The organism is uncultured Xanthomarina sp. (genome assembly GCF_963971605.1).
GTDB classification, from domain to species: domain Bacteria; phylum Bacteroidota; class Bacteroidia; order Flavobacteriales; family Flavobacteriaceae; genus Xanthomarina; species Xanthomarina gelatinilytica.
In genome coordinates this window covers 1-115,343 of the sequence record NZ_CAXATZ010000004.1, presented here as the reverse complement: position 1 = coordinate 115,343, position 115,343 = coordinate 1, and the positions used below count along the sequence as shown (strand labels likewise).

The following is a 115,343-nucleotide window of genomic DNA, read 5'->3' as shown; positions in this document are numbered from 1 at the left end:
TCTGCTATAACATTACAGTCGTGGCCATAGAATCGACCTGTGGGTTCTGCGCCGAGGTCATCGAAACACATCGTTCTTAGAGCACTGTATTTATTGATAGTATCTGAGCCATTGGTATTATACTCTATCACTATATTTCGTATAGGAAACAATGGATATGGCCTTGTTTGTGGGTGTATATAAGGTAAAAGTTGCATTAGGGTTGTTTTCCCACAGCCCACAGGCCCCGTAAGTAGTATGCCTTTGTTCAGATCAATACCATTGGCCAGACAAGATTCTTTGTCATTTATAGTATAAATCATCAATTTATAAATTAGGTTGTGGTCTTCCTTGTAAATCCGAAAGTGTTGACCAAAGCGTTGTTTGCCTTTGATTTCGAGGTAATCCAAAGTATTATTAAAATCGTAGATAATTTGATTGTTGTAGTATTTACCTAGGGTGAAGGTTGTGTTGTTGTCTACGATGGTAAAATATTTTTTCATAGTGTCAGAGTTTTAATTAAGATTTAACTAATAGTTTATGATGTTTCTCAATAACTTTTTTATCCCGACTATTGTCTTAATAAACATTATAAGCTCGCTTAGGCTACGGCAGGTAGCATAGTGCAATGGCTCTATTAATGAAACTTTTAGAGAGGAGCGCCATAATTTTTGTTTCTGTTGGTTTTGAGGTGATTTAAATTTTTTGTGGTTTTTACGTGTTTAAAAGATTTGAGTTCAAGGGCTTTTTGCATCCAGTTTTGGGCAGCGGCTTGCCAATCAATAATGGGTGTCTTCCCTCCTATAAGCCAGCCAGTGGCTTTGTAATGATTGTAAAACTTTTCTGCTATTGATTGTAGCTTTTTTTCCGGTAAGAGTTTTTGAAATTCATTTTTAAAAAAATTTTCAACTTCTTTCTTTTTTAAGTTTATAACCTTTTCATTTAATTTATCCTGTTTTATATAAGGTACCAATGCTTGTTTCACAGCTTGTGCCTGTACCCGTTCAGAACTCGTATCAAATTTGAGCAACTTGATTTTACTTCCTTTGTAAGGGTTGTGTGAAGGCAAGTATTTAATGTAACCCCAATGATCGAGTTGTTTGAGGCACCGGTGATAGGTTGCTTTTGAGCCAATTTTGGAGAGTTTCATTATTTCTTCGCGGTTGATGTAAAAGGTTTCCGGGAACCGGTTGAGGTTTCCAAGCTGAAATAGTGAGATATACAAGCTGATGTGAGTGGTGTTTAACCTGGAGTCTTTATAAAACTTAGCGAAAATGGCATTCATTTGCTTGATGTAGTTCATTCATTATCATTTATTAACATTACAGATTTTGTTATCCTCCATCATCTTTTCAATTTCCTCCAGATCGTAGTAAATGATCCCTCCAATTTTGGTATAGCTAAGTGTTCCATTAGCCCTCAGTGTTTGCAGGGTGCTATGGCTCATTTGAAGCATTTTTTTTACTTCCCTGTTTTTAATCCACTTGGTTTTTACAGTTTTTTCTATGGCCATTAAGGATCTTAGCTCGTTGATGACATCGTCCTTGAATTGGTCGAGGTCTGCTTGGGTAATGATTGGTGTTCCCATAATTCTAAAAATTTTAACAAAACCGGGAAGATGTTTTTTCAATTATTGGTTTCGACCCGGCTTTTAGTTTGTAAAATGGTTTGACTTTCGCATTGCAACGATGTATTGAGGTATTTTGAAAAACACGTAACTATCCCGTAGGTCTGGTTGTTTTTTAACATAATTTGGTATAAGCTGAATATTAAAGGTCAAAAAAACAATAGCCAATCACCAAAGAGGTAGTCGGAATAAAGTTGTATTGGTAGGTTTAAGAAGTACTGAAATGTAAAAGTTATTAACTTTAAAAACAATTAAGAATCTGTAAATAGCACTTTTGAGTCATGACTTTAAGTGCATTATGCTGAATGGCTAATATAAAAAAAATTACAAGCAGATAGATAACGTGAGAATTTCTACTTTACAGAGACTTGAATTGAGACCTCAACGGACATGGTTTGTATTACCTAAAGGTTTTTTCAATTTCTTCACGGAGGTTAAAGGTCATTTCTTCGAGGAATTTTGTTGGGGTCTTTTGTCTTGTTTTAATTTCTGAATATATTTTATAGACATCGCTAAGGTCCACATCTAGCGATTTTTCAAAAAACTTTGAGATTTTTTTAATATCCGTATTCCCATGATTTAAGACTTTACAGCTATGCAGACCATAAATCAATTCCACCAGTTCTGTTTTTGAGCCAGTCCATTGTAGGTTTGAGTGAGAATTTAAAGGTGTACCATATTTCAAGAAATTGTTAAGTGCACTGTATTTTGTTTTTAAGTATTGTAATAATTTTTTATATGCTTTTATTTTAGCCAGAAGTAAATCGTGATTGGTATAAAAACTTGGGTCGGTATGGTATGACTCATTACATATAGACCAAGATTCATTCATTGGTTTCAAGGTATAAAATAAAGAGTCAAGGCTAGTGAGGTTTAAAGATATGTACTGAACGAGTGAATCGTGTTTTTTGAAAAATTTTTTAATTTTTTGTTCTTGTCTGATTATGAATTCTTTTTTTGATGAAATGGACAATTCAGGGCTGTTGATTTCAAAAGTCCTAACTTCTTCATAAAAGATGAGGTTTGAAAGCACAGTACCTTTGTAGTCTTTAAAAAAGGATACTTCTTCATCTTGATTATCGAAGGAGTGTAAAATGGTATACTTTTTAAGTTTAGACAATTTAAGTCTGGAAAGAATGATTGCTTTATGAATTTTATCCATACATAAAAAATCATCACACTCTAACATGGCCATTTCTTTATTGAATACCTCAAGGATTGTTACATACTCTCTTTTCTTCATTTTGTACCAACTTTAATATAAACAATAAATACACTTACCTATAAATGAAAGGCTTATTAGTTTTGAAGTGTAGCAATCAACTCCATGGTAAAATTATCTTTTGCCTGTACATAGGCAAAAGTATTAAAGACCGTAGCACCCAATTTTCGTTTTTCAAAAGCAGCCGTAAGGCCAAAATCAATATTTTTATACCCTTGTTCCCCTGCCCTTTTGATTGTTTGATATAACAATATCCTGTAACTATTGATTTTGGTAACATATTCATAATCCATACCGACTAAGACAGGAACAAAGGTTGTGTTGTTGTTGTTATAACAACACATTACACCAATCAATTTTTCTTGATTGTCTTTAGGATAGATACATTGAAACTCCCAAAGGTCACTTTCATTCATAGCCCAGAACAGATTCTTGGGGTATGCAAACGTATTCAGGCCTAAGTTATTTTGTTTTACATTGAGGTAAAGTTGATATATTTGATCCAACTCGTGCTTGCAGGTTTTAGTTTTCCATTTCACTTCTACTTTTCCCAAAAAGGGTACAATATCTTTTCTAAAATGCTTTCTGGATCTTGAAGACAGTGAATTAACGAAAGTGGGTTCATTTATCCAGTTCAAGTTTTGGATTTGAGCTGTATCAGGCATTTTAATTTTTATGAACCCTTTTTTATGTAAAAAATCATTGAGTTTTGTATTTTCCATACGGAAATCCCTTAGTACAAACATTTCAACTGGAGATTTATTGTCTATGTTTTCCATAGTAGTTAGCAACATCTGGATTGCTTCTTCCCGTTTTGGGTGCTCTTCGTTTAAGAACCAATGATTACCTTCTGAAAGTAAGGATCCTGTACTCAATACTTTGTTTGACATATAATAAGGGTCTTTCCTTCTTTTAGATTCAATTTCTGTTGAAACCGATATAGGTGCCAACATGTCTTCTTTCCATAGGGCAATAGTCAAGAACGTAATAAGTACAGGGTTGCCCATTTTATCTTTAATTATGATGTAATGGAACTCCCAATTATTTTCAGAAGCTTGGTTATTAGAAAACACTTTTTCCATGAATGCCAGTCCATCCCAATCAAAGATAGAATTGTTTGCCATATGTTTATTCCATAAAGACTTTTCAACATCTGTAATTGAATTGAAGTGTTGCAATATTAAGTCTTGAGTGGGGATTTTATCTATTTTTGTTTTTAATTCCGGTAACTTAAATAGTTTACGTACCCTATTGAGATTTGTTTGAGTATCTTCCAGGGCTTTGGGGTAATGATAATTCATTGCTTCGACAAGAGCTGTTATTTCTCTCAATTGGTTGTGTCTTGAGATTGTAATTCTCACACCCGTATTCTTTACGGGCACTGCAGGAAAAAGTCCTAGATTTACAAAAAACCCTTCATCAAACAGACGTTTCACAAAGTTGTATCCAGTTTCCGGAACACCTGTCCCTACAAAAAAAACAGGGCTAAAATTCAGGTCCACCAACGGAAGGTTGGATTTCATCAATAACGAATTGAAGTGTTGAATTCTAACCTCAAGGTCTTTTTGCATTTCGTATATTTCATCAGAGAGATGGATATCTGCCGAAGCAATGGCGGCAGCAACAGAAGCTGGATCCAATTGCGCAGAGAATGTAAGAGGACCCCCAAAATTTTTAATTTTATCCCTTAGTTTCAAATTAGAACAAGCGAGCACAGCCCCTCCAGCACCAAAGGATTTACTAAGAGTACCAAATAATAAACAGTTTTCCGGAAGTGTTCCTAACTTGCTGGTAACATACCCGGTGCCATTTTTTCCAATCCAACTCATTCCATGAACGTCATCGAAGTACAGGTGCAGTTTGGGGTATTCTTTACATAACTTCATTAAATCACCCACAGGTGCAAAATCACCGAACATGGAGTAGACTCCATCAGCCATGTACCAAATTTTATTACATGTTTTACTAAGCTCCCTGATTTTAGACTCCAGCATTTCCATATTATTATGCCTAATCATCTCTACTTTTACACCTTTCGATTTTACCAATTGGACTGCATTCTGCACACTCCAATGCACTTGATGGTCTAGAATGACTCCATCATCATCTTCAACAGCAGAAGGGATGACAGCCAAATGACCCAGAGTACTGTTTTTAGTGATGATAATTGGTGTATTATACATTTGGGTTATCTTCTCTTCCAGTTCTGCGTATAATGGATGAGAAATATACGTTTTAGACAATGGGAACTGAGTCCCGTAATTTTCAATAGCTTTAATCGCAGCTTCTTTTAACCTTTGATCCTGCTCCAAGCCTAGGTAACCGGTTGTACCAAAATGAAAAAGGCTTTTGCCATTAATTTTAATTAGTCTTCCAGAAAATTTTTTGTCTTCTGCATAGAGATGTACAATGTTTTGACGACGGGCATTGTTAATTACTTCGTTTACCGTATTGATAAAGTTGTTATGTTTGATTTTAGCCATGATTTAACGTATTGGTTAATTGCTTTTTATAGTTAAACAAATTAATATTCTGTATCAATGAGAATAGATTCATGTGTTAAAAAAGAGTCTTTTATTTGCGAAGGTGCTTTTTAAAGCTATTAAATATTTTAAATGAAATTCTAAGAAAATTAATTAACCATTTAAAAAAATTCTTTTGAGAAAGATTTTTTTCCTTTTGAGTAAACTTTTTGTCAAACTATCTATAGTAAATCAAGTCAAAACATATCATTTCATATAGAATTCTTTGTTTTTTTTTAATTTAGTGATTAAAGAAGAGAAAAATACGATTTACCATGATTCTTCCAAATCAAGGAAAATATTCAGATTACTGGATATTTGAAGGCATTTTATTTTTTGTATATCACGAGATACCATTTTTAGACCTTAAGATTGCAAAAGCAGTTTTAAAAGAGCGTTTGGAATTTCAAGACGGCATGAGTTTTCCAATATTATGTGAAACCAAAGGAATACAAGACGCCAGTAAGTCGGCGCGCGATTTTCTTGCCCTAGAGGGTTCTATACTCGCAAACGCAGTTGCCATAGTTGAAAAAAGGATAGTTGCCCAAAGTATGATACAATTATATTTAAGACGCAACCAACCCTTAATCCCCACGGAAGTTTTTAACAATAGTCTTGAGGCCCAAAAGTTTCTATACCATTTTTTAAACAGTAGTCTATGAAAAGAATGATCGATATTCACCGACTGAACAGTATAAAAGAGTTATTGTTAGCAATTGCTGAAGGCAATCTGTCCTACCAAATTGATCGCTCACAAGAAGAAGATCAATTAGAGTCCATTGTTGTTCTTTTAAATTGGTTAACAGTAGAGCTACAAGCATCTTTATTATATTTTAGTACTTTTAATCCTAAGGGTAGTCAAAGTAAAACCATCACTATTTTATTTACTTTAGACCATCATTATAAAGTAACAAACCTAAATGATGATGCTTTAACATTATTGAACTTAGATAGAAATCGGGTTATTGGCAAGTCATTTTCACATTTTTTAAACAATCAATCTACTATAAGATGGAATGAAATCATTCAAGAAATTGAAGCAAAAAGCTATTATAGTACCAATGAAACTTTATATTTTAATTGTGGGCCATATTTAAGAAAAAAGTATCCATGTACAATACAGTCTGTTGACGCCAATAATTTAAAACAGCCGATCATTGTCATTACAAGCTTTGAATTTGTGCCACAAAAAAAACTCATTGAAGATGAGGTAAAATCAAGAAAAATTCAAGCAGTAATAGATGGACATATTCCTTCGAATCAACAGAACACACAAACCAGAACCGATACCCTGCCCAAACGCAAACCCAAAATGATGTTAAGCGACAGGGATGTAATAATTGCTCAGGACATACGTGATTATATCTTAAAAGAATTAGAGTATCCGATGCTTAGTATTAGTGAATTAGCCAGAAAATTCAATACTAATGAGTCAAAAGTCAAAAAAGCCTTTACTCAGTTACACAATATCAGTATCTTTAGGTTTTATACCGAGGAAAGACTTAAGCGTGCATCACATTTACTTGAGACATGCCGACTACCTATTTATAAAATAGCAAAAAAATCAGGTTTTAAAAACATCAGTCATTTTGCTACAGCTTTTAAAAAATATTATACAGTAAGCCCATCCGTATATAGAAAGTTATATAATAAAGATTTCAAATAATTTGATAAGTGACTGAAGATCATAGAAAATACTTCTTTTAAGAAAACAAATAATCCCTTAGAAAAAACATTTCTTCCCGAACTTTATCCCATATAAAAAGTATCGTTATGGGATTTCAATTAACATCGTTAAAGAAGATTCTTCTGGAGGTTCTCGTACTTCTTTTTATACTGTTGTTCGTTTATGCCAGTATCAGCAAACTCTTGGAATTTAATGATTTTCAAACCCAATTGGGTCAATCACCCTTATTAGGGGCTTTTGCAATACCTATTTCTTATGCTGTGATTGGGATCGAGCTAGTCACTTCTTTATTGTTAGCTTTTATAAAAACAAGAAAATGGGGACTGTATCTGTTTTTTCTGCTTATGGTCATGTTTACCACCTATATCATCATCATATTAAATTATACATCCTTCACCCCTTGCTCCTGTGGTGGGGTTCTAGAATCACTGGGTTGGACGGAACATTTAATTTTTAATATCATATGTATCCTACTTGCCATAGGAGCTATCTATTTCATACATGTAAAATTCTCTAAACAAAAACTCATGGGACTCTTAAGTCTATCTGCTTTAGGTATTATCCTGGTAATTGGTTTGTTTCTTTCCTCTGAGCAAGAAATCAAACGCAATAATGCCTTCCAAAGAAAATATAGCCCTCATGGTTTGGAAGAATTAGCGAATTTTCCCTTAGAATCCAATTCGTTTTATATTGCAGGTATTGCTAACAACCTCATCTATTTAGGCAACTATTTTGCCCCACTTTACTTAAAAGCAATTGATTTCCAATTAAAAACATCCAAGGAAATCAAGATTGAGATTGAAAATTACCAATTGCCATACAAAAGAGTGAGGATACAAGTAACCGCTCCTTATTTTTTTGTTGGGGATGGCACTGTCCCAATTCTATTCAAAGGCAACACGACTGACTGGAAAGCAGAAACATTCTCCAAGGACGATGCCTATTTTTATCAATTTACTTTATTGGACAGTACCTCATTGGCCATTTCTACTACCAGCACCAATACTAACACCAATGCGTTAGGGATTTTAAAGTCAATTAACGACAGTATTAAACTAAATCTTAATACCCAGGTATTAAAACAACAACAAAATGGAACCTTTGATACCGATGGTTTATTGCTTTATAACCACGAACTTCAAAAAATAATCTATGTATACTACTATCGTAATCAATATGTTATAACCAATAAACAACTAGAAAATATATCCCAAGGCAAAACAATAGACACCATAAAACAAGCACAAATAGATGTAGCCTATTATTCAAAAAAAGATGAATACAATCTAGGGAAGTCCGTATTGGTAAATCGAACGGCCTCAGTATTTGGCAAGCACCTATTTATAAATAGCGATAGACTGGGTAAATATGAAGATGAGGACGTCCTTAAATCTGCCAGTATCATAGACCAATATCATATAACGGATAACACTTACATCCAGAGTTTTTATTACTACCACCAACCCCTCAAAAAATTAAGGGAATTTAAAGTTTATAAAGATTTAATATTTGGTCTGGTAGATAATCAATTATGGATATACCAAATCAAACCAGAATATCAATATAATTAAGACATACGGCGCTGTATCAGGAGAAGGCCGAACACCTGTAACATAGTAGGCCATAAATTAAATTTTATATATTATGAAAACACTAGTTTTAAAAAGGGTACTACCCTTGATGGTATTTATGTTGGCAATAGTCTTTGCTTTTGCCACTGAGAACAATACATCCGTTATGGAAGATGCTCCAATAACTGGTTTCATTTATCAAAATGGATTTTGTGTTCCAGCACCCAAAGATTGTGATCAAATATCATTTATGCCTTGTACCTACAATGGTAATCAAGTTTATGCTGAGAAGTTTAGCGATACATACTGTCGTTTAAAGCTAACTCATAGTGGCTTGTAATTCAAACTGGAATGGAGTTATTAATAACTCCATTCCTTTTTTAAATAATATTCAAACCATTCAAAAGTCTCTAAGGATAAGGCCTCTTGATTATCAGGATTTATTAAATAATGAGTTTCATTATCAAACAAAAGCAACTTCCCTCCTTTGTTCAAACGTTTCATAGCCATAAACATACTAACAGATTGTGTCCAATTAACATTATAGTCTTCCTTCCCTGTCCATAATAATAATGGCGTTTCTAACTGTTCAATATGTGATAAAGGAGAGTTGTTTTTATATGCTTCTTTTAACTTATAATAAGAATCTCCCATACGATACTGCTGGTTCTCTAATCGCCATATTTGCTCTTTATTCCACTCCCAACCAATCTCGTGATAATATTGCACTAAATTTGTTACTGCTGCTCCAGCCACTGCTGCTGAAAATATATTGGTTTGTGTAACCAAAAAAGCGGTTTCATAACCCCCGTATGAATGCCCATATAATCCAATTCTATGCTTATCTACTGAGTATTTCTTCAATATACTATCTATAGCTGGTTCGATAGCTTTTAATATGGATTCACCAGGGTATTCAACTTCATAAGTAATAGTAGGAATAAAAACAAAATAATCATTAGTTAGATACCTCAGTAAATTAAATCCAGTATACTCATAGTCTGAAGGCGACTTGAACAATAGATCATCCTTAATAATCTTTTCATATAGTTTTACTATCATGGGATATTCTTTATTGGCTTTAAAATTTGCTGGATAAAAAAGTAAGCCCCTCAATGGGATACCATCTTGATTTCGATAGGTAAAAAACTCATGTTTGCCAAGGTCAAATGGTAAGAGTTTGGAGTTACTTTGGTGTATTAAGGCAGCATTTTTATTATTTAAATTTAATTTAATGATGGTTATGGGGCTATCAAACCTGCACTGTTTAAATATCAGATAGCCCCCCCTAACCAAAACATCTGATACTATCTTGTTATTAAAGTAAAGATTTTGAAGCCCCAATGTTTCATCCCATTTTGAATAGCCTGTATTAAAATTAGCATCCGTCACTTCCAAAACAAAGCCTTCCTTCAAGTTGTAACTAATACCAGAATGATTATTTAAAAGATGTAAATAATTCATATCATTCTTGTATTGATCACGACTAATTCTGTAAGTTATCTTACTTTCTTTACCACGGGTAATTCTTTCCTTTGTGTTTCCATTTGTCTCAATTAACCAAATATCGTAATTATCATAAAGGATTATATATTTCTCATCTTCAGACCAACCAGGGGCCCCAAATGGTTTCATATCCTTAACTCCAGAAACCTCATCTCTTTCAAAAGAAACATTTAATCCTTCTGTTAAGTTTACAGTTTGGTGTGTAATAGAATCATAAATCCACCAGAAACTATTCTTAAAAAAAGCAATATATCTACCCGAAGGGGATAAAGAAATAAAGCCTTGTTCATTGTATTGTTCACTTACTATAAGCTCATTTTCTCCAGTTATAAAATCTTTAAGGTACAAATCAACATCTTCAAATTGTTTATATTGAGGCTCATATTGCATTTTATTAAAAATCAACGCTTGCCTGTGATTAGGGTTATACTGTACCGAAGGATATTCCATATCGGTAATTGGAATTACTTTATTGGTTTTTAAATCCCATAAAGTCAAAAAGTAACTCTGTTCTTGTTCTTTATATTTCAGCATACGCGAATAAATCCAAGGATCAGTAGACTGCCATACTTCCATACTGCTTGGTTTTAAATTTGAATCCTTATCAGAAATACGATAGAAAAACACAGATAATCCGTCATCAGAAATATTTAAATTCTTATGTGATATACTTGATAACGGAATGAACTCCTGAAGTTCTAAATCATTTAATTTATAGCTTTTACCTGTTTCCATAAAATAATTAACCAAAGTACTGCTATTCTTACCTTGTTCTATATAAACAATAGAAGTCCCAGACCGACCTAGCTTAATCATATCATATGTTTTCTCCTTACTTTCTGCTACAAGTACCTCTGTTTTTTTTATACAGTCAAGCAAATATATTTTCGAAAATTCTTGATTCTTTTTACTAATTAAAAGTTGGGCTGTATCATTTACCCAGTAAAATTCATTAACACCACTATCCTTCCAAATATTCATGTCGCTTAAATCAATAACAATTAGTGTATGCGTATTATCAGTCCCTTGTTCTTTTAAAACCAAATACCTCCCAGAAGTATCAAATTCAAAACTCGAAATATTTTTAAATATCCTTTTTTTCTCTGTTTTTAAATTCAAGAGCGTGAAAGTATGATCTGGCTTAATAAAACCAAACCATTTGCTATCATTAGAATAACGATTCGAAACAATTTGTCCTAAGCTTATGGCATCTGTCGTTTCTGAATTTAATAAAAAGTAGTGTTCTTTACTTTTATAATTCAATTCTTTTACAGTTACCCAACGCCCATTCTCACTAACCTCTTGAATAAATACATCTTTACTCCACAAAGTGTCTAGTTCCTTTGTATATCTCATTTTAGTATCGGAGTTCTGAGCACAAACCCAACCACTATTTAAAATATAGAACACAACAAAAACACAAATTAAAAGAGTGTTCAGTCTGCTTTTATTTATATTATTAATATCCATTATTTTGTGGGGTCAGGTTAGGGTTTAATAATAATTCTGTTTCCGGAATAGGCATTAGAATATCCGTTATCTGCCAATTACTTTTTATAGGTGCTAAAACTTCTCCTGCCTTGTTTAATCGTTTCAAATCAAACCATCTATGTCCATGCTCTGTAAAAAGCTCTACTTGTCTTTCATGTAAAATAACTGCCATAAGTTCCGTGGTTGTAGAAGCTGTAGTATTTGACAAACCTGCACGATTCCTAATGACATTGATATCCTCTGCTGAAGCAAGGATATTTCCTAATTGAGCCCTAGCCTCAGCTCGAATTAAATACTGCTCTGCTAGTCTAAAAATGATGGAGTATTCCATAGATGCTCCTGTATTTTCTTGCAATTTATATTTATATGGTGCATACCAAATCTCACTACCATCTGTTACTTCAAGAACCCAGTGTTCTCTCCTTAAATCATCCGTTTCAAATGTTTCCGTAAATTCTGAATTCAATGCTACCAATACTGGAGGACCAGAACTAAAAATAAAAGTACCTGCTTCAAGAGTATTATCTCCTTCATTTTTTGGTTTCAATTGAAGGATAGTTGCCTGACTATTATTTAAAAATTCATTGGCAACATCTCCTTCAAAATAATACAACGAACTTGCATTGATTATGCTTGAACTTTCTGTTTCTGCAGCTTCCCAATTTTCTAAATACAAATAAACCCTTGCTAATAATGCTGACACGACATATTTGTTAGCTCTTATTCTTTCACCTGTTAAATCTGCCTCTCCAAGTAAAGTTTTACCTAAAATTAAATCATTCAATATGTAATCATACACAATCTCAGTTTCCATTCTTGACACTTGCTGATTAACAGTATAATCCGTTGTTGTTATATATGGAATATCACCAAATAAATTAACTAAATAGAAATGAGTTAAAGCACGTATAAAAAGCGCTTCTCCTTTTAATTGGTTTTTAACTTCTTGTGATAAACTTGGAGATGAGCTGATACCTTCAATAACCGAATTACAATTAAAAATTAAATTGTAAGAAGAACTCCATTGATTTAAAACAAGACCATTTGATGCAATAATTTGATGATTATAAAATTCCTCAAAGTCCGAACCAGAATTTGAATAATAATCCAATTCATCTGTATATAAACCATATAAAATACTCATACCATTGCTAGACCCTGTCAATAAAACATTGTCTCGCAAACTTGCATATAAACTTGTAACTGCGGCTGTTGCATAACCCTCGTCCAAGAAAACAGTTTCTTGATCAATTTGGCTTTTTGGGCTCTCAACTTCTAAGTAATCTTCACACCCTAAAAGTAAAAGGACAATAATCAATTGAAAAATATATTGGGTACCTGTAATTCGTTTTTGTTTTGTTTTCATTTGTATAAAAATTTATAATTCTAAAAATACTCGGATTGAATATTTTTTTAATGGAGGTAAAAAAGAAGAAAGTTGTTCAGGATCACCTCCTTTAAAATTTGTAAAGGTTAAAACGTTCTGGCCTTGTAAAGACAATGTGCATGTGGTAGAACTCTCTTTTTTTAATGGTAATTTATAAGAGAGTGAGAAACTCTTCAACCTTATAAAAGATGCATCAGAAATAATAGCTTGACTTTGTGTAAACTTTATATGAGAATAATAGGCCTCAAAATTATTTCCTGCTGTATACGCTTGAACATATCCTTGATTGCCATTAAACTGCCAATGATCAAGAACACTAATCGACTGGTTTTGCATAAACCCAGGAGGTTCAGTATTATAAAACTCATTTAGCCCATCCTTTTTTGTGAATTGTAATAGAAAATCTAAATTCCAATTTTTATATGTTAAAGAATTAGAAAGTCCACCATAAAATTTTGGAGATAAGTCCCCAATAACCTGCCGGTCTTCTATCGCAGTAATTTCTCCATCTTGATTGTAGTCCGTAAACTCATACAAACCTGTTTCTGTATTAATTCCTTCCAAATGATATAGTTTATAGATTGAAAGTGGTTCTCCTATAACTAGCTGGTTTCTGTATGTAGAGTTTTCTAATCCTTTAAAGGCTACTAACTTATTTTTAGGTATACTTAACTGGAGACCACTACGCCATTCAAAATCCTGACTTTGTAAGTTTATGGTTTGTACCCCTACTTCCCAACCATAATTATCAACAGTAGCATCAAAATTTGAATTTAAACTACTAAAACCTGTAGTAGTAGGCAGAGGGATTGCAAGCAACTGGTTATCTGATCGGTTATGATAATAAGCTACTTCAAAATTTAAATGGTCTCTCCATAAACTAACATTCATTGCTATTTCAAATTTCTTAATACGTTCCCATCCAAAATTAGCGTTAAATAGACTTGTAGGGGTTAGACCTATTTGTCCGTCATAAGAAACAGGTTCAATGGTATAGGTACTTAGATATTGATAATCTCCAATTTGATCATTACCTGCTGTACCGTAACTTGTTCTTATTTTTGCGAAATTTATCCACTTCTTGTTTTTAAGAAAATTTTCTTCAGTTAAAATCCAAGCTAAACCAATAGCCCCAAAGTTTGCAAATTGATTTCCAGAACCAAACCGACTGGAACCATCTCTTCTTCCTGTAAGGTTCACAATATATTTCTGCTTCCAATTATAGTTTATTCTAGCAAAAAGTGCAGCATATCGGTATTGCGAATTGTAATCAACTGTAGTCCTCAAATTCTCTGCTGAACTTAAATTGTTCATTTGTTGATTATTTACAAATCCAGAACCTAATAATCCAAATTCTTCCATCATTTGTTCTTGCATAGTCCCTCCTATGGTCAATCTAACTGTCCCTTGTGCTATGTCTTGGCTAAAATCCAGTTGTGGCTCAATAATCCAAGAGGTTCTTTCTGCTTCATTTTTTTCAGCATTAGAAGAACTACTTGTCAAACCATAAGCAGGGTTATATATGGTATGCGGATTTAATTGAAGTTCATCCATGTTTGAACGGGTATATCCCAAATTCACTTTTAAATCTAATCTCTTTATGAAACTGTAACTCAAAGTGGCATTAGCCAACAAGTTGCTCAACTCATTTGTATATGTGCTCGCCAGTGCTGCAAATGGATTATTCCAAGTAGAATTTTCCCAATTTAAATTTCCTTCATCATCATAAATTTCAGGTGCATTTGGTGGTAGATATTTTGCAACCCTGATAAGGTCACTAGTGGGTAAACAATTTTTATCTAGCCCATAATTGGTAGTAAATTGCAATTTTAATCTCTCATCATTGGATTGGTGACTTAACGTAGTGTAAACTGTATATTTTTTATAATTAAAATCCATTGGAAATACCGTAGTCTCCTCCATAAAACTTCCCCCAATTGCAAAGCGAGTTTGGTCATTTCCACCAGATATGGCAGCTCTAACTGTTTGGTTATAACCTTCATTCCCTACAAACTCTTTTTGCCAGTCCGTATAGCGATTCCTATCCCAAGTCCCATTAATATCATAAGCATAACTAGGATAATTAGTAATCCCATCATTAGCAAAAGCCTCTTCTCTCATAGCTAAATATTGCTCTGAATTAAGTAATTCTGACATTTTAGTTACTGTTACCAAACCAGTCGATACATCTAAGCTTATTTTTGTTTTTCCCTGCTTTCCCTTTTTAGTCGTTATTAGAATAACACCATTGGATCCTCTTGAACCATAAATAGCTGTGGCATCGGCATCTTTTAACACTTCTATTGAAGCTATAGAATTAGGATCTAAAGTGTTTAATGGATTAATAATACCTCCAGGTAATACCAAACCACTTAGGTTTTGATTGCTTAAACTCCCCAAATCATAGGGTACCCCATCTATAACATACAAGGGTTCATTGCCAGCAGTAATGCTATTTTGTCCACGAATTCGAACCGTATAACCTCCACCTGCCAGTCCTGTAGTTTGTGTAATATCTAATCCTGCTACCCGACCTTGTAACGCTTCTAAAGCCGTATTTACAGGCTGTTCCTCTATAACTTGAGCATCTACTTTAGCTATACTCCCCGTACGCTCTCGTTCCTTAACTGTATAATACCCTGCATTAATAACCACCTCTCCCAATGCCGTGGCATCTTCTTGTAAGACCACATCTATGGTTCGTTGGTTGCCAACAACAAGTTCCAGGGTCTTATAGCCCAAATAAGAAATTTGTAAGGTATCCGTAGTTTGGGCATCAAGCTCATAATGCCCGTCAAAATCAGAGACGGTGCCTTTAATAGTATGTTTAATAATGATACTGGCTCCAGATATGGGGGCTTGCCCATCCGTTATCTGCCCGGAAATCAAGTGGTTTTGGGCTGGAGCAACATAATAAAAGATAAAAAACAGGAGGCAACAGCTAAAAAAAGGCCGTATCCGAAACAAATAATAAGTTTTTGTCATAACTTTGTAATGGTTAAATGGTTTATACTATTTTAACTACCGACTCACTCCCATGGTCGTCCAAAACTCAGGAGTGGGTCTTTTTTTTTATAGTGTATTGGTTTGGTTTACTTAGTCTCAAAGCAAATACCATAAGCTATAATGAATTTGTCACAAACGTCACTTCGAGTAAAACCAAGAAACCAGGTTTTGTATCGAGAAGCAAGTCAGTTCGAGTGTTTTTTTGTTCCTCTATAAGGAACAAAAAAATGTATCGAGAAGACCCTAACAACAAAATCATTAAACATCAAAATTTTTCACATCATAGGCAACATAAGTTTTAAATTAAAAGGGGAAGGCCGTTTTAAAAGAGCCGGGTGTCCTACCAACCCCAACGGCCTAGAATTCCCCATAACTAATTCTGTAAACTATTTGCAAATCGTAAAATAAAAGAAGGGTCACCAAGAATCAATAAGCTGTAACCATAGGGCATAAAAAAAGGCATGGAACTCAGCTTACTGCCCTTGAGGTACTGGTATACCTTGCAACAATAAGAGAGCCCACGCCCAAAGACGTGAGCATCATACTTATTATCTCGCTGCAAAAATTACCAGTTTTCAAGGACGAGACTCTAAGCGAATGCTTCAATAATTCTGTTTGAAGAATCGCAAATTTATATAATCTATAACAAATATATAAAAATATTTCATTTGGGGATATAAACCCAAAAGAAATATTTCAAATAATATGAACTTGCCTTTAATATAAAGGTATTATGAAGGATATTTTTACTCAATTTTTAAAAGAGTTTGGAAAGAATGTTAAGAAGGAAAGAGAATCTAAAAATCTTACTCTTCAAGATATGGACTTCCATACTGGTATTGATTTCAGTGATTTTAATAAAATTGAACAAGGAAAAACAAATATAACATTCCGTACGTTACTAAAAATAGCAAAAGGGCTAAAAGTTCATCCAAAAAAATTATTAGATTTTGATATGGATTCAGACAAAAATTAAAAAAAATTATTCTCCCATTTTTCTAAAAAATGAATACTTCTCAAGTAGGTCTCCATCATCAAAACTAGTCAATTCTTTTATTTTATTTTCAATAGTACAGTATTTTACTTCAACATAGAACTTAAATATTGAATATAAAGCAAATCTCTGATTGCCATTTATGAAATATTCTATAAAAGTACCTTGATTAAATGTCAAATCAAATTTAATATGATTATCAAGTTCATTAAATTCATTAATTGTCATTACATTTTATCTATTATTGATATTTCCCCAAAAAGTTCTAAATAATCTGTTTTACTAAACCATTTGGACACAGAACGTTGATCTCCATCATGTTGCCTCCAGAGGGTCATTTGGACTTTGTCATTTTCATATGCTAATAGCAAACTATCATGTTCAAACTGCAATAAATAGTCACCATCAAAACAGTATTTTAATCTATTTTCTCACAAAATTTTTGTATCTTTAAGTCAAGTTCTTGAAAGTCAGACAGTATCAAAACAGTCTAAAATAAATGACAGTTATTCGTCAGTTTTACGATACAGACAAAATGAGATTCCTTATAAACACTATGGTTCACGAGACAGGTTTGAATCCTGTCGAGGTCACTAAAAACCAATTCCTAAGAAAAAACGCCAAGTTCCTTGAGCGTTTTTTTTGTTGCATTGTTTTCATAACGTACTTTCCAACTAGGTCTTCATTTAATCTTGAAATCTTCTTGAAAAAATGCACATTTGTTCTATCCAATTGCTACAGCTCTTTTAATCTCGTTTTAACAAGACTTTAGTTTTAATTAATTCCTTTCCATTACAACTATTCGTAAATTTGGTAAAAAGCGACATGGAAAAAGACAAAACCATATGGACCATAGGGCATTCTACCAGAACAGAGGAAGAATTCATTAACATGCTTAAAGCCTTTAAAATTGAACAATTGGTAGATGTTAGGCAATTTCCGGGATCCAGGAAATTTCCTCATTTCAATAAAGAAGTATTGGAAGTTACATTAAAAGAACACGATATAAGTTACAAGCATTTGTTGACTTTGGGAGGACGAAGAAAAGCGAATCCAGAATCGAAAAACACAGCGTGGAGACATCCAGCCTTTAGAGCTTATGCCGATTATATGGACACCGAAAAATTTAAAACAGGTCTTAAAGAACTTGAAGATTTGGCAAGTAAAAACCGAACTGCCATCATGTGTTCTGAAGCTGTTTGGTGGCGTTGCCATCGTTCCATGATTTCCGATGCCTTAAAAGCCAACAAGTGGGAAGTGCTGCACATCATGGCACTAGATAAAGAAACCGAACACCCGTATACCCAACCTGCAAAAATAACAAACGATCAATTAAGTTACCATTGAGCAAATTCTTGTTTCCTTTTAGCTTTGATGGACTTAAAATGTGGGCTGTCAATTAACCCTTAATTATTTCTTTTAAAAAAACACCCCTTTAAATTACCAGAGTTCCTAAAGGGCTTTTTTTGTTAGCTTATCTTAATTAAAAGTCTTAAATTGTAAGAGTTTCCTGAATGTGATCAATTATATCAAAATAGATCTATTAAGACATGTAATAATTGTAACTAAAAACCCAAATGGATCTGTTTGTAAAAATTACAATCCCAACATAAGAAATCACGTAAAACGAAACCAGAAAATCCTAATAAGGGAGTAACCCTCAAAAAAATATGCAATGAATATCCAAAAAAAACAAATAGTAATTACAGGAGGCGCTGGAGGCATTGGCCAAGCTTGCGCAAGGGCTTTTAAAAAACACCCTTTGGTTTTAACGGATTATTCACAAGATAAGGTTAATGAAACTGTGGAAAATCTATCAAAAGAAGGATTTGATGTTTCCGGGATTGCCTGTGACATCACCTCTAAAAAAGACATAGAAAAACTCATCCAATTCGTTTCAAACAAGGGCGAATTTAAAGCATTGATACATACGGCTGGTGTAAGTGGAACCGTTAAGGATCTAAAAAAAGTATACACTATAGATTTAGTGGCGACAGAACTTTTAGTGGATGCCTTTTACAAGCTTGCCGTTAAGGATTCGGTAGCTGTTTTATTAGCTTCCATGATGGCACACACTGTGCCTCCCAACGAAATATATGATGATGCCCTTGTAAATCCACAAGCATCAGATTCATTTGATATTGTAAGCAAATTTGTGAACAATGATTCAGACGTGATGTATAACTTTGTCAAACGAGGTGTACAACTATTAACAATTAAAAACGCTAATAAATGGGGAGAAAAAGGTGCGAGAATTGTATCTGTTTCTCCAGGAGTCATTGAAACGCCCATGGCTTTAAAAGCTGCACAAGAACATCCAAAACGCATGGAGAAAATCAAACAAGCCACTCCTTTAAAAAGAAATGGCCAACCAGAAGACGTTGCAGATGTTATTTACTTTCTAACTAGCAATGCTGCACGTTTTATTACAAGTACAGATATTTTGGTGGATGGAGGCGTTGTTCACAACATTAAAAAAATGACTTAAGTTCATTAATATAAATCAAATCTTAAATACTAATTAAATAAAAATCAAAACATAGTACCATGAAAAACATAATCATACCTGTTGATTTTTCACAACAATCAGAATTTGCACTACAAACTGGTGCCATATTAGCTAAAAAACACGATGCAACCCTACATGTATTGCACATGCTGGAATTGTCTGATGCTTTAATTTCCATTTCCAGCAATGAAAGCAAAAATGAAATGTTGTTTATGCTTTCCTTGGCCAAAAAAAAATTTGAAGCTTTTTTAAATAAGCAATATTTAGAAGGTATAAATGTCATTCCAGTAATAAAAAAACATAAAGTTTATAAAGAAGTTGATGCAGTAGCCAAAGAATTAAATGCCGATTTAATTATTATGGGCTCACAAGGCCTTACGCTTCAAGATGGTATTTTTGCAGGATCCAATGCAGAGAAAATGGTCAGAAACAGCAGCACACCTGTCTTAATTGTTAAAACCGAACCTAATAATTTCGCCCTCAACAACGTGGTATTGGCTACAGATATGAGTTTAGAAAGCGTAAACGCTTATGAGAACGCCAATCAATTTCTCTCAAAATTAGGAAGCAAGGTGCATTCGGTTTATGTTAACAGACCAAACAATGGTTTCTTGAGTTCGAAAGAGTTCAAAAGAAAAGCAGAAGAATTTAAAATGGCAGGTGGATCGAACAAAATAGATTTTATAGCTGGATATACAATTGAAGACGGTGTGATTCAATATGCTGAAGAAACAAACGCTGATGCTTTGGTTATATTAACAAATGCAAGAAAAGGATTAAATCATTTAATTAAAGGTAGTATCTCTGAAAATCTTGCAAACCATTCAAGACGTCCTGTAATGACTTTTAAACTGTAATCAATAACCAATTAATCCTTTTCTTTAAAGAATAGGTAAGGGTTCACATGTCATAACCAAATTAACAAGTATTAAAAAGACAACCATGGAAACAACATTTTTTAAATCTATTAAAGAAGCTATCAAACATTGGTACATTCCTGTATTGGTAGGATTATTTTTTGTTATTGTTAGTGTCATTGTGTTTATATCGCCAGCCGGTTCATTATTGACCTTATCCATTCTTTTTGCACTTTCATTTTTATTTGGTGGCTTGTCGGAAATTATCTTTTCTATATCCAACATGCATCAATTGGAAAATTGGGGTTGGTCCTTGGCATTTGGCATCATTACATTTATTGTTGGTACATCTCTGTTAATCCATCCTGCCCTATCCATTAGTGTGCTGGCTTTTTATATAGGTTTTATCATTTTATTTCGTTCGGTTGCTGCCATTAGCTTTGCTTTGGATATAAAAAAATATGGCAGTAAAAATTGGGGTGTTTTATTGGCTCTTGGTATTCTAGGGATTGTTTTTTCATTCATACTTATTTGGAATCCCATATTTGCAGGTATGAGTGTTGTTGTTTTAGTGGCATTAAGCTTTTTGTTCACGGGACTGTTTAGTATATACTTGGGTCTACAGTTACGACAAATCCACAAATCGTCTAAATCCATTTCAGCAGAACTAAAAACCCGTTATGATGACCTTATGGATGAGATTCGGGAAGAATGGGATGATTAAAAAAAAGATGAAAACTAAAGATATCAGTTCAGCAAGTTTTAAAAGCTTTCAGTGAAAAATCAACCTAAAATATCACATACAATAAGCTAAAAGCAACAGAACCTTGCATTCATTATTAATTAAAACCAACTTAAAATGAAAGACGAAAAACCAAAACTCACAAGACAAACTGGAGCACCAGTTGGAGATAATCAAAACGTACAAACTGCTGGCCCACGAGGCCCTCTATTGATGCAAGATGCCTGGTTTCTGGAAAAAATGGCAAATTTTGATCGTGAAGTCATTCCTGAAAGAAGAATGCACGCTAAAGGATCTGGAGCCTTTGGTACATTTACTGTTACGCACGATATTACCAAATACACCAAAGCCAAAATTTTTAGCGAAATGGGTAAAAAGACCGAAATGTTCAGCCGATTTTCTACAGTTGCAGGAGAAAGAGGTGCTGCTGATGCCGAAAGGGATATTAGAGGTTTCGCATTAAAATTTTATACCGAAGAGGGTATTTGGGATTTGGTAGGAAACAATACACCTGTATTTTTCTTTCGCGACCCTATGAAATTTCCTGATTTGAATCGTGCCGTAAAACGCGATCCTAAAACGAACTTACGAAGTGCCAATAACAATTGGGATTTTTGGACCTTGCTACCGGAATCTTTGCACCAAGTGACTATTACCATGAGTGATCGTGGTATACCAAAAGGGTATAGACACATGCATGGTTTTGGAAGCCATACCTTTAGTTTTATCAATAAAGACAACGCTAGGTATTGGGTAAAGTTTCATTTTGTGTCGCAACAAGGCATTAAAAACTTATCTGATGAAGAAGCTATGAAAATAGTTGGGATGGATAGAGAATCGTCACAAAGGGATCTTTTTGATGCTATTGAAAGAAAGGAGTTCCCAAAATGGAAAATGTACGTACAAGTGATGACGGAAGAAGAAGCAAAAACATATCGTTTTCATCCTTTCGATTTAACAAAAGTATGGTCCAAAAAAGACTTTCCGTTAATTCCTGTTGGCGAATTCGAATTAAACCGAAATCCGGAAAACTATTTTCAAGATGTAGAGCAAGCTGCTTTTAATCCATTAAATGTTGTGCCTGGTATTGGCTTTTCACCAGATAAAATGTTACAAGGACGCTTATTTTCTTATGGTGATGCACAACGCTATAGATTGGGTGTAAACCATTATCAAATTCCTGTAAACAAGCCAACGTGTCCTTATCATTCCAATCATAGGGATGGCACCATGCGTGTAGATGGCAACCATGGTGGCACTTTACATTACAACCCAAACAGTTATGGCGAATGGCAAGAGCAAACAGATGCAAAAGAACCACCTTTGGAATTGGACGGAACGGCTTATTCACACAATTTTAGGGATGATGATGAAGATTACTTTACACAACCAGGCGATTTGTTCCGTATTATCAAAGCCGATGGCAAAGATCAGCTATTGTTTGATAATACTGCAGCTCAAGTTGGTGGCGCAGAGAAATTTATTCAAATCCGACATATCAGAAACTGTTTTAAAGCCGATCCAGAATATGGTGAAGGTGTGGCAAAAGCACTAGGTTTAACGATGGATGAAGTTAATAAATTCGATATGACACCATATGACAAATGGGCACCAAGACCAAGTAATGGATAGGCTGATAGAATTTTGTCTATAATGACTGATATCATTTGTACATCACTGGTAAAGCCATAAATTACTTTTTTTCTGATTTTGTTACTTCAATTTAGATTTTAAATGGAAGCAGGAACTGTTGCATGATTATTAAGCACTAATACTAACAAAAATAAATCTACAATGAAGAAGAAGTTCTTTAATGCGAAAATGTATCAATTTTGCCAGCAGCCTTTAACGGGAAAATCGATGCATTGTTCTGTGAAAACAAAGCCGATATTTTTGGCAACTACAAAGAAGAAAACAATACCATAACGGTTACCCTAGGTGAGGAAAGCGACAACGCTATCTCCTTGATGAACCTTGCTGTCATAAAAACATTTTTAAACGGTGGCGACGTGTATTTGTTATATGGTGAATTGACCATTAAGAACGTTACCAAGGATGTAATTTTCAACGTGCATTATGGTGGAACCGCCAAGAACCAACAAGGTGAAAAATTGGGTATGAAGACCGAAACAACCATCAATAGATTTGATTATGATATTGATTACGACCCAACGGCTGCTGGGATTGGGAAAGAGGTGAATATTGTGGTCCACCTTCAATTCGCAAAACAATAATTTAAAACTAAACACATGAAAAATTCAGCAAAAACAGTAGTGGAAAATATGTTCGCTGCATTTAGCAGTGGTGATGCCGATAAATTTGTAGCAACCGTTTCTGACGATACTGTTTGGATTTATCATGGGACACAAATTATCCCGAAAGGACGGTTTGAGAAAAAGGAAGGTGTAAGGGCTTTTTATAATAATATTATGGAAAGAACCGAAATCATCAATTTTGAACCACTTCAATATATCGTTGAAGACAATATGGTTGTGGTCCTAGGACGCGAACATCAAAAAGTGAAACGATCTGGTAGGGAACTGAAACAAGATTGGGTCCAGATTTATACCGTTGAAAACAATTTGATTACAAAAATGGAAGAATTTGCAACTTCGGAAGAGGTGACTAAATAAATCTAAAATCATGAATAACGAAACAACAAACAATAATCCGCTTATATGCGATATAGAAACTGGGATGTGTGAGACAACTGGTGAAACAAAAGATAATTCATCCCAAAACACTGTAAAGTCCAATGAGAAATCTATAAAACTCATTTATTATACCGATCCCATTTGTTCATCGTGTTGGGGAATCGAACCACAATTGCGTAAACTAAAATTGGAATATGGCAATGCCATAGATATGGAGTATAGAATGGGAGGTTTATTGCCCGATTGGAGTTACAATAGTGGAGGCATTGGCAAACCATCAGATGTGGCTAGCCATTGGGACGAAGTAAGTCTGCATTACGATATGCCTATTGATGGCGACCTGTGGCTGGAAGACCCTTTGGATTCCTCCTATCCACCATCCATAGCGTTTAAGGCAGCGCAATTTCAAGACCAAAACAAAGCCCAATTGTTTATGCGGGAAATAAGGGAAATGGTTTTCTTGAAAAAGAAAAATATAGCCAAATGGGAACACTTGGAAACTGCAGCAAGGAAGGTTGGTCTTAATGTGGAACAATTAAAAACCGATTTTGAGGGTAAAGCAAAAGAAGCCTTTGCAGAAGATTTAAAATTAGGAAAGAAATTAGGCGTCAGAGGATTCCCAACAATTTTCTTTATAGACCAAGCTGGCCATACCGAAACCGTTTATGGCACTAGACCTTATGCGTTTTACGAAATGGCGATTTTAAAATTGAACCCAAACGCTACAAAAAGTGAATATAGCAAAAACTGGGAAACCTTGTTTTCTACTTATCCATCGCTTACTGCAAAAGAATATGCTGAATTATCTGGAACACCACGAAACGAAAGTGAAGTAATTTTGAATGACCTTTCAACAAAAGGATGCTTAAGTAAAATAACCACAAAAAATGGCGCAATGTGGAAGATTAAAAAATAAACTTTTAAAACTTTAAACATGGGAAAATATACAAGTCTATCCGAAGCCATCAATGATCTTACAAAAAAAGGCTACACTTATAATTTCAACATAAAAGAAGATTGTATAGAATGTGCCGAAAACCAAAATCAATTGCAACCTGAAGAGTTCCTTATAGATGAAAAACATCGGTTTCAGGAAATGTCTGATGTGGATAATGAAAGTGTTTTATATGCCATTTCATCAAAAGATGGCAAATTAAAAGGCCTGTTGGTAAATGCCTATGGTATTTATGCCGATTATGCATCGTTTAAATTGGTTCAGAAACTCAATAGACCAGAAAAATAATTTTACATAGTATGTCAAACATCAAACTTATTATAGAAGAACGAGCTGCCAATATTGGTAAATTTATGGTAGGACGTTTATTGCCATTTCGCCAAAAACGAATGGTTGGGCCTTTTATTTACATTGACCATATGGGACCCGTTAAATTAAACGAGCGCCAAAACTTTGATGTGTTGCCACATCCACATATAGGGCTTTCAACACTTACATTTTTATTTGAAGGTAGCATTATGCATCGCGATACGCTTGGAAATGAAATAGAGATAAAACCAGGTGCTGTCAATTGGATGACAGCCGGAAAAGGAATTGTACATTCCGAGCGAACTCCAGAGTATCTGCGAGACTCGCCACTATACATGCATGGTTTGCAAATTTGGGTGGCTTTGCCAAAAGATTTGGAGCAAATGGAGCCACAATTTTCACATATTGAAGAAAAAGACATTCCTGCATGGACCGATGGCGACCTGCAGTTTAAACTAGTGGCTGGCGAAGCTTTTGGTAAAAAATCGCCAGTACCTATTTTTAGCAACCTGTTTATGCTAGAAATAAAAAGTAAAACCAAACAAGTGGTAAATATTGGTAATGCACTTTATGGTGAAGCTGGATTGTATATTTTAAATGGTGCCATTGAGAGTGAGGGAAACATTTATGAACCCAAACAATTGCTGGTGGCAAAAGACAGCACTCTTTGCGAATTTACAATTCAGGAGAACAGTACCATTTATATTTTTGGAGGAGAGCCTTTTCCCGAAGAACGCTTTATCGATTGGAATTTTGTGGCTTCAGATAAAGAATTAATTGAAAAAGCCAAACAAAAATGGAAAGATCAAGCCTTTGATAAAATTAAAGGAGACGACACAGAATATATCCCGTATCCTAGCATTAAAAGAGCATAACCACTAAGCACATCCAAGACTACCTTAGATATGTTCCTGAATAAGCTTTTTAAATAATTGCTGTGACATTTGTTGAAATTTCAATCAATGCGCTTCTAAACAATTATTGGATCAGGATAATGTGTTGAAGTGTTACATTTTAACTACAACTTATTTAAAACCTATCTTGAAAATTTTTAAAAGGTAAAAAGCATTTAAATACATTTAAAATTCAAAATTAAAAGAATAAATTAGTCATCTGTTTTATTTTGTACACAGGAATTATCCATATGATAGAGTTTATAGAAACACACAAACAAGATATTATTTACAGTATAACTGTAATTGCTTTAATATTTGCTTTAAGGATTTTAACCAATAGACTACACCTATGGTTGATTAAAGAAAAAAAACGAAAGTTTCCAAACGATCCTCCTAGAGCTTCCAATTTATTAAAGAGAATCTTAAACACGCTTTGGCTGGTTTTGGGCATTATTGCATTAAGTTATCTTTTTGTTGAAAACCAAAACAAAGGGGTAATTATAGAAAACTTTAAAACAGCTCTTTATATAGGCATTGTCCTGGCCATTACCATTATTGTGGCAACTACGGTTAATTTGTGGTTTAAGATAGATATCAAGAAAAAAATAGAAAATCAACACGATCCCACCAGTTTTAAGTTTTTAAGGTATGTGGTTCTTGCTGGCATCTATTTTATTGGGGGCATGCTTTGTCTTTTGGCTTTCCCTTCCTTAAAAGGCGTTGCACAAACGGCTTTGGGTGGTGCCGGAGTCATAACCCTAATTGTAGGTATATCATCGCAAGAAGCTCTGTCCAACCTTGTGGGAGGCTTGTTTATAATTTCCTTTAAACCTTTTAGAATTGGGGACAGGGTAAAAGTTACAGACACCATGGTTGGTACAGTAACAGATATTACTTTACGTCACACAGTGATTAGAAATTTTGAAAACAAGATGATTGTAATTCCAAATTCCATAATTAACAAAGAAAAATTGATTAATTATGATTTGGGTGAGTTAAAATGTTGCGAACGCATTGAAATAGGGATTTCTTATGATAGTGACATCGATTTGGCCAAACAGATAATGAGGGAAGAATGTGAAAATCATCCCTTGATATTAGACAATAGAACAGAGCTGGAGAAAATGGAAGGTTTGCCAATAGTAAAAACGGCCTTGACACAACTAAACGATTCTTCCATGACTATAAGGGCCTGGTCTTGGGCCAATAATTATTCTGATGCCTTTACTTTAAGATGTGATGTATTGGAAAGCATAAAAAAACGTTTTGATAAAGAAGGTATAGAAATTCCATTCCCTTACAGAACCCTTGTTATGAAAAGCGAAAAAACTGCTAAAGAATAAAGTCTTTTTTGAATTTTATTTTGAAGTTTAAACTATTTCTGCACTTAAACCTGCATCCAACAACATGGAACACCTTGGCTCAAGTTCTTTGTATGCGCCAGTTTTAACTGTACATTTACCTTTGTAATGCACAATTATGGAACATTGTTCGGCTTGTTCCGGCGTGTGTTCACAAGCATAAATTAAAGTGTTAATAACATGATCGAAGGTGTTTACATCGTCGTTATATAAAACAATCTCATTGTTTTTTTGTTCTAAAGCATCAACACTACCTTGTTCTTGTATTTTTTCTTTAGTACTCATGGCTATTTCTTTTAAACTACTAATTTAAAAATTTTAAAGCAACCCATTGGTTTTTTTCAATAGTTTCAACGAGTTTTAAGTGATGTTTATTGCATGCTTGTTCAATAACCGGAATATCATCTACATAGAAACCACTTAAAAACAAGGTGCCATTTGCATTTAAACTTTTCACATAGGCTTCCATGTCATTTAACAATATGTTTCTATTGATGTTTGCTATAATCACATCGTAAGACCTCCCTTCCAATAAATTTGCATCTCCTTCACATACTGTTATGTGTTTACAGTTATTTCGATCCACATTTTCCAAACTGTTCAAATAACACCAATTATCGTAATCTATGGCATCTATTGGCTTGGCTCCTTTCATTTCTGCTAAAATGGCCAAAACCCCTGTGCCACAACCCATATCCAAAACCGATTTTCCATCAAAATCGTTTTTTAAAATATGTTGAATCATCATGTGCGTGGTTTCATGATGACCAGTTCCAAAACTCATTTTTGGTTCTATAACAATATCAAATTTTGTATCAGGTTTTTCATGAAAAGGCGCGCGAACAGAACATTCATTTTCAACCACAATAGGGCTGAAATTCTTTTCCCATTCTTGGTTCCAGTTTACTTGTTCTATTTCTTCAAATGAATAATTTATCTCAAATTCTTCTGAATTCAAAATCTGGATATCCTCTAAAATAGCATCATACCAGTCATCCTTTTGAATATAAGCTGTCACGCCTTCTTCGGTTTCCACAAAACTTTCAAAGCCTGCATAACCTAATTCAGCTATTAAGATTTCAGTAGCTGGCTGCAAAGGATTTACCTTAAAATAGTAACCAATATATATAGTATTAGACATAATCATTATTAAGTTTCATAGAGATTCGCACAGAATCACAAGGTTTCTCAAAAAGCATTAACTATGCTGTAAAAATCTTCAGCATTTAATGCTGCTCCACCAATCAAGCCTCCATCCACATCTGGTTTTGAAAAAATTTCTTTAGCGTTACCAGGTTTTACAGATCCACCATATAAAATAGAAACTGTATTTGCTGTTTCATCACCATATTTTTTGGATAATGTTTTTCTAATAAAAGCATGCATGTCCTGAGCTTGTTCTGGACTTGCCGTTTCACCTGTTCCAATAGCCCAAACAGGTTCGTAAGCCAAAATAATATGTTTAAAAGCATCTGCTTGTAAATGAAACAGGGCATGTTTAATTTGGGCTTCTACGACAGTTTCTTCCTTTCCCGATTTTCTATCAGCAAGTTCTTCTCCAAAACAAAAAATAACACGCATATTGTTTTTTAAAGCTGCATCTACTTTTTTAGCCAACAAATCATCGGTTTCGTTAAAATAAGCACGACGTTCGCTATGCCCTAGGATAACGGTTTGCACACCAACACTTTTAAGCATGTCTGCACTAATCTCACCTGTGTAGGCACCAGATTCTGCAAAGTGCATGTTTTGAGCAATAACTTCAATGTTTGATTGTCTTAGGGCTTCAAAAGCATGCCAAAGATTTGTAAAGGTTGGTGCAATCATGACCTCTGCATTTGACGTTTGCGATTGCTTTTTAAGTTCAGTGATTAATGATTCTGTCATAGCTAAATCATTATTCATTTTCCAGTTTCCTGCAACAATGTTTTTTCTCATAATTCTTTTATTCTAAAGTTACTTTAGGGTCCAACCAAGCATAAATAATATCCACAAAAATATTGATAATTATAAACAACAAGGCTATAATTAACACAGAACCCATGATTACTGGTAAATCCAGTGTGTTTAAAGCATTTACTATTTCTTTCCCCAAACCATTCCATCCAAAGATGTACTCTACAAAAACAGCTCCAGCCAACATGGAGGCAAACCAACCAGAAATAGCAGTAACTACTGGGTTTAGAGCATTTTTAATGGCATGTTTTCTAATAATTTGAAACTCGCTTAAGCCTTTAGCCCTAGCTGTACGAATATAATCTTGATTGAACACTTCCAACAACGAATTTCGCATGAGTTGAATAACCACAGCCAAAGGGCGAATGCCCAAAACTATGGCTGGTAAAATTAAGTTTTTCCATTGAATGTGCATGGCTTCGCCATAATCGTCCAATTCGTATAAACTGCCTGTCATTTCCAAATGGGTATATTTATGAAGCACAAAACCAAACAACCAGGCAAATAAAATGGCACTAAAAAACGAAGGTACGCTCATACCAATTGTACTAACTATTTGAATGGCTTTGTCTAACCAAGTATCTTTGTACAATGCCGAAACCACGCCCAATACCAAACCTATTAATAGGGCAATACATATGGCGCTTACTGCCAACACAAAGGTATTTGGAAGTGTTTCTGCCAACACCTGACTCACCTTTTTGCCTTGTTTGGTAAAGGATTCCCTTAAATAAGGTAATTTTATAACAGTTGTTGTATTTCCTATTGAAAATAAGGATATTGCTGAATATTTCCCTTCTCTTAAATAGGTGTAATCCGTTTTTGTTTGCGAATGAAACGAGATTGGCGATAAATCGTTTAAATAATAAAAATACTGCGTACTAATGGGTTTATCGAAACCATATTTTTGCTTAACGAGCTCCAATTGTGCACTGTCTTCGTTTTGACCAAGCATCATTTGTGCAGGATCACCAGGAAGTACATTAAATAAAAAGAATATCACAGTAACTACTCCAAATAGAGTGAGCAAAGCATAAAAGGTTTTATTTAATATATAGCTTATCAGGCGCTTTGTTGTTTGTTATTGTGTTATTAGCCAAAACTCTTTTGCCAAAACGCAAGTTCTAGCATTATTTTTGAAAACTGTTTCTTGAAATTACAAACTAAAGGTTTATATCTTCCAGATCGTTCCAATGTACTTTTTGTATAACCGTTCCTTTTTGCAATTTTAAAATTCCTGGACTGGAACGAACAACTGTTTTTAGGGCTTTTTCGTCACAAAGGAAAAAGTCGAAATTAAGCTTGTATTGGTCTTTCATGCGTTGTTTGGCTTCTTCTCCTGAAGCTGTCATCCCAATTACGGTATACCCTTTTTTGAGTGCTTCGTCTGAAAATGCTTTTAATTTTACCACACCTTCTTTTTCTGCAGTGTCCAGATTGTACATCACGATCATTATGAGATGGTCTTCATTCAAATAATATTCGGTAAAATCTTCGTCTTCGGTTTCTATGGAAAAGTCTTTTACTGGAGGATCGTATCCTTCTTCAATAATTTTGGTTTCCACACCTACATATTCACCATCCACTTCTGGGTAGCTACCATTGGTAACGAATTCTTTTTCTTCGCCATTCACCATAAAAGTCCAAGTAAATTCCTGTACAGGTTTTGGCGCATCTTCTGGAACAATCATCCCATCCATAATGTTCTTGCCCACAGCATACGCTCTAAAATCTATAGATGGCAAGTGCATCAGCACATGGTAACCAAACCATAAACAACCTATAAAACTAAATAGAGCCACAACAGTTAAACCCAATTTACTGAAAATAGGCTTGATGTGTTTTACGCCAAAAAACAAGATTAAAATAAGTATGAGCAACACAACATCTTTGGTAAAACTTTCCCAAGGCGTTAATGGAATGGCATCTCCAAAACAGCCACAATCCTTTACTTTTTCGAAATATGCCGAATAGAAAGTTAAAAAGGTGAAGAAAACAATCATTCCCAACAAACTCCAAACTGTAAATTTTGGTTTGTAACCTATAAGCAGAAAAAACCCTAAAATAACTTCAAAAATGACCACAAAAATGGAAATCCCCAATGCATATGGTTCCAAAAATGGAATGTTCAACACATCTGCACTAAAATATTCTTGTAATTTATACGAAAACCCTAAGGGATCATTGAGTTTAACAAATCCTGAGATAATGAATAATACGCCTACTAAAATTCTACTGATGTTTACTATGTATTTCATGTTTATATATTTGAGATGCTTCACTTCGCCTGCACTCAGTGCAGGCTAGCTCAGCATGACATTTTTTTATTTATTATTTAAATGAATCAAAGCAAAAACTGCATAATTAATCATGTCTTGATAATTGGCTTCAAGACCTTCGCTCACTAAAGTTTCTCTTTTATTTTCTTCAATTTGTTTAACTCTCAGTAACTTTTGAAGAATCAGGTCGGTTAAACTACTAACTAGCATATCTCGCCAAGCTTCGCCATAGTCATGGTTTTTGTCCATCATAAGCTGTTTGGTTACAGCCACCTTTTCATCATATAATTTTATGGCTTCATCTATGGAAAAATCCGGTTGCTCAACCACGCCCTTTTCCAATTGCACCAACGCCATTACACAATAATTAACAATACCTATAAACTCACTCTCTTGACCTTCGTTAACTTTTTGCACCTTGTTTTCTTGCAAACCACGAATACGTTTTGCTTTAATAAAAATTTGATCTCTAAGCGATGGCAAACGTAAAATACGCCAAGCACTACCGTAATCCTTCATTTTTTTAATGAATAAGTCTCTACATGTTTTTATTACAGCGTCGTATTGTTTTGAAGTATCTTGCATGGATTAAAATGAATTTTGCGTAAATTTCGCTTAAATAATTCAGAGTTCAAAGTTCCTTAAGGAATGTTTTTATTTTGCCACGAATACACGAATGTTTTATTGTGATTATATTAATTTTGCTTTATTAATTTTGAACTTGAAATACTTATATGACTATTAATTGCAAAGGCAACCTCATTGATTTATCCACTCCAAAAGTCATGGGAATTTTAAACCTGACACCAGACTCCTTTTACGATGGTGGCAAATACAAAAACGAAAGCGACATACTTTCCCAAGTTTATATCATGTTGAAATCTGGAGCCACTTTTGTTGATATTGGCGCTTATAGTTCCAGACCAAATGCAACACATATTGAAGAAGCTGAAGAACTAAAACGCTTACTGCCCATAATTTCTTTAATTATAAAAGAATTTCCAGAAATTTTAATTTCCATAGATACTTTTAGAAGTCAGGTAGCCAAACATGGTATTGAAGCTGGTGCTGCATTGATTAATGACATTTCTGCCGGAAAATTGGATGAAAACATGCTTCCTACAATAGCAAAACTTAAAGTGCCCTACATTATGATGCACATGAAAGGGACGCCACAAACCATGCAACAGCAAACCGACTACAAGAATCTTATGAAAGATATTTTGTTCTATTTCTCTGAAAGAATTGCCAAAGCACATGCCCTGGGAATTATAGATGTGATAATAGATCCAGGTTTTGGGTTTGCAAAAACCACAGAACAGAATTTTGAACTTTTAAAGCACCTGGAACTTTTAAAAACACTGGACAAAGCTATTTTAACAGGCCTTTCCAGAAAATCCATGATTTATAAAACTTTAAAAAACGCTCCCAAAGATGCCCTAAATGGCACAACCGTTTTAAACACAGTTGCCCTACAGAAAGGAGCCTCCATTTTAAGGGTTCATGACGTTAAAGAAGCCATGGAATGTGTAACCCTATTAAACCAACTAAAAGCTGTATGATGAAACATTTATATATCGTATCCCTGTTATTGTTCTTATCCTGTAACAACAACAAAGTAGTACAACTTCCAGAGATGGAACAAGCAGACATCACTGAAATTATTGATGTGTCTCCAGCTTATTTGTTTTATGATGAAACCAAGAAAGACAGTATAGAACTTAACAGAAAGACACTTATAAGTACCACAAACTGGTTGGTAAATGTAGACAAACGCTTAACCTTGAAACAAGCAATTCCAAAGATTAAATTTTTACAGGACAAAAAGCGCAATGCAGAAATCCATAAAAACGATGCTGCCAAGAATTATTACACCTGTCATGACACCAGTATCAACAACCTAGGTTTTATTGAGTTTACAAATGTATATTACAAAGAAAAACAACCTGAAAACCATATTTTAAAACCCAATGAATACCTTATGGTTTGCCAAACACCTTTAAACATAGAAGTTATTGGTTTGGATATTGACACTTTAAAAACAACTTTAGGCACTTTTTCAAAAGACCTAAAACGTCTATTCCCATCCTTTAACGAAACAAAGACCTTACAATTATTTTTAAACAACAAACTTAGTTTTCAGGACTATATTGGTATTAAATCCAAATTAAATAAATTAAAAGAAGAGGATCTAATAATTGCCAACGATGAGTTCCTCTTTAATTAACTATATTTTGCTAAATTTACCAAAACACCAAACGCTTGGAAATTTTTAACGACCTATTAAAATTTACTGTTATAGACATTATAGATGTGTTACTTGTAGCACTTCTACTCTATTATGTATATAAGCTTGTTAAAGGCACTGTGGCTATCAATATTTTTATTGGTATCGTGATTATATATTTTATTTACCTTCTTACAGAAGCCTTACAGATGAAAATGTTAAGCAAGATTTTGGGAGGGTTTATGAGCGTTGGGCTTATTGCCTTGATTGTGGTTTTCCAGCAGGAAATCAGGAAATTTTTACTAATGGTAGGCTCTACCAATTTTAGCAAACGCAGGAAATTCTTTGGACAGCTTAAATTCCTAAAAACCGAAACTGACAATAAAACAGATGTTGATGCCATTGTTGCTGCCTGCAACAAAATGTCTTCCACAAAAACTGGCGCTCTAATTGTTTTTGAATGCAACAACAATCTGGATTTTTTGGTAAACACTGGAGACGAAATGAGTATAAAAATCACACAACCCATTATAGAAAGTATTTTTTTTAAAAACAGTCCGTTGCATGATGGAGCTATTATAGTGGTTGACAATATAGTAAAGGCCACAAGGGTTATTTTGCCTGTAAGCAACGAAAAAAACTTACCTCAACGGTTTGGCTTAAGACATCGGGCAGCTGTTGGCATCACAGAAAAAACAGATGCCTTGGCTTTGGTAGTGAGCGAAGAAACTGGCCAGGTTTCTTATTTTAAGGATGGTGAATTTATTATGTTCAAGGACATGCAAGAGTTAACACAACTTATCAAGAAAGACTTGGCTTAGTTTTTAATAAAAAGTAACTTTTTAAATTTTATAATCTAGAGCACTTCTTCTTTTAAAAACTGAACTTCGTATAAATTTCTATAAAAACCTTCTTCAATTTTAAGCAATTCTTGATGTGTGCCAATTTCCACTATTTTTCCTTCATCCATAACTATTATCTTATCGGCTTTTTTAATGGTAGCCAATCTATGTGCAATTACTATGGATGTCCTGCCTTTGGTAATTTTATAGGTGGCGTTTTGAATAAGTTGTTCGGAATAAGAATCTACTGAAGATGTCGCTTCATCCAATACCAGAATACTTGGATTGGTAACATAAGCCCTTAGAAAAGAAATCAGTTGTCTTTGACCAGAAGATAACATGGCGCCTCTTTCTTTTACATTGTAATGATACGCATTTGGCAAACTCATAATAAAGTCATGAATTCCTATATCTTTTGCTGCCTGTTCAACATCTTCTAAGGTAATGTTTGGGTTATTGAGAGTGATATTGCTTAAAATGGTATCGGCAAATAAAAATACGTCTTGCAATACAATAGCAATTTGGGTCCTTAAAGAAGCCAGTTTTATCTCTTTGATATTAATATCGTCTATACAAATGGTTCCTTTTTGTATATCGTAAAATCTATTGAGCAAATTTATAATGGTGGATTTTCCTGCTCCTGTTGCTCCAACTATGGCAACTGTTTCACCCACTTCCACATCAAAAGAAATGCCCTTCAATACTTCTTCGTCTTCCACATAGCTAAAACGCACCTCCTTAAAAGAAATATGACCCTTGAAATGAGAAACTTCCAAAGTGCCATGATCATCAATTTGCGATGTGGTTTCCAAAACCCTAAAAACCCTTTTGGCTGCTACCATTCCCATTTGCAGCGTATTAAATTTATCAGCAATTTGACGCAAAGGCCTAAAGAGCATTGGTATCATCATGATAAAAGCCGTTAAATCACCCAGACTGGCTGTTTGGTCTATAACGGTGTTCAATCCGCCATACCAAGCAATAAGTCCAATGGTTATAGAGGAAGACAGCTCTGCAATTGGAAAAAAAATAGAGTTGTACCAAACCGTTTTTAACCAACCTTTTTTATGTCGTGAGTTTATTTCTTGAAACTTTTTATATTCGGTTTCTTCCCTTGTAAACAATTGAAGGATTTTCATTCCAGTAATACGCTCCTGTACGAAAGAGTTTAAATTTGAAACTTCGGTTCTCACCTCTTCAAAAGCCCGTTTCATGTATTTTTGGAACAACCTGGTTGCATATAACACTAGTGGCAACATTAAAAAGACTATAAAACTTAGTTCCCAATTCATGTATAGCATGACAATGGAGACTACCAACATGGTTAGCAAATCCCTAAAAATCATAAAAAACCCTTCGCCAAAAACATCTGCAATACGCTCCATATCAGTAACTGCCCTAGTTATTAAAACACCTACGGATGAGTTATCGAAATATTTCATCCTAAAACGAATCATATGATCAAAGAGCTTGACACGAATGTCTTTAACCACACTTTGACCCAAATAACCTGAATAGTAGATAAACAATAACTGACAAACAACTTCTGCTATTAAAAGTGCTGCCATGATTAATATATAAGGCAAAAACCCTTCTATGGTTTTGGTTGCAATTTTTTGATCTATGGCTTGTTGTAAGATATAAGGTCTTAATGCGCCAAAAATGGCAAGAAGTATAACAGCTACAAGCACGCCAATAAAAATGTGTTTGTAAGGCTTAATAAACTTTAAAAGTTTTTTAAACAAATCTATTTCCAATATGGTATCTACTTTGCTCATATATTCCCAATCCTGGAATGTTTCTTAGTTATTTAATTTAATGGTTTCCGGATAAGTCACTTCTGTCAGATACAAACCATGCGCAGGAACAGAAAACCCAGCTTCACTCCTACTTTTAGAAGCTATGATGCTGTGCAAATCTTCTACCTCCAGTTTCCCTAAACCAATGTTTAGTAATGTGCCCACAATGGCACGAACCATATTTCTTAAAAACCTATCTGCTTTAATGGAAAATTGCAGTTCGTGACCTACCAAATTCCATTCGGCTTCCATGATATTACAATAATACGTCTTTACATCTGTATTACTTTTGGAAAAACATTGAAAATCTTTATGACCCAATAATAATTTTGAAGCTTGTTGCATCTTGGGCACATTTAAATGTTGTTTAACATAATAAGAGCCATTATAATTAAAAACATCTTTTTGTAAAGAGATACGGTACACATATGCACGACTTAAGGCATGGAACCTGGCATGAGCTTCCGGTTGCACCTGAAATAGGTTGTGAATGGCAATATTATTTGGCAAAAAAGAATTCAATTTATAAATTAAATCTTCTGTTTTAAAGTTGGATTCGGTATCAAAATGTGCAAACATTTGTTTGGCATGTACTCCAGCATCCGTTCGGCCTGCGCCAACAATGGCAATAGTGCTGTTCAGCAAAGTGGACAAAGCGTTTTCTAAAACTTCTTGTACAGAAATGGCATTGGGTTGATTTTGCCATCCATGATAATCTGTTCCGTTATATGAAAGCTCTAAAAAATATCTCAATGTATTATCCTACTTTTGTGAAAAGCAAAGATAGAATTTTAATCGGTCTTGAAATTTCAAATAAAAGTTAAATAATAAATGAGGTTCCCATTTTCATGGGATGTACACATGAAAAAAATACTCTTACTTTCCGATACACATGGTTATATAGACGATGCCATTTTAAAACATGTCTCACACGCTGATGAAGTATGGCACGCTGGAGACATTGGCGATTTAAACGTAACCAACCAAATAAAAAAACTTAAACCTTTAAAAGCTGTATTTGGAAATATTGATGGCCATGAAGTTAGAGCAGAATTCCCTGAAAACAACAGGTTTATGTGTGAATCTGTTGATGTATGGATCACCCATATTGGTGGCTACCCCAACAAATACGACATGAGAATTAGAGAGGCCTTAAGAAAAAACCCTCCAGATATTTTTATTTGTGGACATTCGCATATATTGAAAGTGATGCCAGACAAAAAACTGAACTTATTGCACATGAATCCAGGAGCTGTTGGAAAATACGGATTTCATAAAGTAAGAACCATGCTTCGTTTTGTTATAGATGGCAGCAACATAAAAGATCTGGAAGTTATAGAATTTGAAAACAGATAAGCTCTCTCCCAAAAAAATCAGGTTTCCTTGGTTTGGAAAAGTTTTATCCAAAAAATTAAAGCCGTTTAAACCTTTAAAAAAATATGGTTAAATAAAAAACCCAAGGTCTTCACCTTGGGTTTACGCACTAATACTACTAAGATGTAAGGCTTATCTTAATCTATCTACAGATTTTACAAGATCTTCATCCTTCTTAATGGCCTTGTTGGCCAAAGCCAACAACACGATAGAAATAATAGGGAGGAAAATCCCAATACCTTTCTCAGAAACTTGCGTCTCTCCAGATACATTTAGAGATTGATATAAAAATAACCCTAGTAAAAAAAAGTTTAACAATATATTGAGTCGTCCCAACATAAATTGGGATTTTCTATGTTTAAATCTTGAAATGGACAAAATAGAGAAAAAAGCAGACACCAGGAACAGTGCAAAGATGTAATTAACATCATGTGCATAAACTTTAACGTTTTCTGGGGTTGTCCACAATTCAAACACATAAATAAGTCCACCAGAAACACCAGCTGCCAGTAAAAGATATATGGTTTGAATTCGTTGAAGCATTCTTTTTTCTTAATTTGAGCAGACAAAAATAATGGTTTCTTTTTAATAAATTAACTAAAATAAATAAAATAAAGTTGTATAATTGCAATAACAATTTACAACTACCACTGTTGTAAGGTGTTAATTCTTCAGAATAAAATCAATTTTTTTTCAGAAAAAATCAATTTTAATATTTTAAAACAAATATTCAATTCAACATCAATGTTTGAAATCTCACAATTAAAAGAAATGAAGCTTCCTGAGTTACAGGAAATAGCTAAAAAACTGAACGTTTCCAAATATCGTTCATTAAAAAAACTGGATTTAGTATACCAAATACTGGATCACCAAGCTGCAAACCCAAAAGCAGTAAAAGAAGTTGTTAAAGAGGACACTAAAAAAGAAGCTCCAAAAGCCGAAGCCCAAAAGCCTCAACAGCAAAAAAAACAAAGAGAGCGCATACAGCGTCCCAATAAGGAAGCCAAAAAAAGCGACAACAAACCTCAGCAAGACACCAAAACAGATGCTCCCAAAGCTGAAACCCCAAAAGCTGACAACCAAAAACCCCAACATCAAAGTTCTTCCAAACCAACCCACAATAAAGATTCTGGCAATAAGGATAAAGCTGATCAAAAAAGCAGTTCTAAAAGCGATAATCAAAATCGTTCAAAAAAGGACAACAAAAATCAAAACCAAAACAAAAACCAAAATTCAAACAACAACGGGAACAAGGATACTAGAAATAGATATCGCGAACCGGATTTTGAGTTTGACGCCATTATAGAAAGTGAAGGAGTTTTGGATGTAATGCAAGATGGATATGGTTTTTTACGTTCTTCAGATTATAATTATTTATCCTCTCCAGATGATATTTATGTATCTCAATCCCAAATCAGATTATTTGGCTTAAAGAAAGGTGATACCGTTCTTGGAAACGTAAGACCACCTAAAGAAGGCGAAAAGTATTTTCCCTTAATTAAAGTGATCAAGATTAATGGTTTAAACCCAGAAGTGGTTAGGGACAGAGTGTCTTTTGAACATTTAACACCACTTTTTCCTCAAGAAAAATTTAATATTGCCGAAAGACAAAGCACCATTTCAACAAGAATTATGGATTTGTTCTCTCCTATAGGAAAAGGTCAACGTGGTATGATTGTTTCGCAACCTAAAACTGGTAAAACCATGTTGCTTAAGGATGTAGCCAATGCCATTGCTGCCAATCATCCAGAAGTTTATCAAATGATTTTGCTTATAGACGAACGTCCTGAAGAGGTAACAGACATGCAACGTAATGTTCGTGGCGAGGTTATTGCTTCAACTTTTGACAAAGAAGCACACGAACATGTAAAAATTGCAGATATCGTTTTGGAAAAAGCTAAAAGATTGGTGGAATGTGGTCACGATGTTGTAATCTTACTTGACTCCATAACACGTTTGGCCAGAGCATACAACACAGTACAACCTGCTTCAGGAAAAATATTAAGTGGTGGTGTAGATGCCAATGCCTTACACAAGCCAAAACGTTTCTTTGGTGCTGCCAGAAATATTGAAAATGGTGGATCTTTAACCATAATTGCTACAGCATTAACAGAAACTGGCTCAAAAATGGATGAAGTGATTTTTGAAGAGTTTAAAGGAACTGGAAACATGGAACTGCAATTAGATAGAAAAATCTCTAATCGTAGAATTTTCCCTGCAATTGACCTGACTTCTTCAAGTACCAGACGTGATGATTTATTATTGGAAGAAAACACCATTCAAAGAATGTGGGTCATGCGTAAATATCTAGCAGATATGAACCCTGTTGAAGCTATGGAGTTCATTAATGAAAGGTTTAAGCAAACCAGAAATAACGAAGAGTTCCTAATTTCAATGAATGGATAACATTGTTGAAACAACAAATAACTAAGCCTTGGGAAACCAAGGCTTTTTACTTTAAATTACCGTTCTGTACTTAACTATTTCTTGAACAGAAGTACAAATGCTTCAGCGGAATCTTTCAATGCTAAAATAAAGGCTTTTAGGTCACAATTTAGAGGTGTGAGGAATACGGAATACTTCTTATATCGGTTGATTAAATTATATTCTTAAAAATGGTAGAAACCCAGAAATTGTTCTTGATCCGAAATTGTTCTTGATCCAAATTATTCTTGATCCGCTTTTGTTTTATTCATTCTGTTATATTTAAGCACAAAAAAAACCTTTCAAATTGAAAGGTTTTTAAAAAAGTTATCTTAAGTGCTTCTTATAAAGAAGCCACGTGTTTGGACAATTTAGATTTTAAATTAGAAGCTTTGTTAGCATGAATAATGTTCTTCTTTGCTAACTTATCTATCATAGATACAATCTCTGGAAACAAAGCCTCAGCCTCAGATTTAGATTCCATATCACGTAATCTCTTAATAGCATTACGTGTTGTTTTATGCTTATATCTATTTCTTAAACGTTTCGCTTCGTTACTTCTAATTCTCTTTAATGCTGACTTATGATTTGCCATTATATTATCTTTCTTTTATAAAAATTGTAGCCCGTAGGGGAATCGAACCCCTCTTACCAGGATGAAAACCTGGCGTCCTAGCCGATAGACGAACGGGCCATTTTGTTTTGAGTGCGCAAATATATAATTATATATTTAAACTTGCAATACTTTTCAAAATAACTAACAATGTTTCCATTGTAAACCTTCCTGACATACATATTAACTTTTATGTCATTCAAGCGGGTGCAAAAATACAACTATTTTTAAATGTTGCAATACCTTGTTGTATTTTTTTTGAAAAATTTTTTATTAATATGCTTTTGCGAACAACACTCTACCTTTTGAAGGTTTTCCTGTATAGACACAAGTTCCATTTTCTGCTATTTCATCTGTTGGGATGCATCGTATCGTGGCTTTTGTGAGCTCTTTGATTTTAGCTTCGGTTTCTACTGTTCCATCCCAATGAGCAGAAATAAACCCTCCTTTTGTTTCCAAAACATTTTTAAAATCATCAAAAGTGTCCACCAAAGTTATGTGGGAATCCCTAAACTCCAAGGCTTTTTTGTATAAAGAATTTTGTATCTCAATCATTAATCCTTCAACAGTAGATGTTAAGGTATCCAATGCAATAACCTCTTTTGTAAGCGTATCCCTTCTTGCCAATTCCACAGTTCCATGTTCCAAATCCTTAGGTCCAATGGCTATCCTTAAAGGCACTCCTTGCAATTCGTGTTGTGCAAATTTGGCTCCAGGCCTTAAGGTGGTTCTGTTGTCATACTTCACAGAAATATGTTTGGCTCTAAGGTCGCTCATCATTAAATTAGCAAGTTTGGTGATTTCTTCAAACTGCTCATCGGTTTTGTAAATAGGAACAATGACCACTTGATTAGGCGCCAGGTTTGGAGGCAACACCAATCCTTTGTCATCACTGTGGGTCATGATTAAAGCTCCCATAAGCCTAGTTGAAACTCCCCATGAAGTCGCCCAAACATAATCTTGTTTCCCTTCTTTGGAAGTAAATTTTACATCAAATGCCTTGGCGAAATTCTGACCCAAGAAATGAGATGTCCCTGCTTGCAAGGCTTTACCATCTTGCATTAAAGCTTCAATACAGTAGGTTTCTACAGCACCTGCAAAACGTTCACTTTCTGTTTTTACGCCCTTAACAACTGGAATTGCCATAAAGTTTTCGGAAAATGTTGCATAAACATTGTTCATCAATTCTGCTTCTTTAATAGCTTCAGCTTTGGTTTCATGAGCTGTATGTCCTTCTTGCCATAAAAACTCGGCTGTACGCAAAAACAATCGCGTTCTCATTTCCCAACGCACCACATTTGCCCATTGGTTTATTAACAATGGTAAATCCCTATAAGATTGAATCCATCCTTTATAGGTGTTCCAGATAATAGCCTCACTAGTTGGCCTTACTATAAGTTCTTCCTCTAACTTTGCCTCTGGATCCACACGCAACTTCCCAGGATTCTCAGGATCATTTTGTAATCTGTAATGAGTAACAATGGCACATTCTTTGGCAAAACCTTCGGCATTTTTTTCCTCGGCTTCAAACAAGCTTTTAGGTACAAACAAAGGAAAATATGCGTTTTCATGACCGGTCTCTTTAAACATACGGTCCAATTCTGCTTGCATCTTTTCCCAAATGGCATAGCCATAAGGCTTAATTACCATACATCCTCTAACGGCAGAATTTTCCGCAAGGTCGGCCTTAACAACAAGTTCGTTATACCATTTAGAATAGTCTTCTGCTCTACTTGTAAGATTTTTACTCATATTCAGGGTTTTGGCACAAATATTGTGATTATGTTAAATATAAAAATAGTTGCGCAAAACTAACTATTTTTGTTATGTTCAACAATTAAAATCAAGAGATATGCAAATAAATAACTCCTTTTTAACTAAAACACCATATATAGCTGTTTTTAGCTTGTTTGTTGTTTTGGCATCTTGTGGATCATCTCAATATGCCGTAAATGACAATGATGGTATTTATAGTTCAGACACACCTGTTGAATATCAGGAAGATGCCGTTACGGTTACTGAAAAAGAAACCAGCAGTCAAACCTTTTATAAGAATTACTTTAAAGAAAAGTCTTTAGAATATCAGCTCCCTGAAGAAGAAAATGAAGATGCTATTTTTACAGATATTGATTCCTATGAAGGGGAATATGCTGTAGCTCAAGACACTTCTGATGTGGAGTATAATAGTTATGCAGGTTGGGGTGAAGACAGCAATGACATTTCCATTACCATTAGCACTGGGTTTAACTATGGTTTTGGCTGGGGCTATAACCCATGGTACTCTCCATATTATTATGGTGGATACTATCCTTATTACGGTTTTGGTTGGGGCTATTACAGTCCTTGGTATCCGTATCCTGGTTACCCTTATTATGGAGGTTATTATGGTGGATACTATGGTGGTTACTATGCTTATGGAGGTAGAGGTTTAGCCTACAATTATGGCAGACGTGGAAATTACTATTCAGGTAACTATTATAACAACAGAACCAATAATAATTACTATAATTCCAGAACCAGAACAACACGTTCTAATCTGGGATATGCCACTCCAAGAACAAGAAGCAATTCCGATACTAGATCAAATACTACCGTTAGACCAAGAACCAGGGATAATTCAACGGTTAGTCCTAACTCCACAGTAAGACCAAGAACAAGAGACAATTCTACTGTGAAGCCAAATTCTACGGTAAAACCTAGAACAAGGCCACAATCGAATAACGTTACGCCTAGGCCTAGAACAAATTCAACTCCAAGAACAAATTCTCCTAGCAGATCTTATTCACCAAGTAGATCTTCTGGTAGTTCACCATCCTTTTCATCTGGAGGGGGAGGAAGAGTTTCTGGTGGTTCTAGAGGCAGAAGATAAAATTGACTAAAAGAAAAAGAAAAATATGAAAAAGTTACTTTTACTATTCGTAGGCATTCTTTCTACGGGTATTATTTACGCCCAAGATGTTACAGACGCTGTTAGATACACACAGGATGAAATTCAAGGAACTGCAAGATATAGAGGCTTAAGTGGCGCGTTTGGCGCTTTAGGGGGAGACATGAGTGCTGTAAGCATAAATCCAGCCGGTTCAGCCATATTCAATAATAGTCATATATCTTTGTCTCTATCTAATAACAACATAAAAAATGATGTTCAATACTTTAATGGTTTCAATACCTCTAAAGAATCGAACATTGATTTAAACCAAACTGGTGCTGCGTTTGTTTTTTACAATAGAAATTCAAATTCAGATTGGACAAAATTTGCGTTTAGTGCAGCCTATGATAAAGTTCAAAATTACAACAACGATTGGTTGGCATATGGTACAAATTCAGCCTCCATTGATAGATATTTTTTAGATATTACGGAAAAACAAGCTATTCCTTTTGGAGTGTTGAAACTGCAACCAGGAGAATATATTGAAGAAGCTTATGCTGATATTGGTTCCAGCCCTGCATATGGATATCCTGTTCAGCAAGTGTTTTTAGGGTACTGGGCAGGGATTATAGACCCGGTGAATCTAGACAACAGTACCAATGATGATGAAACCAACTATTTTTCAAATACAGCTCCAGCAGATTCATATTACCAAGAATTTTATTATGCTTCTTCGGGTTACAACGGAAAATTCTCTTTAAATTTTGCCACTTCCTATAAGGATAGATTATATCTTGGTATTAATTTGAACTCCCATTTTATTAATTATGATAAGTTCACAAGCTTCTATGAAACCAATAACGATCCAGATTCCTTAACAAAGAATATTGTTTTCGAAAACTGGCTTTCTACTTATGGTTCAGGGTTTTCATTTCAACTAGGTGCCATAGCGAAAATCACCAATGATTTAAGGTTGGGGCTTTCCTATAATTCTCCTACATGGTACCGAATTGAAGAAGAATTGATTCAAGGTATTGATTCCAACATTGCAGATCCAGATATAGGTTACATCTCTAACATTATCAATATTTACCCTTCTTATAATCTTCAAACTCCTGGAAAATTCACAGGTAGCTTGGCTTATATTTTTGGTGAATACGGATTGATAAGTTTTGACTATTCCTTAAAAGATTACAGCAACACTAAATTCAAACCAACATCCGATGCATATTTTGCAACACAAAACAACGCTATAAACAATCAACTAACCACTGCTTCTACCTATAAAATTGGTGGTGAAATAAGGTTGAAACAACTTAGTTTAAGAGGTGGCTACAGATTGGAAGAAAGTCCTTATAAAAATGGTAACACCTTAGGAGACCTAAAAGGTTATTCTTTAGGGTTGGGTTATAGTTTTGGAAGCTTTAAATTGGATATGGCTTTTGATCAAGCTAAACAAACTGCGGAATATAGATTATACAACAACTCTGGTTTTCCTAGCAGCGCTTCTTTGGATTCCAGGTTTACAAACGTGACCGTTACTGCTGCATTCAACCTTTAAAAACGATACAGTTTTATTATAAATTAGAACTCAGACAATGTCTTTATTGTCTGAGTTTTTTATTTAAATAGTTCATTGTTACACACCTAAATTGTATTTTAATTATTGCATATTAAATCATCATCAATAATGCTATAAACTAAAAATGAATTGTTTTTTATGGATTACAGATTAAACCATGAATATTAAACAGCATTTAATTAACATCAACATCTTTTAACTTAATATACTACTTAAATTAAACTCCATATAATCAAAGCTTAAAAAATTAAATAAAATTAATTTAGTTAAACAATGACTTTTATGAATACGTATATAGCAAAAGCATGAAAAAAACTCAGACAAGAAGATATGTTTTGTCTGAGTTTTTTTGTTTTATATCGAGAGAAAGCCTTTCTGACCCTTACCTCTTTAAACTAAAGTGGGCTTTAAATTGCTTTTGCTCTCCTGTACTTTCTCCTAGTTCTCGATACTCTATGGTAAACCAATAGTCACTTGACGGCATCAATTCGCCATTGTAGGTACCGTCCCATCCCGGACCGGTAGGGCTTAACTGCTTTAACAGCTTGCCATATCGATCGTATATAAAAATCTTGGCATCCAATTGGTTCTCTATCCCAAATATCCGCCACGTATCGTTATATCCATCGTTGTTGGGTGTAAAGAACAATGGGTAATCCATAACAAGCACCATATCGCTGGCCACTCCACATCCATTGATGTCCCTGGCCTGGATCACATGCTCCCCAAAAGGCACATTGGAGAAGGTATAGGTGTTGGTATTTGGCTCGTTGCTCACCCATGGGCCATTGTCTATACTGAATTCAAATACTGCTGCACCATCCCCTGTTGCTGTTACTTCTATGATGTGATTGTCTGCAAAAGCTTCTGTTGTTACATTAGCTGTAACATTTGGTGGAGAGCTCAATTGCACGACAGCTGTGTCTGTGCTTGTACACCCATTGGAGAGGTCTGTTACCATTACCGTATAAGTGCCTTCTACTGGTGGCTCATAAAAAGAGCCTGTACTTAACACTGTTGATGGATCTCCTGCTTCTGTCCACTCAAAACCATATAAGGTTGAACTTAGACCGGTATCCATTAACGGGGCGCTTATCACCTCTGTTCCGTTTGTGTTTATACAAATGGTGTACAGATCGTCCATGTCAAACGCTGGGATGGGATCCACCTGTAACGTTAATGGCTTGATATCGTAACATATAGAACCTGGTGTGCTATCGTTGTCTATTCGCACCCAAATAACCTGTGGGTTGGTAAGGTTGACATACGGTGCTGATGTACCTATGGCATTGCTCATGGCCTCGGCGTCCGCCATGGTCTCATAATATGTCACATTAAAATTAGCTGGATCTTGTCCATTTAACAAAACAAAGTTTTGTGATAATAAATCAAAACCAACACTATCATTGCTTGGGTCGCCATCAAATTCCATGGTGTCATCGCATAATACATAAGTATCATGGTTTGGGTTGACCTCTGCTGCCTCTTGTACTTCAACAAAGAAGCTTACCGTAGCTATATCACAGCTTGTGATTGTATTGTTTATATTTACAAATATCTCTTGTGGGTTTACTGTGTTTTGAAAAGCAGATGGGTTTGCTATAGCTCCTGTTCCCGACTCTGCTGCTGCTAATGTTGTATAATAGCTTACTGCAAAATCCGGCTCTGGTTGCCCATTTAAAATAGCACTGGTTTGTGTTGTTAAATCAAAAATATAAATATTGTCTGTGTTTAACTCACAGGCTATTATATTGTCTACTGCAACCGTATCCGGTAATGGGTTCACAATAATATCAAAACTTACAATGGTATAACATCCAGTTCCTGTATCTAATGGATCTGATGGATCCCCTGTATTTGTAACTCGCGCATAAATGGTTTGTGTCGGGCCTGTGTTTGTGTACGCGGTTGGGTTTGGAATGCTGTTCGCCCCTGATTCCGCATCGGCCATTGTGGTATGGTACGAAACGGTTTCGTTATAGGCATTCAACATCGCTGCTTCATTGGCCGTGATATCAAACTCCTCTTCTAAATCCCCTGGATTGTTATCATCGCACAACTCCATGTTTGGCAGTGCTGCTGTTGGGGTCGGAACCGTGTTCACCACCAAGGTCAAGGTGGTCAGCGCATAACAGTCCACTCCATTGGCCGTAGAGGATACGGTTACAAAGATGGTCTGTGGATTGTGTGGTGCCCCACCTATCGAGGTATTGGCATAAGCTGTATAATCTGCTATTGGCGTGTTTGCCGTTACGTCCGCCATGGTCTCGTAATAGGCCACGGACCAACTGGAGTTGCCCCCTGTTATGATATTGTCCTGGACCGTCAAATCAAATATGGCATAGCCATCGTTGTCAACGCTGTCGTCACAGATCTCGTATTGCATCGCTTCGGTTGTGGTTACTGGAACTGGTAGCGGGTTCACAATCAGTTCCAGGGAGGTTACCCTTATACAGCCTGTGGCATTATTCTCAACACGTACCCAAACGGTCTGGTTTGATGCCACAGTGTTGGTAAAGGCGCCTGGAGTTGCTATATAGCTTGGATCGGTTGTCCCTATCTCTGCCCCTGCCTGTGTGGTATAATATGTAACGGAATATGCCATTGGATCTAGCCCATTTAAAATCTCTGTATTGCTCGTTGTTAAATCAAATTGCGTCATCCCATCGGCAACCCCATCGTCATCGCACAGTACCAGTGCCTCTGGATCCATTTCTATATCCGGTGTTGGGTCTATTATCAGTTCCAGCTCCAAAATGGTCGGGCAGTTGGTCCCCGGACCATAATCTACTCGAATATAAATTATCTGACCTGCTACATTTGTAAATACGTCCGGCTGTGGCAGGACATCGTCCATGGCATTTTGCTCGGTTAAGTGAAAAGAAACCTCGTAGGTTGGATCTATTGCTTCTATATTGTTTCTAGTGTCCGTTAAATCAAAAACACCTAGACCATCATTATCTGGATCACAATAATGCAGGGCTGATGGACTTGGAACTGCCGGTGCATCCACTACACCAAGTTCCAATGTCGTGGTGGCATAACAACCGGTTGCCGCGTCCTCTACGCGCACCCAAACCACCTCACCATCGGTGCCTATATAGGCTGAAGATGATGGCAGTACTTCTGGTGAACCATTCTCTGCATCTAATAAACTGGCATGGTAGGTAACTATATAAGTTGCATTGCCTCCAGAGATCTCATCATTCTTCTCATTCAAATCCATTTCTGTCATCCCATCGGCTACATTGTCATCGCAGACAATCAATGGGCTTGGATCTACTACTGTTGGTAATGGGTTTACCACAACAACAGCTGTTGTCGTTAGTGTTGAACTACAAGCCGTGGTCGGGTTTTCTACATTTTCTAAGCTAAGGGTCTGGGTTACACCGACGCTTGGTATTGTTACAACCCACTCGCCCAAGGCATCTAGAGTTACCTGAACACTGGCTCCTCCATTTACATTGTAATCCACAATATCGCCTGCATCCCCTGTAATGGTAAACACGGCATCGCCATTGGGACAGATATCGCCTGCAGCAACTACGTTTGCTGTTGGGTTTGGATTCACAATAACCGTAGCGGTATCGGTAAGAGGGGAACTACAATTGCTGGTCGGGTTGGTAACTTGTTCCAATGTAACCACCTGATCTACTGTGGCTCCTGCTACCGTTACAATACCTTCGCCTAAAGCATCTAGGGTTACTTGTGTGCTTGCTCCTCCATTGATGTTATAGTCCACAACATCGCCTGGCGTACCTGTTATGGTAAAAATGGCATCTTCTCCACTGCAGATGTCTGTGTTTGTTGTTAATGACACAATACTCGGCAAGGCCACCACGGTTACAGTTGCTGTGTCTGTAAGTGTCGAACTACAGCTCGTATCTGGATTGGTTATTTGCTCCAAAGTAATGGTTTGGTTAACTGTGGCTCCTGGAACCGTTACTATTCCTTCTCCTGATGCGTCTAAGGTTATTTGACTGCTTGCTCCTCCATTGATGTTATAGTCTACAACATCGCCTGGCATACCTGTTATGGTAAAAATGGCATCTGTACCATCGCAAATATCTGTATTGGTGGCAAGGCCGGTTATCACTGGCAATGGATCCACCGTTAGCAACAACTGGGCCACACTGTAACATTGTGTCGTGATATTTTCTACGCGAACATGGACTGTTTGGGTAGTGGCCGTGGTATTGGTATATGCGCCTGGTGTTAGGATTTCACTTGCCGAGCCTGGACCTGTTTCGGCATCTGTGGCATCTTCATAATACGTGATGGTATAGTCTGTGGACGGTAACCCATTTAATATGGATGTCTCTGATAGGGTCAGGTCGAATTCCCCAAACCCATCGTCTCCCGGAAGAACGTTATCACAAATGGTCTGACTTGCCGGTATAATCTCTGGCACTGGGTTCAGCACCAAATCGAAAAATGGGCCCACTGAAACATTGCTGCAGCTGGCATCACTGGCCAGTTCTACACGTACCCATATAGGCTCTCCTGAACTGGAATAGGGACTGCTCAAGGCGCCTGTGCCTGCATCGGCTGAGGCTTGACTTGAATAATAAGTCACTGTAAAATCACTCGAGGGCTGCGCTCCCAATATTGTCAAGGTCTGACTCTCTAAATCAAAATCGGCTACACCATCATTGCTCGAATCGTCACATTGCACCAAATCACCAACTGCATTGATAGTTGGCTCGGGCGTGATGTTCAAAGTGAAGGAAGAGGTTTCGTAGCAACCTGAGTTTAAATATTCAATTCTTATATAAATCACCTCTCCATCTACTCCTGTATAAGCAGCTGCTGTACCTATGGCACCTGTATCGGCATCGGCATCGGCTTGGGAGTTGTGGTACGTGACTACTAAATCACCTGCATTGGCAGCTGATGCAGTTACCACTGGTGTATTCTGAGTTAGATCGAAGATGAAAGGTGGAGCACCTGGATTGCACAAAAAGAGGTTGTTAATTGATTCAACAATCGGATTTGGGTAGAATTCAATTAGAATATCATCAGAAGTTTGACAATCAGCAGACAAAACAACATCTACGGAATAAGTGCCTGATTGCGTGACAGTAATAGTAGAATTATTCTCTCCTGTAATTATGTTACCATTGTAATACCATATATGATTCCCATCTGCGCCAACAATTCCTGTATCTAAAACAATGCTATCTCCTTCACAAACAGTATTTGAAGCTGCAATAGTAATGTCTTCGCCTAAGTCTCCTCCCAAATTAAAACTTCCTCCTTCAAGAAAAACGGCTGAATCCCATAAGGTATCGTTATGATCGGCTATAACCAATTTAATTGAATAAAGTGTATTAGGAACAACTGTTCCAGATGCTGTTAAAGGAACTGTATGACCTTTGATGTTTATTGGGGCTGTTGCTTCTGGAAGTCCATCAAAATCATCGTAATAAGCTCCAAAATACTGAGGGTTTACAGACGCACAACCACTATTATATGCATTATCCCTTATGGTTAATACAGACACGGGATTAGTTGTTCCTGGAACGACTGCCAAATTGGTAGTTATTCCAGTAGCGACTTCGGTAAGTAAAAAAGCGAATCCATCAGCAAAGCTACATTGAAAAGTGCCATATTCTTCAGAGGCGAAAATGAAGTTAAAACTTATTTCATTTGCTAATGGAGTGAATTCAAATTCCATCCAAGTGGCATCTAAAGAATTTAAGCCTGGAATAGCTGCCTCTAAATCGGGGTCTGAAGTACCCCATCCCCCTGTGCTTAACGTTCCTGTCTCAGGACCTGCTGCTTGTTCAGCATCACCTGACATTAAAATAATACCTTCCTGAAATGGAAAAGTAGACCCACTTCTGTTAAAATATGCAATTCCTTGTGTATTTGGTCCACCTTGAAATGTTAAATTATCTATTGATGCGCATCCACTATTAATAAGTACATCTTCTACTAATTCCAATTCTGTATATAAATCACCATCTACAGTTACATGATCTGATAATACATGAACTTCAATTGTCTGAGTACCTGAACAGCCTGTAGGGTTCGAGTCTGATACTGTAAAATTAACTATATAAACACCTGAAGTATTATAGGTATGTGATACATTTTGACCATTTTGAGGAGTTCCTTCTCCAAAATCCCACAAGTAGGTGGCTCCAGCTCCTGAATCCGAAAATGTAGCGCTTCCTGTAAAGTCAACAGTTTGTCCTGGAAAAATTTCTATAATATTATTTACTGCTGCTGGAATAGTACTGTCTATACTTGCAACAATATTTTGACAAGCTGCACCACATAAAATATCTGCTGACCAACCAGGTCCAGGATAATTTCCGTCTGATATAAACTCAATTGTTAAACATCCACTTACATTAGATTGAGAAGCAGTAATTACTCCAGGATTGTTACCAGGCCCTCCCCCATCAAAAGAACCTATTACAGGAGCTGTAGTATCTGCACCATCATAAATAGTAAGCACATCAGCATTCAATTGTGTGCTAAACTGTGTAAAAGTTAACTGAATAAAATCTCCTCCAGCATCAGGACATATAGTCATTATTATATTTTCATTATTACTATAATTACCGGTATTTCCACCAGAATCATAAAAAACCCCCGAACATTGATTAAAGGTTCCGTTTTGCATATTCAAGTCTTGTGCAAAGACTGAAAAGCTAACTAAAAAAAAGGTAACAATAAAGAGTAATTGATGTTTCATAATATCTATTAAATAATGCGTTAGTTTAAAACTAACTTTCTTAAAGAGGCTATTTTTATTGCCTAAATTTAAGAAATTTTTAACTATGGGATAGATTTTTTACAAATGTTTATCCATACCGTATTAAAAATTAACTTATTTAAATACTTCTTAATAAAAAAACTCAGACAAGAAGATATGTTTTGTCTGAGTTTTTTTGTTTTATATCGAGAGAAAGCCTTTCTGACCCTTACCTCTTTAAACTAAAGTGGGCTTTAAATTGCTTTTGCTCTCCTGTACTTTCTCCTAGTTCTCGATACTCTATGGTAAACCAATAGTCACTTGACGGCATCAATTCGCCATTGTAGGTACCGTCCCATCCCGGACCGGTAGGGCTTAACTGCTTTAACAGCTTGCCATATCGATCGTATATAAAAATCTTGGCATCCAATTGGTTCTCTATCCCAAATATCCGCCACGTATCGTTATATCCATCGTTGTTGGGTGTAAAGAACAATGGGTAATCCATAACAAGCACCATATCGCTGGCCACTCCACATCCATTGATGTCCCTGGCCTGGATCACATGCTCCCCAAAAGGCACATTGGAGAAGGTATAGGTGTTGGTATTTGGCTCGTTGCTCACCCATGGGCCATTGTCTATACTGAATTCAAATACTGCTGCACCATCCCCTGTTGCTGTTACTTCTATGATGTGATTGTCTGCAAAAGCTTCTGTTGTTACATTAGCTGTAACATTTGGTGGAGAGCTCAATTGCACGACAGCTGTGTCTGTGCTTGTACACCCATTGGAGAGGTCTGTTACCATTACCGTATAAGTGCCTTCTACTGGTGGCTCATAAAAAGAGCCTGTACTTAACACTGTTGATGGATCTCCTGCTTCTGTCCACTCAAAACCATATAAGGTTGAACTTAGACCGGTATCCATTAACGGGGCGCTTATCACCTCTGTTCCGTTTGTGTTTATACAAATGGTGTACAGATCGTCCATGTCAAACGCTGGGATGGGATCCACCTGTAACGTTAATGGCTTGATATCGTAACATATAGAACCTGGTGTGCTATCGTTGTCTATTCGCACCCAAATAACCTGTGGGTTGGTAAGGTTGACATACGGTGCTGATGTACCTATGGCATTGCTCATGGCCTCGGCGTCCGCCATGGTCTCATAATATGTCACATTAAAATTAGCTGGATCTTGTCCATTTAACAAAACAAAGTTTTGTGATAATAAATCAAAACCAACACTATCATTGCTTGGGTCGCCATCAAATTCCATGGTGTCATCGCATAATACATAAGTATCATGGTTTGGGTTGACCTCTGCTGCCTCTTGTACTTCAACAAAGAAGCTTACCGTAGCTATATCACAGCTTGTGATTGTATTGTTTATATTTACAAATATCTCTTGTGGGTTTACTGTGTTTTGAAAAGCAGATGGGTTTGCTATAGCTCCTGTTCCCGACTCTGCTGCTGCTAATGTTGTATAATAGCTTACTGCAAAATCCGGCTCTGGTTGCCCATTTAAAATAGCACTGGTTTGTGTTGTTAAATCAAAAATATAAATATTGTCTGTGTTTAACTCACAGGCTATTATATTGTCTACTGCAACCGTATCCGGTAATGGGTTCACAATAATATCAAAACTTACAATGGTATAACATCCAGTTCCTGTATCTAATGGATCTGATGGATCCCCTGTATTTGTAACTCGCGCATAAATGGTTTGTGTCGGGCCTGTGTTTGTGTACGCGGTTGGGTTTGGAATGCTGTTCGCCCCTGATTCCGCATCGGCCATTGTGGTATGGTACGAAACGGTTTCGTTATAGGCATTCAACATCGCTGCTTCATTGGCCGTGATATCAAACTCCTCTTCTAAATCCCCTGGATTGTTATCATCGCACAACTCCATGTTTGGCAGTGCTGCTGTTGGGGTCGGAACCGTGTTCACCACCAAGGTCAAGGTGGTCAGCGCATAACAGTCCACTCCATTGGCCGTAGAGGATACGGTTACAAAGATGGTCTGTGGATTGTGTGGTGCCCCACCTATCGAGGTATTGGCATAAGCTGTATAATCTGCTATTGGCGTGTTTGCCGTTACGTCCGCCATGGTCTCGTAATAGGCCACGGACCAACTGGAGTTGCCCCCTGTTATGATATTGTCCTGGACCGTCAAATCAAATATGGCATAGCCATCGTTGTCAACGCTGTCGTCACAGATCTCGTATTGCATCGCTTCGGTTGTGGTTACTGGAACTGGTAGCGGGTTCACAATCAGTTCCAGGGAGGTTACCCTTATACAGCCTGTGGCATTATTCTCAACACGTACCCAAACGGTCTGGTTTGATGCCACAGTGTTGGTAAAGGCGCCTGGAGTTGCTATATAGCTTGGATCGGTTGTCCCTATCTCTGCCCCTGCCTGTGTGGTATAATATGTAACGGAATATGCCATTGGATCTAGCCCATTTAAAATCTCTGTATTGCTCGTTGTTAAATCAAATTGCGTCATCCCATCGGCAACCCCATCGTCATCGCACAGTACCAGTGCCTCTGGATCCATTTCTATATCCGGTGTTGGGTCTATTATCAGTTCCAGCTCCAAAATGGTCGGGCAGTTGGTCCCCGGACCATAATCTACTCGAATATAAATTATCTGACCTGCTACATTTGTAAATACGTCCGGCTGTGGCAGGACATCGTCCATGGCATTTTGCTCGGTTAAGTGAAAAGAAACCTCGTAGGTTGGATCTATTGCTTCTATATTGTTTCTAGTGTCCGTTAAATCAAAAACACCTAGACCATCATTATCTGGATCACAATAATGCAGGGCTGATGGACTTGGAACTGCCGGTGCATCCACTACACCAAGTTCCAATGTCGTGGTGGCATAACAACCGGTTGCCGCGTCCTCTACGCGCACCCAAACCACCTCACCATCGGTGCCTATATAGGCTGAAGATGATGGCAGTACTTCTGGTGAACCATTCTCTGCATCTAATAAACTGGCATGGTAGGTAACTATATAAGTTGCATTGCCTCCAGAGATCTCATCATTCTTCTCATTCAAATCCATTTCTGTCATCCCATCGGCTACATTGTCATCGCAGACAATCAATGGGCTTGGATCTACTACTGTTGGTAATGGGTTTACCACAACAACAGCTGTTGTCGTTAGTGTTGAACTACAAGCCGTGGTCGGGTTTTCTACATTTTCTAAGCTAAGGGTCTGGGTTACACCGACGCTTGGTATTGTTACAACCCACTCGCCCAAGGCATCTAGAGTTACCTGAACACTGGCTCCTCCATTTACATTGTAATCCACAATATCGCCTGCATCCCCTGTAATGGTAAACACGGCATCGCCATTGGGACAGATATCGCCTGCAGCAACTACGTTTGCTGTTGGGTTTGGATTCACAATAACCGTAGCGGTATCGGTAAGAGGGGAACTACAATTGCTGGTCGGGTTGGTAACTTGTTCCAATGTAACCACCTGATCTACTGTGGCTCCTGCTACCGTTACAATACCTTCGCCTAAAGCATCTAGGGTTACTTGTGTGCTTGCTCCTCCATTGATGTTATAGTCCACAACATCGCCTGGCGTACCTGTTATGGTAAAAATGGCATCTTCTCCACTGCAGATGTCTGTGTTTGTTGTTAATGACACAATACTCGGCAAGGCCACCACGGTTACAGTTGCTGTGTCTGTAAGTGTCGAACTACAGCTCGTATCTGGATTGGTTATTTGCTCCAAAGTAATGGTTTGGTTAACTGTGGCTCCTGGAACCGTTACTATTCCTTCTCCTGATGCGTCTAAGGTTATTTGACTGCTTGCTCCTCCATTGATGTTATAGTCTACAACATCGCCTGGCATACCTGTTATGGTAAAAATGGCATCTGTACCATCGCAAATATCTGTATTGGTGGCAAGGCCGGTTATCACTGGCAATGGATCCACCGTTAGCAACAACTGGGCCACACTGTAACATTGTGTCGTGATATTTTCTACGCGAACATGGACTGTTTGGGTAGTGGCCGTGGTATTGGTATATGCGCCTGGTGTTAGGATTTCACTTGCCGAGCCTGGACCTGTTTCGGCATCTGTGGCATCTTCATAATACGTGATGGTATAGTCTGTGGACGGTAACCCATTTAATATGGATGTCTCTGATAGGGTCAGGTCGAATTCCCCAAACCCATCGTCTCCCGGAAGAACGTTATCACAAATGGTCTGACTTGCCGGTATAATCTCTGGCACTGGGTTCAGCACCAAATCGAAAAATGGGCCCACTGAAACATTGCTGCAGCTGGCATCACTGGCCAGTTCTACACGTACCCATATAGGCTCTCCTGAACTGGAATAGGGACTGCTCAAGGCGCCTGTGCCTGCATCGGCTGAGGCTTGACTTGAATAATAAGTCACTGTAAAATCACTCGAGGGCTGCGCTCCCAATATTGTCAAGGTCTGACTCTCTAAATCAAAATCGGCTACACCATCATTGCTCGAATCGTCACATTGCACCAAATCACCAACTGCATTGATAGTTGGCTCGGGCGTGATGTTCAAAGTGAAGGAAGAGGTTTCGTAGCAACCTGAGTTTAAATATTCAATTCTTATATAAATCACCTCTCCATCTACTCCTGTATAAGCAGCTGCTGTACCTATGGCACCTGTATCGGCATCGGCATCGGCTTGGGAGTTGTGGTACGTGACTACTAAATCACCTGCATTGGCAGCTGATGCAGTTACCACTGGTGTATTCTGAGTTAGATCGAAGATGAAAGGTGGAGCACCTGGATTGCACAAAAAGAGGTTGTTAGGTGCTTCTGTAACAATTTCTGGCAACACATCAATACAAACCTGCTCTGTATATTCACAACCAAAATCGTCCATAGCACGGTATGTATAACAATGTACGCCTTCTGTTGCTGGTTGCACTGTAATGGTATTTCCGGTTGTGTTGGTTATAGAAGGGTCTGCATCCCAAGACTCACTTACAATATTATTGGAAGGAGGAACTAAAGATGGGTCAAAATTCAAATTCCAAGAAAATAACGTCCCATCATCTATAGCCCATAAGTCGGTTACAACAAATGTCCAATTACCATTTAAAGGTGTACCAATTAAATTATTAAAAGAAGATGTAGGAAGTGGTGCATAGCTTCCAGCAGGAACACTAGAACCTCCAATAGCAACATCATTTATTGATTGTGGAGCTGTGGGTGAGAAACAATATTCCCAACCTATACCAGGGTTTCCATTATCAGCTTGATCTGGAATCCCAAAATAAGCTCCAGGATCATTTCCATCTCCATATTCCAAAAAATCAACTCTACTTCCATTTGGTGCCACTAAATAAATATCTAAATCTCCAATAAATGAATGTTCAATTGTAACACAAATATTTGTGATTTGAGAAACATCAGTAATCACTTGGCCTGGCCCATAACAATCTACAGTTATTGTAGATGAATAAGATGCTGCTTGACCTGTAGTTTGCGTATCTTCTAACCAAGTTTGGTCAAAAATTTCAGGAGCACAGTCTTCAAATTGAGGAATTGAAGCAACACCATCAATAGTTGTGGAATCACCAAAACAAAGAGTAGAATTTGTAGCTTGAGTACCAGTAAAATCTATTTCTGGAGATACTCTAACAACTTGACTTATACTATTCATGCTACTACAACCTATAGGATTTGTATCTGTAACCACTAATTCTACAATATAAATACCCGGATTTGTATAAGTTGCAATAACGTTTTGCCCTGTAGCTGTTGTGTTATTCCCAAAATCCCAATCATAAGTAGCTCCAGTACCATCGACAGAAAAAACAGCACTTCCCGTAAATTCAACATCACCTCCCACACAGATTAAAATTTCACCATCACCATTTGGGGCTGGATTGGAAGTATCTAAAACAGCTGTAATATCCTGACATGGAGTATAACAAGAAATATTAGCCTCCCAACCAGTAGTAGCTCCAGCTCCATCACTAACAAACTCTATAGTTAAACACCCTGTAGGATTACCTGATGTAGCAGTTACTAATCCAGGGTTATTTCCAGGACCTCCTCCTGAAAACGTGCCTAAAACTGGAGCAGTAGTATCATCACCATCGTAAATGGTCATAATATCTGCATTTAATTGGGTACTAAAAGCAATAAAATCCAACTGTACTTGTTGACCAGGGTTTTCTGGACAAATGGTGTAAACAAAACTTTCGCCATCACCATAATTTCCAGTTGCTCCTCCAGAATCATAAAATATGCCTGAACACTGACTTGAGGTTCCGTTTTGCATAATCACATCTTGCGATAGTGCTGTAAGGCTGAATAAAAGTGCTATTATAGGGAAAATTATCTTTTTCATAACTTACTTAAAAATTTTGATGCTGAGATTTTATTATAATAAAGTAATCGGTATTGTCAACCCTGTACATATAAGTACCTCTCGCATAAAAATTAAATTGATATTTTAATGGATTAAAGGTTTGTGGATTAAAAACTGGGTCGCTTTTTAAATCTGGCACATAGTTATTAAACAATGGAATTTCTGATAATAGTGGACAAGGTTTTTGATCATAAGGATTTGGTATTCTTTTATACGCAATCCTATTTCTTAACAAATGCTTAATATCTTTTAAACGTTGCGGTTTGCTTAACACGTATTCGTTTAATTTATCACCATAAACTTCTTCAAGTTGCATTTGTTCTTTAGCACTCAGTGGCGCACCAACATTAGATCCATAGGATACTCTTTTTAGAGGTACCTTGGTTTGCAATGGTTGATTTTGTGCTAATATTGTTGTTGTAAACACACAAAACAACATAGCAAATAGAGTCATTGTTTTTTTCATAGGGAAATTCATCATAAAGCGCGTTTAATTAACAAGTTATGTTAAAAAAACGTGTTTTTATTGTTAAAAAATGAGCTGAAAATTAAGGAAATTTTATGAAAAACAGCGTTAAATTTTTGGCTAAATTAATTCTGTGTTAATAAAACCCCTTTAAAAAGGGAATTTCTTATCTTTGCAAATTAAATACAAATTTAAATTATCGGATGAAATTTGACGAAAAGTTAGAGGAGTTTGAGTCGTTAGGAGATAACCATGTAGGATCATCTTCAGATACTCCCATGCGTGAAGATGCTTTTAAGCTTACAAACGAAGAAAAAATAGACATCATTAAGGACGATGTCCAACATATTATGGAGACTTTAGGGCTTGACTTAACCGACGACAGCTTAAAAGGCACCCCAAACAGAGTCGCCAAAATGTTTGTAAAAGAACTCTTTGGTGGTTTAAATCCTGACAAAAAACCTAATGCATCAACCTTTGAAAACAAATATCAATATGGTGAAATGCTGGTAGAAAAAAACATTACTGTTTACTCCACTTGCGAGCATCATTTACTGCCAATTGTTGGAAAAGCCCATGTGGCATATATTTCAAACGGCACTGTTGTTGGCTTGTCTAAAATGAACCGAATCGTGGATTATTATGCAAAGCGACCTCAAGTTCAAGAACGCTTAACCATTCAAATCGTAAAGGAACTACAAGAAGTTCTTAACACCGAAGATGTTGCCTGTGTAATTGACGCCAAACATTTATGTGTTAATTCCCGTGGGATTAGAGATACTGAAAGTAGTACGATCACATCAGAATTTGGTGGTAAATTTAAGGACAAGGAAACTAAAAGGGAGTTTTTGGATTACATTAAAATGGATACTTCTTTTTAATTTTCATTTCAGAAATTATTACATCTTACAGACTAACTTTATAACCTAAAACTATACATCATTCACAATATGCCACTTTATAAGCAGCAAGAAATAAAAATATACAATTCGCTTACTGGCGAAAAAGACGTTTTTAAACCTATTCATGAAGGCTATGTAGGCATGTACGTTTGTGGACCTACCGTTTATAGCAATGTGCATTTAGGAAATGTTAGGACGTTCATGTCTTTTGATATGATTTACAGATATCTATTACATTTAGGCTATAAAGTTCGCTATGTAAGAAACATAACAGATGCAGGACATCTGGAAAACGATGCTGATGTTGGTGAAGACCGAATTGCCAAAAAAGCACGTTTGGAAGAAATTGAACCCATGGAAGTGGTACAACGTTATACAGTGGATTTTCATAACATAATAAATGCGTTCAATTTTCTGCCTCCTAGCATAGAACCCACAGCAACAGGTCATATTATAGAGCAGATAGAATTAATTAAAACCATTATTGACAATGGTTTTGCTTATGAAGTGAATGGCTCTGTATATTTTGATGTTTTAAAATATAACGAAACCAACAATTACGGCATTTTAAGCAAACGTAAAGTGGAAGATTTAATCCATAACACACGTGAACTTGATGGTCAAAGCGACAAGAAGAACCCTCAAGATTTTGCACTTTGGAAAAAAGCTGAACCTCAACATATCATGCGCTGGCCTTCGCCATGGAGCGATGGGTTTCCTGGATGGCATTTGGAATGCACAGCCATGAGCACCAAATATCTGGGCGAACATTTTGATATTCATGGAGGTGGCATGGATTTAAAATTCCCTCATCATGAGTGTGAAATTGCTCAAAACCAAGCTGCCAAAGGTCAAACACCTGTAAATTATTGGATGCATGCCAACATGCTCATTATGAATGGTAAGAAAATGGCAAAATCTACCGGGAATTTTATTTTACCTAATGAGATTTTCTCTGGAGACAATCCTCATATCACTAAAGGGTTTTCTCCTTCTGTGGCACGATTCTTCATGCTTCAAGCTCATTACAGAAGTGTTTTGGATTTTACCAATGATGGTTTGTTGGCCAGTGAAAAAGGATTTAACAGACTTATGGAGGCCATAAACTTATTGGACAGTTTACCAACTTCAACTTCGTCTACATTTAATGTTCCTGAATGGAAACAATCTTGTTACGATGCCTTGAACGACGATTTTAACTCACCAATTTTAATTGCCCATTTATTTGAAGCGGCCAAATACATCAACCAAATAAATGATGCTAAGGCAAGCATAACAAAAGACGATTTGGCCGAGTTAAAAAAAGCCATCCATGCCTTTGTATTTGATATTATGGGACTGGAAGAACTTACAACAACAGATGATAATAAAGGTACAAACGAAAAATTAACTGGAACTGTAGCCTTTTTAATAAAACTACGTCAAGAAGCCAGAGCCAACAAAGATTTCGCCTTATCCGATCAAATTCGTGACGAACTTCAAGACCTTGGCATACAATTGAAAGATGGGAAGGATGGCACCTCGTTTAGCCTCTCCTAGTTTGTTGTAAAGTCGCCTGCCTAGTTGTGGGCTATATTTTCTGATAGATATTGATAGATTTTAGTTCGTTATATTTCATATTAAAATTTGAATTATTAAACCAAGCCGGTTTTTTTTTGAACATTGCAGTTTATTACAAATAAATGTTTCGCAGCAATTAGAAATAAAATAGAATACTTTTTATCATATCAATAAAATAAATAGATTAAGGAATCATTTTCTTAAGTTCAGATATCTAAATGCTTAATGACACCTGATTAAACAACAAAAATCTCAATACAAACCTCTTGAAACGAATTTTAACATATCCTTTTCTATTACTTATAAAAATTTATCAAACAGTAATTTCCCCATTAACGCCAGCCACTTGCAGGTTTCAACCAACATGTTCTCATTATGCAAAAGAAGCCCTTGAGAAACATGGCTTTTTTAAAGGTGGTAAATTGGCTATCATTAGAATTTTCAGTTGTCATCCCTGGGGAAGAAGTGGCTACGATCCAGTTCCAGAAAAAGATGACAACTAAAAATTGCCGTACGGACAGGTCGCGATCTGTCCGTATAAACAAATCATCACCATTTCCACATCCTCCATAATGATAAATTCTCGTTAATCCTTTTTAACATATTGATTTTAATAATACATAAATGCTATCTTTACAATCACAAATTAAAATCTATGTTTCTACTTAAATTCGATTGGAATCCTGTTTCAGGAATAGACATTATTGGAAATTTCAAACTTCATTTTTATAGCATGATGTGGATAATAGCCTTCCTTTTAGGTTGGTATATCATGAAACGGATTTTTATTAAAGAAAAAGTGAAACTGGAATATTTAGACCCTTTATTTATTTACACAGTTTTTGCAACCATGCTGGGAGCACGTTTGGGACATGTGCTATTCTATCAATCGGAATTGATCTCTCAAGATTTTTTTAGCATCTTTTTACCATTTCGTTTTCATCCAGAATTCGAATTTACTGGTTTTCAAGGCCTAGCCAGTCATGGAGCTGCCATAGGAATCATTATTGGTATGTATTTATATCGAAGAAAATACAAGTACAAATCTTTAATGTGGATATTGGACAGAGTGGTCATTCCTGTAGCTTCTGGAGCTGTATTTATTAGAATTGGGAATTTTATTAATTCTGAAATTATTGGAAAAGTAACCGATTCAGCTTTCGGTGTTCGTTTTATTCAAGATGAATATGCCCAAGGGGAAGCCATGCAGCTTACTGGTATGAAAACACCAAAAGCAGCTTATGATGCCATTGCAACCAATCCTCAGTTTCAAGACTTGTTGCAAGCAGTGCCTTATAGACATCCTGCTCAGTTATACGAAGCGTTCTGTTATGTTTTTGTGTTTGCTATTTTATGGTATTTCTATATTAAAACCAACAAAGGCAACCAAGCTGGTTTTTTGTTCGGTTTGTTTTTAGTGCTGCTATGGACCATACGTTTATTTGTGGAATTTGTAAAAGAACCTCAAGGTGAAGAATATATAACCTTAATGGGCTTAAATACGGGACAGATGTTAAGTATTCCATTTATAATTATTGGACTTTATTTTATGTTTGGTTTTAAACCAAAAACCAAGGAAGCTTAAATATGAATTTTAAATCAAGGCACTCTTTACCATTTCTTTTTGCTTTAAGCTTGGCCTCTTTTAGTATTAACAGTTCTTGTAAAGAAGACAAAAAAATAATTAAGACCACTGAAGTTCCTTTTACCAAAGAAGGCGAGTTAACTTTGTTTAAACCTACCTCAGACTCCCTAGTTTCTAAATTGGATATTGAAATAGCAGATTCCGAATACGACACGCAAACAGGATTGATGTACCGAAATTCCATGAAAGAAAACCAAGGCATGCTGTTTGTGTTCCCTGATGAAAGACCTCGTTCGTTTTATATGAAAAACACCAGGTTTGCACTAGATATAATTTATTTGGATCAATCAAAATCCATTGTCAGTTTTCAAGAAAATGCCCAACCCTTAAATGAGTCTTCGTTACCGTCTCACGTTCCTGCCATGTATGTTCTGGAGGTTAATGCTGGCTTGGTAAGCAAATGGCGATTGGAAGTTGGTGATAAGATGGAATTTTCCAAGAATTAGTCTTCCCTATTTCACTCAAGCTTTGTTCTTATAAACAGATTTCAGTCTCAGTTTTCAGCTTTTAGCAAAGTATGTATTTTACAACCCAGTGTTTTTTTGGAGAAAACAGATTACAACTAAAACTAAAGATTTAAAACAATCAACTTAAACATCAGCAAACAAGAATCAGTTTTTAATGTTTTCTTTGAACCTTCTTCAAAAAACAAATACCTTCTGCTTTTATAACCCAAATGATATAGATAAAAAAAGCCTTTCAGAAATAACTGAAAGGCTTTTTTATATTATTAAAATAAGAATTAAGCTTTAGCTTCTTCCATTTCTTCTTTTACCTTGTTTTTTAAGGACTCTTTGGCATCTCCTTTTTTAACAGAGTCGTACATAATTGGAGTTGCAATAAATAATGATGAATAGGTACCAACTATTACACCTACAATTAAGGCAAACATAAAGCCTCTAATAGAATCCCCTCCAAATATGAAGATGGCCAACAATACCACTAAAGTAGTTAAAGAGGTATTTAAGGTTCTACTTAAAGTACTGCTTAAAGAAGTATTGATAACTTTGTCGAAATGCCAGTTGGTATGTTCATTAAAGAACTCACGAATTCTATCGAACACTACAACCGTATCGTTTAATGAATATCCTATTACTGTTAAGATAGCCGCAATAAAGGCTTGGTCTATCTCCATGGTAAATGGCATGAATTTGTATGTTAAAGAGAAAACACCCAATACAATAAGCACATCATGGAATACTGCTGCCACTGCACCAAGTGAGAATTGCCATCTTTTAAAACGGAATAAGATATAAAGGAATACCACGATTAAAGAGCCTAATATTGCCCAGAACGATGCTTTTTTAATATCGTCTGCAATGGTTGGACTTACTTTGTAGTATTTCATCAGTCCATGGGTTTTGTTCTCATCGTCACTAATAAATTCCTCATAAGAAATCCCATCTAAGTGTGGTTGTAAAGCTGTGTATAAGGTTTTTCTTAATTCTTCATCAACCTCTGTTCCTGTTTCTTCAACTTTAAATTTGGTAGTGATTTTTAATTGGTTGGCATTACCAAATGTTTTGGCATCTGCAGAACCAAATACTTCAGGAGAAGAAAGCAAACTAGTAATTTCCGAAGAGCTTACAGGTTGATCAAAACGTACTTGATAGGTTCTACCTCCAACAAAATCGACACCTTGATCCAAACCGTTTGTAAATAAAGATCCTAAACTTATTACAATAGCTATACTAGATACAATATAAGCTGTTTTGTGTTTCTTTAAGAAATCGATATTGATATTTCTGAATAGGTTTTTGGTAAGACCAGTAGCGAAGTCCAAGTTGCCTTTTCTTCCTATGTACCAATCTATAATCAGTCTTGTAATGAAAATTGCCGTAAATAAAGATGTAGCGATACCAATTAATAAGGTAGTTGCAAATCCTTTAATAGGTCCTGTTCCAAAAATGAATAAGATCAATGCTGTTAAACCAGTTGTAATATTGGCATCCAAAATAGAAGACAAGGCATTGCTAAATCCGTCCTGGATGGACTCTTTCTGCCCTTTTCCTTTGGCCAATTCTTCCCGGATACGCTCAAAAATAAGCACGTTTGCATCGACCGACATACCAATGGTCAATACAATACCAGCAATACCAGGAAGCGTTAATACGGCTCCTAAACCAGAAAGCACACCAAAGATTAAAAGGATGTTGAAAATCATGGCGATGTCTGCAAACAAACCAGCTTTACCATAATAGAAAATCATCCATAAAAGCACCAAGGAAAGTGCAATCAAGAAAGATATTTTACCGCTATCAATTGCTTCCTGACCTAAAGAAGGTCCTACTACCTCACCTTGAATGATATCTGCAGAAGCAGGTAATTTACCAGCACGTAAAACGTTTGCTAAATCGGTTGCTTCGTTTAATGTAAAGTCTCCAGAAATTTGAGAGTTTCCGCCAGAAATAGCTCCAGTTGTTACACCAGGAGCAGAATACACCACATTATCCAGAACAATAGCTATCTGACTGCCTTGGTTAAAGGCTTTCCCAGTCATCTCTTCCCAGATTTTAGCCCCTTTGGCATTCATTTGCATAGATACAACAGGTTTGTTTGTTGGTCCAAACTCCTGACGAGCATCTGTAACCACAGCACCACTTAAAGGTGGTATGTTGTCCCTGTTTCCTACCAAAGCATATAAATCTACTATTTCGCTATCTTTTTCTGGTTTTCCAAACAAGAATTTTACATCACGCATTTCAGCAGGAATCAAAGCCCTTACTTGTGGCATGTTTAAATATTCCAGAACTTGGTCTTTATCCTTAATAGCAAATTGTGCCACAATAGGTCCTCCTTGATAACCAAAACCTCTAATTAGTTTTCCTATAGGATTGCTTTCTATATCCAAAGAATCAGGATCGTCTCCCAATAAATCGGCAATTTTATCGTCTTCGGAATCTTGGGATTCTTCAGCTACTTCTTCAGTAGTGGTCTCATCACTTTCGGCTTCAATTTCTTTAAGCAATTCGTTGGCTTGGTTTAAAAAGCCAATGAAGTTTTCTCCCTTATAAGCTTCCCAGAATTCCAACTGAGCTGTACTTTGAAGTAATTTAAGGGCTCTTTCTTTGTCTTTAACACCTGGAAGCTCCACCAAAATACGTCCAGAGTTCCCTAAACGTTGGATGCTTGGAGAGGTCACTCCAAATTCATCAATACGTTTACGCAATACTTCGAAAGCAGACACAATAGATTCATCAATTTTTCTTTCAATAATGGGTCTTACTTGATCATCAGACATATCGAAAGTAATCTCTTCACTTAAGGTTCTGTTTGCAAAAATTTCTGGTGATGCTAATTTAGTATCGCCTTTAATTTTATCAAAAGCTACAAAGAAATCTTCCAAATAGGTATTCTGACTGTTTTTTTGAAGTTCGGACGCATCGTCCAATGCTTTGTTAAAAACTGGGTCTTTACTGTAATTAGCCAAACCTTTTAAGATGTCTTTTACAGATACCTGTAAGATAACACTAACACCACCTTTAAGGTCCAGACCAAGATTCATGGCATTTTCCTTTACTTCGTTGTAAGTGTAATCTGCGATACCTAAACTATAAACTTTTTCGTTAGCTATTGAATCTAGATACTGACGCTCTTTTTCTACATCGCCTTTTGCATATACAATGGCATCTTCGTCTAAACTGTTTGCCTTAAATGTAAAAGACAATTGGTAAATACTTACCAAACCAAATAAAATTGCAAATAGTTTTACTAATCCTTTATTCTGCATTATTTATTAAATTAATTAGTTTCTTGTTGTTATTTTTAAAAACGAGCAAATATATATCTTCTATACTTATTTAACAAAATGTTTGAGATATATAACAAAAAAAACAGCCATAAAAAAGCTGTTTTTTTTGTTATACTAAAATTGAAGGCTTACATCCCTTGCAGGTTGTCGGTTTTTTCGTAACCTTCTGGAGGTGTCATATCAAATTTATCATCAGAAACAGCTTCTTTTTTTATTTCTGTAGCTTCTTGGGTAATGGTTAGGTTCATTCCCATTTGATTCATGTTCATGGTCAAGTACATTGGAAACCCTTTAATGTCTGCTCCCATCATGGTTGATTGCTGAGAAAGTGCACTCAATTTATCTGTAGTGTAAATGTCCATTTTAACTACCACGCCATCTTTATTTACTTCCACATTATATTCTTGACACTCGTAACCCAATATGTTTTTGGTTTCATCTCCTTTAGTAACCGTAATGTTCTCTAAATCCTCTTCTGAAGGCTCCATGCTTTTTAACACATATTTTTTGCCTACCATTTGATTGTTTAAGGTCATTAACATTTGGTTATTGTCATTGTCCATAATAGTCACCGAAGTACCTGTCATGAAATTATTGGTTTCAGAACGGGATTTGTTTCCTTTAAAATACGTGGTGGTAACTATGTCTCCAACCATAGCCAACTGACTTTGTAATTCGGCATTGTCTGTGGACATGGTTTGTTTAGAAAGCACAACACCTTCTTTAATTGTTTCTTGCGAAAAACCAACTGAGGTGATTGCAACCAATACTATAAATAATATTTTTTTCATTTAATTCTTTTGTTTTATGTTAATTAGGATTCTTATAGTTCCAATAAACCATTAGTTTTTCTAACAGCTTCTGCACTTTCTTTCATGTTGGCTTTTTCGGCATCGTTTAAATCTATTTCAACTATTTTCTCAATACCCTTTCTTCCTAGAATAACAGGAACACCTATACATATATCGTTCATGCCATATTCCCCTTCAAGGTAAACCGAACAAGGAAACATTTTTTTCTGGTCGCAAGCAATCGCTTGAACTAAACTACTTACAGCAGCTCCTGGCGCATACCATGCAGATGTTCCCAATAATTTTGTAAGGGTTGCACCACCAACTTTTGTATCTTCTTTAACTTGTTCCAATCTTTCGGCAGATAAGAATTTAGTTACTGGAACCGAGTTTCTTGTTGCCAATCTGGTTAAAGGAATCATTCCCGTATCGCTATGTCCACCAAGTACCATTCCGTCCACATCGCTAATTGGAGCTTCTAAAGCTTCGGCCAATCTGTATTTAAAACGTGCAGAATCCAGAGCGCCACCCATTCCAATAATTCTATGTTTTGGTAAACCTGTAGCTTTTGCTGCTAGGTAAGCCATGGTATCCATTGGGTTACTTACAACAATAAGGATGGTATTTGGGGAATGCTCCACCAAGCTGGATGATACAGCCTTAACAATACCTGCATTGATACCAATAAGCTCTTCGCGGGTCATTCCTGGTTTTCTAGGAATACCAGAGGTAATCACACAAATATCGCTATTTGCAGTGGCAGAATAATCGTTAGTAATTCCAGTTATCTTCGTATCGAATCCGTTTAATGAAGCTGTTTGCATTAAATCCATGGCTTTCCCTTCAGCAAAACCTTCCTTGATATCCAATAAAACAACTTCTGATGCGAAATTTTTAATGGCAATGTATTCTGCACAACTGGCACCTACTGCTCCTGCTCCAACTACTGTTACTTTCATTTTTATATAATATTTTAAGTTTTGAAATGATTAAATTTCAGCAAATTTAACATTTTTAAATCATAATTGTTTGAAGTTTCAATGAAATCTAGAATGAAAAATTCAACCCTAACGAAGCACTATTGAATTCAGCAAACGTATAATCCACATTTAGGCTGAAAAATCCTAGTTTTACATTGGCTCCCAGTGTGGTCCGGATGCCGTTTACCTTCTCTTCAATGGAAAAAGGGTCCACAATGCTTTCTGAATACAACAAACCATCTGTGACCACATAAGTTCCCAAAAGGTCTGTTTGTGATTTGCCACTTAAATAACCAATGGCTCCATAGGCATTTAGCACTTTAAAATTAGTAGAGCCAATCAACTCAAACAAGAAGGTATTGATATCTGTTTGCACTTGTTGATTACTACCCTCAACAAGATTGGAATCTGTAAAATCGTAGCTTCCATCCAGATGCGTGTAAGCTATCAATCCAGAGATGGCTACTGGAAAGAATTTATCCCTAGGCAACCACGCTGTAAATTCCTGTTGAATACCAACCCCATATAGACCTGTTTTCACATCTTCAGTTTCAATTTTGGGAAAATAGCGCGCTTTTATTTGTGTGCCTCTAAATGGAGAAAACGCTGCTTGCAAAAATGCTGCAGGAATGATGTTGACTCCTGTGGAACCTATACCTGTTGGTAATGTTAACTCTGTTTCTTGATTGCCAAAAATAGGATCGTCGTAAGTAATGACCACTGTGATGTCTGGGTCGTTATGTCCTAGGGCTGTAGCAACATTTTTAGAAGTGCTATTATCAAGAAATCGGATGTTTTCATAATCGCTTGCCCGCATTTCAAATGTTTTTTTATCATCGTTTATAAATGAGGTATTTGCTATAAGTCCTATTTCAAAACCAAATTGTTTTTGTCCCTTGGCATGGTTAAACCATCCGTTATTGATGCCATAAGCCAGTCCTTCGGTTGCTGGAGCCAAATAATCTTGACTAAAGCGCTTGGCATCATTAACACCAGCAGCCAATAAGTCGTCAATATTATCTTGAGATTGTACAGGAAATACAATGATGATTAAAAATAAAAAAAACGGGATTGTTTTCATGGTTTCTAAATTGTAGGTTTACTCAAATATATCAATTATTTATCAATTCTTGTTTTACTTTCCAAAAGCTTTGATACAAAAAAACCTGCAAGATCCTTTATCTTGCAGGTTATATCTTTATGTATTCTGTTTCAGTTTAAGTAACTGAAAGCAAAACATTAGGCATCAATGTTTGCATAAATGGCATTCTTTTCAATAAATTCCCTACGTGGTGGCACCTCGTCTCCCATGAGCATCGAGAAAATTCTATCGGCTTCGGTTCCATTATCTATTTGCACCAATCGCATGGTTCTAAATTCCGGGTTCATGGTTGTGTCCCAAAGCTGTTCGGCATTCATTTCCCCAAGACCTTTATAACGCTGTATGCTTACGTTTCCTCCAAACTCTTCCGCAATGACATCTCTTTCTTTATCTGACCAAGCATATTGCTTTTTATTTCCTTTTTTAATTAAATACAAAGGAGGCGTTGCAATATAAACATACCCTTGTTCTATCAATTCTTTCATGTATCTAAAGAAGAAGGTAAGAATTAAGGTTGCAATATGGCTACCATCAATATCGGCATCACACATAATAACAATTTTATGGTAACGCAATTTTGATAGGTTTAAAGCTTTACTGTCTTCTTCGGTTCCTATGGTAACACCAAGCGCTGTAAAGATGTTTTTAATTTCTTCGTTTTCAAACACTTTATGGGTCATGGCCTTCTCCACGTTCAATATCTTACCTCTTAATGGCAAAATAGCTTGAAAAGCTCTGTCCCTACCTTGTTTGGCAGTTCCACCTGCCGAGTCTCCCTCAACCAGGAACACTTCACATTTGGCTGGGTCTTGCTCTGAACAGTCTGATAGTTTTCCTGGCAAACCACCAATGCTCATAACAGTTTTACGCTGGACCATTTCACGAGCTTTTTGAGCTGCATGACGTGCTTGAGCAGCAAGAATTACTTTCTGAACTATAATTTTGGCATCATCTGGGTGTTCTTCCAGGTAATCGGTTAGCATTTCAGACACTGCCTGACTTACAGAAGCAGACACTTCCCTGTTTCCTAATTTGGTTTTTGTTTGCCCTTCAAACTGTGGCTCTTGAACTTTTACAGAAATAATGGCCGTTAACCCTTCACGGAAATCGTCTCCTGCAATATCAAACTTTAATTTGTCCAACATGCCAGACTCATCTGCATATTTTTTAAGCGTATGTGTTAAGCCTCGACGGAAACCTGACAAATGGGTTCCTCCTTCATGTGTGTTGATATTGTTTACATAGGAATGTAGGTTTTCTGCATAAGACGTGTTGTAAACCATGGCCACTTCTACCGGAACACCATTTTTTTCACCTTCGAAAGCAATAACGTCTTTCATTAAGGGTTCTCTATTGCCATCCAAAAACTTGATAAATTCTTTTAAGCCTTCTTCAGAATGAAATGTTTCCCCTTCAAATTCACCATTATCTTTTTTTGTTCGCTTGTCTACCAAATGAATGGTAATGCCTTTATTTAAATAAGCCAATTCACGCATTCTACTGGCCAAAGTGTCATAGCTATACTCCAGGGTTTGAGTGAATATGGTAGAATCTGGTTTAAAAGTAACGGTTGTTCCTCTATTTTCTGTTTCACCAATTTCCTTTACAGGATATAAAGGTTTACCTCTTTCGTATTCTTGTTCGTAAATTTTACCATCTCTGTAAACGGTAGCCTTTAAGTGTTCTGACAAAGCGTTCACACAACTTACTCCAACACCATGCAATCCACCAGAAACTTTATAGGAATCTTTATCGAATTTACCACCAGCACCAATTTTGGTCATAACCACTTCCAAAGCAGATACTCCTTCTTTTTTATGAAGGTCCACTGGAATCCCACGACCATCATCTTCAGTAGTGATGGAGTTATCTTCATTAATGATTACAGTTATATTGTTACAGTGTCCAGCCAAAGCTTCATCAATAGAGTTGTCCACTACTTCGTATACCAAATGGTGAAGACCTCTTGTACCAACGTCTCCAATATACATGGATGGACGCATACGTACATGTTCCATACCTTCCAGGGCTTGGATACTATCTGCTGAATAATTGTGCTTGTTAAATTCTTCTTTTTCTTGACTCATATGATTCTTTATCTATTCGTTAAAAATCTTTGTTTTATCCACAAAAAAAATGACACTCACGCATCATTTTAGGATACTTACAAAGATACGAATTAAAAACGCTTTTTGAAAGCACTTTAACGAGTATAAACTATTTTTATCAACATTTGTTAATTACGCGAAAGTGTCTTAAAACGCTTAAAAAGTGCCTTAAATTGCATTTTAGGGTTTTTTATGGAAATGTTAAAATAACAAAAATGCCTTCTTGGCTCTAATGAAATCTACGGCGTTTTAAAATATTGTCTTTAAGTGATATTTTTTTGAAAATGCACTAAAAAAACGAACCAATAATTATTAGGGGTCATTTTTAAAACAGAAAAAGTCAGCTTGAAAAAACTGACTTTTTAATAACATGCAACATAGCTATCAATAGGTCTCAGCATGCACTTTTGCAATAGCTCTTCCACTCGGGTCATTCATGTTTTTAAAAGCTTCGTCCCATTCTAAAGCAATTTGAGTGCTACAAGCCACACTTGCTTCTTGAGGGACACTTAGGGCTGCTGTATCACTTGGAAAATGTTCTGCAAATATGGAACGATAATAAAACTCTTCTTTACTTGTTGGTGTTTGAATTGGGAATTTATATTTGGCATTTGCCAGTTGCTCATCGGTAACCTCTGCTGCTACAACCTCTTTTAGCGTATCAATCCAACTATAGCCTACACCATCACTAAACTGTTCTTTTTGCCTCCAAGCCACACTTTCTGGAAGCATGTCTTCAAAGGCTTTTCTAAGAACCCATTTCTCCATGCGTTCGTTTCCTATCATTTTATCCTGAGGATTGATTTTCATGGCTACATCCATGAAGACTTTATCCAGAAAGGGCACACGACCTTCAATGCCCCAAGCTGCCAGACTTTTATTGGCACGTAAACAATCATATTGATGGAGTTTGCTTAATTTTCTTACGGTTTCTTCATGAAATTCCTTTGCATTTGGGGCTTTGTGAAAATACAAATAACCTCCAAACAGTTCATCTGCACCTTCGCCAGACAAAACCATTTTTATTCCCATGGATTTGATAACTCGAGCCATTAAATACATGGGAGTACTTGCCCTAACTGTTGTGACATCGTAGGTTTCCAATTGATAGATAACATCCCTTATGGCGTCCAGGCCTTCTTGAATGGTAAATTTTATTTCGTGGTGAACGGTTCCAATATGGGCTGCCACCTTTTTGGCTGCAGCCAAATCTGGAGAACCTTCCAATCCCACGGAAAAACTATGCAATTGTGGCCACCATGCTTCAGAAGCATCGTCAGTTTCAATTCGTTTTTGGGAATATTTTTTTGCAATGGCAGACGTTATGGAAGAGTCCAAACCTCCAGACAACAGCACGCCATAAGGCACATCGCTCATCAATTGCCTGTGTACAGCAGCTTCAAGAGCTTCCTTAATTTCAGCTATGCATGTTTTGTTTTCTTTAACAGCATCAAATGCAGTCCATTCTCTTGAGTACCACTTAACAAATTTCCCATCTTTGCTGGATAAATAATGTCCTGGAGGGAATAGTTCAATTTTAGCACAAACACCTTCCAGCGCTTTTAATTCGGAAGCCACATAAAAAGTGCCGTTTTGGTCCCAACCTATATATAAAGGGATGATCCCCATGTGATCCCTTGCCACAAGGTATTCGTCCTCTACCACATCGTAAATGGCAAATCCAAAGATGCCATTCAAATCATCCAAAAAACCAATCCCTTTTTCTTTGTACAAAGCCAAAATAACCTCACAATCGCTTTCGGTTTGAAAGTTATATACTGTTTTTAATTGCTTTCTCAAATCCCTGTGATTATAAATTTCGCCATTGGCTGCAAGTACCACGTTTTTATCTTCACTTAACAAGGGTTGTTTTCCGGATGCTGGATCCACAATAGCTAAACGTTCATGAGCCATGATCACTTTATCATTGCTGTAAATTCCAGACCAGTCTGGACCTCTATGGCGAATTTTTTTTGCCATCTCTAAGATTTGAGGTCTTAAATCTTCGGATTTTTGCTTTAGATTGAAAGCACACACAATACCACACATAATCTATATTTTTGTATTACTTTTATTTGAAATAGTTAAGCAAAAATGATATTTGTATTATAATTATAAAACACTAAGTAGCTAATTGGTTTCAAATTTTTACTTTTACATATGTTTATATTGTTTATTGTAATTGCTTGAGTTAACATTTCTTAATTATCTTTACAATATGAAATATCTTAAATTACTCCTTATATTTTTTACTTATACCATTTATGGCCAAACATGGCAAACCACAAGTATCCCTCCAAATGCCAATGGCCAAAGGTTTGATGATGTGTTTTTTTTAACTGATGCGTTAGGATGGGCTGCAAATGGCTACTATGCTTCTGTTTATAAAACTGTTGATGGTGGCATAACTTGGACAGAACAACTTAATGAAAGCATGTTGGGAGGCAATTATTATTTTAGGAACATTGAATTTTTGAATTCTGATATTGGTTTTTTAGGCACTTTAAACGGTAAGGTTTTTTCAACCAGCGATGGTGGAGCAAATTGGAGTGAAATCTTAAACATAGCTCCAAATCCACCTGCCATTTGTGGTTTTTCTGCAATAGGAAGCAGTACTGTTTATGGGTGTGGTGCTTATTTTTCACCAGCATATATTATAAAATCCACAGACAGTGGGACAACCTGGAGTTATATAGACATGTCTCCTCACGCAAATACTTTAGTGGAAATTAAGTTTTTGACTGAAGCCATGGGCTTTGCATGTGGAAGCAACAACTCTGGGGCAATTATTTTAAAAACTACTGATGGAGGAAGCTCATGGACAGAAATTTTCAACTCCAATATACCTGGTGAATATGTCTGGAAATTGCAAATTTTAGAAGACAGTCCAAATGTATTGTTTGGTGCCGTATCCTCTGTTTCCCCTTTTAATGGGAAACTTATAAAATCTACCGACAATGGGATAAACTGGAACAGTTATGATGCACCAGAAACAGACATTCAAGCTGTTGGATTCATCAATGAAAATGTTGGGTGGATGGGAGGCCATACAACAGGTTTTTATGAAACTGTAAACGGAGGGCTTAGCTGGACCAGTTTAAATATTGGGTCTAATTTGAATAGAATTTTTATTATAAATTCTTCTTTGGCTTATGCCTCTGGAACTTCCATTTATAAATTTACAGATGAAACCTTAGACACTGATAGTATTACAGAAAACCCTTCAAAATCTTTAAGTATCCAATTACACAACAATCCTGTGACTTCTGTGTTGAAACTGAGCATTTATTTCCCCAGTAACGATAACATGCTAATAGAACTCTATGACAGTAAAGGCTCTTACATAAGACAATTATCACGAGAAATCATTACTTCAAGTAAGATTCAAAAAGAATATAGTTTTCCTGTGGACGACTTACCAACCGGAGTTTACTACATAAATTTCCATAATAATTTTCAACGGCAATCGTTAAAATTTATAAAACAATAAATCCATTTATTATTATTCTTTTATATTTATAAAAAAAACTCATGAAGAAATCAACTTTAATCCCCGTTTTGGCATGTTCCGTAATCATGCTATTTTCATTGAACCTATCTGCACAAAATTTTAGCGATTTAGACAAAAGTCCTATGGACGTAGCTGCTTTTCCAAGCAGTTACAAAGAGTCCAACAAGCAAGTAAAGGTTATATACAGCAGACCCCAATTAAAAGGAAGGGATGTTAAAACCTTAACCCCTAACGGAAAAGTATGGCGAACTGGCGCAAATGAAGCTGTTGAGATTACTTTTTATCAAGACAAAATGTTTGGAGACAAACAAGTAAAAGCAGGCACCTACTCCATGTTTACCATTCCAAACGATAAAGAATGGACCGTTATTTTAAATTCCGATTTGAATGTTTGGGGCGCATATTCCTATAACGAAGCTAATGATGTGGCAAGGGTAACAGTACCTGTTTCCGAAGGAAAAGAAACATTGGAAGCTTTTTCAATTGCTTTTGATGACAAAGGCAACATGCATATGGGTTGGGACACCTTACGCGTGACTGTGCCAATTAAATAACAACGAATCACGAAACTACAAAAATTAAAAAATGCTCCTAAGTGCAAATATTCTTGGAGCATTTTTCTTTGTTCTAAACTCTTAGCACTTTGTGCTTTATTATTGTGTTAAAAAACCTTAATCCCTTTTTACGGAATATTCAAATATTTATGTGTTTGCAAAGACACTTTCCATTTTGGGTTTGCCATTACATACTCTACAATTTCCGGAACCACTTTGTCTCGTTTACTCCATTCTGGCTGTAAATACAAAATACAATCTTTATTGACTTTGGCTGCCTGTTCTTCGGCAAATTTAAAATCGCTTTTATTGTAAATAATCATCTTAAGCTCATGGGCTTTCCCATAAATCTCTTCTGTTGGAAGCTTTAATTTTTTTGGCGACAGGCAAATCCAATCCCAAACACCAGTGAGCTTATAAGCTCCTGAGGTTTCAATATGTGTTTGCAAACCTTTTTCCTTTAGCTGCGTGGTCAAAGGTGTCATATTCCAAGTTAAGGGCTCTCCTCCAGTAACCACTATGGTTTTACTGTATTTAACAGCGTTTTCAACTATTTTTTCGGTTTCAGTGGGAGGATGCAATTCTGCCAACCAGCTTTCTTTTACATCACACCAATGGCAACCCACATCACAACCTCCAATTCGCACAAAATAAGCAGCAGTGCCTTTATGGAAACCTTCACCTTGAATGGTGTAAAACTCTTCCATTAAAGGCAACAACAACCCTTTATCAATCAACTCTTGTCTTTCACTTCTAGTCATAGTTTGCAAAGATAGGAAACAGTATTCAGTATGCAGTATGCAACAAACAGTTTTTCGATAATGATTTACAAAAATCATTATTAGTACCAAATAAAATTTTTATAGACCATATCATTAAATACACCTTCCACTTATTTGTTGAAAAGATTTTCCAGCAGATTGGTTGAAGATTAGTATTTTTATAAAAAATTTAAAAAATGAATAAACAGGAAGCGTTCTTTAACCATATCACGGAAGGCAATACCAACAAAGGGGAATACATTACTTTAGGCTCTGCCATGTTAGATGGAAAGACCATAAAAAATGCTTTTGTAAACGTTCCATTAAAAACCATGAACAGACATGGTTTAATTGCTGGAGCAACAGGAACAGGTAAAACCAAAACCTTGCAAGTGCTTGCTGAAAACCTTTCGGAAAAAGGCGTTCCAGTGATTCTTATGGACATAAAAGGTGATTTAAGTGGATTGGCCCAACCAAGTCCTGGACATGCAAAAATTGATGAACGCCATGAAGCCATAGGGCTGCCATTTGAACCTAAAGCTTTTCCTGTAGAAATTTTAACGCTCTCTGCACAAAATGGTGTGAGGCTTCGTGCAACCATTAGCGAATTTGGACCTGTTTTAATCTCAAGGATTCTGGACGTTACCGAAACCCAAGCTGGTATTATTTCCGTTATTTTTAAATATTGCGACGACAATAAACTACCACTACTCGATTTAAAAGATTTCAAAAAAATCCTGCAATATGCCACAGACGAAGGCAAAAAAGAGTTTGAAGAAGCTTATGGCCGAATTTCCACAGCTTCCACTGGAGCCATTTTAAGAAAAATCGTAGAGCTGGAACAACAGGGAGGCGACTTGTTTTTTGGTGAAAAATCGTTTGACCCTCAAGATTTGCTTAGAGTTGATGAAAACGGTAGAGGCTACATAAATATCATTCGATTAACGGATATTCAAGACAAACCTAAATTGTTTTCAACCTTTATGCTAAGTTTGTTGGCAGAAATTTATTCCACATTTCCTGAACAAGGAGATACGGGAAGGCCAGAACTAATCATGTTTATAGACGAGGCACATTTAATTTTTAACGAAGCATCCAAAGCCTTATTGAATCAAATTGAAAGTATTGTAAAACTGATTAGAAGTAAAGGAGTTGGTTTGTATTTTGTTACCCAAAACCCTACAGATGTTCCTGAAGCCGTTTTAAGTCAACTAGGGCTAAAAGTCCAACACGCGTTAAGAGCTTTTACTGCCAAAGACAGAAAAGCCATAAAGTTGACTGCGCAAAATTATCCAGACACAGAATATTATGATACTGCAAACGTTCTTACCTCTTTAGGAACTGGTGAAGCCTTGGTTTCTGCTTTAAATGAAAAAGGCAGACCAACACCTTTGGCTGCAACCATGATGCGTGCTCCAATGAGCAGAATGGACATTTTAACCGATACTGAATTGGAAAATTTACTTAACAACTCGAAACTTGTAAAAAAATACAACGAAGAAGTTGATAGGGAAAGTGCCTATGAAATGCTCAATGAAAAAATTGAACAAGCTGAAGCCGAAGAGCTTAAAGAAAAAGCACGAAAGGAAAAAGAAGCTCTTGAAAAAGCGAAATCCAAAAGTACTTCCAGTAGAAAAAGCACCAGGATGAACCCCATTGTAAAAGTACTTACAAGTGCTACATTTATTAGAAGTGTCTTTGGAATTTTAACCAAAGTCATGAAAAAATAACCCCTAATTTAACCCAAATATGTATATGAAAAAAACCGTTTTCAGCCTAGTATTCATAAGCCTATTGTGTATTGGTTGTAAAAAAGAACAAAATCCGTTTCAAATAGGAAAACAACATGTTGGATTGCTAACAGATTCCACTCAAGTTAAAGACTTAAAAGCTGTTTTTGCCAACGATTCGGTTGTGTCTAGACTTCTGGATAATGAGTTTACATTTAACAGAACAGACATTGATGTTTTTGATAAGTCAGGAAACAAGTTGCTAACGCTAACACCTAAAACAGTCCAGGATTCCACCTCAACCATAGAAACCATAAAAGTATTGGACAGCAGGTTTAAAACGGAAAAAGGTATAAGCACAAACAGTACCTTTGGGGATATTGAAACACATTATAAAATTTCAAGCATTCAAAATACGCTTAAAAACATAGTGGTTTTTGTAAACGACATCAATGCGTTTTTTACCATATCCAAAAGTGAATTGCCTGCCGAATTGCAATTTGATACCAATGCCAAAATAGAAGCTGTTCAAATTCCGGAAAAAGCTAAAATTAAATATTTTATGATAGGTTGGTGATTTAGAAGGCAATCTCCTAATAACACTTAGCAGTTGAAGCAAATAAAATGCAAGAAAATAAAAAATACACCATTCAAGAGAGTCCGTTTGTTGTTCCAACAACCGACGGAAAAATAATAAGGGAACATTTTGGAAATGCAACAAATAAAGATTCCAATATAAGTGTGGCGCACATGATAGCACCAGCAGGTTGGAGCGAACCTTTTCAAACCCCAGAATTCGACGAGTACACCTTTATCATTAAAGGCAAAAAACAGTTTATAATAGATGGTGAAGAAATTGTGTTGGAGGCAGGACAATCCATAAAAATTGAAAAAAACACAAGAGTTCAATATTCCAATCCGTTTACAGAACCTTGCGAATATTTGGCCATTTGTTTACCTGCTTTTTCCATGAATTTAGTTAACAGGGAAAGCGAATGAAAACCATCTTACAAAAAACCATAGGATTTTTTATAAACAGTATTGGCATGTTTTTCCCCAAATTGGCAGCTAGAATGGCTTTGTTTTTATTCACAAAACCCTTAAAAGGTAGGCCAGACGAAAAGCAATCCGATTTTTTGGACACGGCCTTTAGGGAAGAACTGTCCTTTAACAACATGCCCATTATGACCTATCGATGGCTTGGAAAAAAACAGACTGTATTATTGGCTCATGGCTGGGAAAGCAACTCTGCTAGATGGAAAGAATTGATTACAAATTTAAAACAAAAAGGCTTTGGCGTTGTTGCATTAGATGCTCCTGCACATGGACGTTCCGGCAGCAACAGGTTCAATGCCATAATGTATTCGGAATTTATTAAAGTGGTTTCAGACCGTTTTGAACCCAACATCATTATTGGACATTCGGTTGGAGGTATGGCTTCTGCCTATTTTCAATACAAATACCAAAAAGAACATGTGCAAAAAATGATTTTACTTGGAGCACCTTCAGAATTTACCGATGTTTTAAAAAGATACACCAACATGCTTGGCTATAGCAAACGCGTTAAAAAATATCTTAACTCAATGATCAAAGAACGTTTTGGCGATTACCCTGAAGCTTTCTCCACGGCAACCTATTCAGAACATATTACTTCAAAAGGATTGATTATTCATGACAAAAAAGACAATATCATTCCCTATAATGATGCACTTCTTATTAAAACAAAATACAAGAACAGCATGTTGGTTTCAACTGAAGGATATGGCCATTCTTTAGCAACCGAAGAAGTTTCCAACTACATTTACGATTTTATAGACAACTAAAGTTGCTATCTTTGCGCTATGGAAGAAAATTTAAAACGCATCAATAAATTTTTAAGTGAAGTTGGTTATTGTTCCCGTCGCGAAGCAGACAAACTCATTGAAGCTGGACGTGTGACCATTAATGGTGAAATCCCTGAAATGGGAACCAAAATAGCTCCAACCGATGTGGTACATGTTGATGGAAAATTAATTAAAAACACAAAAGAAGAATTTGTTTATTTGGCTTTCAATAAACCTGTAGGCATTGTTTGTACCACTGATACTCGCGTTGAAAAGGACAACATCATCGATTTTATAAATTATCCGAAACGTATTTTCCCAATTGGCAGGTTGGACAAACCGAGTGAAGGTTTAATTCTCTTAACTGACGATGGCGATATTGTAAATAAGATATTAAGAGCGAGCAACAACCACGAAAAAGAATACATTGTAACGGTAGACAAACCCATTTCCCAAACGTTTATAAAACACATGAGCGAAGGCGTGCCTATTTTAGATACGATTACCAAAAAGTGTGTGGTTGAAAAATTGGGAACCTACGAATTCAAGATTGTTTTAACACAAGGTTTAAACAGACAAATCCGAAGAATGTGTGAATATTTGAATTATGAAGTTGAAACCTTAAAACGTGTTCGTATCATGAACATTAAACTGGATATTCCCGTTGGCGAATACAGAGAGTTAACAGCCAAAGAATTTCAAGAACTGTCTCAATTGCTGGAAAGTTCCACTAAGGAATTTAGAACAAAAACCAAACCTAACAGAAAAAAATAAACCTCATGATTCCTCCATTTCACATAGCCATTCCTGTTCACAATTTAGAGACCTGCAGAACCTTTTACAAAGATGTGTTGCTTTGTGAAGAAGGCAGAAGCAGCGATCATTGGGTGGATTTCAATTTTTTTGGGCATCAGTTGGTAATCCATTACAAACCAAAACCAGAAGAAGATTTACATACCAATTCTGTAGATGGAAAAAACGTTCCCGTACCTCATTATGGCGTGGTTTTACCTTGGAACGAGTTCCATGCACTTGCAGATTCCCTTAAACAAAAAGAAATTGATTTTATTATTGAACCTTATATTCGATTTGAAGGTTTGGTTGGCGAACAAGCTACCATGTTTTTTTATGATCCAGCTGGTAACGCATTAGAGTTTAAAGCGTTTAAAGACAGGAATCAATTATTTGCGAAATAGTAAAATTTTAGTGGCGCAACTCTCTAGCCAATAAGGTGTTTTTTAACAACATAGCTATGGTCATAGGACCAACACCTCCAGGAACTGGCGTTATAAAACTGGCTTTTTTACTAACATTTTCAAAATCTACATCTCCAGTAATCACATATCCTTTAGGGGAATTTTCGTCTGCAACACGTGTAATACCAACATCGATAATAACGGCGTCATCCTTAACCATTTCAGCTTTTAGAAAATTAGGAACTCCCAATGCAGAAATAATAATATCTGCCTGAGAGGTTATTTGAGTGATGTTTTTTGTATGACTATGCGTGACTGTTACCGTTGAATTACCAGGAAACCCTTTACGTCCCATTAAAATGCTCATGGGTCTGCCTACAATATGAGAACGTCCAATAACAACGGTATGCTTGCCTTTGGTCTCTACATTATACCTGTCCAATAGTTCCAAAATCCCAAAAGGTGTTGCAGGAATAAAGGTAGACATATCCAAGGCCATTTTACCAAAGTTCATTGGGTGAAATCCGTCAACATCTTTGTCTGGATCTACAGCCATTAAAACTTTTTGGGTATCTATTTGTTTAGGCAAAGGAAGTTGAATGATGAATCCATCAATATCTGGATTGTTATTGAGCTCATCTATTTTATCCAACAATTCTATTTCACTGGTGGTATTGGACATCCTGATCATGGTAGACTCAAAACCAACACGTTCGCAAGCTTTAACTTTGCTGGCCACATAGGTTAAACTAGCGCCATCATTCCCAACAATAATAGCCGCTAGATGAGGCACTTTTTCGCCTTTGGCCTTCATTTTTTTTACTTCTGCAGCAATTTCGTTCTTAATGTCGTTGCTTACTTTTTTTCCGTCTAGTATGACCATAATTATTAGTTTTCTGTCGCAGTTGCCGTTTTCAGTGTTTGCCCTTGCGAGATTGGTTTTCTGTCGCGGTTTTAAGATTAATTCAATTAAAAATCAATCAGTATTTACCTCGAATTTCCCTGGGTTATTTATCATAAAATTTATTAATTTACCAACTACAATTCCGCGATTTGATAAATCAATGTGTTGCTCTTTCGAAATATAATTACAAGCTAAAGCAAAATCTAACGAAGTATTTGTTTCAGAATTTTCTGCATCAGCATCAGTTAGTTTACCATCGTATTGTTTTGGATATTCTCTTTTTCTATAAGCTTCAGCTAAGTTAGCATTTAATGAACGTGAACTTCTTCTAATTTGATCAGTAAGTGAGTAGGTTCCTTCTTTTGGAAATGATTTTGAAATTTCAAAAACAGACATAGCCAAATCAAATGCTTTTTGGTACGCTATTGGTTTTTTAAAATCCATTTACTAATAATTTCGTGATTAAAATATTAAAACACTGCTTACTGAGACTGAAAAATGAGACTAAAAACTACCTCATCCCTTTCATAGCCTGCATCATGGCTTTTCCTTTGCCTCCTTGCATCATTTTCATCATCTTGCTCATTTGATCAAATTGTTTTAACAACTGATTCACTTCTTGAACAGAGGTTCCAGACCCTTTTCCAATACGTTTTTTTCTGCTGGCATTAATAACCGACGGGTTACTGCGCTCCAAAGGTGTCATGGAATGGATAATGGCTTCAATACCTTTAAAAGCATCATCGTCTATATCAATATCTTTCATCATTTTTCCAGCTCCAGGAATCATCCCAATAAGGTCTTTCATATTCCCCATTTTCTTGATTTGCTGGATTTGCTTCAAGAAATCGTCAAAACCAAATTGATTTTTAGCAATTTTCTTTTGGATTTTTCTTGCCTCTTCCTCATCGTATTGCTCTTGAGCTCTTTCCACAAGGGACACAACGTCTCCCATGCCCAGAATTCTATCTGCCATACGAGATGGATAAAACACATCAATAGCTTCCATTTTCTCGCCAGTACCTATAAATTTAATAGGCTTATTAACTACAGATTTAATGGAAATTGCAGCACCACCACGAGTATCACCATCTAATTTAGTTAATATAACACCATCAAAATTCAAGACATCGTTAAAAGCTTTGGCTGTGTTAACGGCATCCTGACCAGTCATGGAGTCGACCACAAACAGTGTTTCCTGAGGCTGTATGGCTTTATGAATGTTGGAAATTTCGGTCATCATGACTTCATCTACAGCCAAACGACCAGCCGTATCTATAATCACAACGTTATGACCATTGGCTTTGGCATGAGCGATACCTGCTTGAGCAATTGCCACGGGATCTGTATTTCCTTTATCGCTATAAACCTCAACATTTATTTGCTCTCCTACTACATGTAATTGATCGATTGCTGCAGGACGATACACATCACAAGCTACCAGTAGAGGTTTTTTTGTTTTTTTGTTTTTAAGGTAATTGGCCAGTTTTCCAGAAAAAGTGGTTTTACCTGAACCTTGCAAACCAGACATTAAAATAATGCTAGGGTTACCAGATAAATTAAGACCAGCTGCATCGCCACCCATAAGTTCGGTTAATTCGTCTTTAACGATTTTAACCATTAACTGTCCAGGTTGAAGGGTAGTCAATACGTTTTGTCCAAGTGCTTTTTCTTTTACTCGAACAGTAAATTCCTTGGCTATTTTAAAGTTAACATCGGCATCTAAAAGCGCTCTACGAACTTCTTTTAAGGTTTCGGCAACGTTTACTTCTGTAATGCTTCCGTGTCCTTTAAGTACGTGTAAGGCTTTATCTAATTTTTCACTTAAATTATTAAACATAGTCTTCTTTCTGTTTTTAAGAGGCACAAAAATAGCAATTTCAAGCGTATTTATAAAGTTTAGTTTAGAATTAATTCCATAAAAAAAGCTGCCTTTATAGACAGCTTTTTAACTCTGTTAATCTTATCAATTAACTCAAAACTAAATTTTTAACCACAATCCTTATCCAACACCAGTTCATTATCACTATTGGTAACATCATGCAAAATTAACTGATTGCTGGTACACTCCACTACCAAATAGGTACCATTGATAATTTGCACATTACCTCCAGAAACATTGGATATGATAACTTCTACGGCATTATTTCCTTGCGATACAGACCAGTTTGCAGTATATTCCTCTGTTCCGTTTGGCATAAAAATCACTGCTTCATTATTGGTGTTAAAAGCAATATTAAACATACTGAAATCACTTCCTGCATAACTTGTAACTGTCCATTCGCAATCTAAAAGCATGCCTTCCACATCTCCTGGTGTACACATACCAGTGTTGTTGCACTCACGTTCCATAACCATGGTATTGGAATTGTTTAAAGCTTCAAACTCCAAACGGCCTTCTTGACAATCAACTACCAACCATTCTCCAGTAATGGCCTGAATGTTTGGTGCTGCAACATTTATAAACTCCACTATTACCCCATTGGCAGACTGAGATGTGGTATAATTTACCGTTATGGTCATGCCATTTCCAGTGATAACCACTTCGGAATCTGAAACAAAATCAAACTCGTACATGATTAAATGGTCGTCTCCATTAAAATTAACCACATACCATAAACAGTTTTGTAAAAAGGCATCCACATCTGCTTCAGAACATCCTGTAGGATTACAATTTTCCACAAACAAATCTATGGTGAAAATATCAAAGTTTGATGGGTTGCTTATAAGCTCTACTCTTACATAAATCATTTCAGCTGGAACAGACATGTTTAAATAAGCTTCTGGATTTGCTATGGCATTTACATTGGCCTGCGCATTCGTTTCGCTTACATGATAGCTTACATTAAATTGATTTGGGCTCTCGCAATTGGCATAAACCGTAGTTAAATTAAACAGTCCTACGCCATTATTCGGGATGTTGTCTGTACTATCGCAAACAGTTAATATAATATTGGCATTAATCTCTTCAACATCTTCAAAACACTCAAACGGGTTTGGTTGGGACGAGCAATCTTGTTCCAGGACCATTTCTACGGTTTGATTGGCTGTTTCCTGAGTTAAAACATAGCGATCATCATCACAATCAACTACCATCCAATCTCCTTCTAATTCTGTAAAATCGGTTAAGCCACTAATTGTTACCACAACAGTTCCATCAACTTCTGAAGCATACCATTCCCCTCCAACAGTTACAGAACCTGTACCAAATATAATTTGCAATAAATTATTATCATTAAAATAAAAATGGTAGCCTAAATAGTCATTATTTACATTATGGGCTGCAATTACCCAATGACATTCCTGTAAGTTTTCTAACACATCCTCTAAGTCACAATCATCCTCACAATTTTCATCAGCAGCATTAATGGCTTCTTCTAAAGCTTGGTTATTGTTTACTTCAACCGTTGAACCATTTGCATATGCTATGGTAACTGGAAAATTCAAACTAGCTAAAACAACGCCATTATCATCATCATCCAAGCCTTCCAAAAAGATATAAAGTTCGTAATCGTTGTCTATTACCACAGTATCTATCACTTGAAAATCCGTATTGTAAATAGAGAATGAAATAGGGTAAACAAAATCGGCACATTCAATAATGTCTTCATCGCTAATGCAGGTTTCAATAAAATCTTCCAAAGCATCAACAGTTTCAATATTCACTTCTGTATAATCGTTTAAAATAATAGTGATCGGGAATAAAAATTCCAGATCATCGTCGTCTGTATTGCTGGCATCAAAAATAGCCTGCAACACATTCAAATCGTCTAAAGTTTCAATGGTAAGGGTTATGCCATTGGCCACAATGGTAACGGGTAAATTAACTGTAAAGCAATCGCTATTATCCAAAAGATCATCAACACTTCCGTCATTGGCAGAAGTATATCTCATAAGATTCGCCAAATTGGATTCTGGCTGAATAATTTCTTGTTCGTTAGGAGGTGTTTCTTCAATTACTTCATCTTGACAAGAAGTAAAAGTAAAAAACAAAACTCCAATAAGTAGGTAGAAAAATTTGATTGGTGCTCTCATAATATATATTTTAATTAAACTCATTTCTTATAAAACAGTTTAAATTTAAAAACTCCTACCTTACCATTGGTTTTTTTATACATTTATAGGCCGAAAATTAAAAAAATGCCCAAAGATCTAAACAATCATATTTGCAATGAAGCGCTTTTTGCAAAGCTATTTAAAACACATGCCAAGAACTTGCATGACTTTTTATATTATAAGTTTGGGGAACGTTTAAATCCTCAAGACAAAGTCCAGGAGGCTTTTATAAAACTTTGGGAAAACTGTAAAAATGTGGAGCCTTCCAAGGCAAAATCGTTTTTGTTTACAGTTGCGAACAATTTAATGCTCAATGCTGTGGCTCATGAAAAAGTGGTGCTGAAATTTCAGGAAACCAGACCCAAATCGTTTACCAATGAGACCCCTGAATTTTTATTGGAAGAAAGTGAATACATGCATAAGCTCCAAAAGGCCATTGCCAATTTAACAGAAGCCCAACGTGTGGCTTTTTTACTAAACCGAATAGAAGGCAAAAAACATAAAGAAATTGCCGATATGCTGGACATTTCCACCAAAGCTGTGGAAAAACGTATTTACGGAGCCTTAAAACAATTACGAAAAGACATTGAAGATATTTAAAACCAAAGGTAGGAAAAACAAGACCTTACTTGTTATATATATGAATAGCTGATTTATGACTAAAGACAAACTCATACAGAAATGGTTACAAGACGACTTGAACCCTCAAGAACTGGAGGCTTTCAAAGCGTTGGAAGATTATGATGCTCTCATGAAACTATCTGAAGGCTTAAAGCATTTTAAGGCTCCAAAGTTTGATGAGAAAGGTGTGTTTGAACAAATTTCCAAAACCATATCACAAAAACCTGTTCAAAAACCTAAAACCTCCTGGTTAAAACCTGTCTTGCGCATAGCTGCCCTATTGGCTATATGCTTTAGTGTTTATTATTACACAACTACCTTAACCACAGATGTCTCAACTTTAACTGCCGAAAAAACAACCATAACGTTGCCAGACCATTCAGAAGTGACTTTAAATGCCAAGTCCCAAATCAGCTATAAGAAAAAACAATGGAAAGACACGCGTAAGCTAACATTGGAAGGGGAAGCTTATTTTAAGGTTGAAAAAGGATCCAAATTCAGTGTTGAGACCTCATTTGGAACCATAACCGTTTTAGGCACCCAGTTTTTAGTTGAAAACAGGAACGGTATTTTTGAAGTGATTTGCTACGAAGGCTCCGTAAAAGTAACTTCAGGTATTGCTGATAAAATTTTAAAACCAGGCGACCAATTTTTAGTCCTGGATGGAAAGTTAATAACCAAAGAAAAAGAAGAATCCTCGGCTCCTGCTTGGTTACAAAATGAAAGCGTGTTTAAAAGCATGCCTTACAAATACGTGCTAAACGAGCTGGAAAGACAGTATCAAGTAAGGTTTGATGCTCAAAACATAAATAGCAACAGGCTATTTACTGGTAGGTTTGTACATAATGATTTAAATTTGGCCCTAAAGGCTATTACCATTCCTTTAAATATTGAGTACACAACTAAAAATGGCTTGATTGTATTGCATGACAAGTAAACATATTCTTATTTTTTGGTGTTTTTTCCTGAGTGCTTGTAGTTTTATTCAAGCTCAAAAAACCTATAAGACCAAAGAGTCACTTGCTATCGTTCTCAAAAACATAGAACAAGAATACAACCTGTCTTTTTCTTATGCCGATGCAACCATTGCCAATGTAAAACTCATACCTCCACCAAAGGACCTTTCGCAAGACAAATTGATTACCTATCTAGAAACCGAAACCCATTTGGTTTTTGAAATCTTGGATGCTAAAAATTTTGCTATAAGACCCATGGCATTTGCCGACATTACCAAAACCCAATATCTGGATGAAGTGTTACTTACCAATTATTTAACCGAAGGAATTTCTCTACAAGCCGATGGAACCTCTCACGTGAACCTGAAGACCTTTGGTATTTTGCCTGGCTTGATTGAACCCGATGTTTTACAAACCGTTCAAGCTTTATCCGGAATAACCAGTATAGACGAACGCGTCTCCAGCTTGAACATACGTGGTGGTACCAACGATCAAAACCTCATTCTTTGGGATGGGGTTAAAATGTATCAAACCGGTCATTTTTTTGGGCTTATTTCTGCTTTCAACCCTGCACTTATCGATCAAGTGGTAGTTTCAAAAAATGGGTCTCGTGCCCAATTTGGAGATGGTGTTTCTGGTATAATAGACATGCAAACATCTCATGAGGTTTCACAGGAGTTTACTGGAAGCCTTGGCGTCAATATGTTGGCAGCCGATGCTTATGCCATGATTCCCGTATCAGAAAAAATAAGTCTTCAAGTGGCTGGACGACGCGCCATTACAGACTGTTTCACCACACCAACTTACAAACAGTATTTTAAACGCATTTTTCAAGATTCCGATTTAAACAACCCCAATGAAACTGTTATAACCAATAGTGAAAACTTCTACTTTTACGATATTTCCGGTAAACTTGTTTACGATGTTACTAAAAACGATAAAATTGAAATAAGCTTTCTGTCCATTGATAATGCTTTGGATTACGAAGAAACGGCCAAGATTAATAACACAAGCTCTCTAAGCAAGAGCCAATTAACCCAGGGAAGCTTGGCACTAAACACCAAATATACCAGAAATTGGAGCGACAAACTTCAGACCATAGTTCAAGCGTATTTTTCAAGCTACGATTTGTATGCAACCCATCAAGACCTTAGTAACAATCAAAAACTTATTCAGGAAAACGAAGTTACAGATGGAAGTTTTAAAGCACACTTACGTTACAATGTGGACCCTCAATTAAATTATGAAGGTGGTTACCAATATTCTGAAATTGGCATTGGCAACCTGGAAGACGTTAGCAATCCGGATTATAGGCGCTACATTAAAGAAGTATTGCGAACACATGGTTTTTTTAACGAATTGTCTTTTAAGTCAAAATCCGGAAACACAAGGGCTAGATTTGGGTTTCGTACAAATTATATTGAAAAGTTTTCCGAGATTTATTTTGAACCTCGTGTGAGTTTCAATCAAATTTTTGCTGAAAACTTTAGAGTGGAAGTTCTTGCCGAACTAAAAAGCCAAACCACTTCTCAAATTATCGATTTGCAAAACGATTTTTTGGGCATCGAAAAAAAACGTTGGGTATTGGCCAACAACAACAACAACAACAACAACAACAATATTCCTGTAATTAAAAGCCAACAGTTTTCTACTGGCATCCATTATAACAAAAACAAATGGCTACTCAGTCTGGAAGGTTATCTTAAAAATGTGGACAACATCACGTCCAGAAGCCAAGGGTTCCAAAATCAGTTTCAATACTCCAACAGCATTGGTTCCTACAGGGTTACTGGACTGGATTTTTTAATAAACAAGCAATTTAAACACATCAGTACCTGGTTGGGTTATTCTTTCAGCAAAAACAACTACAGTTTTACCAATTTAAATCAAGGCGAAAAATTTCCAAACAATGTGGATATAAGACATCAATTAAATGCCTCAGGCACTTACACAATAAACCGATTAAAACTGGCTTTAGGCTTTAATTGGCATACTGGAAAACCAACCACTTTCATAGATGTGTCAGCTTCTGAAGCAACAAACAGTTTAATCTATGGCCAACCCAACGCAAACAATGTATCGGATTATTGGCGAACAGACATTTCTGCCGTTTACGATATCTTGATTTCAAAACATACCAAAGCACAGGTTGGCGCTTCTTTCTGGAACATATTTAATACCAAAAACATCATAAACAGTTACTATGTTATGGATGCCAACGACCAAGTGATTCACGTAGAAAATGTGTCGTTGGGCTTTACTCCCAATGTATCGTTACGTGTCATATTTTAAGAAATTACTCTTTGTTTTTATGGTGTTTAAGGTTTCTATTTTCCAACGGAAAGCGTGTTTTTGTAAGTCGGTACTGGTTGTGGTTAGAATAATACTATCAGCAGCAAATTCCACTCTATTGGTTGCTTCCTGCACCAAAGACTGAGTAAGCAACCTAATGTTTAATTCTTGCCTGGAAAGTGGCTCTTGGGCAGTTTCTATTTTTAGCAAGGAACAACTGTTCATGGAAACACCTAAAATAGAAACAAAAAGAGCTTGTTTAAGAAATTTGTAAGTACTTGTTTGACCACTAAAAACCTTTTTAGTTATAAATATAACAACTAAAAAGCTAATATTTAACAACCAATTCAAAAAAACCAAATAGAGAAATTGATTTTTTGGGTAGATTAAAAAAGTAATTTAATGTTTGCGTAAGAATTTTCCAAGGCTTTTAAGGCCTCTTCCTTGTTTAACCATGCCACTTTGGTAATCCCTTCTGTTTCTTCTGGCTCCAACTTGCCACTGTAGGATGTTTTCATTTCAAACCAATAAGTTATTTTAATCCTATTTCTGCCATTGCGTTTAAAAATATGATAAGTGGTTTCCAAGGGTTTAACAATTTCCAGGTTTTTAACACCTGTTTCCTCTTCTACTTCCCTTAAAGCTGTTTTTTCTATGGACTCCTTTTTTTCGGTTTTGCCTTTGGGTAAATCCCATTTATCGTTTCTGTAAATAAATAAAATATCCCCTTTTTCATTAAAGGCCTTTCCTCCTCCTGCAACGACGTTTGGAAGTTTTTTTAAAAATTTTTTCAATAGCTTTTCTTCGCTTTCATGAATTAGCCTAACTTCTTTCAAAGAGGTTTTGTTAAGCTCTTTAACCACCTTGTTCAGGTTAACCGTTTTTAAAGAATAGTTTTTAAACCCCTTTTCTTTTTCAACCTTGGTAGTTAAAATAATAGGCTTATCGTTTACATAAACTTTGTGCATAATGTGTTTTAAAGCTATTATGAAATGTAAAAATAAAAACTTTTAGATCATAACAATAGATTTCATAAGTAATTATAAATACATTTTCAAATTAAAAAATTAATTAAAAAAGTGTAATTTTGCGCCTATGATTTTTAACAAACATACTGCAAGAAAAACAGCTGAGGTTTTATTGCAAATAAACGCTATAAAATTAAGTCCAAACAATCCGTTTACATGGGCTTCTGGATGGAAATCGCCAATATATTGCGATAACAGAATTGTATTGTCTTATCCAACCATTCGAAATTATATTCGCGAAACCATGGCGAAACAAATTGAAAAACAATATGGCAAACCAGACGTCATTGCCGGAGTGGCTACAGGAGCCATAGGTATTGGCATGTTGGTTGCCGAATACTTGGGAGTGCCTTTTATTTATGTACGTCCTGAAGCTAAATCTCATGGAAGAAAAAACCAGATTGAAGGCCATGCAGAAAGTGGCCAAAGCGTAGTGGTTATAGAAGATTTAATAAGCACTGGAAACAGCAGCTTAAATGCCGTTAAAGCCCTTAAAGAAGCACAATTGAATGTAAAGGGCATGATTGCCATTTTTTCTTATGGTTTTGATGTTGCTGTAAAAAATTTTGAAACCGAAAACATTCAACTACACACTTTAAGCAATTATGAAAGCCTGTTGGAACAGGCTCTGGAAACCAACTACATCACACAAAAAGAACTACAGACATTATCTGATTGGAACGCCAATCCTAGTGAGTGGAACGCTAATTGATATAGATTAATGTGACGTTTAAAAGTTGTTAGACACATACTCAAAATAATATTTTATTGAACCATAACGACCAAACGACACACAAAAACAACAATAACATGAATTTAGAATCACCAACAGTTACAGTAGAAAAATCACCTGAAGCCGTTTTTAATTTTTTATCGGACGTTAAAAACTTTGAAAAGCTCATGCCTGAGAATATCAGTAAATTTGAGGTTTTAAGCGAAGACACCTTTTTGTTTGCCCTAAAAGGCATGCCAGAAATAGTCTTAAAAAAGAAAGAACTTATAGCTCCAAACAAAATTGTTCTGGGAGCAGCTGGAGGAAAAATAGATTTTTCCTTAACTGGCCTGATTACTGAACTTGGGGAAGAAAAGAGTGAGGTACAATTGTTGTTCCATGGCGAATTTAATGCCATGATGGCCATGATGATAAAAGGGCCTATTTCAAAATTCATTGAAACCTTAGCCAGCAACATTCCTGGATCTATTTAATATAGCAGACTTATTTCTTTTAAATCGAATTCCTTTACAACATCGTCTTCCAACAAGACCTGTAAGTTGCCGGAATTTGAAACAGACTTAATAAAACCTGAAAACATGGAACCTTCAGCATCTTTAAATGTTGAAGGTTTGTCTTTTCTAAACAGTAGCTTTTCGTAAGCATGTTTTATCTCTTGATATTTTCCAGCTTTTAGGGCATCAACATATTCTGTAAGCTGTGCAACAATTTCTAGCATGAGCTCGTCCAAAACAAAAACCTGTCCTGAAATCAAACGCAAAGAAGAGGCTTTTGGCAAATTGGAAAACCCTGTTTGGTTAACATTCAACCCAATGCCTATGATGGTACTATTCAATTGATTTTGTTTTATGACATTTTCAATTAAAATACCACATACTTTCATGTTTTCTGACAAAATGTCGTTAGGCCATTTAATCCTTAATTTGGGTATTGAAAACCGTTCCAAAGCCTTGATTATAGACAACGCAGTTACCATGCTTATGTAAAAACCTTTATCGGCATGAAGCCAAGAAACATCCTTTAACACACTAAACATAAGGTTTTTAGAACCTTCAGACTGCCAAACGGTTCCCATTTGCCCACGACCTTGGGTTTGGTAGTTTGCAACCACAATGGTATTATCAACCAAAGCCTCTTCCATACTTAATTGCTTTAAATAACTATTTGTGGAATCGATGGCATTAAGTTTGATTATACGCATAATAAATGGTTATATTCGTACTGAAAAATCTTATGAAAATTTTAAAGTATAAAGAACTAAAAAATAATAACTTTGCACAAATTAAAAATCATTAATGGCGAAAAAAGAATCTAACGCAGACTTGCTTATAGCAACTATCTTAAGTGGAATTGAAGATGTAAAAGGAGAAGATATCAACATTCTGGACCTTAGGGATATTGAAAACACGGTTTGCGACTACTTTATCATTTGCGAAGGTAACTCTAACACACAAGTTAATGCCATTGTAAATTCCATTCAGAAAAAAGTAAGTAAAGAATTAAAAGACAAACCTTGGCACATAGAAGGCGAAGACAATGCCGAATGGGTATTAATGGATTATGTGAATATTGTTGTACATGTGTTTCAAAAACACATTAGGGAATATTACGACATAGAAAGCCTTTGGGGAGATGCAAAGACAACAGTAGTTGAAACAAAATATTAAAATATATTAATGGCAAATAACAAAAAAGTAAATCCTAAAAAACCAAAATTCAGTCCATACTGGATTTATGGCATCATCATAGTCATTTTCTTAACTATGCAATTATTTAGTGGAAGTAGTTTTCAAGATGCTAGCTTGACAACACCTTCACAATTTATGACCTATTTAAGAAATGGAGATGTTGAAAAAGTAGAAATTGTAAATAGGCGCGAAGCTAAAGTATATTTAACTGCCGAAGCTGAACAAAAAGAGGTTCATAAAAAATCCAAACCTACTTCCTTATTACCATCTGCTACTCAATTACCAAATTATAAGTTTGAATTTGGCGACCTTCAAAATTTTGAAGACGATATTTCCAAAGTTATTGCAGAAGAAAATTTAGATCCACAACCTAAAATTGAATACAAAACCGAACAAAACCTTTGGGGAGATTTCATTATAGGCTTACTTCCTTTTATACTTTTAATAGGCGTTTGGATCTTTATCATGAGACGTATGTCTGGTGGTGGCGCAGGTGGTGCAGGTGGCCAAATTTTCAATATAGGGAAATCACGAGCTAAACTATTTGATGAGAACACAGAGGTTAAAACCACTTTTAAAGACGTTGCTGGTCTGGAAGGTGCCAAAGAAGAAGTGCAAGAGATTGTGGATTTTCTTAAAAACCCTGAAAAATACACCTCTTTGGGAGGTAAAATCCCTAAAGGCGCTTTACTAGTAGGACCTCCTGGAACTGGAAAAACCTTATTGGCAAAAGCTGTAGCTGGAGAAGCCAAGGTACCTTTTTTCTCGCTATCGGGATCAGACTTTGTTGAGATGTTTGTTGGAGTTGGAGCTTCGCGAGTTCGAGACCTATTCAAACAAGCAAAAGAAAAATCACCAGCCATTATATTTATTGATGAGATAGATGCCATTGGTCGTGCTAGAGGAAAAAACAATTTTTCCGGTTCCAACGACGAAAGAGAAAACACCCTTAACCAGCTTTTAACAGAGATGGATGGGTTTGGCACCAACACCAATGTAATAGTTTTGGCTGCCACAAATAGAGCAGATGTGCTGGACAAGGCATTAATGCGAGCTGGGCGTTTTGACAGACAAATATTTGTTGACCTACCAGATGTTCGTGAACGTAAAGAAATTTTTGAAGTCCATTTAAGACCTCTTAAAAAAGCCAAAGATCTGGACATTGACTTCTTAGCCAGGCAAACCCCTGGATTCTCTGGTGCAGATATAGCAAACGTTTGTAACGAAGCAGCTTTAATTGCCGCTAGACAAGGTAAAAAAGCAGTGGACAAACAGGATTTCCTGGATGCTGTAGATAGAATTGTAGGTGGTCTTGAAAAGAAAAACAAAATCATGACCGTTGCAGAAAAAAGAGCCATTGCTTATCACGAAGCTGGTCATGCAACTGTAAGCTGGATGCTGGAGCATGCTGCTCCTTTAGTAAAAGTGACCATAGTACCTCGTGGACGTTCCCTAGGTGCTGCCTGGTACCTGCCAGAAGAACGTTTAATTGTCCACCCAGAGCAAATGCTGGACGAAATGTGTGCTGCTTTAGGTGGTCGAGCTGCCGAAAAAGTGATGTTTGATAGAATCTCTACAGGAGCATTAAGCGATTTGGAAAAAGTAACCAAACAAGCTAGAGCCATGGTTACCATATATGGCTTAAGCGACAAAGTAGGAAACTTGACCTATTATGACTCCTCTGGACAAAACGAATATGGTTTTACAAAACCTTACAGCGAAAAAACAGCTGAGTTAATAGACCAAGAAATCTCTAATATTATAGAGGAACAATATCAAAGAGCAGTAAAGCTTCTTGTTGAAAATAAAGATAAATTAACGCAACTAGCAGAAGTACTCCTTGAAAAAGAAGTTATTTTTAAAGACAACTTAGAAAAGATTTTTGGCAAACGTCCTTTTGAAAAAGAGGAACTTGTTGAAAATAAGAAAGAAACTGTTAAAGAAAACAAAGAACTTAACAAAACAGAAGAAGAATAAAATATCTCTTATATATTTGTTAAGGTTAAGCAAAAATCTTAAATTGACCCTATGGTTAATTTAAGATTTTTTATATTTGAAAAAAAGCCTACTATGCTTAGATTAATAGCTAAAACTTAAATGAGTCTTTTTAGAAAAATTTTTGGTTCCAAATCTGAAAAATCAGAAGAAGAATTAAAGTCCAACGAAAGAGGCAAATACATGCCGGAAATAAAACTACCCGTAGATGAGAGGTTTACCATAAACTTCAAGGCTAATGGTGGCAAGTTTTTGTACTGCGAAAATTTGGATGAGATTTACCATACTCTCAACAACATTATTCAAGAAAACAATTGGGAAGAGAAAAAAGTACTTCTATTTGATTCTAATTTAAAAGATAGATTTAAAGATTTTAATTTACCCACTTCCACTTATACACAAGAGGCCACTTATTTTTTAACCACCTGCGAGAATTTAATTGCAGATGATGGTTCTTTGCTAATCTCTTCTAACCAAATAGCAGAAAAAAGATTGAAAGAACTTCCAGAAAACTTTATTGTTTTTGCTACAACCAGCCAAATAGTTGAAAATATTGGTGAAGGGCTTAAAGGCATTAAATCCAAAAACAAAAAACAAATACCTACAAACATTACAACCATAAAACATTTTAAATCTCAAGAAGAAAAAGACTTTATGTCCTATGGTAGTAGTTCAAAAAATTTATATTTGCTCTTATTAGAAGATTTATAACAAACCAACCCTATTCTAAAAATTAAACATGCTTTTAAACATCTTCTTTTTTTTAGATAGTAAAACAACTACAACCATATGAAAGAAATTCTGGTAAGATCCTTTTCTGGGCTTTTATATGTTTCTTTGTTGGTTTTTTCACTTTACAATAAACATGTTTTCATCCTGTTGTTTTTTCTTTTTGGTTTAATCTGTTTGGCCGAATTAAAAAAACTCATTCAATACAGATCGTTTGTTCCTTTTATAGTCTTTACCGTTTTGTATGGTGTTTTTGGTTACTGGCAATTTGTAATGAAATCAAACGATGGCTTAATAGAAGCCACACAAATACTTCAGGTCATTACCATATTTGTGCAACTGTTTTTAATTAAGGATCTGTTTACAGAAAAGAACATCCCTTTGTTCATTTCAAAAAAAATAATCATTACCACTTTTTATCTTTCCAGTGGTTTTGTGTTTTTGGTTTTAATTGCCAATTACCATCAAACCTTTAGCCCATTAATTATTTTGGGAGCCTTTATTTTGGTTTGGACCAACGACACCTTTGCATATTTGGTTGGAAAAAATTTTGGCAAACAAAAATTGTTTCCAAGCATCTCTCCAAAAAAAACAGTTGAGGGATTTTTAGGAGGATTGTTTTTTGCTAGCGTAGCAAGTTATTTTATTGCTACCTTTACAGAAACTTTAAGTTTTAACCATTGGTTGATTTTAAGTATCATCATAAGTGTCTTTGGAACCCTTGGCGATTTAATAGAATCCAAGTTTAAACGCCAGGCCAATGTTAAGGACAGCGGTATAATCATGCCAGGACATGGTGGTTTATTAGATAGGTTTGACAGTATTATTTTTGCTGCACCTTTTATATATTTGTTTTTACGTATTATAAATTATGTTTCATAAAGAAGGTCATAAAATCATTTTAGTAACGCTTATTGTAATCGTTGCCTTATTTCTACTAACGGATAGTTTTGTAACCATTCCTTGGCTGAGTACACTATTAATGATTGTTTTTTTAGTTTTTCTAATTTTAATTCTACAATTTTTTAGAAATCCCAAACGTTTTACCCATAGAAATGACGATACAGTTGTGTCTCCTGTAGATGGTAAAGTGGTGGTTATTGAAGAGGTGTTTGAAAAAGAATATTTTAATGACAAACGCCTACAGGTAAGCATATTCATGTCTCCAATCAATGTTCATGTTACGCGTTATCCTATTGGTGGAAAAGTATTGTTCAGCAAATACCATAAAGGGAAATATTTGGTTGCCTGGCATCCTAAGGCAAGCGAAGAAAACGAACGTACCACAGTAGTTGTTGAAAACGCAAGCTTTGGGAAAGTGCTTCACCGGCAAATTGCTGGCGCTTTAGCCAAGCGTATTGTAAATTACGCCAAAATAGATCAAATGGTCTTGCAAGGTGAAGATTCTGGGTTTATAAAATTTGGCTCAAGAGTAGATGTATTCCTACCTTTGAACACAAACATAAAAGTACAATTAAATCAAAAAGTTCGTGGTGGTGAAACCATCATTGCTGAAAAATAATGACTTCGGAAGAATTAGATATTGAATTTAAAGAAGCTGTAGATCGCATCAACGAATATACAGAACCTTTTCCAGCAGATTTTTTGTTGCGTTTATACGCATACTACAAAAAAGCCACAAACGATTACAGCAGACCTAGCAGTAGCAAGCCTTTAATTACGGCTTTTAAGACAAACGCGCTTTTTCAAACGCAAAACATTACTCCAGAAGAAGCAAAAAAAGCCTATATAGAACTTGTTAAAAATTATTTTCTGTACAGAAAGTAACCAATTTCTAAGGCTTAAGACAAACTTAACTTAGTTTTTTAAAACAAATTCTAAGGGCATGCCTATGGAACCATTAGGAAAACTAATACCCAACAATGCAGACATGGTTGGAGCTATATCTACAATTTCGGTTCTTTGTAAGGTAGAGCCTTTTGTAATGCCTTTACCATAAAACAACAAAGGCACATGAGTATCGTAGTTTAAACCAGAACCATGCGTGGACCCTGTTTTACTGTAGGATATAAAAGCAGGATCGTATACAACCAATACATCTCCAGAGCGCTTTTGGTTATAACCTTTTTCCAACAAATTCTCAATGCCATCCACATAGTTGGATGCTGTTAGCTGGGAAGACGTATATACTTTATAGATGTGAGGATACTGAATTAATTCTTGAGCAATGCGCTCTTGCACATGAGCAATATCAAGTTCTAATAAATCTATTTTATCCTTATTTAGGAAAATCTGAAAATTACTCACATTCTCAATCAAATCTGAGGCTTGGTACGTTTTAACCATAAAATCATTTAAACGCTCTTTATACATGTCATTATCCACATATCCTGCAGGTATTCCAGTGCTTTTAAGATAAGAAGGCACGTCTACAGCTGCATGATCTGCTGTTAAAAAAACGGTATAAGCATTTTTTCCTACTTGGGTATCTAAAACGTTGAAAAGACGTTCAAGGTCTTTATCCAATCGAATATAGGTGTCCTGAATTTCTTTAGAGTTCACACCAAAATTATGTCCAACATAATCTGTACTGGAATAGCTTATTGTTAACACATCTGTTATTGCATCCTGTCCCAGCAGTTCTCCATTTATGGCTGCAATTGCAAAATCTGTAGTCAAGGCATTTCCTTGAGGTGTTGCTTTTAAAATATCATAACCTTTATTGTCCTTACTCAAGGCCTTTAAATCGTAGGGAAACGTAGCTGTATCTTTACCTTTAAAACCTCCTTCAAATGTATTTAAATCTGGCCCACTTTCTGTATAACTATCAATATCATAAAATGTGTCCCAAGTAGTTAAATAAGAAGCTGCCTTGTTAGATGCATTAAATTGTTTTACCCAATCTGGTAATGTTTCAGTATAAAACGAGCTGGTAATCCAGTATCCTTCATCTTTTCCCTGAAACCAAAAAGCCATGTTTGCTGTATGGCCAGCTGGTAAGATAGCACCTCTATCTTTTATGGCTATACCTATGGTCTTTCCTTGCATTTGAGTAAAAAGTCTATTTTCATCTGCAAAGGTTGTTGTAGTCATTCTATGTGGAGACATTTTTCCTGCTTTAGATTCTGTTCCAATAGAATTTACGGCAGAATCCCCAGCGCAATACACATAGTCCTTTAATTCTTTATCGTACCAACTGTTTGCTATAATGCCATGATATTTTGGAGTGGTTCCTGTATATATAGAAGCATGTCCAGGTCCAGTAAAAGTAGGCACATAATTGTAATGATTGTTTTTACAATTAAACCCTTCACGCATTAGGCGTTTAAATCCACCTTCAGAGTACTTGTTATAAAAACGCGTTAAATAATCGTAACGCATTTGGTCTACAACAATCCCAATGATTAACTTTGGATTATCTTGAGTAACCGGAATTTTATTGTTTAATACAACCGTTTCATTTTGAGACTTACATGAAATGCTTATTATTGCGAGACTAAGTACAAGAACTATTTTTTTCATTACAGGAATTCTATTTAAAGTTCAAAAATAGGCATTTTAAAACATCATAATTTAAAATTAAGGTTAAAAAAGTCTTAGTTTTTTATACTTTAGCAATTACAAATTAAAATATGAAATACCTACACAATATTGGTGCTTATTTTATAATGATTAAAGATATGTTTCGCAAGCCTACCAAATGGTCTGTTATGAAAACACTTATCTTTAAAGACATAGACGATTTAATTATCGGCTCGTTAGGTATCGTGGCCTTTATCTCATTTTTTGTTGGAGGTGTTGTAACCATACAAACAGCGTTAAACATCACAAGTCCCATTATTCCAAAATACTTGGTTGGTTTTGCTACCAGACAATCCATTATTTTAGAGTTTGCACCAACTTTTATTTCCATTATCATGGCTGGTAAGGTAGGTTCTTTTATAACCTCCAGTATAGGTACCATGCGTGTTACCGAACAAATTGATGCGCTTGAGGTTATGGGGATTAACGCCATTAACTACCTGGTGTTTCCAAAATTCATTGCTTTGATGCTGTATCCTTTTGTAATTTCCATTGCCATGTTCTTGGGGATTATTGGAGGGATGGCTGCCTGTATTTATGGAGGTTTTAGTACTTTGGACGATTACATTACCGGTGTTCAGTTGGACTTTATACCATTTCATATTACCTATGCCTTTATTAAAACCATTGTTTTTGCTTTTATATTGGCAACCATTCCTTCCTATCATGGTTTTTTTATGAAAGGAGGCGCTCTGGAAGTAGGTAAAGCTAGTACCACTGCCTTTGTTTGGACAAGTGTGGTTATTATCCTTTTAAATTATATTTTAACCCAACTCCTGCTAAGCTAATGATAGAAGTAAACAATGTCCATAAATCTTTTGGCGACACCCATATTTTAAAAGGCATATCCACCACGTTTGAAAAAGGAAAAACCAGCTTGGTCATTGGGCAAAGTGGTTCTGGTAAAACCGTGTTTTTAAAATGTTTGTTAGGTTTGTTCCAACCCGAAAAAGGCAGTATTTCTTACGATGGTAAAATATATTCTGAACTGGATGCCGATGAAAAAAGAAACCTTCGTTCCGAAATGGGAATGGTTTTTCAAGGCAGTGCCTTGTTTGATTCCATGACAATTCTGGAAAATGTAATGTTTCCATTGCGTATGTTTACAAAACAAAGTAAAAGTGAAATGCAAGATCGTGCAGATTTTGTACTAAAACGTGTAAATCTTGCTGATGCACACCACAAAATGCCCAGTGAAGCTTCTGGAGGTATGCAAAAAAGGGTTGCTATTGCTCGAGCAATAGTTAACAAGCCCAAGTATTTGTTTTGTGACGAACCCAACTCGGGATTGGACCCTAAAACAGCCATTGTTATAGACGATTTAATTCATGAAATTACAGACGAATACAACATTACAACCATCATAAATTCGCATGACATGAACTCTGTGATGCAAATAGGTGAAAAAATTGTGTTTTTAAAAGATGGTCTAAAAGCCTGGGAAGGCTCCAAAGAAACCATATTTAAAACCGATAACGAAGTGGTAACCGATTTTGTTTACTCCTCTGAACTTTTCAAAAAAGTACGCCAAATGTATTTAGAGGAAAGGCAATAAACCTTAATTGACTTTTTATAAATGAATGGTGTTTATCTCTCTAAACCTCCAACCAACTAGTTGGTACGTTTAACCACCAAAGTATCCAGTTTTAATTTAACTTTTAACCAACGTTCCAGTTTGTCTTGCTCTTTGGCTATGTCCTTTTCTTTTAATTTTTCACTGTCCCAAGCCACTAAAAATTCTGGAATGGTATCAACGGTTTTAAAATTGGTCCTAATTAAATTGGCATAACTAAAGGCTGAAATATTTTCGTAATTTATTTTCACTTCTTGAACCACATCATTAAAAGGGATGGTGTTTTTTTCCAATGCAGATAGCGTTTTGACACGGTTCTCCAGGAATTCAATTTTTTGGGTTTGGGAAATTAAATCCACAGAATCCCTGTATCTAATTTGCTCCATATATTTCAAATTGTCGAATTGATCGCCTCTACTTTGATTGAAAACTATCCTGGTGTTTGCCAAAGCCGGATAAGCATTTTTTCTATGTTTTAGCAAATCGATGGTTGACTGTGGCATTTCGTTCAAACCATAGGTGTTAAAGACTATATAAGGTTCGTTTTTGTCGTATTTATAAATAATGTTCTTTTTTATGTACTCATAATCTGGCAAACCACTTAACTCTTTATCCACATAATTTCTGGCGTCGGCATAAAAATTACTTTCCTTTAAAACTTCCACAAAGGTCCATACAGCAGGAACCATAACTATAATTGCCAAAACAGACGCAATTCTTGCTATACGTTTTCTTTTTTTGGAATTGGCATATTTTAGCATTGGAAAACGTAAAGCTTTTAAAATAATAAACGTTGCCAGAGCGATAAATATGGTATTGATAATAAACAAATACATGGCTCCAAAAAAGTAAGGCCAATTTGCCTTTGCCAAGCCATAACCTGCTGTACACAAAGGTGGCATTAAAGCTGTTGCAATGGCTACACCAAAGATGGCAGAAGCAATGGTACCTCTTTTTGTTTTAGCAATTATCAGTGCCGAACCACCAAAAAAGGCAATTAAAACATCTCGTATGTCTGGTTTTACCCTTCCTAAAAGCTCAGAAGTATCTTCACTTAATGGAAACAACCAAAAAAACAAAAATGCTGTTAACAAACTCAACACAATCATGATGGCCAAGTTTATCAACGACTTTTTCATGGTATCAATATCGTTGACAGCAACCGAAAGACCAACACCCAAAATAGGACCCATTAATGGAGAAATTAACATGGCTCCAATAACCACTGCAGTAGAATTGGCATTTAAACCTATGGAAGCCACAAAAATGGAACAAACCAATATCCAAGCTGTTGCCCCTTTAAAAGAAATGTCTTTTTTAATAGCTTCAATAGTTTCATCTCTATCTGTATCGTCCCTAAAATCGAGAAGTTCATTTAAAAACTTTTTAATATTCTGAAACAGTCCTTTAGCATCTTTTCTTACAGCCTCTTTAGAAGCTTCAACAGCTTGATCTTTTTTAGCGTGCTCTGAAGTTTGATTTTTATTAGCTTCTTCTTCAGAAAAATTAAATTTGTTTTCTTCCATGTTTTGTTAGTTAAAACCTCTATACAAGATGTAAATATATATTATTGGAGCATATATTTTAATATTTTCTTTTAGGTATTTTTTATGCTTATCCCAGAGAGTTCCCAAAGATGTTTTTTACTTTATTGAGCACAATTTTAATATCTTGTTCCTTGGCTTTTGGGTAAATAAGCAACACTTCGTCCTTATCAACTATGATATAATTGTTCAAGCCATCCACTACAACCACTTTGTTTTTTTGGGTCCTTATCATGTTTCCTGAAGCATCTTCCAATAAAGTTCTGGCATTTACAATGGCATTTTGGTTTTGGTCCTTTTCCAATTTATCGTATAAGCTTCCCCAAGTTCCCAAATCGTTCCAATCAAAAGTGGCTGGAATAACATACACATTTTTTGAAGCTTCCATAATGGCATAATCAACCGAAATATTCTCTGCTTTTTCATAATTTTCATTAATAAAATGAACTTCATCTTCGGTATTGTATACAGGAATTCCTTTTTCAAAAAGTTTATATAACTGCTCTTGGTTCTTTTTAAATGCATCTACCACATGTTTTACATGCCACATAAAAATACCTGCATTCCATAGGAAATTGCCTTGTTCCAAGAATTTTTTTGCAGTTTGGTAATCTGGTTTTTCCCTAAACTGTTTTACTTGTTTTATGTCTGTTTCAAAAGTGGTATTGTATTCTATATACCCATAACCAGTATTTGGAAAAGTAGGTTTAATACCCAAAGTCATTAAGGCATCATTTTTTGAGCAATAATCAAAGGCTTGTTGCACATTATCAGTAAAGGCCTGCTCGTCTTCTATCCAATGGTCACTGGGTGCCACAATCATTACAGCATCTGGATTTTCTTTCTGTATTTTTAATGCAGCATATAAAATGCATGGTGCTGTGTTTCTCATGGCAGGCTCCAAGACCACCTGACGCTTGGTAACCTCTGGCAGTTGCTCAAAGACCAAATCGTTATAACGTTCGTTGGTTAATATAAAAATATTCTCTTTTGGAATAAGCTTAGATAAACGTTGAAAGGTTTTTTGAATGAGTGTGTCGCCAGTTCCCAGCATGTCATGAAACTGCTTAGGAAACTCTTGTGTACTAATAGGCCAGAATCTAGAACCGACTCCTCCTGCCATTAAGATGGCATAATAATTTTTATTCATTGAATATGTTATTTTCATTCCCTTAAACCTTGTCTATTGACAAAATGTAAAGGATTTGTTTTATAAATCCATTAACTCCACTTCAGCATTCGGATTGAAAAGATACAATTTTCCGCTATCTATCTCAATACATTCTATGCGTTTTGTTCTTGTATTTCCCTTTTTAAAAACTTTACCGTTGTACAACTTAAACAAGGCGCCATTTGGGACTTCAAACACAAAGGTTTTATCGTTTGGAGCATCGTACTGTTTCAAAGCTAGGGATAAAGCTGCATCTGTATCGCTACTTGCTTTAGGGTTTTTAAAATGTTTGGCCAAAAGCGGCAATAAATCCTTAGGAAAGGTTTGAGGATTCAAAAAAGGGAGCATCAACCTTTGAAACGTATGCTTCCACTCTTTTCCATGTGGTTTAATCCATTTGCCATAAGCATTAAAAGCTTCAAAATGAGCAATCTCATGTATTAAGGTGATTAAAAACCGATGCGAATTTAAATTGGAATTAACCGTAATTTCATGATTTCCGTTGGGCAAACGTTTGTAATCTCCATGTCTGGTTTTTCGTTCACTTTTTACTTTAACCGTTAAACGATCGTGGTTTAAAAGTTCCAAGACTTGTTCAAAAACGTGCTCGTTTATATACGGTTTAATAGGATGCTGCATGAGGCAAAAATAGTATTTTATTCCAAAGTTAATGAACTAAGTCCAGAGATAATATGGAAAATGATATGATGCTGAAAAAACAGATTTGACGAAGCTTACACAGTAAATATCAGATTTTTATCGACATTTTTATTTGTCAATAAAACATTTTTACTATTTTCACTTTTCAAAACATCATATTCATACTATGAAACAGCTTCTTTATTTTGCAACCATTTGCTTATTTTTCCTGTCTTGCTCCGATGATGCAAACGATACAATATATTCTCCAATACCACCAGAACCAACACCTGAAGTCGTTCCAGAATTTTTGCCTAATTTATCTGAACTTAATTTGTTTACTGAAAACTTAAACGATTTAACACCAAGCGATCGGGCTTTTGTGTACAACCTAAACACAACCCTTTTTACAGATTATGCCCATAAACAAAGGCTCCTGGCGCTTCCTGAAGGCACATCCATGGAATATGTGGATGATGGTTTCCCTATCTTTCCAGATAACACGGTTATGGCTAAAACATTTTATTACCTTAACGATGAAAGAGATGCAACTCAAGGAAAACAACTTATTGAAACCCGTATTTTAATCAAGAAAAATGGTGTATGGGAAATGGGAAATTACAAATGGAATGATGAACAAACCGATGCTGTTTTGGACAACACAACCAGTACCGAACCTATAAGCTATCTGGACAACAACGGAAATACGGTAAATGTAGATTATGTAATCCCTTCTGCCCAGGATTGCATAGATTGTCACAGCAGCAGCAATGTTATTACACCTATAGGCCCTAGACTAAGAGCTTTAAATGATAATAACCAATTGGAAAATTGGATTTCCAACAATTACCTAACTGGTTTAACCGATGCATCTCAAGTTTCTGTTTTACCAAATTGGGAAGATGCTGTAAATTATACTTTGGAAGAACGTGCCAGAGCTTATTTTGACATGAATTGCGCACATTGCCATAGCGATGGTGGTTTTTGTAGCGACCAATCTTACTTAAGACTATCTTACGATACGCCATTTGCGAATTCTTATATTTTTGAGTCCAGATTAAACATTGATGCAAGAATGTCCATGTATTACAGTGGCGTTAGCATGCCTTTAATTGGCACTACCATGATGCATCCAGAAGGCTACGATTTAGTGAGGGATTATTTAAATACCTTATAGGTTTTAAAATCTTTCTTTTATTTTATTATTGGAACTATCTTTTAGGAAGCGAACTTCTAAAGGAATTAAACCATTTTGTGTTTTAAGAGTCTTATTATCATAAACATAAAAAATAATTAAAATGAAAGCAATCGCATTTATCACATTGGTATTCATAGCAAGCCTGACACAGGCTCAAGAAAAAAAGCATGGCAAACAGAACATGCAGGATTACACGCCTGAAGAAATAGCTCAGTTACAAACCAAGCAACTTACTTTAGATTTGGACTTAACCGAAACCCAACAAAAACAGGTTGAGGCATTGCATCTTGAAAATGCTAAAGCAAGAAAAGAAAAGCAAGAGCTAAGAACTAAGAAAAACAAAGGCAAGACCTCCAACAAAGAATTGAGCAAAGAGGAAAAACTTCAAATGAAAAATGACATGCTTGACAAGCAGATTGAAATGAAGAAAAAAATGAAAGAGATTCTTAATGAAGACCAATATGCTAAATGGGAAAAAATGAGCAAAGAGAAAAAAGAACATCGAAAAAAAAGAATGCACAATAAAAAGAAAGCTAGCATGAACGAGCAAAAAAACATTTAAAAAAAAAGCTATCTAAACAAATTAGATAGCTTTTTTTTTATAGCTCACTGCATACCTTATCACATGCAACAATGGTTTTATCTAAGTCGTCGTAAGTTAAAGCATCTGTAATAAACCAAGTTTCAAAAGCACTTGGTGCTATATAAACCCCTTTTTTTAACATGCCATGGAAGAAAGCTTTAAAGCGAGCGTTGTTTCCTTCGGCTGCCGTATCAAAATCAACCACTTCAGTTTCAGAAAAATGTATGGAAATCATGGAACCAATACGATTTATGGTATGTGAAATGCGATGTTTTTTCAAGACTTCGGCACATCCTTTATGCAAATATGCGGTTTTGTCAGCCAAACGGGTATATATATCTTTATCATGATTTAATTCCGAAAGCATGGCGAATCCAGCTGCCATAGCCAATGGATTTCCACTTAAAGTTCCAGCTTGATACACTGGTCCCAAAGGTGCTAGATGATCCATAATCTCTGCTTTCCCTGCAAAAGCACCAACAGGCAAACCTCCTCCAATAACTTTTCCAAAACAAACAAGGTCTGCTTGAACCCCATAGAGTTCTTGAGCACCACCTTTTGCAAGTCTAAAACCGGTCATGACCTCATCAAAAATCAACAGTACATCATGTGCTGTACATAGGTCTCTCAGTTTATTTAAAAACCCATCTTTTGGTGGTACACATCCCATATTTCCTGCAACAGGCTCTAAAATCACACAAGCAATTTCACCCTTGTTAGCTTCCAAAATCTCTTCAACATGGGCAATATTATTGTAGGTGGCCAACAAAGTGTCTTGAGCTGTACCTTTAGTAACGCCAGGACTATTTGGGCTTCCAAAAGTAACGGCTCCACTTCCTGCTTGAATTAAAAACGAATCGCTATGACCATGATAACAACCAGCAAACTTTATTATTTTGTCTTTTCCAGTATAACCCCTAGCCAACCTTACAGCACTCATACAAGCTTCAGTTCCGGAGTTTACAAATCTAATTTTTTCAATATTTGGAACCATGGACACAGCCAATTGAGCAATTTTTGTTTCTATTTCCGTTGGAGTTCCAAAGGAAGTCCCAAGCTTTGTTTTCTCAATAACTGCATCCACAACCGGTTTGTGAGCATGACCTAATATCATGGGTCCCCAAGAATTTATATAATCTATGTATTGATTGTCATCTTCATCAATTAAATAGGCTCCCATTGCTTTTTTTATAAAAATTGGAGTTCCCCCAACAGCTTTAAAAGCCCTTACAGGCGAATTGACACCTCCTGGAATAACCGTTTCTGCTTCGGCAAACAAAGCACTGCTTCTTTTGTATAACATATGCACTATTAATTGGATTTTACTATTAAGACCTCGCCTATAGTTAAATCATTACTGGTTAAATTGTTTAATCTTTTTAGTTCTTCGACTGTTGTTTGATATCTTTTGGACAAAGAATACAAGGTGTCACCCTTAATGATTATATGGGTATCTTCAGCTTTAACAGCAACTCTAGAAGCTGTTTGGCCAGTAACCACTTCATCGTATTTGTAAAGTTGATAGCGTTCTATCAAACTGATAAGTTTTTCTGGATACCTTCTATCGGTAGCATAACCTGCTGCACGCAATTCTTTGGCCCAGGATTGATAATCGTGAATATTTAATTGAAATAATTTTTGGTAACGGGATCTTCCTGTTAAAAACAATGAATGGTCCCTGTACGAATATTTAGCGTCGTTGTATTTTCTAAAACATTCTTGAGAGGCATCGTCATCATGATAAATTCTAGCTCCAGTCCATTCGTGACATTTAATCCCGAAATGATTGTTGGCTTCCACAGCCAAACGCCCTTTACCAGAAGCAGATTCCAAAATTCCTTGAGCCAAGGTTATACTGGCAGGAATACCATATAAACGCATTTCTTCTTGAGCAATAGGAGCAAAAATGGCTATATAATCATCTGTGGAAGTAGGAACTCTCTCTGGAGTTTTTTCAATTACCACTGTTTCTTTGGGAGTTTCTTTTGGATTATTTGGTTTGGTCCTGGTATCTTTTACAACCCGTTCCGTTTTTGTACTGCCTTTAACACGCTTGGAACTTGTTTTTTTACTTGAACCACAACTAAACACAAACATACTAACAACCAAAAGCCATATAATTTTTTTCATCAATCTTTAATTAAATATTGGTAATTTCTTTTTTCTTAATGCATCATTCATTCCTTGAATTCCTTGCAAGCCACCTGTATGAATGGCTAAAATTTTAGCTCCTTTCGGAAAATATCCTTGACGCATCAAATCGAAAACGCCATACATCATTTTTCCAGTATAAACCGGATCTAAAGGCAAACCATATTGAGCTTTGAATTCATTAATAAAACTGATTAATTTGGTATTTATTTTGGCATAACCTCCAAAATGATAGTCCGAAATTAAATCCCAATTGGAATTATTTGCAAACTTACTAATTTCTTCTCTCAAAAATTCACCTTTAAGAGCAGGAAAACCAAGAATTTTCTGCGAGGAACCACTTGAATTTATAAGACCGCTAATAGTACCTCCAGTTCCTACTGAACAACATATGAAATCGAAATTTTTATCATTCTCTGTCAATATTTCTTCACAACCTTTTATAGCCAATGTATTGGTGCCTCCCTCTGGAATAAGATAAAAATCCCCAAACTTGGATTTTAGTGATTCAATAAAATCATTTGTAGCTTTAAGTCTGTAGGATTCCCTTGATACAAAATGAAAATGCATCCCTTGCTTTTTTGCAAAAGACAAGGTTGGGTTGTCAGCGACTTTAGCAACCAATTCTTCGCCTCTAATAACTCCTATCGTTTTAAAACCGAACTCGGTTCCAGCAGCTGCCACTGCAGCAATATGATTGGAATAAGCGCCACCAAAGGTTAATAATCTTGTTTTTTGAAACCGTTGCGCTTCAAGAATGTTATATTTTAACTTTCTGTATTTATTACCCGAAATAAATGGATGGTTTAAATAATCTGGTTTAATAAAAACCTGATCCTTAACATGAATGTTCTCTTGATCTTTAATGAAATACACCTATAGCTTAACTTTAAATTTTACCAATTACAAATATAGCAATAGCTAATTGTTAAATTAGGGTTTACAAAATTGATTTTATTTTCATTAATCAACCCATCTTGTCTTGTTTTTAGTACATTTTATCGAAAAGGCTCTTAGTTCATATATTGGCTGAATAAAATATTTATTTTTATGTTAACAATTATTTAATAAAAACAAGATATTATTATTTATTTCAACATTTTAAATGTTAATTTTATGCGTAATCAATATGTATTCTGTAAAAATATATTGAATAATACATTATAAAGATTTCCCAGAATCTACAATCTCTTGACCATTTGTTGTTTATAGCAAAGCCTAAGCAACCTTGCTTTTAATTTTCCTAAACTAAGAACATTTATAAATAAGTTTACTTGTTTATATAATTAATTAATAGCTCATGATTAAAATTTTACTCTTCCCATTTACTATTTTTTTAATAAGTATAAATGCTAATGGCCAATGTACGAATCCAACATCTTATGGTTCTGCAACTGCACCTTCCAGTAATACTTCAGTCACAATAAGCACATGTAATTTCCAAGGTGAATATGGAACCGTAACAGGTGTCGTTGCTGGAGAAACTTATCAGATTACAAACTCATGTGGTGGATACATAACAGTAAGAAGTAGTACTTATAATGGCACGCTTGTAGGTAGCGGCAATGCTCCTTATACTTTTACTGCTGCTGTAAGTGGTACTCATTACGTACATTTTAATACAAATGCAGCTTGTGGCACAGCATCTAATTGCTGTACAACTGCTATCAGCTGTACATCTTGTGCTATACCTACTCCTCCTGCAAACGATTTATGCGCAAATGCAACACCTTTACCTTGTGGAACAACCAACTTAGCTGGTACAACTATTAATTCTACTAATATAACTAATAGCACGGGGTGCTATATGTCTAATTATGGTGTGTGGTACACATTTACTGGAGATGGCGATCAAACTACTATTGATGTTTCAGGCGTAAGTGGTTTTGATATTGAAGTAGCAATTGAAAGTGGTTCATGTGGCTCTTTTACTAATTTAAACTGTGAAGACAGTGGTAACCCTGAGTCCTATACTTTCAATACTGTTAACGGAACCGATTATTATGTATATGTTGCATATTGGACTACTGGTACTAGCACAGGAAATTTCACTATTTCTAGAACTTGTACAACTGTAACCCCTCCACCAAATGATGAGCCTTGTGCTGCAACACCTGTATTAACAAACAATGATTTTAGCTGTGCAAATTTTGCGTCCGGGACAATAGAATTTGCATCCAATTCTGGAGCAAATAACTGTATAGGCACAGAAGATGATGATGTTTGGTTCAGTTTTGTCGCGACTTCTACTTATCACACTGTAGATTTAAATAATATTTCTGGAAGCGTTACAGATTTAGTACATGCAATTTATAATGGTTATTGTGGTGCCCTTGGCGCTCCAATTGTTTGTTCAGATCCCAACTCTAGTACTATTACTGGGCTAACTATAGGAAGCACATATTACGTTCAAGTTTACACATATACGGCTACAACTGGACAAAACACTAATTTTGATATTTGTATCGGAACTCCTCCTCCTCCTCCTCCTGGAAACGATGATCCTTGTGGATCTATTAGTCTAACAGTTAATCCAGATTATTCTTGTGCAAGCACAACTTCTGGCACTGTTGCTAGTGCAACAAATTCTGGTGTTAATGCTTGTGGGGGAACAGAAGATGATGATGTTTGGTATCATTTTGTGGCTACTGGACCTAGTCATACTGTTGATTTAATAAATGTTGCAGGCAGTACAACCGACTTATATCACGCTGTATACGGTCCATTTGCTAATGTTAATCCTCCAAACTGTACAAATGCTACAGTTGGAGGATCAAATATTAGTTGCTCAGACCCAAACTCTAGCACACTAACAGGATTGGTAACAGGACAGACTTATTTTGTTCAAGTTTATTCTTGGACTTCAACAACTGGTCAAACATCTACTTTTGATATATGTATTGGAACTCCTCCTCCTCCTCCTAGCAACGATGAACCTTGTGGAGCAATTGCATTAACAGTAAATTCAACTTGTATTGGAACTACTGGTAGTGTAGGAAGCGCCACAAATTCTGGAATTGATGCTTGCTTTGGAACACCTGACAACGATGTTTGGTACAGCTTTGTAGCTACCAACACAAGCCAAACTGTAAGCCTTTTTAATGTCTTTGGGAGCACTACGGATATGTATCACGCAGTGTATGGTAGTTTTACTCAACCAGACTGTAGTGTTGCTGTAGCTGATAACATTTCTTGTAATGACTCTGATTCGACTGATTTAACAGGTTTAACCGTTGGAGCAACTTATTTCGTTCAAGTCTTCACATACTTTAGTGGTTCAGCAACGACGACTTTTGAAATTTGTGTTACAGAACCTTGCACTTTATCAGGTTCTATTGCAAACACCCCAACCCTGTGCCCAACTATTATAATAGACGAACAAGGCAATGACCCTTTTGCTGCTTCCCCTTTTATATCGAATCCTAGCGCCAATATAGACTGCTCTACTGATACAGTAACCTTATCCGCAAACCCAAACTTAAAGGAAACAACTAGTTACATCGTAGAGCAAATAATATATCCAAACCCTGCTCCGGATTATGATTTCCCTATCTTGGGAGGAAATCAGCAAGTAATCAATACAGATGATGTTTGGGCTACATCTAGAACCAATATTGGATTTCCTTTTTGTTTTTACGATAATACTTACACTCAAACTTTGGTAGGCGCCAATGGCATGACGACTTTTGACAACAGTATTGTACCAGGGAGTTCATGTGGTTGGAGTTTTAACAATAATCTTCCTAGTACTGCTGGTGCTTTATTCGAACAAACCATATATGGTGTATATCATGATATTGACCCATCAGGTTTAACTGGAGCTCCAATTAAAAGCCGAACCATTGGAACTGCTCCTTGTAGACAATTTCAAGTTTCTTGGACAGATATCCCTATGTTTGGTGATGCCTCAAGGCTATATACTGGAATGATTGTATTACATGAAGCGACCAACATTATTGAAGTGTTTATAGAAACAAAGTTAATAGAAAATGGAAATGTATACCCATGGAATGATGGCAATGCTATTGTTGGTATTCAAGGTGACATAACACCTTTAGGGCCTAATAATCAATACGCAGTAGCTCCATGCAGAAACGGTCTTGACACTAACTGGGAAACAACTAACGAAGCTTGGCGTTTCACTCCTAATGGCGCTGATGTAACCCCCTCAACAGTGACATGGTATCAAGGATCAATAAATGCAAGCAATGTTATTGCTTCAAATCCTGATAACAGTGTAACAGTGAGTACTGGAGGCAACTATTTTGCAGTTGCTAGCTTTAATACTTGTTCAGGCACAATTAATTTAACAGATGAAATCGTGGTAAATGATAACAGAAAAGTATGGAGAGGAACCGTCAATACAGACTGGTATACTCCTGCCAACTGGTCCGGTAACGCCATACCCACCTCATCGGATTGCGTTATTATTCCAGACTTAAATACAACGAACAACAATTCCCCTATTGTTATTGGTGGGCCACCAACCCCTCCACCTCCTGGACTTGCCAGATCTTTAAGGGTCATGTCAAATGGCTATTTAGAATTAACTTCTGAATCAAATTTAATTGTAACAGACAATATTTATATTGAAGATGCCATAGCTCCTTATGGTAAGATCATTATTAGGGACGACGGAAATTTAATTCAGATAAACAACTCGCCTCCTAACAATAATGTAGGCAACATACAAATGCAACGAAATGTAAATAGCCTTACCAATTTAAACTATGTGTACTGGTCTTCTCCTGTAAATGGTTTTAACGTCACCAATGTGTCACCAGGCACAAACAATAACCTAATTTGGCACTGGATTCCTACTGTTGCCAGCAATGGCATCGGTCATTATGGCACTTGGCAAAACACTACCGAAGTAATGTTACCAGGAAAAGGGTATATTGTTAGAGGTATTTCAGGAACATCACCAGAAACAACTCCTGCTTTAAACACTGTCGAATTCACTGGTATTGCCAGAAATGGCATTATTTCTCACAACATTACACATGGCAATTATAGTGGAGGTGATTACCCTGGAGCTGGAAATACCATGGCAACCGAATTGGATGATAACTGGAACTTGGTAGGAAACCCATATCCTTCATCCATTTCTGCTACCAAGTTTATAACTCAAAACGCCAGCATTATCAGTACAGACAACCCAAATCCTGCCATCACAGGCACAATTTATTTGTGGAACCATCTTAATTTACCAAGTAATTTAGTAAATGATCCTTTTTATGGTGATTATGTGTATAATTATAATCCAAATAACTATATAGCATTTAATAATACAGGAGCTAATCCTCCAGGTTTTAACGGCAACATAGCTTCTGGACAAGCCTTTTTTGTACTTATGGACCATAATGCATCAACAACTGGGTCCAGTGTCGTTTTCAACAACAACATGCGTTACGACGATACAGATCCACTGAATCCTTCTCCTTATGCAAACAATGAATTTTTCAGAGTCATGCAAAGACCAAAACCTCATGCAAACAGAAATACTATTGAAAGGCACAGGATTTGGTTGGATTTAATCGCACCTAACGACCATGCCAATTCTATTTTAGTTGGCTATGTTGAAAACGCCACCAATGGTGAAGATAGACTTTATGATGGTTTTGATTTAAGTAAAACTTCCATCAGATTCTACTCTTTAATCAATGAAGACAAAATGTCCATCCAAGGTCGAAGTCTTCCTTTTGATGTAAGTGATACTGTTCCTTTAGGACTGGTAATTCCTGAAAACGGAAACTATACCATTGCCATAAATTCAATAGATGGTTTATTTAGCAATACTAACCAGGACATCTTTTTAGAAGACACTTATTTAAACATCATTCACGATTTAAGAAATACCCCTTACAGTTTTAATTCAAACATTGGGACTTTCAACAATCGATTTATTTTACGATACACCAATAATGCTTTAAACATTTCAGAAGAAACCCTGTTGAATGGCTTAGTTATTTCAGCACCAAACAACAATTTTATTAAAGTTTCTTCTGAACTGGAGCAAATTAAAACCATTTCTGTTTTTGATGTCTTAGGTCGTATCCTGTATCAAGATATGAGTGTTAACCAAAAGGAACTTATTATAAACAACCCTTCATTCTCCAATGGCACTTATATTGTAAAGGCCTCTTTAAGCAATGGTCTCCAAAAAACACAAAAAATTATATTAAAGTAAAGATTACAAATAACCAACAAAACCCCAAAAAGACTTTGACTCCATATAGTTAAGGTCTTTTTCATTTGTATAGGCTTCCCGTTCAAAAGAAATATTTTTATAAGCTAAATAACAAGACCTATATTGCAGGAACCTCCATATAAACTCTAAAACATAAAACACAAAAAAAGGTAAAATCAATAATTCCAGTTGCTGCCTTAAATGAATCCGTTCATGATTCACTAACAAAACATCCTCTTTCAAGCTAGCATGTCTTAAAAACACAAAAGGGAACAGGGCAATTCCAGTAAAACCTCTTGGAACTATATATTTTGAAATTAAAATCATGCATTTGTACCATTCAAATATCAAACCAATTTACAAGTTTAAAACTTAAATACAACAAATACTTTCATTTCAATAAAAATGAAAAAACATCAAACAAAAATAATCCGTATAGTGTCTGTATAGTTATTTTAGGACGGGTCAAGGACGGGTCATCCCTATAGCTTTCCTATGGATACTCCATGGATACTCCATGGATAGTGTATGG

General features: G+C 35.9%; 97 protein-coding genes, 1 tRNA gene and 1 pseudogene (1 of these 99 running past the window's edge). 53 read left to right on the top strand and 46 right to left on the bottom strand.

Features of this window, described 5'->3' with window-relative positions:
* The 5 genes from AACY93_RS03035 to AACY93_RS03015 all read right to left on the bottom strand — a co-directional run.
* Nucleotides 1-482, bottom strand: the 5' portion of a protein-coding gene (locus tag AACY93_RS03035; RefSeq protein ID WP_287005960.1) for an ATPase. It extends 187 nt beyond the left edge of the window; 482 of the gene's 669 nt are visible here — the first part of the coding sequence; it begins with the start codon at nt 480-482; its stop codon lies beyond the left edge, outside the window.
* A gap of 146 nt (nt 483-628) precedes the next feature.
* Entirely contained in the window at nt 629-1,282 is a 654-nt protein-coding gene (locus AACY93_RS03030; RefSeq protein ID WP_286853313.1) for a hypothetical protein, read from the bottom strand.
* A 6-nt stretch (nt 1,283-1,288) separates the two neighbouring features.
* Nucleotides 1,289-1,567, bottom strand: coding sequence for a helix-turn-helix domain-containing protein (locus tag AACY93_RS03025; protein ID WP_286853312.1), 279 nt, complete (start codon nt 1,565-1,567; stop codon nt 1,289-1,291).
* 439 nt (nt 1,568-2,006) lie between these two features.
* Nucleotides 2,007-2,849: an RteC domain-containing protein gene (locus tag AACY93_RS03020; RefSeq protein ID WP_286853311.1), complete on the bottom strand. Its 843-nt coding sequence runs from the start codon at nt 2,847-2,849 to the stop codon at nt 2,007-2,009.
* A gap of 56 nt (nt 2,850-2,905) precedes the next feature.
* A complete protein-coding gene (locus tag AACY93_RS03015) occupies nt 2,906-5,311 on the bottom strand; it encodes an aminotransferase class I/II-fold pyridoxal phosphate-dependent enzyme (RefSeq protein WP_286853310.1) in 2,406 nt (801 codons plus the stop codon).
* Between the two features lie 314 nt (nt 5,312-5,625).
* On the opposite strand from AACY93_RS03015, the gene AACY93_RS03010 reads away from it, so the two are divergent.
* The 4 genes from AACY93_RS03010 (at nt 5,626) to AACY93_RS02995 (ending at nt 8,948) form a co-directional block, all read left to right on the top strand.
* The gene (locus tag AACY93_RS03010) at nt 5,626-6,012 is read left to right on the top strand and encodes a hypothetical protein (protein WP_286853309.1); all 387 of its coding nucleotides are present in this window, start codon (nt 5,626-5,628) and stop codon (nt 6,010-6,012) included.
* A complete protein-coding gene (locus AACY93_RS03005) occupies nt 6,009-7,016 on the top strand; it encodes an AraC family transcriptional regulator (protein WP_286853308.1) in 1,008 nt (335 codons plus the stop codon). Before AACY93_RS03010 ends, AACY93_RS03005 begins: the two co-directional genes overlap by 4 nt.
* A gap of 107 nt (nt 7,017-7,123) precedes the next feature.
* Nucleotides 7,124-8,608, top strand: coding sequence for a MauE/DoxX family redox-associated membrane protein (locus AACY93_RS03000; RefSeq protein WP_286853306.1), 1,485 nt, complete (start codon nt 7,124-7,126; stop codon nt 8,606-8,608).
* 73 nt (nt 8,609-8,681) lie between these two features.
* Entirely contained in the window at nt 8,682-8,948 is a 267-nt protein-coding gene (locus tag AACY93_RS02995) for a DUF6520 family protein (RefSeq protein WP_286853305.1), read from the top strand.
* Nucleotides 8,949-8,968: 20 nt separating this feature from the next.
* Here AACY93_RS02995 and AACY93_RS02990 read toward each other — a convergent pair whose 3' ends face one another.
* The 3 genes from AACY93_RS02990 to AACY93_RS02980 are packed head-to-tail and all read right to left on the bottom strand — an operon-like array spanning nt 8,969 to nt 15,881.
* A complete protein-coding gene (locus tag AACY93_RS02990; protein ID WP_286853304.1) occupies nt 8,969-11,584 on the bottom strand; it encodes a prolyl oligopeptidase family serine peptidase in 2,616 nt (871 codons plus the stop codon).
* Nucleotides 11,574-12,971: a RagB/SusD family nutrient uptake outer membrane protein gene (locus AACY93_RS02985; protein ID WP_286853303.1), complete on the bottom strand. Its 1,398-nt coding sequence runs from the start codon at nt 12,969-12,971 to the stop codon at nt 11,574-11,576. The genes AACY93_RS02990 and AACY93_RS02985 overlap by 11 nt, the downstream gene beginning before the upstream one ends.
* 12 nt (nt 12,972-12,983) lie before the next feature.
* Nucleotides 12,984-15,881 carry a SusC/RagA family TonB-linked outer membrane protein gene (locus tag AACY93_RS02980; protein WP_286853302.1) on the bottom strand — a complete coding sequence of 966 codons (2,898 nt, stop codon included), beginning with the start codon at nt 15,879-15,881 and terminating at the stop codon, nt 12,984-12,986.
* A gap of 850 nt (nt 15,882-16,731) precedes the next feature.
* Here AACY93_RS02980 and AACY93_RS02975 point away from each other — a divergent pair.
* Nucleotides 16,732-16,974: a helix-turn-helix transcriptional regulator gene (locus AACY93_RS02975; protein WP_286853301.1), complete on the top strand. Its 243-nt coding sequence runs from the start codon at nt 16,732-16,734 to the stop codon at nt 16,972-16,974.
* A gap of 6 nt (nt 16,975-16,980) precedes the next feature.
* On the opposite strand, the gene AACY93_RS02970 is transcribed toward AACY93_RS02975, so the two are convergent.
* Entirely contained in the window at nt 16,981-17,220 is a 240-nt protein-coding gene (locus AACY93_RS02970; protein WP_286853300.1) for a hypothetical protein, read from the bottom strand.
* Between the two features lie 597 nt (nt 17,221-17,817).
* Here AACY93_RS02970 and AACY93_RS02965 point away from each other — a divergent pair.
* The 11 genes from AACY93_RS02965 (at nt 17,818) to AACY93_RS02915 (ending at nt 27,257) form a co-directional block, all read left to right on the top strand.
* Nucleotides 17,818-18,339, top strand: coding sequence for a DUF488 domain-containing protein (locus tag AACY93_RS02965; RefSeq protein ID WP_287005957.1), 522 nt, complete (start codon nt 17,818-17,820; stop codon nt 18,337-18,339).
* A gap of 328 nt (nt 18,340-18,667) precedes the next feature.
* On the top strand, nt 18,668-19,480 hold the full coding sequence (locus AACY93_RS02960) for an SDR family oxidoreductase (protein WP_287005955.1): 813 nt from the start codon (nt 18,668-18,670) through the stop codon (nt 19,478-19,480).
* 59 nt (nt 19,481-19,539) lie between these two features.
* Entirely contained in the window at nt 19,540-20,358 is an 819-nt protein-coding gene (locus tag AACY93_RS02955; protein ID WP_287005953.1) for a universal stress protein, read from the top strand.
* A gap of 85 nt (nt 20,359-20,443) precedes the next feature.
* The gene (locus tag AACY93_RS02950; RefSeq protein WP_287005951.1) at nt 20,444-21,082 is read left to right on the top strand and encodes a DUF308 domain-containing protein; all 639 of its coding nucleotides are present in this window, start codon (nt 20,444-20,446) and stop codon (nt 21,080-21,082) included.
* 135 nt (nt 21,083-21,217) lie between these two features.
* Nucleotides 21,218-22,732, top strand: coding sequence for a catalase (locus tag AACY93_RS02945; RefSeq protein WP_287005949.1), 1,515 nt, complete (start codon nt 21,218-21,220; stop codon nt 22,730-22,732).
* Between the two features lie 200 nt (nt 22,733-22,932).
* Nucleotides 22,933-23,334, top strand: a complete 402-nt coding sequence (locus tag AACY93_RS02940; RefSeq protein WP_287005948.1) for a YceI family protein — start codon at nt 22,933-22,935, stop codon at nt 23,332-23,334.
* Between the two features lie 15 nt (nt 23,335-23,349).
* Nucleotides 23,350-23,733: a nuclear transport factor 2 family protein gene (locus AACY93_RS02935; protein WP_287005947.1), complete on the top strand. Its 384-nt coding sequence runs from the start codon at nt 23,350-23,352 to the stop codon at nt 23,731-23,733.
* Nucleotides 23,734-23,743: 10 nt separating this feature from the next.
* On the top strand, nt 23,744-24,670 hold the full coding sequence (locus tag AACY93_RS02930; protein WP_287005946.1) for a ClpXP adapter SpxH family protein: 927 nt from the start codon (nt 23,744-23,746) through the stop codon (nt 24,668-24,670).
* An 18-nt stretch (nt 24,671-24,688) separates the two neighbouring features.
* Nucleotides 24,689-24,997 carry a hypothetical protein gene (locus AACY93_RS02925; RefSeq protein WP_007649755.1) on the top strand — a complete coding sequence of 103 codons (309 nt, stop codon included), beginning with the start codon at nt 24,689-24,691 and terminating at the stop codon, nt 24,995-24,997.
* A gap of 11 nt (nt 24,998-25,008) precedes the next feature.
* Complete coding sequence (locus AACY93_RS02920; protein WP_287005945.1) at nt 25,009-25,893, top strand: pirin family protein; 885 nt, start codon at nt 25,009-25,011, stop codon at nt 25,891-25,893.
* A gap of 269 nt (nt 25,894-26,162) precedes the next feature.
* Nucleotides 26,163-27,257, top strand: a complete 1,095-nt coding sequence (locus tag AACY93_RS02915; RefSeq protein WP_287005944.1) for a mechanosensitive ion channel family protein — start codon at nt 26,163-26,165, stop codon at nt 27,255-27,257.
* A 27-nt stretch (nt 27,258-27,284) separates the two neighbouring features.
* On the opposite strand, the gene AACY93_RS02910 is transcribed toward AACY93_RS02915, so the two are convergent.
* The 6 genes from AACY93_RS02910 to AACY93_RS02885 all read right to left on the bottom strand — a co-directional run bounded on the left by AACY93_RS02910 (nt 27,285) and on the right by AACY93_RS02885 (nt 32,095).
* Entirely contained in the window at nt 27,285-27,560 is a 276-nt protein-coding gene (locus AACY93_RS02910) for an ATP-dependent Clp protease adaptor ClpS (protein ID WP_286853290.1), read from the bottom strand.
* Nucleotides 27,561-27,579: 19 nt separating this feature from the next.
* Nucleotides 27,580-28,416, bottom strand: coding sequence for a 50S ribosomal protein L11 methyltransferase (prmA, locus tag AACY93_RS02905; RefSeq protein ID WP_286853289.1), 837 nt, complete (start codon nt 28,414-28,416; stop codon nt 27,580-27,582).
* A gap of 47 nt (nt 28,417-28,463) precedes the next feature.
* Nucleotides 28,464-29,213 (bottom strand): triose-phosphate isomerase, encoded by a 750-nt coding sequence (tpiA, locus tag AACY93_RS02900; RefSeq protein WP_007649770.1) that lies wholly within the window; start codon nt 29,211-29,213, stop codon nt 28,464-28,466.
* A 7-nt stretch (nt 29,214-29,220) separates the two neighbouring features.
* Nucleotides 29,221-30,297 carry an ABC transporter permease gene (locus AACY93_RS02895; protein WP_040491930.1) on the bottom strand — a complete coding sequence of 359 codons (1,077 nt, stop codon included), beginning with the start codon at nt 30,295-30,297 and terminating at the stop codon, nt 29,221-29,223.
* A gap of 97 nt (nt 30,298-30,394) precedes the next feature.
* On the bottom strand, nt 30,395-31,489 hold the full coding sequence (locus AACY93_RS02890) for a BT_3928 family protein (RefSeq protein ID WP_286853288.1): 1,095 nt from the start codon (nt 31,487-31,489) through the stop codon (nt 30,395-30,397).
* Nucleotides 31,490-31,555: 66 nt separating this feature from the next.
* Nucleotides 31,556-32,095 carry a DUF1599 domain-containing protein gene (locus AACY93_RS02885; RefSeq protein WP_007649776.1) on the bottom strand — a complete coding sequence of 180 codons (540 nt, stop codon included), beginning with the start codon at nt 32,093-32,095 and terminating at the stop codon, nt 31,556-31,558.
* A 149-nt stretch (nt 32,096-32,244) separates the two neighbouring features.
* Here AACY93_RS02885 and folP point away from each other — a divergent pair, with 149 nt between their 5' ends.
* The 3 genes from folP to cdaA are packed head-to-tail and all read left to right on the top strand — an operon-like array spanning nt 32,245 to nt 34,558.
* Nucleotides 32,245-33,072: a dihydropteroate synthase gene (gene folP, locus AACY93_RS02880; protein WP_007649777.1), complete on the top strand. Its 828-nt coding sequence runs from the start codon at nt 32,245-32,247 to the stop codon at nt 33,070-33,072.
* Nucleotides 33,069-33,737 (top strand): hypothetical protein, encoded by a 669-nt coding sequence (locus AACY93_RS02875; RefSeq protein WP_286853286.1) that lies wholly within the window; start codon nt 33,069-33,071, stop codon nt 33,735-33,737. Before folP ends, AACY93_RS02875 begins: the two co-directional genes overlap by 4 nt.
* Before the next feature lie 35 nt (nt 33,738-33,772).
* Nucleotides 33,773-34,558: a diadenylate cyclase CdaA gene (cdaA, locus tag AACY93_RS02870; RefSeq protein WP_007649784.1), complete on the top strand. Its 786-nt coding sequence runs from the start codon at nt 33,773-33,775 to the stop codon at nt 34,556-34,558.
* 35 nt (nt 34,559-34,593) lie between these two features.
* Here the strand turns inward: cdaA and AACY93_RS02865 are convergent, their stop codons facing one another.
* Nucleotides 34,594-36,357, bottom strand: coding sequence for an ABC transporter ATP-binding protein (locus tag AACY93_RS02865; RefSeq protein WP_286853285.1), 1,764 nt, complete (start codon nt 36,355-36,357; stop codon nt 34,594-34,596).
* A 24-nt stretch (nt 36,358-36,381) separates the two neighbouring features.
* Nucleotides 36,382-37,131, bottom strand: a complete 750-nt coding sequence (truA, locus tag AACY93_RS02860; protein ID WP_007649788.1) for a tRNA pseudouridine(38-40) synthase TruA — start codon at nt 37,129-37,131, stop codon at nt 36,382-36,384.
* A gap of 108 nt (nt 37,132-37,239) precedes the next feature.
* Between truA and AACY93_RS02855 the strand changes: the two genes are divergently transcribed.
* On the top strand, nt 37,240-37,734 hold the full coding sequence (locus AACY93_RS02855) for a metallophosphoesterase family protein (RefSeq protein ID WP_040491932.1): 495 nt from the start codon (nt 37,240-37,242) through the stop codon (nt 37,732-37,734).
* A gap of 150 nt (nt 37,735-37,884) precedes the next feature.
* Here AACY93_RS02855 and AACY93_RS02850 read toward each other — a convergent pair whose 3' ends face one another.
* Nucleotides 37,885-38,295, bottom strand: a complete 411-nt coding sequence (locus AACY93_RS02850; protein ID WP_286853284.1) for a DUF4293 domain-containing protein — start codon at nt 38,293-38,295, stop codon at nt 37,885-37,887.
* 201 nt (nt 38,296-38,496) lie between these two features.
* Here AACY93_RS02850 and rho point away from each other — a divergent pair, with 201 nt between their 5' ends.
* Both rho and AACY93_RS02840 read left to right on the top strand, forming a co-directional pair.
* A complete protein-coding gene (gene rho, locus AACY93_RS02845) occupies nt 38,497-40,158 on the top strand; it encodes a transcription termination factor Rho (RefSeq protein WP_007649792.1) in 1,662 nt (553 codons plus the stop codon).
* 57 nt (nt 40,159-40,215) lie between these two features.
* Nucleotides 40,216-40,365, top strand: a pseudogene (locus tag AACY93_RS02840) (transposase); the annotation flags it as partial.
* A 154-nt stretch (nt 40,366-40,519) separates the two neighbouring features.
* Here the strand turns inward: AACY93_RS02840 and rpsT are convergent.
* The 3 genes from rpsT to proS form a co-directional block, all read right to left on the bottom strand.
* The gene (gene rpsT / locus AACY93_RS02835; RefSeq protein WP_286853281.1) at nt 40,520-40,771 is read right to left on the bottom strand and encodes a 30S ribosomal protein S20; all 252 of its coding nucleotides are present in this window, start codon (nt 40,769-40,771) and stop codon (nt 40,520-40,522) included.
* Between the two features lie 27 nt (nt 40,772-40,798).
* Nucleotides 40,799-40,870, bottom strand: a tRNA-Glu gene (locus AACY93_RS02830).
* A gap of 192 nt (nt 40,871-41,062) precedes the next feature.
* Entirely contained in the window at nt 41,063-42,541 is a 1,479-nt protein-coding gene (gene proS / locus AACY93_RS02825) for a proline--tRNA ligase (RefSeq protein ID WP_286853280.1), read from the bottom strand.
* Between the two features lie 100 nt (nt 42,542-42,641).
* Between proS and AACY93_RS02820 the strand changes: the two genes are divergently transcribed.
* Both AACY93_RS02820 and AACY93_RS02815 read left to right on the top strand, forming a co-directional pair.
* Nucleotides 42,642-43,658, top strand: a complete 1,017-nt coding sequence (locus AACY93_RS02820) for a hypothetical protein (protein WP_286853279.1) — start codon at nt 42,642-42,644, stop codon at nt 43,656-43,658.
* 25 nt (nt 43,659-43,683) lie between these two features.
* The gene (locus AACY93_RS02815) at nt 43,684-45,219 is read left to right on the top strand and encodes a transporter (protein WP_286853278.1); all 1,536 of its coding nucleotides are present in this window, start codon (nt 43,684-43,686) and stop codon (nt 45,217-45,219) included.
* A gap of 403 nt (nt 45,220-45,622) precedes the next feature.
* Here the strand turns inward: AACY93_RS02815 and AACY93_RS02810 are convergent, their stop codons facing one another.
* The 3 genes from AACY93_RS02810 to AACY93_RS02800 form a co-directional block, all read right to left on the bottom strand.
* On the bottom strand, nt 45,623-51,946 hold the full coding sequence (locus AACY93_RS02810; RefSeq protein ID WP_339611058.1) for a choice-of-anchor L domain-containing protein: 6,324 nt from the start codon (nt 51,944-51,946) through the stop codon (nt 45,623-45,625).
* A 229-nt stretch (nt 51,947-52,175) separates the two neighbouring features.
* Nucleotides 52,176-58,316 carry a T9SS type B sorting domain-containing protein gene (locus AACY93_RS02805; RefSeq protein ID WP_339611057.1) on the bottom strand — a complete coding sequence of 2,047 codons (6,141 nt, stop codon included), beginning with the start codon at nt 58,314-58,316 and terminating at the stop codon, nt 52,176-52,178.
* Between the two features lie 7 nt (nt 58,317-58,323).
* Nucleotides 58,324-58,803, bottom strand: a complete 480-nt coding sequence (locus AACY93_RS02800) for a hypothetical protein (RefSeq protein ID WP_287005882.1) — start codon at nt 58,801-58,803, stop codon at nt 58,324-58,326.
* A 203-nt stretch (nt 58,804-59,006) separates the two neighbouring features.
* On the opposite strand from AACY93_RS02800, the gene folE reads away from it, so the two are divergent.
* From folE to AACY93_RS02775, 5 genes are all read left to right on the top strand, one after another.
* Nucleotides 59,007-59,684: a GTP cyclohydrolase I FolE gene (folE, locus tag AACY93_RS02795; RefSeq protein WP_287005883.1), complete on the top strand. Its 678-nt coding sequence runs from the start codon at nt 59,007-59,009 to the stop codon at nt 59,682-59,684.
* A 69-nt stretch (nt 59,685-59,753) separates the two neighbouring features.
* A complete protein-coding gene (cysS, locus tag AACY93_RS02790; protein WP_287005884.1) occupies nt 59,754-61,244 on the top strand; it encodes a cysteine--tRNA ligase in 1,491 nt (496 codons plus the stop codon).
* Nucleotides 61,245-61,531: 287 nt separating this feature from the next.
* Nucleotides 61,532-61,768 carry a membrane protein insertion efficiency factor YidD gene (yidD, locus tag AACY93_RS02785; RefSeq protein ID WP_286852836.1) on the top strand — a complete coding sequence of 79 codons (237 nt, stop codon included), beginning with the start codon at nt 61,532-61,534 and terminating at the stop codon, nt 61,766-61,768.
* A gap of 152 nt (nt 61,769-61,920) precedes the next feature.
* Complete coding sequence (gene lgt / locus AACY93_RS02780; protein WP_286852835.1) at nt 61,921-62,850, top strand: prolipoprotein diacylglyceryl transferase; 930 nt, start codon at nt 61,921-61,923, stop codon at nt 62,848-62,850.
* Nucleotides 62,851-62,852: 2 nt separating this feature from the next.
* Nucleotides 62,853-63,356 carry a DUF192 domain-containing protein gene (locus tag AACY93_RS02775; RefSeq protein WP_286852834.1) on the top strand — a complete coding sequence of 168 codons (504 nt, stop codon included), beginning with the start codon at nt 62,853-62,855 and terminating at the stop codon, nt 63,354-63,356.
* A 296-nt stretch (nt 63,357-63,652) separates the two neighbouring features.
* Here the strand turns inward: AACY93_RS02775 and secDF are convergent, their stop codons facing one another.
* The 6 genes from secDF to asnB form a co-directional block, all read right to left on the bottom strand.
* Nucleotides 63,653-66,640 (bottom strand): protein translocase subunit SecDF, encoded by a 2,988-nt coding sequence (secDF, locus tag AACY93_RS02770; protein WP_286852833.1) that lies wholly within the window; start codon nt 66,638-66,640, stop codon nt 63,653-63,655.
* Between the two features lie 149 nt (nt 66,641-66,789).
* Nucleotides 66,790-67,452: a hypothetical protein gene (locus tag AACY93_RS02765; protein WP_007646567.1), complete on the bottom strand. Its 663-nt coding sequence runs from the start codon at nt 67,450-67,452 to the stop codon at nt 66,790-66,792.
* Between the two features lie 32 nt (nt 67,453-67,484).
* Nucleotides 67,485-68,411 (bottom strand): malate dehydrogenase, encoded by a 927-nt coding sequence (gene mdh, locus AACY93_RS02760; RefSeq protein ID WP_286852832.1) that lies wholly within the window; start codon nt 68,409-68,411, stop codon nt 67,485-67,487.
* An 88-nt stretch (nt 68,412-68,499) separates the two neighbouring features.
* The gene (locus tag AACY93_RS02755) at nt 68,500-69,513 is read right to left on the bottom strand and encodes a DUF6588 family protein (protein ID WP_286852831.1); all 1,014 of its coding nucleotides are present in this window, start codon (nt 69,511-69,513) and stop codon (nt 68,500-68,502) included.
* Between the two features lie 158 nt (nt 69,514-69,671).
* Nucleotides 69,672-71,621: a DNA topoisomerase (ATP-hydrolyzing) subunit B gene (gyrB, locus tag AACY93_RS02750; protein WP_286852830.1), complete on the bottom strand. Its 1,950-nt coding sequence runs from the start codon at nt 71,619-71,621 to the stop codon at nt 69,672-69,674.
* Between the two features lie 405 nt (nt 71,622-72,026).
* Complete coding sequence (gene asnB / locus AACY93_RS02745; RefSeq protein WP_286852829.1) at nt 72,027-73,691, bottom strand: asparagine synthase B; 1,665 nt, start codon at nt 73,689-73,691, stop codon at nt 72,027-72,029.
* Between the two features lie 169 nt (nt 73,692-73,860).
* On the opposite strand from asnB, the gene AACY93_RS02740 reads away from it, so the two are divergent.
* Together AACY93_RS02740 and AACY93_RS02735 are read left to right on the top strand one after the other, a co-directional pair.
* Nucleotides 73,861-75,132: a YCF48-related protein gene (locus AACY93_RS02740; protein ID WP_286852828.1), complete on the top strand. Its 1,272-nt coding sequence runs from the start codon at nt 73,861-73,863 to the stop codon at nt 75,130-75,132.
* A 41-nt stretch (nt 75,133-75,173) separates the two neighbouring features.
* Complete coding sequence (locus AACY93_RS02735; RefSeq protein ID WP_007646557.1) at nt 75,174-75,707, top strand: DUF2911 domain-containing protein; 534 nt, start codon at nt 75,174-75,176, stop codon at nt 75,705-75,707.
* Nucleotides 75,708-75,835: 128 nt separating this feature from the next.
* Here AACY93_RS02735 and AACY93_RS02730 read toward each other — a convergent pair whose 3' ends face one another.
* A complete protein-coding gene (locus tag AACY93_RS02730; protein WP_286852827.1) occupies nt 75,836-76,468 on the bottom strand; it encodes a 7-carboxy-7-deazaguanine synthase QueE in 633 nt (210 codons plus the stop codon).
* Between the two features lie 197 nt (nt 76,469-76,665).
* Between AACY93_RS02730 and AACY93_RS02725 the strand changes: the two genes are divergently transcribed.
* The 6 genes from AACY93_RS02725 to AACY93_RS02700 are packed head-to-tail and all read left to right on the top strand — an operon-like array spanning nt 76,666 to nt 81,217.
* A complete protein-coding gene (locus AACY93_RS02725; RefSeq protein WP_286852826.1) occupies nt 76,666-78,198 on the top strand; it encodes a helicase HerA-like domain-containing protein in 1,533 nt (510 codons plus the stop codon).
* Between the two features lie 25 nt (nt 78,199-78,223).
* A complete protein-coding gene (locus AACY93_RS02720; protein ID WP_286852825.1) occupies nt 78,224-78,775 on the top strand; it encodes a hypothetical protein in 552 nt (183 codons plus the stop codon).
* A gap of 47 nt (nt 78,776-78,822) precedes the next feature.
* Nucleotides 78,823-79,197 (top strand): cupin domain-containing protein, encoded by a 375-nt coding sequence (locus AACY93_RS02715; protein ID WP_007646549.1) that lies wholly within the window; start codon nt 78,823-78,825, stop codon nt 79,195-79,197.
* Nucleotides 79,194-80,021 carry an alpha/beta fold hydrolase gene (locus AACY93_RS02710; RefSeq protein WP_286852824.1) on the top strand — a complete coding sequence of 276 codons (828 nt, stop codon included), beginning with the start codon at nt 79,194-79,196 and terminating at the stop codon, nt 80,019-80,021. Before AACY93_RS02715 ends, AACY93_RS02710 begins: the two co-directional genes overlap by 4 nt.
* An 18-nt stretch (nt 80,022-80,039) precedes the next feature.
* Complete coding sequence (rluF, locus tag AACY93_RS02705; RefSeq protein WP_007646544.1) at nt 80,040-80,795, top strand: 23S rRNA pseudouridine(2604) synthase RluF; 756 nt, start codon at nt 80,040-80,042, stop codon at nt 80,793-80,795.
* Nucleotides 80,796-80,800: 5 nt separating this feature from the next.
* Nucleotides 80,801-81,217 (top strand): VOC family protein, encoded by a 417-nt coding sequence (locus AACY93_RS02700; RefSeq protein WP_287005887.1) that lies wholly within the window; start codon nt 80,801-80,803, stop codon nt 81,215-81,217.
* A 7-nt stretch (nt 81,218-81,224) separates the two neighbouring features.
* On the opposite strand, the gene AACY93_RS02695 is transcribed toward AACY93_RS02700, so the two are convergent.
* The 4 genes from AACY93_RS02695 to AACY93_RS02680 form a co-directional block, all read right to left on the bottom strand.
* A complete protein-coding gene (locus AACY93_RS02695) occupies nt 81,225-82,100 on the bottom strand; it encodes a tetrahydrofolate dehydrogenase/cyclohydrolase catalytic domain-containing protein (RefSeq protein ID WP_007646539.1) in 876 nt (291 codons plus the stop codon).
* A gap of 93 nt (nt 82,101-82,193) precedes the next feature.
* Nucleotides 82,194-82,565, bottom strand: a complete 372-nt coding sequence (locus AACY93_RS02690; RefSeq protein ID WP_286852822.1) for a four helix bundle protein — start codon at nt 82,563-82,565, stop codon at nt 82,194-82,196.
* A 67-nt stretch (nt 82,566-82,632) separates the two neighbouring features.
* Nucleotides 82,633-83,961: a signal recognition particle protein gene (gene ffh, locus AACY93_RS02685; RefSeq protein ID WP_007646534.1), complete on the bottom strand. Its 1,329-nt coding sequence runs from the start codon at nt 83,959-83,961 to the stop codon at nt 82,633-82,635.
* A gap of 149 nt (nt 83,962-84,110) precedes the next feature.
* Nucleotides 84,111-86,156: a hypothetical protein gene (locus AACY93_RS02680; RefSeq protein ID WP_286852821.1), complete on the bottom strand. Its 2,046-nt coding sequence runs from the start codon at nt 86,154-86,156 to the stop codon at nt 84,111-84,113.
* Nucleotides 86,157-86,261: 105 nt separating this feature from the next.
* Here AACY93_RS02680 and AACY93_RS02675 point away from each other — a divergent pair, with 105 nt between their 5' ends.
* Genes AACY93_RS02675 through AACY93_RS02665 form a run of 3 tightly spaced genes read left to right on the top strand, consistent with a single transcriptional unit; the run spans nt 86,262 to nt 90,046 of the window.
* Nucleotides 86,262-86,777, top strand: a complete 516-nt coding sequence (locus AACY93_RS02675) for a sigma-70 family RNA polymerase sigma factor (RefSeq protein WP_007646525.1) — start codon at nt 86,262-86,264, stop codon at nt 86,775-86,777.
* A 55-nt stretch (nt 86,778-86,832) separates the two neighbouring features.
* The gene (locus AACY93_RS02670) at nt 86,833-87,735 is read left to right on the top strand and encodes a FecR family protein (protein WP_287005890.1); all 903 of its coding nucleotides are present in this window, start codon (nt 86,833-86,835) and stop codon (nt 87,733-87,735) included.
* Nucleotides 87,725-90,046 carry a TonB-dependent receptor gene (locus AACY93_RS02665; protein WP_287005891.1) on the top strand — a complete coding sequence of 774 codons (2,322 nt, stop codon included), beginning with the start codon at nt 87,725-87,727 and terminating at the stop codon, nt 90,044-90,046. The genes AACY93_RS02670 and AACY93_RS02665 overlap by 11 nt, the downstream gene beginning before the upstream one ends.
* On the opposite strand, the gene AACY93_RS02660 is transcribed toward AACY93_RS02665, so the two are convergent.
* Together AACY93_RS02660 and AACY93_RS02655 are read right to left on the bottom strand one after the other, a co-directional pair.
* On the bottom strand, nt 90,029-90,256 hold the full coding sequence (locus AACY93_RS02660) for a hypothetical protein (RefSeq protein WP_286852817.1): 228 nt from the start codon (nt 90,254-90,256) through the stop codon (nt 90,029-90,031). The genes AACY93_RS02665 and AACY93_RS02660 overlap by 18 nt on opposite strands.
* A 176-nt stretch (nt 90,257-90,432) precedes the next feature.
* Nucleotides 90,433-91,014 (bottom strand): NUDIX domain-containing protein, encoded by a 582-nt coding sequence (locus tag AACY93_RS02655; RefSeq protein WP_286852816.1) that lies wholly within the window; start codon nt 91,012-91,014, stop codon nt 90,433-90,435.
* A gap of 127 nt (nt 91,015-91,141) precedes the next feature.
* Between AACY93_RS02655 and pyrE the strand changes: the two genes are divergently transcribed.
* Together pyrE and AACY93_RS02645 are read left to right on the top strand one after the other, a co-directional pair.
* Nucleotides 91,142-91,786, top strand: a complete 645-nt coding sequence (gene pyrE, locus AACY93_RS02650; RefSeq protein ID WP_286852815.1) for an orotate phosphoribosyltransferase — start codon at nt 91,142-91,144, stop codon at nt 91,784-91,786.
* A gap of 98 nt (nt 91,787-91,884) precedes the next feature.
* Nucleotides 91,885-92,280, top strand: coding sequence for an SRPBCC family protein (locus AACY93_RS02645; protein WP_286852814.1), 396 nt, complete (start codon nt 91,885-91,887; stop codon nt 92,278-92,280).
* Here the strand turns inward: AACY93_RS02645 and AACY93_RS02640 are convergent.
* Complete coding sequence (locus AACY93_RS02640) at nt 92,277-93,008, bottom strand: biotin--[acetyl-CoA-carboxylase] ligase (protein ID WP_286852813.1); 732 nt, start codon at nt 93,006-93,008, stop codon at nt 92,277-92,279. The genes AACY93_RS02645 and AACY93_RS02640 overlap by 4 nt on opposite strands.
* A 94-nt stretch (nt 93,009-93,102) precedes the next feature.
* Here AACY93_RS02640 and rsfS point away from each other — a divergent pair, with 94 nt between their 5' ends.
* The 6 genes from rsfS (at nt 93,103) to AACY93_RS02610 (ending at nt 98,007) form a co-directional block, all read left to right on the top strand.
* Nucleotides 93,103-93,474: a ribosome silencing factor gene (rsfS, locus tag AACY93_RS02635; RefSeq protein WP_007646512.1), complete on the top strand. Its 372-nt coding sequence runs from the start codon at nt 93,103-93,105 to the stop codon at nt 93,472-93,474.
* 9 nt (nt 93,475-93,483) lie between these two features.
* Nucleotides 93,484-95,472 carry an ATP-dependent zinc metalloprotease FtsH gene (gene ftsH / locus AACY93_RS02630; RefSeq protein WP_007646506.1) on the top strand — a complete coding sequence of 663 codons (1,989 nt, stop codon included), beginning with the start codon at nt 93,484-93,486 and terminating at the stop codon, nt 95,470-95,472.
* 120 nt (nt 95,473-95,592) lie between these two features.
* Nucleotides 95,593-96,201, top strand: coding sequence for an LUD domain-containing protein (locus AACY93_RS02625; protein WP_007646505.1), 609 nt, complete (start codon nt 95,593-95,595; stop codon nt 96,199-96,201).
* Nucleotides 96,202-96,279: 78 nt separating this feature from the next.
* A complete protein-coding gene (locus tag AACY93_RS02620) occupies nt 96,280-97,101 on the top strand; it encodes a phosphatidate cytidylyltransferase (protein ID WP_286854894.1) in 822 nt (273 codons plus the stop codon).
* Complete coding sequence (locus AACY93_RS02615; protein ID WP_007646502.1) at nt 97,091-97,741, top strand: phosphatidylserine decarboxylase family protein; 651 nt, start codon at nt 97,091-97,093, stop codon at nt 97,739-97,741. Before AACY93_RS02620 ends, AACY93_RS02615 begins: the two co-directional genes overlap by 11 nt.
* A complete protein-coding gene (locus AACY93_RS02610) occupies nt 97,741-98,007 on the top strand; it encodes an acyl-CoA-binding protein (RefSeq protein ID WP_286854892.1) in 267 nt (88 codons plus the stop codon). Before AACY93_RS02615 ends, AACY93_RS02610 begins: the two co-directional genes overlap by 1 nt.
* A 30-nt stretch (nt 98,008-98,037) precedes the next feature.
* Here the strand turns inward: AACY93_RS02610 and pafA are convergent, their stop codons facing one another.
* Entirely contained in the window at nt 98,038-99,702 is a 1,665-nt protein-coding gene (gene pafA / locus AACY93_RS02605; RefSeq protein WP_286854891.1) for an alkaline phosphatase PafA, read from the bottom strand.
* A 110-nt stretch (nt 99,703-99,812) separates the two neighbouring features.
* Here pafA and AACY93_RS02600 point away from each other — a divergent pair, with 110 nt between their 5' ends.
* Both AACY93_RS02600 and AACY93_RS02595 read left to right on the top strand, forming a co-directional pair.
* Nucleotides 99,813-100,550: an ABC transporter permease gene (locus AACY93_RS02600; RefSeq protein WP_286854890.1), complete on the top strand. Its 738-nt coding sequence runs from the start codon at nt 99,813-99,815 to the stop codon at nt 100,548-100,550.
* Nucleotides 100,550-101,317: an ATP-binding cassette domain-containing protein gene (locus AACY93_RS02595; RefSeq protein WP_286854889.1), complete on the top strand. Its 768-nt coding sequence runs from the start codon at nt 100,550-100,552 to the stop codon at nt 101,315-101,317. The genes AACY93_RS02600 and AACY93_RS02595 overlap by 1 nt, the downstream gene beginning before the upstream one ends.
* Nucleotides 101,318-101,373: 56 nt before the next feature.
* Here AACY93_RS02595 and AACY93_RS02590 read toward each other — a convergent pair whose 3' ends face one another.
* The 3 genes from AACY93_RS02590 to AACY93_RS02580 all read right to left on the bottom strand — a co-directional run bounded on the left by AACY93_RS02590 (nt 101,374) and on the right by AACY93_RS02580 (nt 104,689).
* Nucleotides 101,374-102,861, bottom strand: coding sequence for a DUF389 domain-containing protein (locus tag AACY93_RS02590; protein WP_007646495.1), 1,488 nt, complete (start codon nt 102,859-102,861; stop codon nt 101,374-101,376).
* A gap of 88 nt (nt 102,862-102,949) precedes the next feature.
* Nucleotides 102,950-104,029 carry a mannose-1-phosphate guanylyltransferase gene (locus AACY93_RS02585; protein ID WP_007646494.1) on the bottom strand — a complete coding sequence of 360 codons (1,080 nt, stop codon included), beginning with the start codon at nt 104,027-104,029 and terminating at the stop codon, nt 102,950-102,952.
* Between the two features lie 60 nt (nt 104,030-104,089).
* On the bottom strand, nt 104,090-104,689 hold the full coding sequence (locus tag AACY93_RS02580) for a SprT-like domain-containing protein (RefSeq protein ID WP_286854888.1): 600 nt from the start codon (nt 104,687-104,689) through the stop codon (nt 104,090-104,092).
* Nucleotides 104,690-104,876: 187 nt separating this feature from the next.
* Between AACY93_RS02580 and AACY93_RS02575 the strand changes: the two genes are divergently transcribed.
* Together AACY93_RS02575 and AACY93_RS02570 are read left to right on the top strand one after the other, a co-directional pair.
* The gene (locus tag AACY93_RS02575) at nt 104,877-105,866 is read left to right on the top strand and encodes a hypothetical protein (protein ID WP_286854887.1); all 990 of its coding nucleotides are present in this window, start codon (nt 104,877-104,879) and stop codon (nt 105,864-105,866) included.
* 121 nt (nt 105,867-105,987) lie between these two features.
* Nucleotides 105,988-106,449: a hypothetical protein gene (locus tag AACY93_RS02570; RefSeq protein ID WP_286854886.1), complete on the top strand. Its 462-nt coding sequence runs from the start codon at nt 105,988-105,990 to the stop codon at nt 106,447-106,449.
* 37 nt (nt 106,450-106,486) lie between these two features.
* Here AACY93_RS02570 and hemL read toward each other — a convergent pair whose 3' ends face one another.
* From hemL to AACY93_RS02555, 3 genes are read right to left on the bottom strand one after another with little or no spacing between them, the layout of a single operon-like run.
* Nucleotides 106,487-107,773 carry a glutamate-1-semialdehyde 2,1-aminomutase gene (hemL, locus tag AACY93_RS02565; RefSeq protein ID WP_286854885.1) on the bottom strand — a complete coding sequence of 429 codons (1,287 nt, stop codon included), beginning with the start codon at nt 107,771-107,773 and terminating at the stop codon, nt 106,487-106,489.
* An 8-nt stretch (nt 107,774-107,781) separates the two neighbouring features.
* Entirely contained in the window at nt 107,782-108,600 is an 819-nt protein-coding gene (locus tag AACY93_RS02560) for a glucosaminidase domain-containing protein (protein ID WP_286854884.1), read from the bottom strand.
* Between the two features lie 6 nt (nt 108,601-108,606).
* Nucleotides 108,607-109,497, bottom strand: coding sequence for a pyridoxal-phosphate dependent enzyme (locus tag AACY93_RS02555; protein ID WP_286854883.1), 891 nt, complete (start codon nt 109,495-109,497; stop codon nt 108,607-108,609).
* Nucleotides 109,498-109,921: 424 nt separating this feature from the next.
* Here AACY93_RS02555 and AACY93_RS02550 point away from each other — a divergent pair, with 424 nt between their 5' ends.
* Complete coding sequence (locus tag AACY93_RS02550) at nt 109,922-114,811, top strand: T9SS type A sorting domain-containing protein (protein WP_286854881.1); 4,890 nt, start codon at nt 109,922-109,924, stop codon at nt 114,809-114,811.
* Nucleotides 114,812-114,814: 3 nt separating this feature from the next.
* Here AACY93_RS02550 and AACY93_RS02545 read toward each other — a convergent pair whose 3' ends face one another.
* Complete coding sequence (locus AACY93_RS02545; RefSeq protein WP_286854880.1) at nt 114,815-115,138, bottom strand: hypothetical protein; 324 nt, start codon at nt 115,136-115,138, stop codon at nt 114,815-114,817.
* Between the last annotated feature and the right edge of the window lie 205 nt (nt 115,139-115,343).

Excerpts from the sequence above, each read along its gene's own strand:
- AACY93_RS03030 (WP_286853313.1), bottom strand. The coding sequence starts at position 1,282 with ATGAACTACATCAAGCAAATGAATGCCATTTTCGCTAAGTTTTATAAA.
- AACY93_RS03025 (WP_286853312.1), bottom strand. The coding sequence starts at position 1,567 with ATGGGAACACCAATCATTACCCAAGCAGACCTCGACCAATTCAAGGAC.
- AACY93_RS03020 (WP_286853311.1), bottom strand. The coding sequence starts at position 2,849 with ATGAAGAAAAGAGAGTATGTAACAATCCTTGAGGTATTCAATAAAGAA.
- AACY93_RS03015 (WP_286853310.1), bottom strand. The coding sequence starts at position 5,311 with ATGGCTAAAATCAAACATAACAACTTTATCAATACGGTAAACGAAGTA.
- AACY93_RS03010 (WP_286853309.1), top strand. The coding sequence starts at position 5,626 with ATGATTCTTCCAAATCAAGGAAAATATTCAGATTACTGGATATTTGAA.
- AACY93_RS03005 (WP_286853308.1), top strand. The coding sequence starts at position 6,009 with ATGAAAAGAATGATCGATATTCACCGACTGAACAGTATAAAAGAGTTA.
- AACY93_RS03000 (WP_286853306.1), top strand. The coding sequence starts at position 7,124 with ATGGGATTTCAATTAACATCGTTAAAGAAGATTCTTCTGGAGGTTCTC.
- AACY93_RS02995 (WP_286853305.1), top strand. The coding sequence starts at position 8,682 with ATGAAAACACTAGTTTTAAAAAGGGTACTACCCTTGATGGTATTTATG.
- AACY93_RS02990 (WP_286853304.1), bottom strand. The coding sequence starts at position 11,584 with ATGGATATTAATAATATAAATAAAAGCAGACTGAACACTCTTTTAATT.
- AACY93_RS02985 (WP_286853303.1), bottom strand. The coding sequence starts at position 12,971 with ATGAAAACAAAACAAAAACGAATTACAGGTACCCAATATATTTTTCAA.
- AACY93_RS02975 (WP_286853301.1), top strand. The coding sequence starts at position 16,732 with ATGAAGGATATTTTTACTCAATTTTTAAAAGAGTTTGGAAAGAATGTT.
- AACY93_RS02970 (WP_286853300.1), bottom strand. The coding sequence starts at position 17,220 with ATGACAATTAATGAATTTAATGAACTTGATAATCATATTAAATTTGAT.
- AACY93_RS02965 (WP_287005957.1), top strand. The coding sequence starts at position 17,818 with ATGGAAAAAGACAAAACCATATGGACCATAGGGCATTCTACCAGAACA.
- AACY93_RS02960 (WP_287005955.1), top strand. The coding sequence starts at position 18,668 with ATGAATATCCAAAAAAAACAAATAGTAATTACAGGAGGCGCTGGAGGC.
- AACY93_RS02955 (WP_287005953.1), top strand. The coding sequence starts at position 19,540 with ATGAAAAACATAATCATACCTGTTGATTTTTCACAACAATCAGAATTT.
- AACY93_RS02950 (WP_287005951.1), top strand. The coding sequence starts at position 20,444 with ATGGAAACAACATTTTTTAAATCTATTAAAGAAGCTATCAAACATTGG.
- AACY93_RS02945 (WP_287005949.1), top strand. The coding sequence starts at position 21,218 with ATGAAAGACGAAAAACCAAAACTCACAAGACAAACTGGAGCACCAGTT.
- AACY93_RS02935 (WP_287005947.1), top strand. The coding sequence starts at position 23,350 with ATGAAAAATTCAGCAAAAACAGTAGTGGAAAATATGTTCGCTGCATTT.
- AACY93_RS02930 (WP_287005946.1), top strand. The coding sequence starts at position 23,744 with ATGAATAACGAAACAACAAACAATAATCCGCTTATATGCGATATAGAA.
- AACY93_RS02925 (WP_007649755.1), top strand. The coding sequence starts at position 24,689 with ATGGGAAAATATACAAGTCTATCCGAAGCCATCAATGATCTTACAAAA.
- AACY93_RS02920 (WP_287005945.1), top strand. The coding sequence starts at position 25,009 with ATGTCAAACATCAAACTTATTATAGAAGAACGAGCTGCCAATATTGGT.
- AACY93_RS02915 (WP_287005944.1), top strand. The coding sequence starts at position 26,163 with ATGATAGAGTTTATAGAAACACACAAACAAGATATTATTTACAGTATA.
- AACY93_RS02910 (WP_286853290.1), bottom strand. The coding sequence starts at position 27,560 with ATGAGTACTAAAGAAAAAATACAAGAACAAGGTAGTGTTGATGCTTTA.
- prmA (WP_286853289.1), bottom strand. The coding sequence starts at position 28,416 with ATGTCTAATACTATATATATTGGTTACTATTTTAAGGTAAATCCTTTG.
- tpiA (WP_007649770.1), bottom strand. The coding sequence starts at position 29,213 with ATGAGAAAAAACATTGTTGCAGGAAACTGGAAAATGAATAATGATTTA.
- AACY93_RS02890 (WP_286853288.1), bottom strand. The coding sequence starts at position 31,489 with ATGAAATACATAGTAAACATCAGTAGAATTTTAGTAGGCGTATTATTC.
- AACY93_RS02885 (WP_007649776.1), bottom strand. The coding sequence starts at position 32,095 with ATGCAAGATACTTCAAAACAATACGACGCTGTAATAAAAACATGTAGA.
- folP (WP_007649777.1), top strand. The coding sequence starts at position 32,245 with ATGACTATTAATTGCAAAGGCAACCTCATTGATTTATCCACTCCAAAA.
- AACY93_RS02875 (WP_286853286.1), top strand. The coding sequence starts at position 33,069 with ATGATGAAACATTTATATATCGTATCCCTGTTATTGTTCTTATCCTGT.
- AACY93_RS02865 (WP_286853285.1), bottom strand. The coding sequence starts at position 36,357 with ATGAGCAAAGTAGATACCATATTGGAAATAGATTTGTTTAAAAAACTT.
- AACY93_RS02855 (WP_040491932.1), top strand. The coding sequence starts at position 37,240 with ATGAAAAAAATACTCTTACTTTCCGATACACATGGTTATATAGACGAT.
- AACY93_RS02850 (WP_286853284.1), bottom strand. The coding sequence starts at position 38,295 with ATGCTTCAACGAATTCAAACCATATATCTTTTACTGGCAGCTGGTGTT.
- rho (WP_007649792.1), top strand. The coding sequence starts at position 38,497 with ATGTTTGAAATCTCACAATTAAAAGAAATGAAGCTTCCTGAGTTACAG.
- rpsT (WP_286853281.1), bottom strand. The coding sequence starts at position 40,771 with ATGGCAAATCATAAGTCAGCATTAAAGAGAATTAGAAGTAACGAAGCG.
- proS (WP_286853280.1), bottom strand. The coding sequence starts at position 42,541 with ATGAGTAAAAATCTTACAAGTAGAGCAGAAGACTATTCTAAATGGTAT.
- AACY93_RS02820 (WP_286853279.1), top strand. The coding sequence starts at position 42,642 with ATGCAAATAAATAACTCCTTTTTAACTAAAACACCATATATAGCTGTT.
- AACY93_RS02815 (WP_286853278.1), top strand. The coding sequence starts at position 43,684 with ATGAAAAAGTTACTTTTACTATTCGTAGGCATTCTTTCTACGGGTATT.
- AACY93_RS02810 (WP_339611058.1), bottom strand. The coding sequence starts at position 51,946 with ATGAAACATCAATTACTCTTTATTGTTACCTTTTTTTTAGTTAGCTTT.
- AACY93_RS02805 (WP_339611057.1), bottom strand. The coding sequence starts at position 58,316 with ATGAAAAAGATAATTTTCCCTATAATAGCACTTTTATTCAGCCTTACA.
- AACY93_RS02800 (WP_287005882.1), bottom strand. The coding sequence starts at position 58,803 with ATGAAAAAAACAATGACTCTATTTGCTATGTTGTTTTGTGTGTTTACA.
- folE (WP_287005883.1), top strand. The coding sequence starts at position 59,007 with ATGAAATTTGACGAAAAGTTAGAGGAGTTTGAGTCGTTAGGAGATAAC.
- cysS (WP_287005884.1), top strand. The coding sequence starts at position 59,754 with ATGCCACTTTATAAGCAGCAAGAAATAAAAATATACAATTCGCTTACT.
- lgt (WP_286852835.1), top strand. The coding sequence starts at position 61,921 with ATGTTTCTACTTAAATTCGATTGGAATCCTGTTTCAGGAATAGACATT.
- AACY93_RS02775 (WP_286852834.1), top strand. The coding sequence starts at position 62,853 with ATGAATTTTAAATCAAGGCACTCTTTACCATTTCTTTTTGCTTTAAGC.
- secDF (WP_286852833.1), bottom strand. The coding sequence starts at position 66,640 with ATGCAGAATAAAGGATTAGTAAAACTATTTGCAATTTTATTTGGTTTG.
- AACY93_RS02765 (WP_007646567.1), bottom strand. The coding sequence starts at position 67,452 with ATGAAAAAAATATTATTTATAGTATTGGTTGCAATCACCTCAGTTGGT.
- mdh (WP_286852832.1), bottom strand. The coding sequence starts at position 68,411 with ATGAAAGTAACAGTAGTTGGAGCAGGAGCAGTAGGTGCCAGTTGTGCA.
- AACY93_RS02755 (WP_286852831.1), bottom strand. The coding sequence starts at position 69,513 with ATGAAAACAATCCCGTTTTTTTTATTTTTAATCATCATTGTATTTCCT.
- gyrB (WP_286852830.1), bottom strand. The coding sequence starts at position 71,621 with ATGAGTCAAGAAAAAGAAGAATTTAACAAGCACAATTATTCAGCAGAT.
- asnB (WP_286852829.1), bottom strand. The coding sequence starts at position 73,691 with ATGTGTGGTATTGTGTGTGCTTTCAATCTAAAGCAAAAATCCGAAGAT.
- AACY93_RS02740 (WP_286852828.1), top strand. The coding sequence starts at position 73,861 with ATGAAATATCTTAAATTACTCCTTATATTTTTTACTTATACCATTTAT.
- AACY93_RS02735 (WP_007646557.1), top strand. The coding sequence starts at position 75,174 with ATGAAGAAATCAACTTTAATCCCCGTTTTGGCATGTTCCGTAATCATG.
- AACY93_RS02730 (WP_286852827.1), bottom strand. The coding sequence starts at position 76,468 with ATGACTAGAAGTGAAAGACAAGAGTTGATTGATAAAGGGTTGTTGTTG.
- AACY93_RS02725 (WP_286852826.1), top strand. The coding sequence starts at position 76,666 with ATGAATAAACAGGAAGCGTTCTTTAACCATATCACGGAAGGCAATACC.
- AACY93_RS02720 (WP_286852825.1), top strand. The coding sequence starts at position 78,224 with ATGAAAAAAACCGTTTTCAGCCTAGTATTCATAAGCCTATTGTGTATT.
- AACY93_RS02715 (WP_007646549.1), top strand. The coding sequence starts at position 78,823 with ATGCAAGAAAATAAAAAATACACCATTCAAGAGAGTCCGTTTGTTGTT.
- AACY93_RS02710 (WP_286852824.1), top strand. The coding sequence starts at position 79,194 with ATGAAAACCATCTTACAAAAAACCATAGGATTTTTTATAAACAGTATT.
- rluF (WP_007646544.1), top strand. The coding sequence starts at position 80,040 with ATGGAAGAAAATTTAAAACGCATCAATAAATTTTTAAGTGAAGTTGGT.
- AACY93_RS02700 (WP_287005887.1), top strand. The coding sequence starts at position 80,801 with ATGATTCCTCCATTTCACATAGCCATTCCTGTTCACAATTTAGAGACC.
- AACY93_RS02695 (WP_007646539.1), bottom strand. The coding sequence starts at position 82,100 with ATGGTCATACTAGACGGAAAAAAAGTAAGCAACGACATTAAGAACGAA.
- AACY93_RS02690 (WP_286852822.1), bottom strand. The coding sequence starts at position 82,565 with ATGGATTTTAAAAAACCAATAGCGTACCAAAAAGCATTTGATTTGGCT.
- ffh (WP_007646534.1), bottom strand. The coding sequence starts at position 83,961 with ATGTTTAATAATTTAAGTGAAAAATTAGATAAAGCCTTACACGTACTT.
- AACY93_RS02680 (WP_286852821.1), bottom strand. The coding sequence starts at position 86,156 with ATGAGAGCACCAATCAAATTTTTCTACCTACTTATTGGAGTTTTGTTT.
- AACY93_RS02675 (WP_007646525.1), top strand. The coding sequence starts at position 86,262 with ATGCCCAAAGATCTAAACAATCATATTTGCAATGAAGCGCTTTTTGCA.
- AACY93_RS02670 (WP_287005890.1), top strand. The coding sequence starts at position 86,833 with ATGACTAAAGACAAACTCATACAGAAATGGTTACAAGACGACTTGAAC.
- AACY93_RS02665 (WP_287005891.1), top strand. The coding sequence starts at position 87,725 with ATGACAAGTAAACATATTCTTATTTTTTGGTGTTTTTTCCTGAGTGCT.
- AACY93_RS02655 (WP_286852816.1), bottom strand. The coding sequence starts at position 91,014 with ATGCACAAAGTTTATGTAAACGATAAGCCTATTATTTTAACTACCAAG.
- pyrE (WP_286852815.1), top strand. The coding sequence starts at position 91,142 with ATGATTTTTAACAAACATACTGCAAGAAAAACAGCTGAGGTTTTATTG.
- AACY93_RS02645 (WP_286852814.1), top strand. The coding sequence starts at position 91,885 with ATGAATTTAGAATCACCAACAGTTACAGTAGAAAAATCACCTGAAGCC.
- AACY93_RS02640 (WP_286852813.1), bottom strand. The coding sequence starts at position 93,008 with ATGCGTATAATCAAACTTAATGCCATCGATTCCACAAATAGTTATTTA.
- rsfS (WP_007646512.1), top strand. The coding sequence starts at position 93,103 with ATGGCGAAAAAAGAATCTAACGCAGACTTGCTTATAGCAACTATCTTA.
- ftsH (WP_007646506.1), top strand. The coding sequence starts at position 93,484 with ATGGCAAATAACAAAAAAGTAAATCCTAAAAAACCAAAATTCAGTCCA.
- AACY93_RS02625 (WP_007646505.1), top strand. The coding sequence starts at position 95,593 with ATGAGTCTTTTTAGAAAAATTTTTGGTTCCAAATCTGAAAAATCAGAA.
- AACY93_RS02620 (WP_286854894.1), top strand. The coding sequence starts at position 96,280 with ATGAAAGAAATTCTGGTAAGATCCTTTTCTGGGCTTTTATATGTTTCT.
- AACY93_RS02615 (WP_007646502.1), top strand. The coding sequence starts at position 97,091 with ATGTTTCATAAAGAAGGTCATAAAATCATTTTAGTAACGCTTATTGTA.
- AACY93_RS02610 (WP_286854892.1), top strand. The coding sequence starts at position 97,741 with ATGACTTCGGAAGAATTAGATATTGAATTTAAAGAAGCTGTAGATCGC.
- pafA (WP_286854891.1), bottom strand. The coding sequence starts at position 99,702 with ATGAAAAAAATAGTTCTTGTACTTAGTCTCGCAATAATAAGCATTTCA.
- AACY93_RS02600 (WP_286854890.1), top strand. The coding sequence starts at position 99,813 with ATGAAATACCTACACAATATTGGTGCTTATTTTATAATGATTAAAGAT.
- AACY93_RS02595 (WP_286854889.1), top strand. The coding sequence starts at position 100,550 with ATGATAGAAGTAAACAATGTCCATAAATCTTTTGGCGACACCCATATT.
- AACY93_RS02590 (WP_007646495.1), bottom strand. The coding sequence starts at position 102,861 with ATGGAAGAAAACAAATTTAATTTTTCTGAAGAAGAAGCTAATAAAAAT.
- AACY93_RS02585 (WP_007646494.1), bottom strand. The coding sequence starts at position 104,029 with ATGAATAAAAATTATTATGCCATCTTAATGGCAGGAGGAGTCGGTTCT.
- AACY93_RS02580 (WP_286854888.1), bottom strand. The coding sequence starts at position 104,689 with ATGCAGCATCCTATTAAACCGTATATAAACGAGCACGTTTTTGAACAA.
- AACY93_RS02575 (WP_286854887.1), top strand. The coding sequence starts at position 104,877 with ATGAAACAGCTTCTTTATTTTGCAACCATTTGCTTATTTTTCCTGTCT.
- AACY93_RS02570 (WP_286854886.1), top strand. The coding sequence starts at position 105,988 with ATGAAAGCAATCGCATTTATCACATTGGTATTCATAGCAAGCCTGACA.
- hemL (WP_286854885.1), bottom strand. The coding sequence starts at position 107,773 with ATGTTATACAAAAGAAGCAGTGCTTTGTTTGCCGAAGCAGAAACGGTT.
- AACY93_RS02560 (WP_286854884.1), bottom strand. The coding sequence starts at position 108,600 with ATGAAAAAAATTATATGGCTTTTGGTTGTTAGTATGTTTGTGTTTAGT.
- AACY93_RS02550 (WP_286854881.1), top strand. The coding sequence starts at position 109,922 with ATGATTAAAATTTTACTCTTCCCATTTACTATTTTTTTAATAAGTATA.
- AACY93_RS02545 (WP_286854880.1), bottom strand. The coding sequence starts at position 115,138 with ATGATTTTAATTTCAAAATATATAGTTCCAAGAGGTTTTACTGGAATT.